General features: G+C 64.7%; 101 protein-coding genes (2 of these 101 cut by a window edge). 70 read left to right on the forward strand and 31 right to left on the reverse strand.

Going from position 1 to position 115,343, the window contains the following annotated elements; translation table 11 throughout:
- The 5 genes from HZB53_17405 to HZB53_17425 form a co-directional block, all read left to right on the forward strand.
- A protein-coding gene (locus HZB53_17405) for a DUF4910 domain-containing protein (GenBank protein MBI5879428.1) crosses the window boundary here: on the forward strand, positions 1-365 show its 3' portion. Its footprint begins 1,591 nt before the window's first position; only the last 365 of its 1,956 coding nucleotides appear in the window; the start codon falls outside the window, past its left edge; it ends in the stop codon at positions 363-365.
- 3 nt (positions 366-368) lie between these two features.
- On the forward strand, positions 369-1,748 hold the full coding sequence (hydA, locus tag HZB53_17410) for a dihydropyrimidinase (GenBank protein ID MBI5879429.1): 1,380 nt from the start codon (positions 369-371) through the stop codon (positions 1,746-1,748).
- 418 nt (positions 1,749-2,166) lie between these two features.
- Positions 2,167-3,846 (forward strand): peptide ABC transporter substrate-binding protein, encoded by a 1,680-nt coding sequence (locus tag HZB53_17415; protein MBI5879430.1) that lies wholly within the window; start codon positions 2,167-2,169, stop codon positions 3,844-3,846.
- An 89-nt stretch (positions 3,847-3,935) separates the two neighbouring features.
- Positions 3,936-4,862: an ABC transporter permease gene (locus tag HZB53_17420; GenBank protein ID MBI5879431.1), complete on the forward strand. Its 927-nt coding sequence runs from the start codon at positions 3,936-3,938 to the stop codon at positions 4,860-4,862.
- A gap of 41 nt (positions 4,863-4,903) precedes the next feature.
- Positions 4,904-5,839: an ABC transporter permease gene (locus HZB53_17425; protein MBI5879432.1), complete on the forward strand. Its 936-nt coding sequence runs from the start codon at positions 4,904-4,906 to the stop codon at positions 5,837-5,839.
- Positions 5,840-6,035: 196 nt separating this feature from the next.
- Here HZB53_17425 and HZB53_17430 read toward each other — a convergent pair whose 3' ends face one another.
- The gene (locus HZB53_17430) at positions 6,036-7,058 is read right to left on the reverse strand and encodes an LLM class F420-dependent oxidoreductase (GenBank protein MBI5879433.1); all 1,023 of its coding nucleotides are present in this window, start codon (positions 7,056-7,058) and stop codon (positions 6,036-6,038) included.
- A 165-nt stretch (positions 7,059-7,223) separates the two neighbouring features.
- On the opposite strand from HZB53_17430, the gene HZB53_17435 reads away from it, so the two are divergent.
- The 3 genes from HZB53_17435 (at position 7,224) to HZB53_17445 (ending at position 9,610) form a co-directional block, all read left to right on the forward strand.
- Entirely contained in the window at positions 7,224-8,036 is an 813-nt protein-coding gene (locus HZB53_17435) for a polysaccharide deacetylase (protein MBI5879434.1), read from the forward strand.
- 191 nt (positions 8,037-8,227) lie between these two features.
- Entirely contained in the window at positions 8,228-8,524 is a 297-nt protein-coding gene (locus tag HZB53_17440; protein MBI5879435.1) for an antibiotic biosynthesis monooxygenase, read from the forward strand.
- Positions 8,525-8,587: 63 nt separating this feature from the next.
- Positions 8,588-9,610, forward strand: coding sequence for a Gfo/Idh/MocA family oxidoreductase (locus HZB53_17445; protein ID MBI5879436.1), 1,023 nt, complete (start codon positions 8,588-8,590; stop codon positions 9,608-9,610).
- A gap of 128 nt (positions 9,611-9,738) precedes the next feature.
- On the opposite strand, the gene HZB53_17450 is transcribed toward HZB53_17445, so the two are convergent.
- Together HZB53_17450 and HZB53_17455 are read right to left on the reverse strand one after the other, a co-directional pair.
- Positions 9,739-10,716: a Hint domain-containing protein gene (locus HZB53_17450; protein MBI5879437.1), complete on the reverse strand. Its 978-nt coding sequence runs from the start codon at positions 10,714-10,716 to the stop codon at positions 9,739-9,741.
- Positions 10,713-11,897, reverse strand: a complete 1,185-nt coding sequence (locus HZB53_17455) for a M20 family metallopeptidase (GenBank protein ID MBI5879438.1) — start codon at positions 11,895-11,897, stop codon at positions 10,713-10,715. Before HZB53_17455 ends, HZB53_17450 begins: the two co-directional genes overlap by 4 nt.
- A 110-nt stretch (positions 11,898-12,007) precedes the next feature.
- On the opposite strand from HZB53_17455, the gene HZB53_17460 reads away from it, so the two are divergent.
- On the forward strand, positions 12,008-12,598 hold the full coding sequence (locus HZB53_17460) for an NUDIX domain-containing protein (protein MBI5879439.1): 591 nt from the start codon (positions 12,008-12,010) through the stop codon (positions 12,596-12,598).
- A gap of 28 nt (positions 12,599-12,626) precedes the next feature.
- Positions 12,627-13,424 (forward strand): CYTH domain-containing protein, encoded by a 798-nt coding sequence (locus HZB53_17465; protein MBI5879440.1) that lies wholly within the window; start codon positions 12,627-12,629, stop codon positions 13,422-13,424.
- Here the strand turns inward: HZB53_17465 and HZB53_17470 are convergent.
- Positions 13,414-14,382, reverse strand: coding sequence for a CvpA family protein (locus HZB53_17470; GenBank protein ID MBI5879441.1), 969 nt, complete (start codon positions 14,380-14,382; stop codon positions 13,414-13,416). The genes HZB53_17465 and HZB53_17470 overlap by 11 nt on opposite strands.
- 58 nt (positions 14,383-14,440) lie before the next feature.
- Here HZB53_17470 and HZB53_17475 point away from each other — a divergent pair, with 58 nt between their 5' ends.
- From HZB53_17475 to HZB53_17495, 5 genes are all read left to right on the forward strand, one after another.
- Complete coding sequence (locus HZB53_17475; GenBank protein ID MBI5879442.1) at positions 14,441-14,986, forward strand: sigma-70 family RNA polymerase sigma factor; 546 nt, start codon at positions 14,441-14,443, stop codon at positions 14,984-14,986.
- A 111-nt stretch (positions 14,987-15,097) separates the two neighbouring features.
- On the forward strand, positions 15,098-16,000 hold the full coding sequence (locus tag HZB53_17480) for a hypothetical protein (protein ID MBI5879443.1): 903 nt from the start codon (positions 15,098-15,100) through the stop codon (positions 15,998-16,000).
- Between the two features lie 8 nt (positions 16,001-16,008).
- On the forward strand, positions 16,009-16,935 hold the full coding sequence (locus HZB53_17485) for an ABC transporter ATP-binding protein (GenBank protein ID MBI5879444.1): 927 nt from the start codon (positions 16,009-16,011) through the stop codon (positions 16,933-16,935).
- Positions 16,936-16,947: 12 nt separating this feature from the next.
- Positions 16,948-17,781 carry an ABC transporter permease gene (locus HZB53_17490; protein MBI5879445.1) on the forward strand — a complete coding sequence of 278 codons (834 nt, stop codon included), beginning with the start codon at positions 16,948-16,950 and terminating at the stop codon, positions 17,779-17,781.
- Between the two features lie 45 nt (positions 17,782-17,826).
- Positions 17,827-18,465 carry an MBL fold metallo-hydrolase gene (locus HZB53_17495; GenBank protein MBI5879446.1) on the forward strand — a complete coding sequence of 213 codons (639 nt, stop codon included), beginning with the start codon at positions 17,827-17,829 and terminating at the stop codon, positions 18,463-18,465.
- 111 nt (positions 18,466-18,576) lie between these two features.
- Here HZB53_17495 and HZB53_17500 read toward each other — a convergent pair whose 3' ends face one another.
- Both HZB53_17500 and HZB53_17505 read right to left on the reverse strand, forming a co-directional pair.
- Positions 18,577-21,486 (reverse strand): insulinase family protein, encoded by a 2,910-nt coding sequence (locus HZB53_17500; GenBank protein MBI5879447.1) that lies wholly within the window; start codon positions 21,484-21,486, stop codon positions 18,577-18,579.
- Between the two features lie 117 nt (positions 21,487-21,603).
- Entirely contained in the window at positions 21,604-26,166 is a 4,563-nt protein-coding gene (locus HZB53_17505; protein ID MBI5879448.1) for a DEAD/DEAH box helicase, read from the reverse strand.
- Positions 26,167-26,905: 739 nt separating this feature from the next.
- On the opposite strand from HZB53_17505, the gene HZB53_17510 reads away from it, so the two are divergent.
- The 7 genes from HZB53_17510 to HZB53_17540 all read left to right on the forward strand — a co-directional run bounded on the left by HZB53_17510 (position 26,906) and on the right by HZB53_17540 (position 32,267).
- A complete protein-coding gene (locus HZB53_17510) occupies positions 26,906-27,952 on the forward strand; it encodes a DNA translocase FtsK (GenBank protein MBI5879449.1) in 1,047 nt (348 codons plus the stop codon).
- The gene (locus HZB53_17515; GenBank protein ID MBI5879450.1) at positions 27,949-28,227 is read left to right on the forward strand and encodes a hypothetical protein; all 279 of its coding nucleotides are present in this window, start codon (positions 27,949-27,951) and stop codon (positions 28,225-28,227) included. The genes HZB53_17510 and HZB53_17515 overlap by 4 nt, the downstream gene beginning before the upstream one ends.
- Complete coding sequence (locus HZB53_17520) at positions 28,224-28,583, forward strand: hypothetical protein (protein ID MBI5879451.1); 360 nt, start codon at positions 28,224-28,226, stop codon at positions 28,581-28,583. Before HZB53_17515 ends, HZB53_17520 begins: the two co-directional genes overlap by 4 nt.
- Before the next feature lie 79 nt (positions 28,584-28,662).
- Positions 28,663-29,691, forward strand: a complete 1,029-nt coding sequence (locus HZB53_17525) for a beta-lactamase family protein (GenBank protein MBI5879452.1) — start codon at positions 28,663-28,665, stop codon at positions 29,689-29,691.
- 174 nt (positions 29,692-29,865) lie between these two features.
- Positions 29,866-31,059, forward strand: coding sequence for a CoA transferase (locus HZB53_17530; protein MBI5879453.1), 1,194 nt, complete (start codon positions 29,866-29,868; stop codon positions 31,057-31,059).
- Between the two features lie 90 nt (positions 31,060-31,149).
- Complete coding sequence (locus HZB53_17535) at positions 31,150-31,677, forward strand: phosphonopyruvate decarboxylase (GenBank protein ID MBI5879454.1); 528 nt, start codon at positions 31,150-31,152, stop codon at positions 31,675-31,677.
- Positions 31,674-32,267 carry an aldehyde dehydrogenase gene (locus HZB53_17540; protein MBI5879455.1) on the forward strand — a complete coding sequence of 198 codons (594 nt, stop codon included), beginning with the start codon at positions 31,674-31,676 and terminating at the stop codon, positions 32,265-32,267. The genes HZB53_17535 and HZB53_17540 overlap by 4 nt, the downstream gene beginning before the upstream one ends.
- 192 nt (positions 32,268-32,459) lie before the next feature.
- Here HZB53_17540 and HZB53_17545 read toward each other — a convergent pair whose 3' ends face one another.
- A complete protein-coding gene (locus tag HZB53_17545; GenBank protein ID MBI5879456.1) occupies positions 32,460-34,166 on the reverse strand; it encodes a VCBS repeat-containing protein in 1,707 nt (568 codons plus the stop codon).
- A gap of 344 nt (positions 34,167-34,510) precedes the next feature.
- Between HZB53_17545 and HZB53_17550 the strand changes: the two genes are divergently transcribed.
- The 6 genes from HZB53_17550 to HZB53_17575 all read left to right on the forward strand — a co-directional run bounded on the left by HZB53_17550 (position 34,511) and on the right by HZB53_17575 (position 39,546).
- On the forward strand, positions 34,511-35,518 hold the full coding sequence (locus HZB53_17550; protein MBI5879457.1) for an N-acetyl-gamma-glutamyl-phosphate reductase: 1,008 nt from the start codon (positions 34,511-34,513) through the stop codon (positions 35,516-35,518).
- Positions 35,519-35,520: 2 nt separating this feature from the next.
- Positions 35,521-36,267, forward strand: a complete 747-nt coding sequence (argB, locus tag HZB53_17555) for an acetylglutamate kinase (protein MBI5879458.1) — start codon at positions 35,521-35,523, stop codon at positions 36,265-36,267.
- A 31-nt stretch (positions 36,268-36,298) separates the two neighbouring features.
- On the forward strand, positions 36,299-37,510 hold the full coding sequence (locus HZB53_17560; protein MBI5879459.1) for an aspartate aminotransferase family protein: 1,212 nt from the start codon (positions 36,299-36,301) through the stop codon (positions 37,508-37,510).
- A 22-nt stretch (positions 37,511-37,532) separates the two neighbouring features.
- Positions 37,533-38,075, forward strand: coding sequence for an N-acetyltransferase (locus HZB53_17565; GenBank protein ID MBI5879460.1), 543 nt, complete (start codon positions 37,533-37,535; stop codon positions 38,073-38,075).
- Between the two features lie 75 nt (positions 38,076-38,150).
- Positions 38,151-39,332 (forward strand): bifunctional glutamate N-acetyltransferase/amino-acid acetyltransferase ArgJ, encoded by a 1,182-nt coding sequence (gene argJ, locus HZB53_17570; GenBank protein ID MBI5879461.1) that lies wholly within the window; start codon positions 38,151-38,153, stop codon positions 39,330-39,332.
- Positions 39,333-39,348: 16 nt separating this feature from the next.
- Positions 39,349-39,546 (forward strand): hypothetical protein, encoded by a 198-nt coding sequence (locus HZB53_17575; GenBank protein MBI5879462.1) that lies wholly within the window; start codon positions 39,349-39,351, stop codon positions 39,544-39,546.
- Positions 39,547-39,620: 74 nt separating this feature from the next.
- Here HZB53_17575 and HZB53_17580 read toward each other — a convergent pair whose 3' ends face one another.
- The gene (locus HZB53_17580; GenBank protein MBI5879463.1) at positions 39,621-40,670 is read right to left on the reverse strand and encodes a M42 family metallopeptidase; all 1,050 of its coding nucleotides are present in this window, start codon (positions 40,668-40,670) and stop codon (positions 39,621-39,623) included.
- A gap of 97 nt (positions 40,671-40,767) precedes the next feature.
- Here HZB53_17580 and HZB53_17585 point away from each other — a divergent pair, with 97 nt between their 5' ends.
- Complete coding sequence (locus HZB53_17585) at positions 40,768-41,670, forward strand: isoaspartyl peptidase/L-asparaginase (GenBank protein ID MBI5879464.1); 903 nt, start codon at positions 40,768-40,770, stop codon at positions 41,668-41,670.
- Between the two features lie 58 nt (positions 41,671-41,728).
- On the opposite strand, the gene HZB53_17590 is transcribed toward HZB53_17585, so the two are convergent.
- From HZB53_17590 to HZB53_17610, 5 genes are all read right to left on the reverse strand, one after another.
- Complete coding sequence (locus HZB53_17590) at positions 41,729-42,187, reverse strand: Hsp20/alpha crystallin family protein (GenBank protein ID MBI5879465.1); 459 nt, start codon at positions 42,185-42,187, stop codon at positions 41,729-41,731.
- Between the two features lie 95 nt (positions 42,188-42,282).
- Positions 42,283-42,522 (reverse strand): hypothetical protein, encoded by a 240-nt coding sequence (locus HZB53_17595; GenBank protein ID MBI5879466.1) that lies wholly within the window; start codon positions 42,520-42,522, stop codon positions 42,283-42,285.
- A gap of 156 nt (positions 42,523-42,678) precedes the next feature.
- Positions 42,679-43,827 carry an aminotransferase class V-fold PLP-dependent enzyme gene (locus HZB53_17600; protein ID MBI5879467.1) on the reverse strand — a complete coding sequence of 383 codons (1,149 nt, stop codon included), beginning with the start codon at positions 43,825-43,827 and terminating at the stop codon, positions 42,679-42,681.
- A 39-nt stretch (positions 43,828-43,866) separates the two neighbouring features.
- Positions 43,867-44,583 carry a response regulator transcription factor gene (locus HZB53_17605; GenBank protein MBI5879468.1) on the reverse strand — a complete coding sequence of 239 codons (717 nt, stop codon included), beginning with the start codon at positions 44,581-44,583 and terminating at the stop codon, positions 43,867-43,869.
- Between the two features lie 10 nt (positions 44,584-44,593).
- Positions 44,594-46,165, reverse strand: coding sequence for a PAS domain S-box protein (locus tag HZB53_17610; protein ID MBI5879469.1), 1,572 nt, complete (start codon positions 46,163-46,165; stop codon positions 44,594-44,596).
- 354 nt (positions 46,166-46,519) lie between these two features.
- Between HZB53_17610 and HZB53_17615 the strand changes: the two genes are divergently transcribed.
- From HZB53_17615 to HZB53_17670, 12 genes are all read left to right on the forward strand, one after another.
- Positions 46,520-46,822 carry a hypothetical protein gene (locus HZB53_17615; protein ID MBI5879470.1) on the forward strand — a complete coding sequence of 101 codons (303 nt, stop codon included), beginning with the start codon at positions 46,520-46,522 and terminating at the stop codon, positions 46,820-46,822.
- An 18-nt stretch (positions 46,823-46,840) separates the two neighbouring features.
- Positions 46,841-47,266, forward strand: a complete 426-nt coding sequence (locus tag HZB53_17620) for a thioredoxin domain-containing protein (protein ID MBI5879471.1) — start codon at positions 46,841-46,843, stop codon at positions 47,264-47,266.
- A gap of 75 nt (positions 47,267-47,341) precedes the next feature.
- The gene (locus HZB53_17625; GenBank protein ID MBI5879472.1) at positions 47,342-48,130 is read left to right on the forward strand and encodes a PIG-L family deacetylase; all 789 of its coding nucleotides are present in this window, start codon (positions 47,342-47,344) and stop codon (positions 48,128-48,130) included.
- A 22-nt stretch (positions 48,131-48,152) separates the two neighbouring features.
- On the forward strand, positions 48,153-48,800 hold the full coding sequence (locus tag HZB53_17630; protein ID MBI5879473.1) for a YdcF family protein: 648 nt from the start codon (positions 48,153-48,155) through the stop codon (positions 48,798-48,800).
- A 71-nt stretch (positions 48,801-48,871) separates the two neighbouring features.
- Positions 48,872-49,459, forward strand: coding sequence for a zinc ribbon domain-containing protein (locus tag HZB53_17635; protein MBI5879474.1), 588 nt, complete (start codon positions 48,872-48,874; stop codon positions 49,457-49,459).
- A gap of 18 nt (positions 49,460-49,477) precedes the next feature.
- The gene (gene truD, locus HZB53_17640) at positions 49,478-50,689 is read left to right on the forward strand and encodes a tRNA pseudouridine(13) synthase TruD (protein ID MBI5879475.1); all 1,212 of its coding nucleotides are present in this window, start codon (positions 49,478-49,480) and stop codon (positions 50,687-50,689) included.
- A gap of 45 nt (positions 50,690-50,734) precedes the next feature.
- Complete coding sequence (locus HZB53_17645; protein MBI5879476.1) at positions 50,735-51,526, forward strand: polysaccharide deacetylase; 792 nt, start codon at positions 50,735-50,737, stop codon at positions 51,524-51,526.
- A 27-nt stretch (positions 51,527-51,553) separates the two neighbouring features.
- Entirely contained in the window at positions 51,554-51,925 is a 372-nt protein-coding gene (locus tag HZB53_17650) for a hypothetical protein (protein ID MBI5879477.1), read from the forward strand.
- A 29-nt stretch (positions 51,926-51,954) separates the two neighbouring features.
- Complete coding sequence (locus HZB53_17655; protein ID MBI5879478.1) at positions 51,955-52,608, forward strand: ornithine cyclodeaminase family protein; 654 nt, start codon at positions 51,955-51,957, stop codon at positions 52,606-52,608.
- An 18-nt stretch (positions 52,609-52,626) separates the two neighbouring features.
- A complete protein-coding gene (locus tag HZB53_17660) occupies positions 52,627-53,985 on the forward strand; it encodes a PD40 domain-containing protein (protein MBI5879479.1) in 1,359 nt (452 codons plus the stop codon).
- A gap of 42 nt (positions 53,986-54,027) precedes the next feature.
- Positions 54,028-56,157, forward strand: coding sequence for a PD40 domain-containing protein (locus tag HZB53_17665; protein MBI5879480.1), 2,130 nt, complete (start codon positions 54,028-54,030; stop codon positions 56,155-56,157).
- Positions 56,154-56,900 carry a glycerophosphodiester phosphodiesterase gene (locus tag HZB53_17670; protein ID MBI5879481.1) on the forward strand — a complete coding sequence of 249 codons (747 nt, stop codon included), beginning with the start codon at positions 56,154-56,156 and terminating at the stop codon, positions 56,898-56,900. Before HZB53_17665 ends, HZB53_17670 begins: the two co-directional genes overlap by 4 nt.
- Here the strand turns inward: HZB53_17670 and HZB53_17675 are convergent.
- From HZB53_17675 to HZB53_17700, 6 genes are all read right to left on the reverse strand, one after another.
- Positions 56,884-60,576, reverse strand: coding sequence for a discoidin domain-containing protein (locus tag HZB53_17675; GenBank protein MBI5879482.1), 3,693 nt, complete (start codon positions 60,574-60,576; stop codon positions 56,884-56,886). The genes HZB53_17670 and HZB53_17675 overlap by 17 nt on opposite strands.
- A 693-nt stretch (positions 60,577-61,269) precedes the next feature.
- Complete coding sequence (locus tag HZB53_17680; GenBank protein MBI5879483.1) at positions 61,270-63,423, reverse strand: protein kinase; 2,154 nt, start codon at positions 63,421-63,423, stop codon at positions 61,270-61,272.
- 315 nt (positions 63,424-63,738) lie between these two features.
- Positions 63,739-64,386, reverse strand: coding sequence for an RraA family protein (locus HZB53_17685; GenBank protein MBI5879484.1), 648 nt, complete (start codon positions 64,384-64,386; stop codon positions 63,739-63,741).
- A 75-nt stretch (positions 64,387-64,461) separates the two neighbouring features.
- Positions 64,462-65,022 carry an FtsX-like permease family protein gene (locus HZB53_17690; GenBank protein ID MBI5879485.1) on the reverse strand — a complete coding sequence of 187 codons (561 nt, stop codon included), beginning with the start codon at positions 65,020-65,022 and terminating at the stop codon, positions 64,462-64,464.
- Positions 65,007-65,567 carry an ATP-binding cassette domain-containing protein gene (locus tag HZB53_17695; protein MBI5879486.1) on the reverse strand — a complete coding sequence of 187 codons (561 nt, stop codon included), beginning with the start codon at positions 65,565-65,567 and terminating at the stop codon, positions 65,007-65,009. The genes HZB53_17690 and HZB53_17695 overlap by 16 nt, the downstream gene beginning before the upstream one ends.
- Before the next feature lie 153 nt (positions 65,568-65,720).
- Positions 65,721-66,524, reverse strand: coding sequence for a hypothetical protein (locus tag HZB53_17700; GenBank protein ID MBI5879487.1), 804 nt, complete (start codon positions 66,522-66,524; stop codon positions 65,721-65,723).
- 454 nt (positions 66,525-66,978) lie between these two features.
- Here HZB53_17700 and HZB53_17705 point away from each other — a divergent pair, with 454 nt between their 5' ends.
- From HZB53_17705 to HZB53_17715, 3 genes are all read left to right on the forward strand, one after another.
- A complete protein-coding gene (locus tag HZB53_17705; protein MBI5879488.1) occupies positions 66,979-67,863 on the forward strand; it encodes an NAD(P)-dependent oxidoreductase in 885 nt (294 codons plus the stop codon).
- Positions 67,864-67,876: 13 nt separating this feature from the next.
- On the forward strand, positions 67,877-69,613 hold the full coding sequence (locus HZB53_17710) for a hypothetical protein (protein MBI5879489.1): 1,737 nt from the start codon (positions 67,877-67,879) through the stop codon (positions 69,611-69,613).
- A gap of 432 nt (positions 69,614-70,045) precedes the next feature.
- Complete coding sequence (locus tag HZB53_17715) at positions 70,046-71,416, forward strand: hypothetical protein (GenBank protein ID MBI5879490.1); 1,371 nt, start codon at positions 70,046-70,048, stop codon at positions 71,414-71,416.
- A gap of 85 nt (positions 71,417-71,501) precedes the next feature.
- On the opposite strand, the gene HZB53_17720 is transcribed toward HZB53_17715, so the two are convergent.
- From HZB53_17720 to uppP, 5 genes are all read right to left on the reverse strand, one after another.
- Positions 71,502-72,029: a helix-turn-helix transcriptional regulator gene (locus HZB53_17720; protein ID MBI5879491.1), complete on the reverse strand. Its 528-nt coding sequence runs from the start codon at positions 72,027-72,029 to the stop codon at positions 71,502-71,504.
- A gap of 122 nt (positions 72,030-72,151) precedes the next feature.
- A complete protein-coding gene (locus HZB53_17725) occupies positions 72,152-73,060 on the reverse strand; it encodes an NAD-binding protein (protein ID MBI5879492.1) in 909 nt (302 codons plus the stop codon).
- Positions 73,061-73,065: 5 nt separating this feature from the next.
- Positions 73,066-74,103, reverse strand: a complete 1,038-nt coding sequence (locus HZB53_17730; GenBank protein ID MBI5879493.1) for a low specificity L-threonine aldolase — start codon at positions 74,101-74,103, stop codon at positions 73,066-73,068.
- A gap of 97 nt (positions 74,104-74,200) precedes the next feature.
- Positions 74,201-75,913: a proline--tRNA ligase gene (locus HZB53_17735; GenBank protein ID MBI5879494.1), complete on the reverse strand. Its 1,713-nt coding sequence runs from the start codon at positions 75,911-75,913 to the stop codon at positions 74,201-74,203.
- Between the two features lie 178 nt (positions 75,914-76,091).
- Positions 76,092-76,916, reverse strand: a complete 825-nt coding sequence (gene uppP / locus HZB53_17740) for an undecaprenyl-diphosphatase UppP (protein MBI5879495.1) — start codon at positions 76,914-76,916, stop codon at positions 76,092-76,094.
- A gap of 194 nt (positions 76,917-77,110) precedes the next feature.
- Between uppP and HZB53_17745 the strand changes: the two genes are divergently transcribed.
- A complete protein-coding gene (locus HZB53_17745; protein ID MBI5879496.1) occupies positions 77,111-77,542 on the forward strand; it encodes an acyl-CoA thioesterase in 432 nt (143 codons plus the stop codon).
- Here the strand turns inward: HZB53_17745 and trmD are convergent.
- Positions 77,539-78,279: a tRNA (guanosine(37)-N1)-methyltransferase TrmD gene (gene trmD / locus HZB53_17750; protein MBI5879497.1), complete on the reverse strand. Its 741-nt coding sequence runs from the start codon at positions 78,277-78,279 to the stop codon at positions 77,539-77,541. The genes HZB53_17745 and trmD overlap by 4 nt on opposite strands.
- Positions 78,280-78,725: 446 nt before the next feature.
- Between trmD and HZB53_17755 the strand changes: the two genes are divergently transcribed.
- From HZB53_17755 to HZB53_17765, 3 genes are read left to right on the forward strand one after another with little or no spacing between them, the layout of a single operon-like run.
- Entirely contained in the window at positions 78,726-79,460 is a 735-nt protein-coding gene (locus HZB53_17755; GenBank protein MBI5879498.1) for a DUF475 domain-containing protein, read from the forward strand.
- On the forward strand, positions 79,457-80,782 hold the full coding sequence (locus HZB53_17760) for a hypothetical protein (GenBank protein MBI5879499.1): 1,326 nt from the start codon (positions 79,457-79,459) through the stop codon (positions 80,780-80,782). The genes HZB53_17755 and HZB53_17760 overlap by 4 nt, the downstream gene beginning before the upstream one ends.
- The gene (locus HZB53_17765; protein ID MBI5879500.1) at positions 80,779-81,768 is read left to right on the forward strand and encodes an AIR synthase family protein; all 990 of its coding nucleotides are present in this window, start codon (positions 80,779-80,781) and stop codon (positions 81,766-81,768) included. Before HZB53_17760 ends, HZB53_17765 begins: the two co-directional genes overlap by 4 nt.
- Here HZB53_17765 and HZB53_17770 read toward each other — a convergent pair.
- The 5 genes from HZB53_17770 to HZB53_17790 all read right to left on the reverse strand — a co-directional run bounded on the left by HZB53_17770 (position 81,765) and on the right by HZB53_17790 (position 88,976).
- Entirely contained in the window at positions 81,765-83,804 is a 2,040-nt protein-coding gene (locus HZB53_17770; protein MBI5879501.1) for a hypothetical protein, read from the reverse strand. The two genes, HZB53_17765 and HZB53_17770, sit on opposite strands and share 4 nt — an antisense overlap.
- 75 nt (positions 83,805-83,879) lie before the next feature.
- The gene (locus HZB53_17775) at positions 83,880-84,356 is read right to left on the reverse strand and encodes a hypothetical protein (GenBank protein ID MBI5879502.1); all 477 of its coding nucleotides are present in this window, start codon (positions 84,354-84,356) and stop codon (positions 83,880-83,882) included.
- Between the two features lie 20 nt (positions 84,357-84,376).
- The gene (locus tag HZB53_17780; protein MBI5879503.1) at positions 84,377-86,239 is read right to left on the reverse strand and encodes a DUF2723 domain-containing protein; all 1,863 of its coding nucleotides are present in this window, start codon (positions 86,237-86,239) and stop codon (positions 84,377-84,379) included.
- Positions 86,230-88,098: a DUF2723 domain-containing protein gene (locus HZB53_17785; protein ID MBI5879504.1), complete on the reverse strand. Its 1,869-nt coding sequence runs from the start codon at positions 88,096-88,098 to the stop codon at positions 86,230-86,232. The genes HZB53_17780 and HZB53_17785 overlap by 10 nt, the downstream gene beginning before the upstream one ends.
- Positions 88,099-88,124: 26 nt before the next feature.
- Positions 88,125-88,976 carry a class I SAM-dependent methyltransferase gene (locus tag HZB53_17790; GenBank protein ID MBI5879505.1) on the reverse strand — a complete coding sequence of 284 codons (852 nt, stop codon included), beginning with the start codon at positions 88,974-88,976 and terminating at the stop codon, positions 88,125-88,127.
- 546 nt (positions 88,977-89,522) lie between these two features.
- On the opposite strand from HZB53_17790, the gene rpsF reads away from it, so the two are divergent.
- The 4 genes from rpsF to HZB53_17810 are packed head-to-tail and all read left to right on the forward strand — an operon-like array spanning position 89,523 to position 91,869.
- Complete coding sequence (gene rpsF / locus HZB53_17795; GenBank protein ID MBI5879506.1) at positions 89,523-89,822, forward strand: 30S ribosomal protein S6; 300 nt, start codon at positions 89,523-89,525, stop codon at positions 89,820-89,822.
- Positions 89,823-89,843: 21 nt separating this feature from the next.
- Entirely contained in the window at positions 89,844-90,230 is a 387-nt protein-coding gene (locus HZB53_17800) for a single-stranded DNA-binding protein (protein ID MBI5879507.1), read from the forward strand.
- 22 nt (positions 90,231-90,252) lie between these two features.
- Positions 90,253-90,561: a 30S ribosomal protein S18 gene (locus HZB53_17805; protein MBI5879508.1), complete on the forward strand. Its 309-nt coding sequence runs from the start codon at positions 90,253-90,255 to the stop codon at positions 90,559-90,561.
- 18 nt (positions 90,562-90,579) lie between these two features.
- A complete protein-coding gene (locus tag HZB53_17810) occupies positions 90,580-91,869 on the forward strand; it encodes a peptidylprolyl isomerase (protein ID MBI5879509.1) in 1,290 nt (429 codons plus the stop codon).
- Between the two features lie 80 nt (positions 91,870-91,949).
- Here the strand turns inward: HZB53_17810 and HZB53_17815 are convergent, their stop codons facing one another.
- Entirely contained in the window at positions 91,950-94,088 is a 2,139-nt protein-coding gene (locus HZB53_17815; protein MBI5879510.1) for a bifunctional (p)ppGpp synthetase/guanosine-3',5'-bis(diphosphate) 3'-pyrophosphohydrolase, read from the reverse strand.
- Between the two features lie 432 nt (positions 94,089-94,520).
- On the opposite strand from HZB53_17815, the gene HZB53_17820 reads away from it, so the two are divergent.
- From HZB53_17820 to HZB53_17905, 18 genes are all read left to right on the forward strand, one after another.
- Positions 94,521-94,961: a cytochrome c maturation protein CcmE gene (locus HZB53_17820; protein MBI5879511.1), complete on the forward strand. Its 441-nt coding sequence runs from the start codon at positions 94,521-94,523 to the stop codon at positions 94,959-94,961.
- Positions 94,962-95,067: 106 nt separating this feature from the next.
- Entirely contained in the window at positions 95,068-97,062 is a 1,995-nt protein-coding gene (locus HZB53_17825; protein ID MBI5879512.1) for a heme lyase CcmF/NrfE family subunit, read from the forward strand.
- 353 nt (positions 97,063-97,415) lie between these two features.
- Positions 97,416-97,694 (forward strand): DUF983 domain-containing protein, encoded by a 279-nt coding sequence (locus tag HZB53_17830; protein MBI5879513.1) that lies wholly within the window; start codon positions 97,416-97,418, stop codon positions 97,692-97,694.
- Positions 97,694-98,233, forward strand: coding sequence for a peptide-methionine (S)-S-oxide reductase MsrA (gene msrA / locus HZB53_17835; protein ID MBI5879514.1), 540 nt, complete (start codon positions 97,694-97,696; stop codon positions 98,231-98,233). Before HZB53_17830 ends, msrA begins: the two co-directional genes overlap by 1 nt.
- A 600-nt stretch (positions 98,234-98,833) precedes the next feature.
- Positions 98,834-99,295 carry a response regulator gene (locus tag HZB53_17840; protein MBI5879515.1) on the forward strand — a complete coding sequence of 154 codons (462 nt, stop codon included), beginning with the start codon at positions 98,834-98,836 and terminating at the stop codon, positions 99,293-99,295.
- On the forward strand, positions 99,288-101,702 hold the full coding sequence (locus HZB53_17845; protein ID MBI5879516.1) for a response regulator: 2,415 nt from the start codon (positions 99,288-99,290) through the stop codon (positions 101,700-101,702). Before HZB53_17840 ends, HZB53_17845 begins: the two co-directional genes overlap by 8 nt.
- A gap of 46 nt (positions 101,703-101,748) precedes the next feature.
- Positions 101,749-102,195 carry a cytochrome c-type biogenesis protein CcmH gene (locus tag HZB53_17850; protein ID MBI5879517.1) on the forward strand — a complete coding sequence of 149 codons (447 nt, stop codon included), beginning with the start codon at positions 101,749-101,751 and terminating at the stop codon, positions 102,193-102,195.
- Positions 102,192-102,710, forward strand: coding sequence for a TlpA family protein disulfide reductase (locus HZB53_17855; GenBank protein MBI5879518.1), 519 nt, complete (start codon positions 102,192-102,194; stop codon positions 102,708-102,710). The genes HZB53_17850 and HZB53_17855 overlap by 4 nt, the downstream gene beginning before the upstream one ends.
- Positions 102,707-103,189, forward strand: coding sequence for a zinc ribbon domain-containing protein (locus tag HZB53_17860; protein MBI5879519.1), 483 nt, complete (start codon positions 102,707-102,709; stop codon positions 103,187-103,189). Before HZB53_17855 ends, HZB53_17860 begins: the two co-directional genes overlap by 4 nt.
- Positions 103,186-103,878, forward strand: coding sequence for an ABC transporter ATP-binding protein (locus tag HZB53_17865; GenBank protein MBI5879520.1), 693 nt, complete (start codon positions 103,186-103,188; stop codon positions 103,876-103,878). Before HZB53_17860 ends, HZB53_17865 begins: the two co-directional genes overlap by 4 nt.
- Positions 103,829-104,584, forward strand: coding sequence for a heme exporter protein CcmB (locus HZB53_17870; GenBank protein ID MBI5879521.1), 756 nt, complete (start codon positions 103,829-103,831; stop codon positions 104,582-104,584). Before HZB53_17865 ends, HZB53_17870 begins: the two co-directional genes overlap by 50 nt.
- Positions 104,585-104,671: 87 nt before the next feature.
- Positions 104,672-105,409, forward strand: coding sequence for a cytochrome c biogenesis protein CcsA (ccsA, locus tag HZB53_17875; GenBank protein MBI5879522.1), 738 nt, complete (start codon positions 104,672-104,674; stop codon positions 105,407-105,409).
- A 447-nt stretch (positions 105,410-105,856) separates the two neighbouring features.
- Complete coding sequence (locus tag HZB53_17880; GenBank protein ID MBI5879523.1) at positions 105,857-107,110, forward strand: GNAT family N-acetyltransferase; 1,254 nt, start codon at positions 105,857-105,859, stop codon at positions 107,108-107,110.
- Entirely contained in the window at positions 107,107-108,465 is a 1,359-nt protein-coding gene (locus HZB53_17885; GenBank protein MBI5879524.1) for an Hsp70 family protein, read from the forward strand. The genes HZB53_17880 and HZB53_17885 overlap by 4 nt, the downstream gene beginning before the upstream one ends.
- A gap of 5 nt (positions 108,466-108,470) precedes the next feature.
- Positions 108,471-110,786 (forward strand): DEAD/DEAH box helicase, encoded by a 2,316-nt coding sequence (locus tag HZB53_17890; GenBank protein MBI5879525.1) that lies wholly within the window; start codon positions 108,471-108,473, stop codon positions 110,784-110,786.
- An 82-nt stretch (positions 110,787-110,868) separates the two neighbouring features.
- Positions 110,869-112,866 (forward strand): AMP-binding protein, encoded by a 1,998-nt coding sequence (locus HZB53_17895; protein MBI5879526.1) that lies wholly within the window; start codon positions 110,869-110,871, stop codon positions 112,864-112,866.
- Entirely contained in the window at positions 112,863-114,017 is a 1,155-nt protein-coding gene (locus HZB53_17900) for a M20 family metallopeptidase (protein ID MBI5879527.1), read from the forward strand. Before HZB53_17895 ends, HZB53_17900 begins: the two co-directional genes overlap by 4 nt.
- A 20-nt stretch (positions 114,018-114,037) precedes the next feature.
- Positions 114,038-115,343: the 5' portion of an ATP-binding protein gene (locus HZB53_17905; GenBank protein ID MBI5879528.1), read on the forward strand. 833 nt of this gene lie beyond the right edge of the window; the window shows 1,306 of its 2,139 coding nt (coding positions 1-1,306); the start codon lies at positions 114,038-114,040; its stop codon lies beyond the right edge, outside the window.

The raw sequence follows: 115,343 nt of genomic DNA on the forward strand, positions 1-115,343 counted from the left end.
AGCGCGAGCTCGAACTGGCCGGCCCACCGCCGCCCGAGACGCACGCGCCCGACGAATGGGAGCAGCGCGCCGCGACGATGCAGGCAACACGAGTGCACCGCGGCCCGATCGCCCTGCGCGGCTATGTTGCGCGTCTGTCGCGCGAAGAACGCGATGCGGCGACGGCGCGCGGCCTGCTCACCATGGGACCCGGCTCGCACATCCAGACGCTGGCGGTTTACTGGGCCGACGGCAGGCGCAGCGTGCTCGAGGTCGCCAATATGGTCGAGATGGAGTGCGGCCAGCGCAAGGTGCAGTTTCTGGTCGAGTACTTTGAATTGCTGGCCAGGCTCGGCCTGGTCCGCATCGACGAGCGAAAGGAATAGATCATGTACGACTTGGTTATTCGCGGCGGCACGACCGTGACGGTGGGAACGATGGCTGTCGCTGACATCGGCATTCAGGACGGGCGCATCGCGCAGATCGGCGGCGTCATGGACGGCACGCGCGAGATCAACGCGCGCGGTCACTACGTCTTTCCGGGCGGCGTGGATGTGCACGTGCACCTCACATCGCCGCGCGACCCGAAGCCGGGCGTCGAGGTCTGGGTGGACGATTTCTACTCCGGCTCGCAGGCCGCCATCGGCGGCGGCGTGACAACCATCGGCAACATGACATTCCAGCGCCGGGGCGAGACGCTGCGGGACGCGCTCGAGCGCGACATGGCCGCCGCGCAGCGGGATGCCGCCATCGACTACATCATGCACCCGATCCTTACCGAACCGAGCGAAGCGTCGCTCGGCCAGATTCCCGGTCTCGCCGCCGACGGGCATACCAGCCTCAAGATCTTTCTGGTCGACGAGAGCTTCGACGCGCGCGTGGACGACTACATCCGCGCCTTCGAGCTCGCCGGGCGCAGCGGCTCGCTGACGATGGTGCATTGCGAGGACGGCGCGCTGATTCGCTGCATCTGCCGCGCGCTGCTGGCGGAGGGCCGGGGCGCGCCGCGCAACTGGCCGGACGCCCGCCCGGACTACACCGAAGCCGTGGCGACCGAGCGCGCCATCGCCATCTCGCGCGCGACGAAAGCGCCGATCTACATCGTGCACCTCTCGTCGGCCGCCGCGCTCGCCGCCGCGCGCAAGGCACGGGCGCAGGGCGCGAAGGTCTACGTCGAGACACGCCCACTTTACCTCTACATGAGCCGTGAGGCGTTCGAGCAGGCCGACGCCGCCAAGTACGTCGGCGCGCCACCGCTGCGCGAGCCGGCCGATCTGCGCGCGATGTGGAACGGCATCCACGCCGCCAACATCCAGTGTATCTGCACCGACCACGCGCCCTGGACGCTGCGCCAGAAGCTCGACCCGACGCTGGACATTACTAACGTCCGCCAGGGCGTCTCCGATCTGGAGACGCTGATGCCGATGCTCTTTTCCGAGGGCGTGCGCACCGGGCGCATCTCCCTCAGCCGATTCGTCGAAATGACCAGCACCAACGCCGCCAAGCTGTTTGGCATGTACCCGCAGAAAGGCACGATCGCCGTCGGCTCGGACGCCGACCTGGTCATCTGGGACGTCGAGGCCAGCCGTGTGATCGACGGGGCCGGCATGCACTCGCAGTCCGGCTACTCCGTCTACGACGGGCGCACCGTGACCGGCTGGCCGCTATTCACACTCAGCCGCGGCGAGATTGTCTACCAGGAGGGGCACGTGACGGCCGAGCGCGGACGTGGCCGCTGGATCCGCCGCGCCAGGACGACGGGACTGTAAAACCCATACTGCGGCGGCGTGCAGTGTAGCGCTATCCGCCCGGGCCTGATCGCAACACACGTACACATCATAAGCGCGGGGTGCAATCTGCAACGAATGGTGCCACGCCATTCTCGTTCAACTTCTTCGCAGCAATCGACCGGCTACACCGCACGATCGAGGACGACACTGTCGTCAAGTTGGCGCTGGGCGCGCGATCGCGAGCCTGCGCGAAGCATCGCCATTAGCCCCACTAAGCATTAGTGCGCTGGTTCTGCGGATATGATTGCATTTAACCCATCGCTATGGTATAAGTAGCGAGTGTACGATCGGCTTTTGCGGGCCGTTCTGTCAATTGTCCGAGCAGCCCGCATCAGGTTGTCCCACAAGGAGGAGACACTTGAAAAGGAAGTCACTAGTTGTTCTACTGATGTCAGCCATGTTGCTGCTGATGGCCTGCGGCCCGTCGGCCACGACCGAGCCAACGAAGCCGCCCGCGCAGCCGCCAGCCACCACCGCAGCTCAACCAACGGCGGCAGTAGCCCAACCAACCGCCACCAAGCCCGCCGCCGCGCCCACGACAGCCACGGCGAAGAAGACGGTCCTGCGCCTGCCCGAAGGCGCCAAGATCACCAATACAATGGACCCGGGCATCTCGTCCGGCGGTAACGGGCTCGAACAGATTCAGAATATGTTCGAACCGCTCCTCTATGTCGACCAGATCAGCGGCGAATTGAAGGCCGGGCAGGCCGAGAAATGGACGATCTCGCCAGACGGCGTGACGTACACGTTCAACCTGCGCGCAGGACTGAAGTGGTCTGATGGCCAGCCATTGAAGGCCGGCGACTTTGAGTACGCTTGGAAGCGCGTCACCGATCCGGCGACCAAGTCGCGCTACACGCAGTACTTCTACCCGATCAAGGGCGCCGAAGCGTTCAACACCGGCAAGGGTACGGCCGCCGACATGATGGTCAAGGCGACCGACGACCGCACACTGGTCGTCACGCTCGAGCGCCCCGCTCCGTTCTTCCTCCAGATCGTAGCGGCGTGGTCAGCCATGCCGATCCGCAAGGATACGATCGACAAGAACGGCGACAAGTGGACGCTGAACAAGGACACTTACATCAGCAACGGGCACTACCGCCTGGTCGAGTGGAAGCCCGAACAGTCGATGCGCGTTGAGAAGAACCCGAACTACTGGGGTGACAATCCGGGCCCGGACGAGATCGTCTGGACGCTGTTTGAAGATCCTAATGCGCAGGCCATCAAATCGTACGAAGCAGGCGAGTTGGATCATGCGCAAGTCGTCGGCCCCGACATCCCGCGCATCCGCGCCGACGCGAAGTTGAGCAAGGAAGTGCAGAAGCTGGCGCGCCAGGGATCGAACTGGATCGTCCTCGATACGACCAACCCGCCGTTCAATAATATCAAGGTACGCCAGGCGCTGAACTACGCGCTCGACAAGGCGAAGATCAACCAGGTCGTGCTGAAGGATGGGTACTTCGACGCGGTTTCAGTTGTCGCGCCGGGCGTGCCGGGTCAGGTGAACGCAAACGGCATCGGCTACGATGCCGCCAAGGCGAAGCAACTGCTGGCCGACGCCGGTTATCCGGGCGGCAAGGGCTGGCCAGCCAACGTGAAGTATACCTACAGCAGTTCGTCGGCCGACAACAAGGCGATCGGCGAGGCCGTTCAGGCGATCTGGAAGGACACGCTCGGCATCGACATCGTGCTGGAGCCGCTGGAAGCCAAGGCGTTCGATGACTGGCGCACATCGCGCAAGAACCAGCCGTACGGCATGTACATCAACGGCTGGGGCTCGGACTACGAGGACCCGAACAACTGGTACAACCTGCTGTTCGATTCCAAGGGCGATTTCTACTACTCGCACTGGAAGAACGCGCAATTCGACCAGTTGATCGATGCGGGCCTCAAGGAACTTGACGTGGCCAAGCGCAAGGCGCTGTACGAGCAGGCCGACAAGATCCTGAATGACGAGTCTGCGTATATTACGGTCTACCACTGGGGCCGCTTCGTCGTGACGAAGCCCGGCTACACGATCCCGCGCTTCCGCGTGCTCGGTCGCGTGATGGGCTATCTCGTTAAGATGCCGCAATAGGTATCGTCCCCTGGTGCATCGCACCGGATGGCCGGGACTTCCCGGCCATCCGGTATCTTAAATGCGCGATGTAGATTTCATTCCCTTTCATGACCAACTACGTCATCCGGCGCGTCTTGACGCTCTTCCCGACGCTGCTCGTCGTCTACACGCTGACTTTTTTCATCGTTCATGCGACGCCAGGCGGCCCGTGGGACGAGAGCGAGAAGCCGTTGCCGCAGGCTGTCAAAGACAACCTCAACAAACAGTACCATCTGAACGATCCGCTCTACAAGCAATATATCGACTATCTATCCAATGTACTGCGCGGCGACTTTGGCCCCTCGTACCGGGATACCGCGCGCTCGGTGTCCGACATCATCGCGGCGTCGCTGCCCGTGTCGCTCCAGCTCGGGTTCGCGTCCATGCTCTTCGCCGTCGCATTTGGCTTGCCACTCGGGGTGCTGGCCGCTATCAAACAGAACACATGGATCGACTATGGCGCGTCCTTGATCACCGTGACCGGCATCGCGACGCCGCCGTTCGTGCGCGTGACGATACTGATCGTCGCGCTTGCCATCGGTGTGCACTGGCTGCCCAGCCAGGGCTGGGAGGGATTGTTTGACGTCCGCATCATAATCCCCACCATCGCGCTCGGTTCGGGTCCCGGCGCGATTCTCGCCCGGTATGCGCGCTCGAGTCTACTTGAAGCCCTGACGCAAGACTATCTGCGCACGGCGCGCGCCAAGGGGTTGAGAGAGTCTCAGGTCATCATTCGCCATGCCCTCAAGAACGCTCTGATCCCGGTCGTCACCGTCGCGGGCGTCACGCTAACCAACGTAATCACCGGCGCATTCTTCGTAGAAAGCATTTACGGCGTGCCGGGTATTGGCCGCCAGTTCATCAATAGTGCGACCGGACGCGACTACCCGTTGCTGCTGGGCATCACGCTTGTCTTCGCCGTGATCATCGCTTTGATGAATCTGCTGGTCGACATCTCGTACGGCTTCCTCGACCCGCGCGTGCGCTACAGCTAGGGCGCATAAACTCCATGGATGCTACAGCGACCGCCTCCTCGATGGCGCCAGACACGGTCATCGCCCGCCCGCCGACCAACCTTTGGCGCGATGCCTGGCGCCGCATGAAGCGCAACCGCGCGGCCATGGTATCGCTCGGCTTCCTCGCCGTGCTTTTCGCGAGCGCGTTGCTGGCAGATGTCATCTCCCCGTATCCGTACACGAAACAGGACTTCCTGCATCCGGACGAAGGCCCGACCGCGGCCCATGTACTCGGCACTGACTACCTGGGCCGCGACCTGTTGAGTCGCATCATATATGGCGGGCGCATCTCACTGGCGGTTGCGCTCGTCGATGTCGCCATTGTGCTATTGATTGGTGTACCGTTGGGCTTGCTGGCTGGTTTCTTTGGCGGCTGGATCGACATGGTAGTCATGCGCGTGGTTGATATTCTCTACGCGCTCCCCAATCTGCTGTTCATCATCGTGGTTATGATGTGGATTCGCTCCGTGCTGGACGCGCCCGAATCCGCGCTCGGCAACGTGCTGGGTCCGGTGGACAAGTTGACCGGCGGTTTGCTCGGTGTCTTTCTCGCACTCGGCGTCCTGTCGTGGTTGACTGTCGCGCGCCTCGTGCGCGGCCAAACGCTCTCGCTGAAGCAGAAGGAGTTTGTCGAGGCGGCACGCACCGTCGGCTCCGGGAATGGGCGCATCATGTTCAACCATTTGCTGCCCAACGTCATGGGGCCGATCATCGTCGCAGCGACCTTTGGAATACCCGGCGCGATTGCAACCGAAGCGGGCTTGTCGTTCCTCGGCCTCGGCGTGCGGCCACCCCTACCCTCGTGGGGCATTCTGATCTCCGAAGGCGTGCGTTCGATGCAGGCCTTTCCATTCGAGTTGCTCTTCCCGGCTGGCATTCTGGCCATAACCCTGATCTGCTTCAACTTCGTGGGCGATGGCCTGCGCGATGCGCTCGACCCCAAGATGAAGCAGTAGCCGCACGCACGTGCCAATAGGAAACGCCGCGATAATCGCGGCGTTTCCGTTACTCCCATGTCACCCTGAGCGCGAAGGCAAGCGTCAAGGGCCGCCAAGATGCCTCGCGCGCGAAGGGCCTCAAATCTCAATCAGCCGGACTCAGCACACTCGCTGTGTCTGATTCCCGCGTAGCCGGAGCGCACACCCGCATCTATTACACAAACTCCGCCAGCATACGCAGCGTGTCGATGCTGTGCGTGCTCAGGATCAGAGTCGTCGCACCGCATCGCGTCCAGAGTTGCAACCGGTCCTTGATGCGCTCTGGCGTGCCGCAAAGCGCCATCGCATCGACCATCGCGTCCGTGACCGCCGCCGCCGACTCTTCCTTGTGCCCTGATAGGTACAGGTCCTGGATCTTCTTTGCCTCCGCTTCAAAGCCGTAGCGCATCGCCAGATCGTTGTAGAAGTTCTTGCCGCGCGCACCCATGCCGCCCACATACAACGCGATACCCGGGCGCACCTGGTTGCGGCACGCATCCAGGTCGTTGCCAACGACCACGCGCACGCCCACAGCAATATCGAACTGCGCGTAGCCTTTACCGTTGCCGGCCGCCCTGAAACCCTCCTCAAGCGACGGGCGGAAGACGCTAATGTGCTCTGGCGCGAAGAACGCCGGCAGCCAGCCGTCCGCGATTTCGGCCGCCAGCGCCACGTTCTTGGGGCCGATGGCGGCCAGGTAGATCGGCAACTCGGCGCGCAGCGGGTGCAGGATCATACGCAGCGGCTTGCCCAGCCCGGTGCCGCCCTTGACCGGCACGTCATAGTGCTCGCCGTGGTGCTCCAGCGGCTTCTCGCGCTTCAGCGCCGCCCGCACGATCTCGACGTATTCACGCGTGCGGCCCAGCGGCTTGCCATAGTGCTCGCCATGCCAACCCTCGACGACCTGCGGGCCGGACATGCCCAGCCCGAGCAGGAATCGCCCGCCGGTCAGCAGGTCGAGCGTGGCGGCCGTCATCGCCGTGTTCGCCGGCGTGCGCGCCGGGATCTGCATGATCGCCGTTCCGACGTTGATCCGCTTCGTCTGCGCTGCCACCCAGGTCAGCGGCGTGACAGCATCTGAACCGTACGCTTCCGCCGTCCAGACTGAGTGATAACCGAGCCGGTCCGCTTCTTGCGCCAGCGCCACATTGTCCACCGGCGTCGAGCCCCAGTAGCCGAGGTTCAATCCAAGTCGCATAGAGTTCTCCTTGCAAGCCGTGCAGTCGCGGTGTACGAGTCCGTTTGCCCGCGATTATACCTGTGCGGCCGGCCAGGCGCAATCGGTTGGACAAATCGGAGCATTGGGACTATATATCATGGCAGCACGGTAGCCATGCCGTCATCTATCACAGGAGATTAAATCATGCCCCAAAGCACCGTCTGTCTCACCTTCGACTTCGACGCCATGTCCGTCTGGTTCGGTTACAAGAACGTCACGCCGGCCATGCTCTACCGCGGCGAGTACGGCGCGCGCGTCGGCGTCCCGCGCGTGCTTGAGCTGCTAAAAGAGTGCGGCATCAAGGCGACCTTCTTCGTCCCCGGCCATACCATCGACTCGTTTCCCGCCGAGGTCGAGTCCATCCTTAAGGCGGGTCATGAGGTCGCGCATCACTCGTATGCGCACGTTGACCCAAGCGAGCAGACGCGCGACGAGGAGCGCGCCGACATGGAGCGCGCCTGGAAGGCGCTCGAACGCATCGGCGTCAAGCCGCTCGGCTTCCGCTCGCCGTCGGGCGACTATTCCAATGCCACGCTCTCGCTGCTCGACGAGCTCGGCTTCCAATACGACTCCAGCCTGATGGCCGACGACTTCCGCCCGTACCACCCGCGCCTCGGCGACCAGGTCAGCCAGCAGTCGCCGCTGGTCAAGGGCCGTGAGACGAAGATCTGGGAACTGCCAATGTGCTATGAGTTTGACGACTGGGTCCACTTCCAGTTCAACTTCAACCCGTACCGCAACGGCACCTCCGCGCCGAGCAAGGTGCTGGAGATATGGACGGCCGACTACGACTGGATGCACGACCACGTCGACGGCGGCATCCTGACCATCGCCATGCATCCGCAGGTGATCGGCCGCGCGCACCGCATCGTGATGCTGCGCCAGTTCATCGAGCATGCGCTCATTCGCAGCGGCGTGGCGTTCGAACGCATGGCCGATGTCGCGGCGCGGCTTTGACACTGCGCGTAAACTCGAACCCACTACAGCGCATGTGCTCTACGTCTCAGGCAGTGCAACTCCAATGCCCGTCGCAGGCGTGCCCTGAGCTTGTCGAAGGGGAGCCTGTCGAAGGACGCCAGCCGAGGGGCACAGGAACGGTGGTATGCTAGCGCACATCAGACCGACAGCAAATACTGAGGAGAGTCAATATGATTGTCATAGCGGGCAAAATCCACGCGACGATTTCAGACTGGGACGCGGCGCAGCGGCAGATCGACGCGATCGTGGCGGCCGTCGAAGCGGAAGCAGGCTGCCGCGCTTACCGCATCTATGTGGACCCGGCAGACCGCAACACGCTCTTCCTCTTTGAAGAATGGGAATCTGCGGAGGCGTTGAAGCGCCATCGTACGCAGCCGCATATGGCGCCGTTCCGGGCATTCCTGGCGTCAATTGGGGCCAAGTCCGATCTCGACCGCTACGAGATCGCCGCGAAGAGCAAACTGTAGCGCCGTAAGACATCAGCGCTGGCAGCGCGCCGCCGCGCCGCCAAGTTCATAGGGAGGTAAGTCATGTCGCAGATTCGCTTCGCCATCCTTGGCTCCGGCTACATGGGACGCACATACGCCGAGTGTGTTACACATCACAACACTCGCTGCGCGCTCGTCGCAATTTCCGGCGGGCGGCGCGCACCGGAGTTGGCCGCGGATTATCACGTCGACTACGTGGCACAGTACGACGACCTGCTCACGCGCGCCGACGTGGATGCCGTGCTCATTGCCACGCCGCACGCGGATCACTGCGCGCAAGTCATCCAGGCGGCCCGGCACGGCAAACACGTACTGGTTGAAAAGCCGATGGCTACCAGTAGCGCAGACTGCACCGCAATGATTGAAGCGTGCGCACAGGCGGCCGTCCGGCTTGAAGTGATCCAAACGCTGCGCTTTCGCGGTTCGCTGGCGCGCGCTCGCCAACTGATTGTCGACGGCGCGATCGGCGAGGTGCGCATGATGCAGGGGCGTTCGCTATTCACCAACTACACGGTCGACACCAAGCCGTGGGCCGGGCTGCCGGTTCACGGTGGGGCCTACCTGGATATGGGCGTCCACACGTTCGACATCATCCGCTTCCTGACCGGCGCAGAAGTGCGGCGCGTATTCAGCCATATCACCACGTTCGGCGGCGAACCCTACGCTGGCTTGAACGCGATGAGCCAGGTCGATCTGAGCAACGGCGCGATGGCGCAGCACTGGATTTCGTACCAGATGCCGAATCCGAGTCTGCCAGACTCCATGCATCGCTATGTCGTAGTCGGCGACCGCGGACTGTTGGACATAGACGGCTACGGCAAGTTGCAGCTCGGCTCCGGCGACCGGTGGGAAACGATATGGCAGCAACCGCCGATCGACTTTATCAATAGACCGATGGAACCGGTGCGGCTGGAAGCATTTTTCACGCAAACCCAGGCATTCGTGGACGATATTCTGGATGATCGCCCATCGACAGTCTCTGGCGAGGACGGTCGCACAGCCGTCGCATTGGTCGAGGCCGCATTGAAATCGTCACAAACGGGGCGCGCCGTCAACCTGCGCTAGGGAGTGGGGAGGGGCGCTCCCGCTAGTGTATCCAGAGAGATCGTATCGATTGTCGTTTCTGGTTATTTTCCGGGAGTGCCGTGGTGCGCGTGACCTATGGCGTGAATCGCACTGGTCTCATCCCGCGGCTAACGCAGCGTGCTGTCGACGAGCACGCCATCGGCCCAGTACGCGCCGGTCGGCCCTGTCGGAAGCAGGTCGAATGTCGCGCCACCGGCGTACGGCAATCGCGTCACCGTCACCACCCATGCGCCGTCCAGTTCGTCGCCCACGGCAAGCGTGCCGAGCGCGCGCCCGTCCGCGGCCGGGTGTCCCGGCGACGCCGTCACAGCGCGCCCGTCGGACAGTTGCAGTCGTACCACCTCGTGCGTCGGCGGCACGTTGACGCGTGCGGTCAACGTTACTACTGAAGCAATGCGGTTCCCCGCCGCATCGGACGTCCATACCGGCATCCCGGCACGCAACGCCTCGACCGGCACATCCCCGCTCGGCGTGGCGATGCGCGTCCCGCCCGGCAGGCAGATCGGGCATGTCACGATCGCCGGCTGGCGGCTCGTCTCCATTACAACGCCTGACCGGCTCACCGTGCCTTCGATAGCGCTGCCCTGGCGTTCGGTCGCGCCCGGTGCGACGCGAATGCTGTACGCATAGCGCTCGCCGTCGGCGCGCAGTTGCACGGCGTTCAGGCGTTTGTACTGCCGGTAAACCGCCATCGTTTGCTCTGCGTTCAGCGCCGCCCCGCCGTCCAACGACAGGCTCTTGACGATTGCGGCATACACCTCACGGTCGGCCTGAATGGCGGGCATCCGTTCGCGGGCGAGGCTCTCCTCGTCCCCGTGAGCAACCGGGAACTGGTCCGGATCGCAGAAGAAGAAGTCGGGATACCGTGCCAGCACGCGCAGCTTGAGCTCCGGCACGGTGAGGCCCACCGTCTGGGCCGCCGTGGCGGTCGCAACCAACGCCGGGGTTACACTCGGTTTTACGGCGCCTGGCGTGCCCGTGGCCACACCCGCCGTGACAGGAGTAGCCACAGACTGCGCCGTCGGCCCGGCACAGGCAACCGCCACAATCACCACAAGCGTCAGCAGGCCGACGCGCGCGTTCATGCGCGGCCCCGCAGTGTGGACAGTCGTTCGCGCCCAGCCACCGTGCGACAGATCATCTCGGCCAGCAGCGTTGTGCGCGGCACGATGCTATCCGCGTCGATGTATTCATCAGGGCCGTGGTCGAGACCGCCCACCGGACCGAGTCCGTCGATAACCGGCACGCCCAGTCCCGCCATCATATTCGCATCCGACACACCGCCCGTGGATGCGTCCTTCACGGTAAAGCCCAGGTCTCGCGCAATCGCCTGTGCCTGTTCGACCAACCAGCCGGCCGCCGCACTCTTGGGCATCGGCGGCGCGCCGAAGTCGCCGCTCACGGTCACTTTGGTGCCCGGCACGGTCGTCCGTTCCGGGAGGGCGCGCAGTGCGCGCTCGATCGCATCGGCTCCCGCCGGCGTTGTTGCGCGCACGTCGACCTGCGCCCAGGCGTGGTCGGGTACCACATTGCTGCGGTGGCCGCCCGCCGCCACGCCAACACTGACCGACACGCCCGGCGCGATGCCGTTTAGTGCCTGTGCGGCGATGATCTGGTGCGACAGTTCGAGCAGCGCGTTGGCGCCCTTCTCCGGTTCAACGCCGGCATGCGCCGCCTTGCCGTCCACGTGAATCCGGAACAGCCCGCCGCCCTTACGCGCGCTGACGATATCGCCGTTCGCACGCGCCGCTTCGAGTACAAACACGGCATCGCACTCGGCGGCCACCGGCGCATACAGCGTGCGCGAAACCAGCGACCCGATCTCTTCATCCGAGTTGAAGAAGAAGCTGATCTCCTCAAACGCGCTGAAGCCGGTCTGCTGCAGAGCGCGCATGGCATACATACCCGCCAGCAACCCAGCCTTCATGTCGCAGGTGCCGGGGCCGAGGATCCTGCTGCCCTCTCGCCGCATCGGCCGCTCGGCCGCCGTGCCGTCGGGATACACCGTGTCCAGGTGACCGCTCAGCATCAGGCGACCGCGCCCGTCGCCGCGCATCCGGATGATCCAGCAGTCGCCATATTTTTCGACCGGCAGGCGCTGTACGGCCCAGCCCCAGGCCAGTGCCCGGTCGGAGATCCACTCGCCGGCCGAGTCCACCCCGGTTTTATTGTATGAGCCGCAGTCCTGATTGACCAGTTCGGCCAGGTCGGCGAGAAAGTCCGAAAGTGAGCCTTCAATAGTGCTGTGCAGGTTCGCAAGTACCATGGATACTCCGTAAGCGCAGGAAAGGTCGTATCGCAGACTATGCGACGCAGCCTGATTATACACACGCGCTGTGTTTCGCGCGCGCTCGCCACTGTGGTAAGCTGTCAGCTATGAGTGAACACGATCCTCCGGCCATCAATTTCTGCGTGCACTGCGGCGCGCCGGTCGCGCCGCGCCCAGAAGGCGGGCAGATCGTCTTCGCATGCACGCGCCCGTCGTGCGGCCGCGTCACCTATCGCAACGCGAAACCGTGCGCAGGCGTCTTGCTGGAGGACGCCGGCCGGTTGCTGCTGGTTCAGCGCGCCACCGAACCGTTCCGAGGCGACTGGGACATTCCAGGCGGCTTCTTGCACGAGTGGGAACATCCGGCGGCGGGTGCGCTGCGCGAGGCGCTCGAAGAGACCGGCCTGCACGTCGAACTGACTGCCCTGCTCGGCATCTTCATCGACAGCTACGGGGCAGCCGGCTACAACACGCTGAACATCTACTATCGCGCGCGGGTGGCCGGCGGCACGCTGCGGCCAGCCGACGACGCCGCCCGCGCCGAATGGTTCGCGGCGGACGGGTTGCCCGCCAACATCGCGTTTCCCGACCACGAGCAATATGTGCTCGCGCTCTGGCGCGATGCCTTCGCCCGCAATTCATCGCCGCAGCCCGAGGCGCACTTGGCCGATTTCGTGTCGGGCACCGTCATACGCTGAAGCAGCGGTTACCACTGGAGCCACGCCCATGCCCGCCTCGCCTGTTGAATTGGAAGTTGCATTCATGATCCGCGCCGTCAATGCGCCGGCGATCGGTCGCTTGATTGCCGGACTACAGCGGATCGGCGACTATTCCATGCACCATACCGGTGCGCATCGGATTCGCGATATCCATTTCGATACACTCGAGCGGCGGCTGGGCACGCGCGGCTTTGTCCTGCGCATCCGCCGGCTGGATGCGGGCGACCTGCTGACGCTCAAGGGCGCCTCGCGCGCCACGACCTGGGGCGGCGTTGAGCGGTTGGAGATCGAGGGACCCTGGTCGTCCGACACATACGGCCAGATTGAGCAAGCGCTGGCTGGTGCCGGCATCGATTTGGGCATGTCGGCGGCGAACTTCGAAGCAGCGGACCACATCGCGGCGATGCGGGCCGCCGGCTTCGACATCATCCAGTACCGCGAAACCGGTCGCATCACGTTTTCCGTTTCGGACGATGGCGGGGCGCAGCTGGCGGAACTGTCGCTCGACCGGGTCAGCCTGCGTCTCGGCGCACGCATCGCGCGCTTCACACAGGCGGAGATCGAATCCAAGTCCGCGGCAGGCGCATCGCAGTTGCCGGCGCTCACGGCGGCGCTGCGCGCCCAAATGGGCGATGCGCTACGCGACTGGCCGTTCGGCAAGCTGGCAACCGGGCTGGCACTTGCCGACCGGTTCGCGGCCGGCGTGCTCGATGACTACTGCGATGCGGACGGCGAGGTGACGCCGGAGGGGGTTGACGCCCTGGAACAGTTGCTAACGGCGCGCCGGCCAGCCGTCAGTCCGTGAAGTCCTGTGTGAACATCAGCCCGCTCAGCCCGCCACTGATCGTACCAATGCCGATCTTGCGGAACTCCGGGCGCAGGATGTTGTCGCGGTGTTCGGGGCTGTTCATTAGTCCGGTGTGGGCGCGCTCCACCGTGGGCGCGAGCGCGAGGTTCTCCCCGGCCACCCGGTAGCGGATGCCGGCACGCGCCATGCGGTCGAACGGGGTCCCGGCAATAGGCGAATTGTGCGCGAAGTAGTGCATCTGCAACATCTCCTGGCTGTGCTGCCGCGCCACTTGCGTCAGTCGCGCGTCAACCACCAGCGGCACCAACCCGCGCTTGATGCGCTCACCATTTACCAGGTCGAGCATCTCCATTTCTGCGGCGGTATCGGTGGCCATGTCGGTCACTGGCAACGTCAGCCGGGTCGCGGTCTCGCCAAACCGCCTGGTCAGGTACCCGTTGACATCCAGCGTTGCCGCCTGCACCGCCTGTTCGAACGGGTCGCCCACCTGCTGCGCCAGCGTGGCCAGCGGCCGCGCCAACTGTGAGCCGAGCACCGACTGGTTGATCGCCCGACTAAACGGCGTCGATAGCAGGAACGCGATCGCAATACCGGCCAGCATGGCGCCGTTCGCCGCGCCGGGCAGCAAGCCGAGCACGTGATCGACGCGCGCATAGGTTCCGCGAATGTGCGGTTCCAGCACGCGGCGGTACAACACCGACGCGCCAAGCGACGTAGCGCCCAACGTGCCAATCAGCAGCGCCAGCAGCGCGCCGAGATCGACGATGCCGCGCGGCCAGTGTATCGCTCCAGCCACGAGGCCGGTCAGTGTCTCAGACGCCGTCGCGACGACGAGCAATGCGGCCATCCACCCGGCCAGGTCGAGCAATCCCATGACCAGCCCGCGGCGCACGCCGAACCAGGCATTGGCCAGCACCAACAGCCCAACCGCGACATCGAACACGAGTGAGGACATTGACTTCGAGTATAGCACATGTGATACATGCCGGCAGCGCGCGTATAATGGAGTAGATATGACAACGGTATTGCGCCTCACGGCAGCCGATGCAAAGCGGGCAGGCGCCGAAACGGTAAACTGGCGCGAGGTGTTCGACGCCGAGTTACCGCGCATCATGAACTACTTCCGCTACCGGGTGGACGACGATATGCTGGCCGAGGACCTCACGGCCGAGACGTTCGAGCGCGCATGGCGCGCCCGCGATACGTACCGGCGCGATCGCGCGGCGTTCTCGACCTGGCTGTTCACGATCGCGCGCCATATCGCGGTCGACCACTACCGCCGGCGCAGCCGCAGTACGGAGGAGCCGCTGGATACGCTGGACGAAGCCGGGGCGGCCGCGCCATCCCCTGCGGAGGCCGCCGAGCAGCACGACGAGATCACGCGGTTGCGCGCTCTGCTGGCCGATCTTCCCGCGCGCGAGCGGGAACTGGTGGCGCTCAAATACGGCGCCGGCCTGAACAACCGCGAGATCGCCCGCATGACGTCGCTGTCGGAGTCCAACGTCGGGACGATTTTGCACCGGGCGGTTGCGCAGTTGCGCTTAATACTGGCGCTTTGACGGCGCCGGGCGATCTGGAGGAGTGCGATGGACGATGAATTCATGAACGGCCTGCGGCGCGCACCGCGTCGTGAGTTCGCCGCTCAGCTTTACACAAGGATAAACCAGCCTATGAAACAGAATCGTATGGGGTTCGCCCGCTGGACGCCGTTCGCGGCGCTCGCCGGCGCGCTCGTGCTCGTCGTGGCGCTTTTTTCCTTCCCGCCCGCGCAGGCCTGGGCGCAGGACTTCCTGAACCAGTTCCGTGTCAAGCGCTTCACCGCCATCAGCATTGACCCGGCGCGCATCCAGCAACTCAACACCTCGAAGGTCGATGTGCAAGGCCTGATTGGCAAGGACATGCAGGTCGTCCGCGATCCCGGCGCTCCGCAGGCAACTACGGTCGATGCGGTGCGGGCGATTTCCTCGATGCGCGTGCGCATCCCATCCGTGCTGCCGTCCGATCTGGCGATCGCCGACGTGCGACTGCAGGGCGACGGCCTCGTCAAGATGACCGCCGACGTTGAGAAGCTCCAATCGCTGCTTGACGCGTTCGGCATCACCGACGTCAAAGCGCCGGCCAAACTCAACGGCGCGTCGATCACGGTGCACACGCCCGTCAACGTGACGATGAATCTTCGCAACACGAAATCCACGGTATCGTTCGTGCAGGCGCGCAGTCCCGAAGTGACGCTGCCGGACGGCGTCGCGTTGAGCGACCTCGGCCTGATCGGCTTGCGCCTGATCGGGTTCAGCCCGTCCGATGCTAGGCAGTTCGCGCAGACGATTGACTGGAACGCGACACTGGTCGTTCCGGTGCCGGCCAACGCGGCGTCGTTCCGAGAGGTCACGGTCGGCAGTGGCAAAGCCCTGCTGATCTCGTCCAACGGCACGACGGGTGGCTCCGCGCCTCGGCAGGGCGAGCCTACGCGCATGGAGAATCTGCTGCTCTGGTCGGACGGCGACATGGTCTTTGGGCTGAGCGGCAATGTCACGTCCGCCGACCTGCTGACCATCGCCGATGGACTGAAGTAGCGAGCCGCATGGCCTCCTCCGGACCCGCCATCGAAACCGCTGGCCTGTGTAAGGAATTCGGCCCGCACACGGCAGTCGCCAACCTCACCCTGACCATTGGTTGGGGTGAGGTTTTCGGCTTCCTGGGGCCAAACGGCGCCGGCAAGACGACCTCGATCAAGATGCTGCTCGGCCTGGTCGTGCCGACGCGCGGCGAGGCGCAGGTGCTGGGCGCGCCGCTCGGCGATCGCCGCGCCCGCGCGCGGCTCGGGTTCCTGCCGGAGCACTTCCGCTTCCAGGACTGGCTCACAGCGCGCGAATTCCTACAGTTTCACGGCCGCCTGTACGGCATGCGCGGGGCCGTGCTCGCCGAGCGCATTCCGCGCGTGCTTCAGCGCGTCGACCTACACGATGCCGCGGAACGCAAGCTGCGCGAGTTCAGCAAAGGCATGCTCCAGCGCGTCGGGCTGGCCCAGGCGCTGCTCAACCAGCCCGACCTCGTGTTCCTCGACGAACCCACTTCCGGTCTCGATCCACTGGGCCGTCTACTGGTGCGTGATGTGATCGCGGAACTGCGCGATGCCGGCACCGCAGTGTTCCTCAACTCGCACATCTTGAGCGAAGTGGAAATCACCTGTGACCGGGTGGCGTTCGTGCGACGCGGCGAGGTCGTCCGCGAACTATCGCTGCACGACGGCAGCCAGCAGGGCGTCGAGGTGCAGATCAAGGTCGAAGCACCAACGCCGGGCTTGCTGGCGGAGCTCGGCCAGTTTGGCCGCGACGTTATCGCCGCCGACGGCGTTATCCGGCTGCACGCCGACAATAACCACGGCCTGCCCGACATCGCGCGCTTTCTCGTCGGCCGTGGCCTGAACCTCTATCACCTGTCGGCCAGCCCCAAATCGCTGGAGCAGTTGTTCCTTGAGGTCATGGGCGATCAGGAGCGGCCGGGCTAGACTCACACAACTATGTTTACGATCACACTGCTCACACTGCACGAAGCGCTGCGTAAACGGGTGTTGCTGCTGGCTCTCGTGCTGGGGCTTGGCTTCGTTGCCATCTACGCGATCGGCGTCAATTACATCTACAGCGGTGTGACCACGCGTGGCCCCGCGCCGACCGGCATCAATGCACCGCTGCTCGCCATGACTTACGTCACGATGGCCGGACTCTACGCCGTCAACTTCCTGATGGTGATGATGTCGGCGCTGATGCCGGTCGACACGCTCTCCGGTGAGATCCGTTCTGGGGCGATCCAGACGCTCGTGACCAAGCCGGTGCATCGCCTGGAAATCGTACTGGGCAAATGGCTGGGCTTCTGGCTCATTCTGGCCGGCTACCTGCTGCTGACAGCCGGCGGCGTGCTGGCCGTCGTGTTCGCGATCAGCCGGTACGTTCCGCCCAACATCGCCGTCGGCTTGCCGCTGATGCTGCTCGAAGGCACCGTGCTGCTGACGCTGTCGATCGCGGGCGGTACGCGGCTGAGCACGCTGGCCAACGGCGTCTTGGTGTTCGGCCTGTACGGGCTCGCCTTCATCGGCGGCTGGGTCGAGCAGATCGGGGCGCTGCTCGGCAACGACGCCACCAGCCAGGTCGGCATCGTGGTCAGCCTGCTCATTCCCAGCGATGTCCTGTGGCAACTAGCCACCTACAACATGCAGCCGGCTTTCTTCCGCGACGCGACGGTCACGCCGTTCACGCCCGCCTCGGTGCCGAGTCCGGCGATGGTCTGGTGGGCGCTCGGCTACATTTTTGCCGGGCTGCTCGTGGCGGTGCGCTCGTTCAGCCGGCGCGATTTGTAGGCCGCGCGCGTTGACAACAATTCCATCGGGCGATAGAATCGCGGCATGAAAATTGACGACACGCTCTATCAGGTGGACGACGCGCTCGGCAACCCGACGCTCATCATCGCCCCGGACTACCTCACGCTCGTGGATACCAGTGTGCCCGGCATTGAGGGCAAGGTGCTCGCGCTGATCGAATCGCTCGGCCGCCAGCCCGGCGATCTCAAGCATATCCTGATCACGCATTCGGACGGCGATCACATCGGCAGTCTGCCCGCGCTCGTTGCCGCCACCGGCGCACGCGTCTACGCGCAGGCGCTCGAGGCCGAGGTCATCGGCGGCGCGCGCCCGGCGCGCAGCGGCAAGGTCGTAGACACGCCGACCACCGTGTCGCAGATTGTCAAGGAAGGCGACCTGCTGCCGCTGCACGGCGGCATCCGCGTGATCGAAACCTTTGGCCACACCGTCGGCCACATCAGCTACTACCTCGTCGCGCACGACCTGCTGATCACCGGCGATTGTCTGGTCAACACGGAAGGGCTCGGCGGCTCGCGCCCGCAGTACACCTTCAACGCCGCGCAGGCGGTTGCCTCGGTCAAGAAGCTGGCCGCGCTCGGACCAGGATCGCTCGCCTTCGGCCACGGCGCGCCGATCATCGGCGGAGCGGCGGCGCAGTTGCGCGCGCTGGCCGCTACACTGTAGGCCCGCAACAGATTGCATCACCGCTTGGCCGTGCAACGCGGTATCACGAAGAAACAAAACAGGGTAGACCTTTGCGGTCTACCCTGTTGGCGTGTCACTGCGGACTCACCGCTAGAGCAGGGTTGTCACCTTCAGCCAGTCGCCGCGCTCGCGGTTGGCCGCCTCGATCGCATCGGCCGAGCCGACGACGACCGTGATGCCCTGCGCGGCCACCGTCGCGACGATGTCGGCAAACGCGCGCACGTCACGCACCGTGGTCGCGAGCACCTCTTCGCGCCGCTGTTGGAGGAATTCCTCGCTGTCGCCGGTCAAATGGCGCGCCAGTGAGGCATACCCCTTCGCGTCGGGCAGCATGTAGCCATCGATCTGCCCGATGACGCCGACGATGTGCTTCGACAACTCGTCGTCCGTGATCGCGGCCGTGCGCAGGAACTGCGCGGCATCATCGAAGTTCTTGACCGTCACCAGCAGGTTCGGATCGCGATACGACGAGAACATAAACATGCCGGTGTGGCGATCGAACGAACAGCCGCCGCCGTACGCCCCGCCCTGCACACGCACCCGCTCGTGCACGAAATCGCGTGACAGCAGGTGCGTCGCGACGGACGCCGAGCCGCTCGTCGTGTAACCGTGCCGGTAGATGTTGTCACCCTTGGCGACGTAGTTGACTTTGGCCGGGATGGTCAGCCCTTCGCTCACCGGCGCGCCCGACAGCGCCCACTCGCTGCGCGGGGCCGCACTATCCGGCAACTCGCCGATCATGCTGGCCAGTTGCGGCGCGAAGCGCCCGTAGTTATCGGCGTCCAGCGCCACGTTGCAGAGCATATTGCCGCGCCGCACCATCCGCCGCCGGATCGCCTCGAGGTGCGAGACGATACTCGCCCAATCGCGCTCGATTCGCTGCGCCAGCTCCCGGATGAAGAACAGGTAGCTCGCGCCGCCCGACTGCTCACCGGCCCAGTCGGCCAGATTGAAGTTCGCGCGTAGCCGCGCTGCCGCCACGGCGTTGCCTGCCGGCACCACGCCTGCCTCGGCGCGCGCCTTCTCCTGCATCACGATCTGCTTGAAGCGCGCCGGGTTGTCGAAACGTGCGCCGAGCAGCACGTCGCGCATGATCGCCAACAGCGCGCCCGCCTGTGGCGCGGTCGCCTTGCCGCGCAGGAAGAACCACGACTGCAGCGCGCCGTCGCGCGCAATGTCGAGCATCGTCGAGCGGCCCATGCCGCCCGTCTCGCGACTGATGCGCAGCGCCAGCTTCGTGTAATCTTCACGCTCGGTGCCCATCTCCAGCAGTGCGCGGCCGAACAGCGGCAGGAACGGCAGTGATTCGGCCGGTAGCCCGGCCAGGTTGAACCCCACGTCCAGATACACGATGCCGCTGGTGAACAGGTCGTGCATCAACACCGACACACCGGCCCGCTCGTCCGGTTGCAGCGGAATACGCTTGTTGCGGCGCTCGAGATCGCTCAACTTGAGCATCGGCAGCGTGGCCAGCGCCTCCGGGCTATCCGGCGCTTCCTGCTGCGCCTTCAGCTCGCGCGTCTGTCGGACGATCCGCTCGACCTCGGCGGCGTCCATGCGCGCGCGCGCGGCGGCCAGGCGCGCCTGCTCATCCGCTTCCTCGCGCGCCGATTGCCCCTCGACCGGCTTCATCACGACCGTGGCGCGGTGTGGGTTGGCGACCAGGTCGTTCGCGATCAAATCCTCCAGCAGCCGCCCGCCGGCTAGCTTCGCCTTCAGCGCCGCCAGCGGCGCCTCGAACGCCAGCGCGTCAAACGGGTCGCGGTCGTACAGCCATTGAACCACGGCGGTCAGCATGATCGCGATGCCGCGCGGGAACGCGCCGGTATTGCGCTCGCGCAGGTTGAACTCCAGCGTGTTCAGCGCCGCGCCGATCAGGTCGCCGTCCAGCGGCTTCGCCGCAAGTCCGCGCAACGTCTCCACCACCAGCGCCTCGACCTTCGGCGCGTCGTCGGCCGCGATGTTCTTCAATCCGATGCTGAACGTCCATTCGCGCTGGTGTACGCTCATGCCCGAGGCAACCAGTTCTTCGCCCAGGCCGGAGTCGATCAGCGCCTTGCGCAGCGGCGCCGCGGACGTGCCGATCAGCACATGCGACAGCACATCGTACGCCATCGCCCGCACTGGGTCCGTCACCTCGCCGAGCAGCCATGTGGTGTTGACCATCGCACGCTTCGCGTTCGCGGCATCCTGCCCGGCGTCAAACGTGTGCTCGACCCAGCGCGGCGCGCTGAAACGCGGCTGCAACCCGACCGACGAGTCGGCCACGCGCGGCTCAATGCGCGCCAAAGTGCTGTCGATCAACGCCAGGCAGCGCGGCGCGGCGAAATCGCCGTACAGGACGATGCGCGCGTTGAACGGGTTGTAGAACTGGTCGTAGAAGGCACGGAACTGCTCGTAGGTCAGGTCCGGGATGTGGCGCGGGTCGCCGCCGGAGTCGTGCCCATAGGTCACATCGGGAAACACCGCGCCATCAACGTAGCGACCCAGCGCGCCTTCCGGCGACGAGTAAACGCCCTTCATCTCGTTGAACACGATGCCGCGATAGGTCAGCGGCGCGTCGGGCGCGGTCATCTCATAGTGCCAGCCCTCCTGCGCCAGCGTCTCCGGCGAGATGCGCGGGAAGAACACCGCGTCGAGGTAGACGCTGACCAGGTTGTCGAAGTCCTGTGCGTTCTGGCTGGCGACCGGGTAGACCGTCTTGTCGCCGAACGTGAACGCGTTGATGAACGTCTTCAGCGACCCCTTCGCCATCTGGCTGAACGGGTCCTTGACCGGGTACTTCTGCGATCCGCCGAGCACCGAGTGCTCGAGGATGTGCGCCACGCCGGTCGAGTCGCTCGGCGGCGTGCGGAATGTGACGCCGAACACCTTGTTCTCGTCGTCGTTGGCGAGCGCCAGCAGTTGCGCGCCCGTCTTCGCATGCTTGTATAGCCGTGCCTGCGTTCGCAGTTCGGCAATCTCGCGTTCCTGTACCAACTCAAAGCCATAGGTCGTCATGAATTTGGTGTCTCCCCGAATAGTCATACCCGCTGAAATATTGCCAGAAGCACTACGTCATCCGGCCGTGCCGCCTGCACTGGCTAGCTGTCAAAATGCGTTCGTCCAATCACGTTGTCACCGCTCCATGCCCTTCGGCGTGCGATTGAACCCGAGCGTACGCAAAACCGACTCCATCGGACTATCGGGCACCGGTTGGCCATTCCATTCGCGCACCTCGACGTGCCGTTCGGCGTTGGGCCGCGCCAGGTACACGCCGAGCGCCCGTTGGACCAGGTCATCCCGCGCATCCGTGTGTCCGTATATTCTACCGCCATGATCCTCCGCGACCAGAATGGCCGCACCGCCTGACATGACGACGTGATTGATTGGCACGAGCGCAAAGCGCGGCGTGTCTGCCGTCCCGGCCCCGTACCGGTTTGCCGGGTCGGTCGCGTTGAGCACAATCAACGCACTATCGTTTGCATGCATGGCGCGCAACTGTTCGACCGCTTCAGGCAGCGCGAACTGCGCGCCGCTCATGTCGGCCACGAAGTAACCGCGCCGCACCTCGCCGCGCATCTCCATGCGCTGCAGCGGACCGTATAGCGCGTCCCAGCCGAGCGCCAGCTCCTCGCGCTCAAGCAGTTCGCGCATCAGCACGCCATAGCGCTGCAACAGGATACGCGCCGTGCGTTCGGCCTTCTCGCCATCGCTCGCGGGCTTGCCCATCACGGCGAAGCGATGCACCGACGACCAGCGGCCCGGCCACTCCGCACCGGCAGCGGTCTCGCCCTGTTCCAAACGAGCCCGGACCCGCTTCTTCGCCGCTCGCAGGCGCGTCGACGTCAGGCGCGGCGACTGGAGGCGCGCCGCAAGCTCGGATTCGAGCGAACTGAGCGGCGCGCGCTCACGCGCATCCGGCTCGAAGGCCAGCACGGCCCGCAGCGTATCCAGCGCGTCGTTCGTCACCAGCGACGAGAACACCAGTCCGGCCAGCGCCTTCTGCACCGTGCTTGCCGCCAGCCCGGTGCCGCGCTCAATATCGCGCGTGAACGCTGTCCCTTCGCCCTTCACAAACTCCAACACTTGGCGCGCCGCGCCATCTCCCGGCTCAACCGGAGGCCCGACGAACAGCGCGCCATCGCCGCGCGCGAAGACACGGATGCGTGCGTGACGTGCATCCGAGCCATTCAGCACCCAAATGTATTCACGCTCCAGTGCCTCGGCCAGCGCATCGACATCCGGCTCATCCAACCGGCTCGCCAGAATCTCGCGCTCCCACACGGCGGCGTGCAGCGGCGCCCCGGCCAACTGCGCCAGCGCCGACTGCACCGCGCCATCGCCGCCGCGCCGCGTTTCGGGATGTACGCCTTGCCAGCGCGCCAGGAAGTCGGCATACGCCTCGAACGGCACCGCCTGCACTTCGCGCCGCAGGATCGTCAGCGTACGCTGGTGGACCTGTTTGAGCACATGCGGCGATATATACTCGTCGTCCGTCGCGCCAGCCGTAAAGCGCCCGCGCACCAGGTCGCCGGCCGCCAGCAGCGCGTCGAGCGTCATCGCCAACAGGCCGCCCGCGAACGCGTAGCGCGCGGCGATCGCCGTGGCAGCGATCGGCCCGGCGTGTCGCACAAAGCGCAGCACGATCTCGCGCGTAGCGGTATCATCCGGCATCGCCGCGAACGCAGCACGATACTGTTCTGCGCGCTCGGCGTGCACCCAGCGCGGCTCGCGGCCGTCCGCGGACGGTACCTCGAGCGCCCGGATCGTACCGGCTGTCTCAAGCTCACGCAGCCAATCCGCGCCACCTGCCTCGGACCGGGCCAACGCCTCGCCGGTCGAAAGATCGCCCAGTTCGTAAATCAGCAGTCCCAACTCGGCCGCGCTGCGCGCGCGATAGCCTGCCTCGGCGTGCTGGGCACGCTCGCGCACTTCGTTGATCGCCGCCGGGCGCAGCAGTCCGCTCAGATCGCCGCCGCGCGCCGCCAGCAGATCGTCCAGCACCTCCTCGCGCACCAGCAGGGCGCGCAGATCGCGCTCCGCCTTCGGCTCATCCCACTCATACTGATAGACCGCCTGGAAGGCGAACAGCAGGCCGCGCGCAATCGCCGACGGGTTCAGCGTCTCAACCGGCACAATTTCAATCACGCCCGCTTCAATCTGATCGAGCACCTGCGCCAGGTGCGGCATGTCGAGCACGTCGCGCAGGCAGTCGCGGTACGTCTCGGCCACAATCGGGAAGTCGTCGAACTGGCGCGTAGCCGCCAGCAGGTCTTTGGCCTTCAGCCGTTGCAGCCAGAACGGCGTGCGTTTGCGCCCGCGCGACTTCGGCAGCAGCAGAGCGCGCTCGGCGTTGACGCGAAAGTGAGCGCCGAACAGCGCCGAGTACGGCAGCTCGCGCACAATTCGCTCGCGCGCCTCGCCCGCCGGTATGCGCACGAAATCCGGCGGCAGCCGCCGCGTCCCGGCTGGCAGGCGCAACATGATACCGTCGTCGTTGACCTGCGTCTCGACCTCGATGCCGAGTTGTTCCCGTGCACGGCTGGCCAGCGCCAGCGCCCAGGCACTGTTGATGCGGCCGCCGAACGGCGTCTGCACCACGACATTGCGCGCGCCGATGGCGTCCTCGAACGACTCGACAACCAGCGTGCGGTCGGTGCAGACCGCGCCGGTCGCCTCCACTTGCCCGCGCACGTGTGCCAGCAGGTTGGCCGCCGAGAATTCGTCCAGCCGGAACTCGCTGCGCAGCCACGGAATGACATCTTCGTCATGCTGCATCCGCTGCGCGACTTCGCGTCGCAGGGCGCCGATCCGCACGCCCAGGTCGTACGAGCGCCACGGGTAGTCACCGCGCCAGAACGGCATGCGTGGCGTCGCGCCGGCTGCCTCGCCAACGACGATCCGGTCGTTCTGGATGTCCAGCACACGCCAGACCTGGCTGCCGAGCAGGAACGTGTTGCCCGGGCGCGTCTCGTAGACGAACTCCTCGTCGAGCTCGCCGAGCTTGGTCTTGCCGTCGCCCAGGTAGACACCGAACGCGCCCTTGTCGCCGATCGTGCCAGCATTGCTCATCGCCAGCAAACGCGTGCCGGGCAGCGCGGTCAACCGGTCGTTGGCGCGATCCCAGACCAGTTTGGCTCGCAGGGCCGCCGCGTGGTGCGCCGCATCGTCGTACTTGCCCGAGAGCATGCCGAGCACCAGGTCGAACGCCTCGCGCGAGAGATCGCGGTAGGCGTGTGCGCACCGCACAACGGCATACAGGTCGCCGGCGTCCCATGGCTCGGCCGCCACCATCGCGACGATTTGCTGGGCGAGCACGTCAAGCGGGTTCTGCGGCGTGTGCGTCTCCTCGACCACGCGGTCGAGCATGCCGCGCGTGACCGCCGCCGCCTCGACCAGATCCTCGGCGTGGGTCGCGTAGATGCGTCCGTGGCTGGTCTGCCCAACAAGGTGCCCCGAACGCCCGATGCGCTGCAAGCCCTGCGCGACGCTCTTCGGCGACTGCAACTGCACGACGAGATCGATGCTGCCGATGTCGATGCCGAGCTCGAGCGACGAGGTACCGATCAGCGCCGGCAGACGCCCGGCCTTGAGGTCACTCTCCATCTCACGGCGCGCTTCCTTCGACATGCTGCCGTGGTGTGCGCGAAACGGCCCCTCGGCGCCGATTGCCCACATGCCGCTGTCGCGCGGCACGCCGTTCGGCGCCAGCACCTGCGGGCTGAGCGGGTCGCCCTCCTCCGTCTGCGCCGCCGTCCACTGCGCGTTCAGCCGGTCGGCGGTGCGCTCGGCCAGCCGACGGTTGTTCGCAAAGATCAACGAGGTGCGATGCGTCAGCACATCCGACAGGACCCGCGGGATCACATGCGGCCAGATGGTGCCGCCCGCGATGCTCGTCAGGTCGGCCACCGGCGTGACGACCTGCACGTCAATTTGCTTGTCGTACGCAGCATTGACGATCGTCACCGGCCGGTCGTGCCACGCGCCATCCCATTCGGCCCGCCCGGCGAGGAAGCGTGCGCCCTCCTCCAGCGGCCGGATCGTGGCCGACAGGCCAAGGCGCTGCACGTCGCGGCCCGCGAGGTGCGCCAGCCGCTCCAGGCTCAGCGACAGGTGCACGCCTCGCTTGTCGCCCACCAGTGCATGGATCTCGTCGACGATCACGGTGCGTATGCTGCGAAACATCTCGCGGGCGCGCGGGCTGGTCAGCATCAGGTAGAGCGATTCCGGCGTGGTGATCAAGATGTCCGGCGGCCGCTTGACCATCTGCGCGCGCGCGCTCGATGGCGTGTCGCCGGTGCGCACGGCGACCCGCACGATCGGCAGCGGTGTGCCGTCCCGTGCTGCCGTCTCGCGGATCCCCTCCAGCGGCACGCGCAGGTTGCGCTCGATGTCGTTATTGAGCGCCTTGAGCGGCGAGACGTATAGCAGGCGCACACCATCGTCCGGCGACGGCGCTCGTGGCCGCCGGGCATTCTGCGCGGGCGGCTCGGCCTGACGCTCGCGCATGATCTGATCGATGCCCCACAGGAACGCCGTCAGCGTCTTGCCGGAGCCGGTCGGCGCGAAGATCAGCGTGTGCTCGCCGCGCTGGATCGCCGGCCAACCCTGCGCCTGGGGCGGCGTTGGACGTCCGTAGGCCGCGCGAAACCAATCGCGCACCGCCGGCAGGAAGCCATTCAGTTCGTCGTTTGCCATCGTGATTTCACTTTACCACAATCTGTTGGTTATCCACGAAGGCACACGAATAAACACGAATGGGCTTCCGTTTCGCGCGCCTTCTCGGATAATTCTCTACCCGTACTTGTTTACTGGGTAGTTGTCATGAGTGCGCAACCGACAGTACACAGCATGGACGTTGATCGATGAATTGACCGGCTCGATCGCGTGGGCTGAAGCCACAGGCAGACGCGTTCAAATACGGCAACCCCACCCCCGACCCCTCCCCGCAAAGCGGGGAGGGGCGAAAAACAGGGGGTATTGGCGCGGCGGCGAAGCCGCCGCGCCAATACCCCAGAACGATTCCCCCTTCTCCCCCGCGTTGCGGGGGAGAAGGAGCCAGGGGATGAGGGGGTGAGACGCTCGCGGTAAGCTCTGCATTGAGAGTTCAATACGATTCGTGCCAGACATATCACACAGGCCACCATCGAGTGGTTGTCCGGGCCGCACTCGCGGAAATGCCAACGATTAGGCGTCGTCAGACGCGGTAAACAAATAGCTCTACCCGTTACAAATCGGCTCTGTCATTCGCGTCGATCCGCGTTATTCGCGGATCAAATGCTTTTCTCTGCGCGCTGTACGATCTTTGCGTTTAGCGGACTTGGTTGCAGTTCTTCTTTCGTGCTTCTTCGCGTTGCTTCTTGGATAGAGTCGGTTTTCCCAAGTCACTTGACATGAAATCCCAAACGGGTGTATCCTGTTATAGAACAAGTGTTCTATGCGTAATGATAGACTCAATCGCCTGAACCTGCAAGCCGACCGCATCGAGCTGCTGCTCGCCCAGCACAAGGTCTCCGCCATCGTGTCGGGCGGCACGCTGACGCCGGGCGCCGTTCGTTTCCGCATCGCACTCGCGCCGGGACAGCGCCTGCGTGCCCTGCAAGGACTGGCCGACGAACTGGCGCTGGCACTGAGCGTGCCGGCTGTGCGCATCCAGCGCGATGGCAGCGGCGTGCAGATCGAAGCGCCGCGCGACGACAGCCAGCCGCTGTCGCTCGCCGGCCTGCTCGATTCACTGCGCGCCGTGCCGCCGGCCGCAGCCGCACTCGGTCTCGACGCCGACGGCCGTCCGCTGCTGCTGCGCCTGTCCAGCCCGGCAATCGCGCACGTGCTGATCGCCGGCACGACCGGCTCGGGCAAGTCGGCGCTCGTGCGCACCATGCTGCTCTCGCTCGCCCGCTTCAACCGGCCGCGCGATCTGCGGATGGTGCTCATCGATCCGAAAGTGCGTTCGCTCGACGCACTGGCGTCCTTGCCGCACAACCTGTGCAAGCCGCTGAGTGATACGGTCGCGATTGGTGACACGCTGTCCCGTCTCACCGCGTTGATGGAGCGCCGCGACCGCGACGGCGCGGCGACACCACAGATCGTCGTGGCAATCGACGAGCTGGCTGATCTCCTGCAGAGCGGAGGTAGAACGGTCGAGGAGCCGCTGCTGCGTCTCGCTCAGCGCGGGCGGCAAGCCGGCATCCATCTGCTGGCGGCCACTCAGAAGCCGAGCAGCGCGGCGATGAGCACCGCCATCAAGAGCAACTTCCCGGTGCGCATCGTCGGCAAGGTCGCAAGCCCGGAAGACGCGCGCATCGCCGCCGGCATGGGCGGCACCGGCGCTGACAAGCTGGGCGGGTGCGGGCAATTCGTACTGGTTGCAGAAGGCCGCACGATTCGCTTTCAGGCAGCGTATGCATCGCGCGAGGAGTTGCGGTCGATCGTAGCCGAACTGGCTTCGGACAGTCTCGGTCCGTACGAGAGGGGACAGCTATGAGCCTAGATGTCTGGTTTCGCGACGATATTCGCCGGGTGCTGCTCGCGCTGGAGGACGCCAGCCGTTCGGCGCAAGTGCATACCGCTGTCGCGTCCGACGCGCCACTGGACAGTTACCGCGCGGGGTATACCGATGCGATCCGGGCGGTCGCGGTCGCATTCGGCATCGCCGAGCCCGCGCCCCGCGCCGAGATCCTGCCCCCTCTCACCATCGGAAGCGACCGAGCGTTGCGTCCGCTGGATGCCGCGCCCGCGCCCGACCGGAGACGGCCGTGAAGCGTGCGCTCGCCTTGGGCGTGTGCGCGTTCGGCGTGGCGTTCGCGGTGCTGTTGGCGCAGCGCCTGTCCGATCAGAGCGTCTCGCTGCTCATCGGCATCCTGATCGGCCTGCTGGCCGGCGTACCGGTCTCCGCACTGGTCACCTGGCTCGCCGTGCGCAATCGCCAGCCAACCGCCGCCCCGACCTGGCGCGATGAACGCCAGCGCGATGACACGCCGCGCTTCATCGTCATCCCGCCTGCCTACGGTGCGCCAGCGTCCGCACTTCCACCGCAGTTGCCCGCTGCGACCTACGCGCGTCCACCGCGCGAGTTCACAATCGTCGGGGAGGGCGACCTGGACGAGACCGGGTAGGCAGTTCGTTCCCGATCGTTCGCGTACGCTATGGCCACAGCAAACCTTACGACGTTTGCCTGCGTTCAAGCGAAAGGAGATGAGCAGTGATGCCATCTTTCGGCTTGCGTCAATGACGAAACCACTTACGACCATAGCCCTGCTAATTCTCGTTGAAGAAGGTCATGCCCTGCTGTCTGATCCGGTGGCAAAATACTTGCCTCAGTTTCGCGACATGCGCGTCTTCGCAGGCACCAATTCTACCGGCATGACTACAACCGTGCCAGCGAACCGTCCGATTACGATTCACGACCTTCTGACGCACACGGCAGGGTTGGGTGGATACGGCAGTTTTTACGGGCAGCCAGTTGACGACATGTTTCGCGCATCGGGAATCTTTGAGCGAACAACACGGATGGCAGTCACATTGGACGAGATGGCAGCGCGCACAGCGGCAATACCACTGGCAAGTCAGCCCGGCGCGCGTTGGCGATACAGCATTGCCAGCGACATTGTCGGCTACCTCGTGCAGGTCATTTCGGGGGTGCCTTTCGCCGACTATATGGACGAACGGATTTTCCAACCACTGGGCATGAGAGACACCGGCTTTTTCGTGCCAGCTACCAGCATCGATCGCTTTGCCATATGTTACATACCAGACCCTGCAGGCGATTACGTGCTGGCCGACGCGTCATTCACGAATGACTACCTGCAACGCGACCGCACGCCCAATGGTGGCGGTGGGTTAGTGTCAACCGTGCCCGACTACCTGCGTTTCGCGCAAATGCTACTCAACGGAGGCGAACTTGACGGTGTGCGGATTGTCGGTCGCAAAACAGTTGAGTTAATGACGGCCAATCACCTGCCCACGTCACTACTTCCGATACTCGCCGGGTCATTCCAGTGGCCTGGCCACGGCTTCGGGTTGGGCGTTTGCGTGCGCCTTGGACATGAGTCTGGAACTCTCGGCTCTGCGGGTATGTACGGATGGGATGGCGCAGCGGGCACACGCTTTCGAGTGGATCCTGTTGAGGACTTGATCTTCATTTATGTCACGCAACTATTGGCGCCTCCTGATCCAATCGCTGCGGTCTATCAGAATCTGGTGTATCAGGCGCTAATCAAATAACACAAGATACAGCCCGAGCAGAAGATGTGATGAAGTGATTTCTTCGCGCTCAGGCCAGCGCTATAACCAATGGGAAGTCTCACGGGTCGGCACTCTCGCGCTATTCAGCCGCACCACCAATGCTACCGTGTAGTATAATGGTAGGCGTTGCCGCTCGGCGGCACACGCCCACCTATGAATCCATCACCATCTCCGTACTCGAACATCCGCGTCCTCGAAATGACCGAGGCGCTCGCCGGCCCCTACTGCGCCATGCTGCTCGGCGACCTCGGCGCCGACGTGATCAAGGTCGAGCGCCCGGTCATCGGCGACCAGTCGCGTCAATGGGGCCCGCCGTTCATCGAAGGCGAGAGCGCGTACTTCCTCTCGGCCAACCGCAACAAGCGGAGCGTCGCGCTTGATGTCAAGGACCCGTTCGATCTCGAACTGTTCTACAAGATGATCCGGCAGTCCGACGTCTTCATCACCAACGTGCCGCGCATTGAATCGCTGCGCCGCATGAAGATGGACCCCGACACCCTGCGCGCCATGAACCCGCGCCTGATCTACGTCGCCATCAGCGGCTACGGGCACACCGGGCCGAAGGCGACGCGCGGCGGCTACGACATCATCGCGCAGGGCGAAGCGGGACTGATGGCGATCACCGGCGGCCCGTCCGACGGCCCGATCCGCTTCCCGACCCCGCTGGCCGACATCACCGCCGGCCTGTACGCCTTGATCGGCATCCAGAGTGCGCTGTTCGCGCGCGCGCACTCCGGCCAGGGCCAGTATATCGACATCTCACTTGTCGAGTCGCAGGTCACCTGGCTGACCAACGTCGGCGGCTCGTATTTTGTCACCGGCCAGCGCCCGCGCAAGGTCGGCAACCAGCACCCGACCATCACGCCGTACCAGCCGTTCCACACCAAAGACCGCATGATGATCGTCGCGGCCGGCACCGAACCGCTCTGGAAACGCTTCTGCAAGGTGCTCGGCGTCGAAGAGACACTGATGAACGACCCACGCTTCGCGACCAACCCGCAGCGCAACATCAACCGCGACCAGTTGATCCCGCTGCTCGAGGCGATCCTGGCCACGCGCACTGCCGACGAGTGGGTCAGCGCGCTCGTTGCATCCGATATCCCGGCCGGGCCGATCAACTTCCCGGACGAAACCCTGCAGGACGAGCACCTGAAGGCGCGCGGCATGATCGTCGAACTGGAGCACCCGCTCGTCGGGCTCGTCCGCTCGATCGGCTGCCCGGTGCATCTGAGCGACACGCCGCCGACCTACCGCCGCTATCCGCCGCTGCTCGGCGAGCACAATCGCGAGATCATGCAGTGGCTCGGCTACGCGCCGGGCGAGATCGCCGCGCGTATGGCCCGCTAATACGAGCCCTGAGCTTGCCGATCGCCCACCCCCGTTTACGGCGCGGGGCGAGTCGCAGACGGGGTCGAAGGGTGCGCAACCAGAAGTCCTATGACTACGCCCAATCCTATCGACTGGCCGGTCGCCATCTTCAACGCCCTGCGCGACTATGATGTGCGGCAGGTCTACCACGTTCCCGACGCCGGTCACGCGCAGTTGATCACGCTGTGCGAGGCCGAACCGTCGATGCGCACAATCGTGCTGACCGCCGAGCACGAAGGCATCGCCCTCGCCTGCGGCGCGTGGCTCGGCGGCGTGCGCAGCGCGCTCTTGATGCAGTCGAGCGGCGTCGGCCAGTGCGTCAACGCGCTGGCGATGGTCGCCGCCTGCGGCTTCCCCCTTTTCACGATCGTCACGATGCGCGGCGAGTGGGGCGAGTTTAACCCGTGGCAGGTGCCGATGGGCCGCGCCACCCAGCCGGTGCTGGAAAGCATGGGCCTGACGGTGCACCGCGTCAACGATGCTTCGCAGGCCGCGCCTACCGTGGCCGCCGGCCTCAAACTGGCCTACCAGAGCTCGCTGGCCGTCGCCGTCCTGCTTGGCCAGCAGATGATCGGGGCCAAGACTTTCGGAAAATGAACGACCACGCTCTCGACCGCCGCTGGGTGGTACGCACGCTACTGGAATCGCGCGATGGACTACTCGTCGTGACCGGCCTCGGCGCGTCCACCTATGATGTGGCCGCCGCCGGCGATCACCCACTCAACTTCTATCTCTGGGGCGCAATGGGCGACGCGGTCATGGTTGCCGCCGGCCTCGCGCTGGCGCGCCCGCAGCAGACGGTGCTCGTCATCACCGGCGACGGCGAAATGCTGATGGGCATCGGCGGCCTGGCGACGCTGGCCGTGCAGCGACCCGCCAACCTGCGTATCGTCGTGCTCGACAACGAGCGCTTCGGCGAGACCGGCAACCAAGCGACGCACACGGCCCACGGGCTCGACCTCGTCACCGTGGCGCAGTCGATGGGCATATCCGACGTGGCGCGCGCCACGACGAAAGCCGAGGTCGGCGTGCTCGCCGAGCGCGTCCGCGCAAGCGGCGGCCCGCTGTTTGCGGTCGTCAAGATCTCCGACGCCCCCGTGCCGATGGTTCTGCCGCCGCGCGACGGCGCCCTGCTCAAGCACCGCTTCCGCCAGGCCCTACTCGGCCCATCGGTGCTGATGCAATAGGCCAGCCATCAATCCGGCGCCAATCCACAATGTGACATATGTGATATTGCCATATGCCCGGCAGGGGTGTTGATTGAGGTTGGCGGTCTGAGGCAGCTTTGGAGCGCCCGCGCTTTTCGTGCCGTCCGATACAACCCCGCCTTTGTGCGCGAGTGCCTGGTGCCGGAGGCCGCCAATGCAGCCGGCCCGACGCTAGCAGCCGGCGGCGATAAGCGGCAGGTAGATGCGCGCCGGTCCGACCGGCGTTGGGATCACCACAGGGGCTGCCACCGGAATACCGCAAATGGCGCGCCCCTGGCGCAGGACCGAGCCGCGTCCAGTACCCCACAGGATGCGCGCATTGGACGAGCCGGGCAGGGTGTACGCGACCAGTCCCGTGTTAATCGTTCCAACGACCACCTGGTAGTCCGCACCAATATCGAGGTGCGCCAGCGTCGGCGCGCCGAGCGCCCCATCGTACGCTTGCGCGCTGCGCGGCAGGTCGACTGCATAGAACAAGGTGCCGTCGTAGTTCAGAATTATCAACTGGCCCGCGGCGTTGCTGTCTTTCTGCGTCCACGTCGTGAAGATGACCTCCGCATGCCCGTTGTTATCGAGATCGGCAACGATCGGCTCGGATGCAAAGCGGATGAAGCCATCACTTGGTCGGGTGACCGCATACGGCCAACTTCCGTGTTCCGTGCGATCGAGCCAGTAGGCGTGCATGCGGCCGTCGTACGACGAGTACAGGAACTCCTTGCGGCCGTCGCCGTCGAGATCGGCTGCGACCGGGTTCGGCACCGAGTTCTCGATCACGTTGTAGTTTTCGCTCAACGGCGCCGCGCTGCCATCGGGCGCCGGCAAGGTGGTCCAGTCGTAGGTGCCGTTCGACCAGCGCGTGCGGTCGGCCTTCAGGATGTATGGCGTCTGGTACAAGTCGGTATACGGGCTGGTGCGGCAGTCGTGCTGGTTGCCGACGATCAAGATCTCCGTGGTGCCATCGCCATCCATATCCGCGAACGATGGCGCGCTGTCGGCGAAGTTCGGCCGCGGCTGTAACGGCGGCCCGGGACTGCAATTGGCGTAGCCGGGCGAAATCTCGACCGACGCGTAGTAGTTGAAGCCGACCAATCCCCACGGCTTATTCTGACCGCCGACCGTGCCGAAAACGCTATTGGCGCGCAGTGTCGTCCCGTCTGGCTTGTACGCCGTAACGTAATGCACATCGCTTGGGCCGATCATCTCCAACTTGCCATCGCCATTCAGATCCGCAAGCCCAACATTCTCGTTGTAGCAGCCGGCCGCGTAGCCAACCGTGGACGAACTGACTTGCAGCGGCCAGCCTGCGCGGGTGGTGCCGTCCGCGTTGAGCAGAAACCACTGATTGCTCGAGCGCGTTGCGCAGACCAGCACCTGGAGTGGACCGCCGCCGTCGACCGCGCCGACTGCGAGGCTGCGCAGTTCGCTGCCGGGGGCTACCTGAACGGGCCAACCGGTCAGCGCAGCGCCGTTCGCCTTGAGCACGCCGATCCAGCCGCCCGAATGAGCCGTCACCACATCGAGGTGCCCGTCGCCGTCGAGATCGGCCACGGCCACACCAGGCCAACCGCGCCCGCCACCTGGATTCGCCACCACCCACTTGTCGCTGCCGTCGGCGCCGTTCACCGCAACCACGCGGTAGTCCGTCCAGATCACGTCCGGGTGGCCGTCGCTATCCAGGTCAGCAACGGCCGGGGAGGCGTACCAGCCGGTGCGGCACCAGGTGGTCTGGCACCCGCCCTTCTGCCACTTCAGCACCGGCGCGCCAAGTGTAGACGGTGCGGACGATGGTACGGCCTGGACAACCATACTGCTGAGGCCGACCAGGCACAGCAACGCCACAGAGCGGACAATCCACGTCAACGCGTCTCGGAAGGTCATGATACGCCTATTGTATGCGCATGTTGGACGCGTGTAAACAGGATATTCGGCTCAATTGCAGAGCGAACGTCCCGTGCCGTGATCGGCAGGCCGCCGCGAAATGGATGTTTTTCCAGTTGACAGATGCCGCGACCATTGCTATAATGCCGACAACTTTCGAGAGTAAATTATGTATTTCCCGCGACCGCGACCTACCTTCCGACCGCCAGACCCTGTGTCTGGATGTGCTTGTTAGGCGCGTCCCGCAACAACTAACGAGACTCCCAGATTCAGATCTGGGAGTTTTTTATTTGGCCGCGAGTGGCCGCCCGGATCGAACTGGTGAAATTGTAGAGGAGAGTTACATGGTCAAAGTCGGCATCTTCGGCGCATCAGGTTACACGGGCGTAGAACTGCTCAAAATACTGCGCCGCCATCCGCAGGTGGAGGTCGTCTTCGGTACGTCGGAGTCATCCGGCGGGCAGAAGCTCGCGGATATCTACCCCACCACCGATGAACTGGAGCTCGTGGCCACCGATGCCGCGCCGATCGACCGGATCGACCTGGCCTTCCTGTGCCTGCCGCACATGACCGCGCAGGAGCAGGCGAAGAAGCTGCTCGACGCCGGCGTGCGCGTGGTGGACCTGAGCGCCGACTTCCGCCTGAAGGACGCCGCTGCCTACAAGCAGTACTATGCACACGAGCACACGATGCCGGAACTGCTGCCGCAGGCCGTGTACGGCCAGGTCGAGACGCATCGGTCGCAGATCAAGGGTGCGAAGCTGGTGGCCGTGCCGGGCTGCTACCCCACGTCGGCCATCCTCGGCGTCTACCCGCTGGCCAAAGCCGGGCTGCTCAGCGACGCGCCGATCATCATCGACGCCAAGTCGGGCGTGTCGGGCGCGGGCCGCAAGCTGGCGCTGTCGTCGCACTTCGTCGAGGCGAACGAGAATATCTCGCCGTACAACATCGGCCATTCGCACCGCCACGTACCGGAGATCGAGCAGGAGATCAACGCAGCGGCCGGGACGGCGAAGAAGATCATCTTCGCGCCGCACCTCGTGCCGATCAACCAGGGTATGCTCTCGACGATCTACGTCCAGCCGACCAAGTCGATGGACACCAACGAACTGATCGGGCTGTACCGCCATGCATACGAGGCCGAGCCGTTCGTGAAGGTGCTCGGCCCGGGCAAGCTGGCGACGATGCGCTATGTGATCGGCAACAACCAGTGCGTGATCTCGCTGACCGGCGTCAACGGCACGGCGATCATCTGCAGCGCGATCGACAACCTGATCAAGGGCGCCAGCGGCCAGGCCGTACAGAACATGAACGTCATGTGCGGCTTCGACGAGACAGCCGGACTGATCTAGCCATGGCGCTCAATGTCATCAAGCTGGGCGGCAACGAGATCGACTCGGCGGAGTTCCTGTCGGCCTTCGTGCAGGCCGTCGCGGCCGCGCCGGAACCGCCGGTGCTGATCCATGGCGGCGGCAAAGAGATCACCGCGCTCGGCAACCGGCTCGGCATGGTTGAGAAGCGCATCGAGGGGCTGCGTGTCACCGACGCCGACTACCTGCAAGTCGTCGAAATGATGCTCGGCGGCGTGATCAACAAACGGTTGGTGCGCGCCCTGAACCTGGCCGGCGCGAACGCTATCGGCCTGACCGGAGCCGACCTCAATCTGATGCGCGCCGAGAAGCTGTTGAACCCGCACGGCGACCTCGGCTTCGTCGGGCACATCACGACGGTCAACGGCGAGGCGATCCGCATGTTCACGTCGCGCGGCATCGTACCGGTCGTCGCGCCGATCGGCTTCGGCTTCGACGGCCAGCCGTACAACATCAACGCCGATCACGCCGCGCTGGCGCTGGCGCAGGGCGTCAACGCTGATGCGCTCATGTTCGTCACCAATGTGCCGGGCGTCAAGATCGACGGCGCGGTCGTGCCGCACCTGTCGCTCGCCGACGTCGAAGCGCAGATCGCCTCGGGCCAGATCAACGGTGGCATGATTCCAAAGGCCCGCTCGGCTGTCGAGGCCGTCAGCGCCGGCGTCCGCAGCGTCGTGATCTGCGATCTCGACGGCCTGCGCCGTAGCGGCGGCGGAACCATCATCAGCTAGGCGCACATCTATCCTATAACCGGAGAACTCCATGTCGAATGCACAGCAACTGATGGCCGATGAGAAGCAGTACGTCCTGCAAACCTACAAGCGCCCGCCGTTCGTGCTCGACCACGGCGAAGGCGTCTACCTTTACGACACCGAGGGCAAGCAGTACCTCGACTTCTGCGCGGGCATCGCCGTCAACGCGCTTGGCTACGGCGACAAGGACGTGCTGGCCACGGCCGACGGGCAGGCGCACAAGCTGGTGCACACGTCCAACCTGTACTACACGGCGCCGATGATCCGCCTGGCGAAGAAGCTGGTCGAGCGCTCGTTTGCCGACAAGGTCTTCTTTTGCAACTCCGGCACCGAAGCCAATGAGGGCGCGATGAAGTTCGCGCGCAAGTGGGCGCGCAAGAACTTCGGCGAGGGCAAGACCGAGTTCATCGCCTTCGCCCATTCGTTCCACGGGCGGACGTTCGGCGCATTGTCGCTGACCGCCAAGGAGAAGTACCGCGCGCCGTTCGAGCCGCTCATCCCCGGCGTGACGTTCCTTGAACTGAACGACATCGCCGCGCTGGAGCGCGCCATGAGCGCCAAGACGTGCGCCGTGATCCTCGAACCGATTCAGGGCGAAGGCGGTATCTACCCCGCACAGGTCGAGTTCCTGCAGGCCGTGCGCGCCCTGTGCGATAAGCACCATGCCGCGCTGATCTTTGACGAGGTGCAGTGCGGGATGGGCCGCACGGGCAAGCTGTGGGCCTACGAGTGGGCCGGCGTCGCGCCCGACATCATGACGCTGGCGAAGCCGCTGGGCGGCGGCCTGCCAATCGGCGCCATCCTGATGACCGACAAGATCGGATCCACGATCGAGCCGGGCGACCACGGCAGCACCTTCGCGGCGAACGCTACCGTCTGCGCCGTCGCCGAGGTCGTCTTCGACAAGATCAGCGACGCCAAGATGCTCCAGCACGTCAACCAGGTCGGCACCTATCTGGGCGAAAAACTGGATGCGCTCAAGGCCGAGTTCCCGACGCTGGTCAAGGACGTGCGCGGGCGCGGGCTGATGTGGGGCATCGACCTGACGCTGGACACCAACAAGGCGGTCAGCAAGGGCTACGATAAGGGACTGATTCTCGTCACCGCCGGCGAAAACACGCTGCGTCTCGTGCCGCCGCTCGTGATCGAGAACAAGCATGTGGACGAGTTCGCCGACAAGCTAGTGGCGATCCTGACCGAGATGAGCCAGGAGAGCGCGTAGGCGCCGACACGAAAGGACTACGATGCACGGCCTACCGATTCTGCCCACCATCAAGTCGGACGCCTTGAAACGCGAAGGGAACATCGCGCCTGCCGGCGCAATTCCGGTGCTGCGCGCCGCGCATCTCAAGGACGTCGAGTCGATCACTGCGCTGATCAACCACTACGCCGCGCTCGGCGAGATGCTGCCGCGCAAGGAAGAATCGGTTCGCCAGCACATCCAGCAGTTCATCGTGGCCGAGGCCAACCACAAAGTCGTCGCCTGCGGTGCGCTCCACCACTGGGACGCGCGCAGCGCCGAGATTCGCTCGCTGGCCGTTGCCGAGCAGTATGCCGGGCAAGGGCTGGGCACGCAGATCGTCAAGGAGCTCGACGAGCACGGCGCGCAGATGGGCTATGAATACGCCTTCGCGCTGACGCTGAAGGTGCGCTTCTTCGAGAAGCTTGGCTACGCGGTGGTGTCAAAATCCGTGCTGCCCCAGAAGATCTGGGGCGACTGCATTATCTGTCCGTTTCTGTATAACTGCCGCGAGACGGCCGTTTACAAGCCGTACCGCGCGGCGTAGGCATATCCGCAGAGCCGTAGGGGCGAACCGGCGTGTTCGCCCATGGCACCGATAACCAATCCAAGGACGAACGTCATGGAGATTGTTTCAAACGGCACGATCACCTCGCCCAAAGGCTTCCGCGCCTGCGGCATCACGGCGGGCATCAAAGCGTCCGGCAAGCCGGACATGGCGATGATCGTCAGCGATAGCCCGTGTGCGGCCGGCGCGGTGTTCACGCAGAACCGCGTGCAGGCGGCGCCCGTGCAGATCAGCCGCAAGCACATCGAGACGCACGGCGACCGCATGCAGGCGATTGTCATCAACGCGGGCAACGCCAACGCGGTCACCGGGCGGCAGGGACTGGACAACGCGACGGGCATGGCCGCCTCGGCCAGCAGCGAGCTCGACATCGAGGCCGGGCAGGCCGCCGTGATGTCGACCGGCGTCATCGGCCAGCAACTGCCGATGGAGAAGGTCACGGCCGGCATCAAGCTCGCGATCAAGGCGCTGTCCTATGACGGCGGCCACGACGCGGCGCGCGCGATCATGACGACCGATACCCAGCCCAAGGAAGTCGCCGTCACAATCAGCGGCGTGACGATCGGCGGTATCTGCAAAGGCGCCGCGATGATCCACCCCAATATGGCGACGATGCTCTGCATCATCGCGACCGACGCGCAGATCGATCGCGCCGCCCTGCAGGCCGCGCTGTCGGCGGCGGTCAAGGTCTCCTTCAACCGCATCAGCGTGGACGGCGACACCAGCACCAACGACACGGTCATCGCGCTGGCCAACGGGTTGAGCGGCATCGCGCCGGACGCGGACGAGTTTCAATCGGCGCTGACCTACGTCTGCACCGAGCTGGCAAAGAAGATCGTGCGTGATGCCGAAGGCGCATCAAAGTTCATCACGCTGACCGTGCGCGGCGCAGCCAGCGAGGCCGAGGCGCACCAGGTCGCGGCGACGGTCGCCACCTCGCCGCTGGTGAAGACGGCGATCTACGGCCGCGATGCCAACTGGGGCCGCGTGCTGGCGGCCGCCGGGCGCAGCGGCGTGGCGATCGAGCCGTCGCGCGTGAACCTGCGCTTCGGTCCGCTGGCGGTGCTTCACGCCGGCACGCCCCTGCCCTTCAAGGAAGACGAGGCGATCAAGATCCTGAGCGATCACGACATCGAGATCGACCTCGACCTCGGTATGGGCGACGCCAGCGTGACCATGTGGACGTGCGACCTGACGCACGAGTATGTATCGCTGAACGCCGATTACCGGACGTAAGGCAGGAGAACGACTGATGAAAGACCCGATCAACCCGGCCACATGCGACCACCAGGTCGTCTTTTCCCCTGCGCTGGAGCATGCCGCCGTCTGCAAGCGCTGCGGCGCGATCGCCCTGATCAGCCCGCGCGACGGACAGGCCCTGAATGCCATCAAGTGGGTGCTGCCCGACAGACCGCATGCAAGCGGCGCGGGTGCGTCCGCGGCAGAGTAACCAAACGGCCCCCTGGGATGATCCAGGGGGCCGCTGCGTTTGCCACTATGACGTGGCTCACGTCTATATTCGCACTACTTAACTTCGGTCGCCCCGCTGCAGAACGCCGCGAGCAGCTTCCACGTGTTGTCGAAGTCGGACAACCGGCAGGTGCTGAACGGCGAATGGATGTATCGGCACGGCACGGAGACGACGCCGGTCAATACGCCGCCGCGCGAAGTGTGAATCGCGCTGGCGTCGGTGCCGCCGTACGGCGGTACTTTCGTTTGGTACGGGATGCCGTTGGCCTCGGCGGCCTGTTCCAGTGCTATGACCATTTTGCGCGGAACCACAAAGCCGCCGTCCGCGACCGTGATCGCCGGCCCCTGTCCCTGCACGGTCGGCTGACCCTGCGGCGGGATGCCGGGCGAGTCGGCCGCCACTGTCCCTTCGAGGGCGATTGCCATATCCGGCGCGATGCTGAACGACGCCGCGCGCGCGCCGATCAATCCCCGTTCTTCGGCAATGACGAACGCCGCAATGATCGTAGCGTCAATCGTCTTGACATGCAGCGCTTCGAGCGTCCTGATGACGACCGCGCAGCCGGCGCGGTCGTCCAGCGCTTTCGCCATGATAGTATCGTTCCCGATCCGGCGCGCTGGGTACATGATGACCATCGGATCGCCGACGCGCACGCCCAGATCGAGCACCGCCTGGCGCGACGTGACGCCGATGTCGAGGAACATCTCCTCGATCTGGATGACCTTCTCGCGCTCGGCCGGTTTCAGGATGTGCGGCGGCTTGGTGCCGATCACGCCTTCGATGCGGCGGCGCTCGCGTGTTATAATCGTCAGCGCGTGACTGGGCAGCAGGCGCGGGTCCCAGCCGCCGATCGGCGTGAAGCGGATGAAGCCGTCGCCATCGATGTGCTGCACCATGAAGCCAATCTCGTCCATATGCGCGTCGAGCATCAGCTTGAAATTGGAGCGGCCGTGGCGCGTTGCGATGACGTTTCCCAGCGTGTCCACCTTCACGTCCTCCACCAGCGGCGTGACAAGCTCGATGATTGTTTCGCGCACTTCGTCTTCAAAGCCGGGAATGCCCGGCACGTTGCACAACTTTTCCAGCAGAGCGTAGGAATCCACGTTTGCGCCTCCAGGCACGCATGAGTTGTCGGCGCGCCGGACGCGGCTGTCGTCGCGTGGCGAACCTGCCGTATTATACAACCGCAAGGAGCCATCGATGCCAATTACACTGATCGTCCATGCCGGCGCATGGGAGATTCCCGATGACGAAGTCGACGCGCACGTCAACGCCTGCCGCAACGCACTGGCGGCCGGCTGGCGACTGCTGCAGGCCGGCGCATCGGCTGTCGACGCGGCACAGGCGGCCGTCGTCGTCCTGGAAGACGACCCGGCGCTGGACGCCGGCATCGGCTCGGTGCTGACCGCCGACGGGACCGTCGAGCTCGACGCCGGCATCATGCGCGGCGAAGACTTGCAGTGTGGGGCGGTCGCCACGCTCACGCGAGTCCGGAACCCGATCATCCTTGCCCGCGAGGTCATGCATAGCCCACAGATCCTGCTAACCGGCAGCGGCGCGGAAGCGTTCGCGGTCTCGCGCGGCATCGAACTGGTCGATCCGTCGATCCTCATTGTGGAACGCGAGCAGAAGCTCTATGAGGAGTGGAAACGGGGGCAGCTCAAGCCAGCGCAATCCGGCGAACATAAACATGACACGGTGGGTGCCGTGGCCATGGACGCCGCCGGTCATATTGTGGCGGCCGTCTCGACCGGCGGCACCGCATTCTCGCCAGCCGGGCGTGTCGGCGACGTGCCACAGGTTGGCTGCGGTTTCTACGCTGACGATGCGGTTGCAGGCGCCGTCTGTACCGGCCACGGCGAGTCGATCTCGCGGGTCGTGCTCGCCAAGACCGCCGTCGACCAGGTCGGTGCGGGCGCGACGGCGGCGGAAGCCGCCCGCCAGGCCATCGCGCTGATGACCCAGAAGGTCAATGGCACCGGCGGCATTATCATGATCGACCGAGACGGGCGCCCCGGCCTCGCGCACAGCACGTCGCGCATGGCCTACGGCTACATCACGGCCGGCATGCCGGCCGGTACGTTCGGCGTCATGGCGCCGTAGCAACAAAAAAGGCCGGCCGGAGCGATTGCCCCGGCCGGCCGCACGGACTGCGTTCTTATCAGGCCTTCAAGCTGACCTTGATCTGCTTCGGCTTGATCTCCTCGACCTTCGGCAAGGTGAGGGTCAGCACGCCGTGCTCGAACTCGGCGCGCGCCCTGTCGGCCTGCACTTCGACCGGCAGCGTCAGCGTTCGCTGGAACATGCCCCAGCGCCGCTCGCGCAGCAGAAAGTTCGTCTTCTCTTCCTTCGTCTGCGCCTTGATCTCGCCCTTGATCGTCAACGTGTCACCAACGACGGTGATATCGAGATCTTCCGGCTTGATACCCGGCACAGACGCCTTGACGACCACGTCGTTGTCGCTTTCGACCACGTCCACTGGCAACTGGCCGAAGCCCTCGCGGATCGTGCCCATGAAGCGCGGCTGAATGAACGAATCCTCGAACAGGCGGTCCATGGCGTCGCGCAGCGAGACAACATCGCTCATCGGATCCCAGCGAATAACAGTGTTTGTAGGCATTAGTTGTTCCTCCTCTATGTCCTTTCGGTTATGCTTGATAGCGTGTTGATCGAAGCTTACGGACTTCATATTACCCGGCCCATGTTAGAGGGCCGCTAGACGGTTGTAAGAGCTTTATATGAGCCGCCTGGCTCGGCGCGCTCAGTCTCGCCCTCACCAACCACCGAAATCTCAAACCGGATGTGCCGGATCGCGGTGACGCGCTCCGGCAGCTGGTCGTAGTCGCACTCGCAGGGGCCGCCGTTCGCGCATCCGGCACAGCAATACGACTTGCCGTGCACCAGTGTCGGCTGCCAGTGGATGATAATCGCGCAATTGGCGCACATGGGAGTCACGGGGTTACCTCGTTTCAACGATATATTACTGCCACAGCGTTGGAGCGGCAGCAGACCGCTATAAGAAAGTTGTTAGAGTTGAAATAGACGTAGCCCTTCCGCAACTGTGCAGAAGGGCTACGAAAACTCGATGCTGGCCGGGTAAACTGAAGCTATCTAGCCGGGCATGGCGTCCAGCAGCACTTTGATCTCCGCCTCGGTGTTGTAGAAGTTCGGCGAAATACGCACGCCGAGCGGCCGCAGCGACACGCTGATCCGTTTCTGCTCCAGCGCATCGACGAAGGCGGCGTCTTGCTCGCGACTGCCGAGCGTGAAAACGGTGATCGCCGTACGGCGCTCCGGCTCGGTCGGGCTGACGATCCGCACGCCCTTGCGGCTGAGGCCATCCGCCAGCGCTTCCGACAGCGCGGCGTTGTGCTCGGAGATTGTGTTGACGCCGATCTCCTCGATCAGCGTGAGCGACGCCAGCAGCGCCGCCTGCCCCAGCCGGTTGCCGCCGCCCATGCCGTAGCGCGCCGCGCCCGGCTTGAACTCCGCGTCGGCATTGAACGACATGCCGTCGCCGGCGAAGCCGGTGTAGCCGACATAGCGCGGGCGGATGCGGTCGATCGCCTCGGGCGCAACATACAGCGCGCCGATGCCGTGCCCAGCCATCAGCCACTTGTAGCCGTGCGTCGACAGAGCAGAAATGCGCGCGGCCTTGACGTCCACCGGCTGCGCGCCGATCACCTGGATGCCGTCAACGATGAACAGCACGTTCCGCTCGGCGCAGCGGCGGCCGAGCGATTCCAAGTCGATGAAGTAGCCGGTGTCCCACTTGATCGCGCTGCACGACACCGCCCGCGTGCGGCCGTCGACGCGCTCCATAATCTGGTCCACGCTCGGGCCGACGCCGCTCCAGGCCACCCAGCGCACCTCGACGTCGATCTGCCGCAGGTGGTTCCAGATGTGCGCCAGCGACGGGAACTCGCTCTGCGGCACGACGACGTTGTCGCCGGCGCGCCAGTCGATGCCCATCGCCGCGATGTTCATGCCGTGCGACGTGTTGCTCGTGAAGATGATGTCGTCCGGGCTGGCGTTGATCAGGCGCGCCAGCTTCGCGCGCGCCGCCTCTTCGGGCGCGGGCACGGCGCGGTAGCGTTCCGTCCCGGGATACTGTTTGATCTGCGCCGTCTGCGCAATGGCGGCTACCGTGCGGTTCGGCAGCGGCGCCATGGCGGCGGTATTGAGGTAGGTGTACTCCTGCACGATCGGGAACTCGCGCTCGCGGACGTTCGACAACGTTACGGGATTGGCGTTTGACATCAGCACCTCGACTGGGGATGGGCTCGGCATGCGCGCCGGCTACGGCTTGTGCTTGAAATCCACAAAGCGATAGCCCACGCCATGCTCGGTCAGTATGTATTTCGGGTTGGACGGGTCCGGCTCGATCTTCTGCCGCAGGTAATTGATATAGAGCCGCACATACTGCGACTCATCGCGGTATTCGTGGCCCCAGACCTTGGCCAGCAGCATGTCGTGCGTCATGACGTACCCGGCGTTGCTGACCAGGTGATACAGCAGGCGGTATTCGGTCGGACGCAGTTTGATGCGCTCGCCGCGCACGACAACCTCGCGCTTCTTGAAGTCAATCGTCAGGCCGTCGTCGATGACGATCTCGTTTTTCTCGGTCGGCGCGGCGGCCTGCGTGCGCCGCAGCACGGCGCGTATACGGCTGGCCAGTTCGCGCGGGCTGAACGGCTTGGTCACGTAGTCGTCCGCGCCGAGTTCCAGTCCACGGATGCGGTCGTCCTCGTCCGATTTGACCGTCACGATGATGACCGGCACCGTGCTGGTCTGGCGCAAAATCTTTAGCGTCTCGAAGCCGTCAAGCTCCGGCATGTTCACGTCGAGCACGACTAGATCGGGCAGATCGTCCTTGACGTGCTGCAGCGCCTCGAGGCCATTGCGCGCTTCAACCACGCGATAGCCTTCCAGTTCCAGGTTCATGCGCACGAAGCGCGTCATGCGCGGCTCGTCGTCTGCCACCAGGATCAGTTTCTTGTCGCTTTCCGTGCTCATCGTGTGTTGCTCACCGCCGCGGTAACGTTACATTGAACGTGCTGCCCTTGCCCAGCGTGCTGTCAACCCAGATATGCCCGCCGTGCGCCTCGACGACCGCCTTGACCAGGAAAAGCCCCAGCCCCGCGCCCTGCGTCTTGCGCGTCGAAGCATTGTCCACTCGGTAGAAGTGCTCGAAAATCTTCGCCTGCTCGCCGGGGGCGATGCCGATGCCCTGGTCGCTGACGAACAGGCGCACCTCGCCCGCATCCGCGCGGCCGCCAACGGTAATCGTGCCGCCGCTGGGCGAGTACTTGATCGCGTTGGACAGCAGATTGCCGACCACCTGCCGCAAACGCTCTTCATCGCCAAGCACCGGCGGCAGCTCCTCGGGAAAGTCTTCGACAATGGTGTGCTTCGCCGACTGCGTGCGGAACTCTCCCGCCACCTTGCGCGCCAGTCGGTCCAAGCGCACGTAGCCGAAGCGCAGCTTGAGCCCGCCCGCCTGAATGCGCGACGCCTCCAGCAAATTGTCGATCAATTTATTCAGCCGGTCGGACTCTTCCTCGATGATCTCGAGCGACTGGCTCAGCGTCTCGCGGTCCCAGTTGGCGTCCTCGCGCCGCAGCGTGCCGGCATAGCCTTTGATCAAGGCGACCGGGGTCTTCAATTCGTGCGAGATCACCGACAACAACGTGGACTTCAGTTCCTCCGCCTCGCGCGCGCGGGTGATGTCTCGGATATTCGCGACGGTGTTGACGCGATAGCCCGCCGCGTCATAGATCGGCGAGTATGTGATGCTGACGGCCACGCGCCGGCCGTCGGGCCGCAAGATGGTGCCGTCCAGCGAAGCGCGGCTGCGCTGGTTCGGGTCGAGTAGCGGGCAGACGCCCGCGCACAGGTTGACGCCCTGCTCGTTGTAGATCGCCAGCACCTCGGTGCAGGGGCGTCCCAGCGCAACGTCCTGCGGGCAGCCGGTCAGCTCGCTCACGGCGCGGCTGAAGATCTCGATGCGCCCGGTACGGTCGAGGATCAACACGCCGTCGGCGCTGCTATCAATCAGCGCATCGAGCCGCTGTTTCTCAGAGACGGCCGTCTGGTACAGCCGCGCGTTACGCACCGCGATCGCGGCCTGGTCCGCAAACGACTGCAGCACCTCGCGGTCGTTTGCCGAAAAGGCGGCGCCGCTCGAGCGGAAGATGTAAATCACACCGGTCAGCGCATCGGAGACCGAGAGCGGCAGGGAAACGACCTGCCGCAGGCCGATGCCCAGTTCCGCCGCCATCAGCCCGAGCTTGACCTGCAAGTCGGGGATGCGCCAATGCTCGGGTTGGAACTCGGCGGGCAGCCCATTCAGGAACGGGCGCAGCCGGGGCAGCAGCGTCTGCGGCAGGCCGTACGACGCCGCAATGCGGAACGCGCGCTCGTTTTCATCGCGCAGCGCGATCATGCCCATGTGCCCATCGACCATTTCGACCGCATGGGTGATGACCAGGCGCAGGACCTCCTCGAGATCGAGCTGTGCTGTCAAGGCCCGGCTGATTTGAAGCAGATAGTCCCGCTGGCGCAGTTCATGACTACGCACGCGGTTCGACGCGCTCATGCACGTTACTGTACAGAGCCATACGCAGCTTGTCAAATGACCCGCCAGCAATTCTCATTTTGGAGTCGGCCACCAGGTTGCCCCCTCATCCCCTGGCCCCTGCTCCCCCGCGCGCGCGAGGGAGCAGGGGAAAAGCTAACGGGGAGGGCAACGCCGCTTTCTTGTCGAGCCCGCTTGCGTGACAAGCACCAAGGGGGCCAGTTCATAGCAAGCCGGCATTGGAAAGTACCCGTCCAAAGCCAAAATGGGAATTGCTGATGACCCGCGCGGCGCTTTGGTGCAGTCAGTGGAGTGCATTAGAATGAACGTTACTCGATTGTGCCCGTTGTATGGGCGTCTATGCAAGGAGCATTCATGCGATTTGGGGCCGTTCTACTGCTGTTGTTTCTGACCGCCTGCGGCGCGGCAACACCAGCGCCAACTGCCGTGCCGCCGCGCACCACGGCGCCGGCAGCCACGGCCACGGTGGTCATTGCCGCAGCAACGGCAACGCTGGTGCCGACCGCAGCCGCCGCCGGCGCAACGCCGACCACAACCTCGGCAGCGACGCTCGCAAGCCCCGGTTCCGCGGGCGAAACCACCGACGCCAAAGGCAACCGTCTGCTCGGCTCGCCAAACGCACCCGTGACGCTCACCGATTATTCGGATTTTCTTTGAACAACCTGCCGTCTCTACGTGCTAGAGACTGAGCCGCAGATTGTCAAGGCGTATGTACAAACCGGACGCGTCAAACTGATGTTTCGCCACCTACTCGACTTCGGCGCGCCCTCGCTGCTGGCATCCGAGGCGGCCGAGTGCGCGGGCGACCAGGGCAAATTCTGGGCCATGCACGAGTTGCTGTACCAGCGGCAAGACAAGACGTATGCGGGCAGCGTGGCCGTGTTCCAGCAATGGGCCACAGACGATCTCAAACTAGACAGCGCGGGGTTTGGCGCGTGCATGAACAGCCACACACACAAGGCCAAGATTGAGCAGATGGCCGCTGCCGCGCGTTCGACCGACGGTGTGCGGGTGCGGCCAACGTACGACATCAACGGCTCGCGACTGCAAGGCGCGCTGCGCTTCCCGGATTTCCAGAAGGTGATCGACGCCGTTCGCTAAGCGCCGACGCCCCAACCACCCTTACCCGGCCGGAGACTATCGACCATGGCATTCCCGCCCACCAAACCGCATGAACTGCACCCATCGCTCAAACGCATCCTCAATATCGCCGCGCACCCGGACGACATCGAATTCAGCACGTCGGGCACCATGGCGCGCTGGGCGCGCGAGGGCCGCGACGTCTTCTTCTGCCTCGTCACCAGCGGCAGCGCCGGCACCAACGAGCACACGCCACACAACGACGGGCTGGTGCCGATCCGCGAGCGCGAAACGTTGGAAGCCGCGCGCATCCTGGGCGCGAAAGATGTTGTGTTCCTGCGCTACCAGGACGGCGTGGTCGAGCCGAGCCTGATGCTTCGCCGCGACCTGACACGCATCATCCGGCGGCTGAAGCCCGACGTGGTCGTTACCGCCGACCCGACCGTACGTTGGTTTGGCCATGGCTACCTGAACCACCCGGATCATCGCGCCGTGGCCAGCGCCGCGCTGGACGCCGTGTTTCCCTCCGCCGAAACGCGCTACATCTTCCCTGAACTGCTGGCCGAGGGACTGGAACCGCACAAGGTCCGCGAGGTGTTTATCAACTTCGGCAACCCGCCCGACACCTGGATCGATATCGGCGACACGATCGATCTGAAGTGCGCCGCGCTGCGCGCGCACGCGTCGCAGATCGGACCGGGCGAGTGGATCGACAAGAACATGCGCGAGTGGGCCGAGCGCGAAGGCGCCGGGACCGGCATTGCCATGTCGGAATCGTACCGGCGTATGATTTTCTGGGACGAGAAGGCAGCCGAGGTGCTCGACCGGCAGACCGGCGAACTCGAAGACGTCAAGGATCTGGTGCAGGAGAACATATCGAACTGACGATTGGGCTTGCGGTGGCCGCATGATCGGACGGCTGTTCCGCTGGGCCATGCTGATCATGGTGATTGCGGCCGGGACATCGGCAGGAGTGACCACCTACGTGCAGCAGGCGTACGGCGGCCTGGCCGCGGCGTCGCCACGTGAACTGCCGCGCAGCGGCGCACCGCGCGTGGCGATCGTGTTCGGCGCAGGACTGTGGGCCAACGGCACGCCAACGCCGATACTGTACGATCGCGTGGCGACCGCCGTCGAGCTCTACAAGCTCGGCGCGGTCCGCACGCTGCTGATGTCCGGCGACGACAGCACGCCGGGGCACGACGAGCCGAGCGCCATGGTGAAATCGGCCCTCTCGCTCGGCGTACCGCGCGCGGCGCTCGTGGCCGACGGCGCCGGGCTGCGCACGTACGATACCTGCATGCGCGCCCGGACCGTGTATGGCGTCTCGCGCGCCGTCGTCGTCACGCAACAGTTCCACATCGCCCGCGCCATCTTCACTTGCAGCCAGCTGGGGATCGACACCGTCGGCGTGGACGCCGACCGGCGCGACTACCGGCCGGAGAGCTACGCCTGGTGGACGCTGCGTGAGTACCCCTCGACGCTGCTGGCCTACCTGGAAACCAATCTGCTGCGCCCGGCTGTGGCGAGCGGGGCGCGGCAGCCGCTCCCGTAAGCGACAGACCGGGGCCACCCGGGTTCGATCTTGTGATACAATCGCATCACGTTTTGCGCAGGGAGCACCCAATGGATCAACGAACCTATCACGGAAAACTCACGCCGGACGAACTCGCTTCGGCGGTCGTCGCCGCGTTCGACCAGGGCAACCGCCGCGCGCAGAAAGTCGGCAGTGGCGAGCGCGTGATGGTGCAGATCGCCACGCGCGAATGGAGCGGCAGCGGCGGACAGGCCGCGCTGGCCGTCACGATCCAGCGCATCGAGGGCGGCGTCACCGTCTCGCTCGGGCAGCACGAGTGGCTCGGCGCGGCCGCCAGCATCCTGCAGACCGGTGTGATGGCGCTCCTGAACCCGATCACTCTGCTCAACCGCATCGACGATGTGGCGCAGGACGTGAGCTCGTTCTCCCTGCCGACCCAGGTCTGGGACGTGGTCGAAAAATACTGCCGCAGCGTCGGCGCGGCCATGGCGATGTCGGAGCGTCTGCAGTCGGTCGCCTGCCCGTACTGCGGCGTCACGAACAAGGTCGGCGACGGCAAATGCTCGGCGTGCGGCGGTCCACTCGGCGCCGCACAGCCGCGCCTCTGCCCGAAGTGCGGCAACGTGATGGGCCCCACGTCGAAGTTCTGCGACGTGTGCGGGTCGCCGCTCAAATAGGCCGGTTGCGCGGTATCGATGCGATTCAAGGCACAGCCCGGCGACTTTGTCGTCAGCGAGCGACTACGCCAGCCGCCTGCCGCATCAGGCGGCTTTGCGCTTCTACGCGTGCGCAAACGCGGGTTGACCACACTCGACGTGCAGAACCGGCTGGCGGCCAAGCTCGGCATCGCGAACCAGCACATCGTGTTCCCGGGGCTCAAGGACAAGGACGCCGTCACCACGCAGTACGCGACCGTCGCGCTTGGGCCGGCGCGCCTGGGGCGCGCGGAACAGGTCGCGTGGCCGTCGGTGGTATCCAGCGACAGCGAGTTCAGCGTTGAGTTCGCCGGCTATCGAGAGCGCGCGCTGCAGGCGACCGACCTGGCCGGCAACACATTCACGCTAGTCGTCCGCGATCTGGGGCTGGAAGAGGCGCAGCGGCTGGCGCCGCGCCTGGCTCAACTGACGGAGTTTGGCCTGCCGAACTACTTCGACGAGCAGCGCTTCGGATCGTACACCGGTGAGTCCGGCTTCATCGGCAAGCATATCATGCGCCGCGATGCCGAAGCGGCGGTCAAGACGTATCTCAGCGAGAAGATGGTCGGCGATCCCGAGCGCGTGCGCGTCTTCAAGGAGTTCGCCGCCGCGCACTGGGGCGATTGGCCGGCCCTGATGGAGAAAGCGCCGAAGCCATCCAACTTCCGCAGTGTGCTGACCTATCTGAAAGACCATCCGCAGGACGGCTGGCGCAAAGCGCTCAACTTGATTCCAGCTAACCTGCTGGCGCTATATCTGTCGGCGTATCAATCGTGGCTCTGGAACCTGATTGTCGCGCGCTATTTGCAGACGGAGTTGGCCGGGGCCTCGTTCGCACTGTCCAGCATCCGCGTGGCCGGCCAGGACCTGCCGGTCTACCGCAATCTGCCGGAGAGCCTGCGCGCGAAGCTAGAGCGACTGCTCGTGCCGCTACCCAACCACCAGGCGCGCTGGCCGGACCCGGCGCTCGACGCTGCAGCGACTGCCGTGCTCGCGGCCGAACGGCTGATGCTAAACGACTTCAAGGCACGCATTCTGAAACGCGCGTTTGTCTCGCGCTCGACGCGGCCGCTGGTCGTGCGCCCCGCCGATGCACGCGCCGGCAGCCCTGAAAACGACGAACTGGCCCGGCGCCGCTGGAAGGCGACCGTTGAGTTCACACTGCCGCCAGGCAGCTACGCCACGATCGTGCTCAAGGCTGTTGCGGCATAGGTAATCACCATTCCACCACACCGCCGTATCTGACAGGAGAACACCATGGCATTCCCGATCATGCTCACGTTCGATCTAGACGCCGAATCCGGCGCGCTGGCGTCCGATCCGAGTAACGCAACCCGACCGGGCGTGCTGTCGATCGGCCAGTACGGTCCGCGCGTGGGCGTACATCGCCTTCTGCGCCTGCTGGCGGCCGAGGGCATCCTGGTGACCTTCTTCGTGCCGGGCTGGGTGGTGGATCGGTACCCGGCCGCTATCGAGGCGATCGTCAAGGCCGGCCACGAGATCGGCCATCACGGCTATACGCACACGCCGCCGGCACAATTCCCCGATCGCGCCGCCGAGGAAGCCGAGTTGGTCAAGGGTCTGGAGTCGATCGTGCGCGCCACCGGTCAGCGGCCAACCGGTTACCGGTCGCCCTCGTGGGACTTCTCGCCGCACACATTGTCACTGCTGGAGCAGTACAGCTTTCAGTATTCATCCAACCTGATGGACGACGACGCAGCTTATCGCCACACGCTGGACGGCAAGCCGACCAACCTGGTCGAGCTGCCGATCCAGTGGATGAACGATGATGCCCCGTTCTTCCTGTTCCGGCCGGGCAGCCAGCGGCCGATTCAACCAGCCAGCCACGCCTTTGAGATCTGGACCGAAGAACTGGCTGCGCTGCACGACGAGCCGGGCAAGCTGTTTGTGCTAACGATGCACCCGCAGCTCAGTGGCCGCCCGAGTCGCGTGCGCATGCTGCGACGCTTCATCGCCTTTGCGCGCTCACTCGGCCACGTCGAGTTCCGTCGCTGCGGCGACGTGGCGGCCGAGATCGTGCGCTCGTAAGCCCATGCCGATCGGAGAACACTTGCCATGGCGTTATTCCTGACCGAGCAAGACGTCACCGCCCTGTTGACCATGCCTGACGCGCTGGTATGCGTCGAAGAGGCGTTCCGCGAGCAGGGCCGGGCCGCCGCGCAGAATCTGCCGCGCCGCCGGCTGCGCCCGCCGAAAGGCGTCCTGCACCTGATGGCTGGAGCACTGCCCACGCTCGGCGTCATGGGCTATAAGGCATACAGCACCACGCGCTCCGGCGCCAAGTTTCACGTCATGCTATACTCGACCGACACCGGCGAGTTACTAGCAGCCTGTCGGAGAGGACTGCATTTTGTGGTCGCAGCGCCAATAACGATCTCCAAACCACAAGATGCGGTCAAAAAGACTGGCTCTCCGACAGGCTGCTAGCGGTTATTCAAGCAGACAAGTTGGGACAAATGCGGACAGGAGCTGCCAGCGGCATTGCAACCAAATACATGGCCAACCCGGAAGCCAAGTCGCTGGCAGTGATTGGCACGGGATGGCAGGCTGAATCGCAGATCTTGGCCATCAACGCTGTGCGCGATCTGACCGCAATCCGGGTCTATAGCCGCGATGAGGCCAGGCGCGAAGCATTTGCCAAACGCATGCAGGCGCAGGTCGGCGTGACCGTCACAGCCAGCGTAACGGCTGAAGAAGCGGTACGCGGTGCCGCTATTGTGGCGACGATTACCAGCGCCCGGACGCCCGTCCTGCTTGGCGAATGGCTATCCGATGGCGCGCATGTCAATGCCGCCGGCTCCAACGCCCTGTCTCGGGCAGAAATCGATGATGACGTGGTGCGGCGGGCGCAGTTCATCGCGACCGATTCCAATGAGCAGGCGCGCATCGAAGGCGGCGATCTGATTTCGGCGGTCGAGCGTAATATCATTACATGGGAGCAGGTTCGCGAGTTGGGCGATGTGGTGAGCGGTCGCCTGCGCAGCCGCATGTCGCCCCATGACGTGACGCTCTTCAAGTCGCACGGCATCGCGATCGAAGACATCGCCACAGCGCGCCGCGTGCTGGAACTGGCGCACACCCGCGGCATCGGCCAGGAATTAGCAATCTAGGGAGTTGCGAGGCACACAATGGAACAAGAATCCAAAGCCCAGTTCGGCTGCGCGCTGGCCACCTGCCTGAGCATGGTCGTGATGCTGGCGTGTGCGGCGCTCGTTCTCAGCTTCGGCGCATTGACTGTCCCGGTCACCCGGGTCGCGGCCCCTTCTGTGCCTGCGGTAGCGGCGTCGCCGGCGGCCACAAAAGTTGACCGCATCGCGGTGGTCGGCAACGAGGGTAACATATACACCATGGATCGTGCCGGCGGCGACGTCGTACAGGTCACCAACGATGTGACGCCAACGGCGCGCGGCATGCCGATCCGGCGGTATATGTTCCCGAACTGGTCGCCCGACAGCCGCCAGTTGGCCTTCGTCGGCGTCGCATCCGACGGCAGCGCGCGCATCCTGTCCACCGGCCCGCGCGAGGCGCGGCCGCGCGAATTGTTCGGCAGTCAGGATATGGTACCGATCTATATGTCATGGTCGCCAGACAGCCAACGGATCGCATTCCTGGCGCAGGACGACAACCGCGACATTTCACTGGGATACGTCAACGGCGACGGCAGTGGCGGCGGCGAACTCGGCCAGGGCGCGCCGTTCTACTTCTCGTGGGCGCCCGATTCCGGGTCGCTGATCAGCCACGTGGGCGGCAGCCGCCGCGCCTCAGCCGATGCATTTGTTGGCTCGCACACCTTCGACGGGGCCGACCCGCGCGACCTCAATCTGGCTCCGAGCAACTTCCTGGCGCCGGCGTTCTCGCCCGACGGCCGCGAGGTGCTGACGGCCATCATGGGCGCCACCGAACGCGACAATGCGCTGGTCGCCTCGGACCTGGATGGCAACAACGCGCGCACCCTGGCCAAGTTCGCGGGCATGCTGGCGTTCAACTGGTCGCCGGACGGCAGGCAAATTGCCTATCTGGTGACGCCGAACAATCGGATCGGACAGAATTCGCAGATTCACCTGGTCGATGCGGACGGTCGCAATGACCGCGTCATAGCCGAAGACAGCCCGATTGCGTTCTTCTGGTCGCCGGACGGCACAAAACTCGGCTACATGGCGATAGCCCGCGGCAATGAGGGGCGACTTCTGCCCGTGAGCGCCCCGGCGCAAGCCGCCACGCTGCGCATTGAGTGGAAAGTGTATAACGTGTCCGACGGATCGGTACTGTCGCTGTCGCGCTTCACGCCGTCAGACGACTTCGGCGCGATCATACCGTATTCCGACCAGTACGGCCAGTCGCTGCGCGTCTGGTCGCCCGACAGCACGGCACTGCTGTACTCGGCGCGAGAGCGCGACAATACCACTGCCGTCTATGTCGTCGATGTCGCGAGCGGGCAAGCACGCCGCATCGCGTCCGGCTCGATGGCAGCCTGGTCATGGCAGTAGCAGCGTTTTGACCAGCCGCCTGATTACCCCTAAACTGACTTCGTGCAAAGCGGTCTTCCGAACAATCCATATACGCCGGATCAGCCCATCCGTGATCCGGCTCGCTTTTTCGGCCGCGCCGATACCCTGGCCTGGCTCGCGGCGCGGCTCGACCAGTACGCGCTTGCCGTCGTCCACGGCCCGCCCCGGATCGGGATAACGTCCCTTTTCCTGCAGGCGTGTGCGCAGTTCAGCGAAACCTATCAGGCCACCTACCTCGACCTCACCGACCTGAGCGTGCCGGCCGCGCTTGCGCAGGTTGCGCGCGTCGTATCGCTCGGGGCCGGGCTGCCCGCGACCGAATCAACGGCCGCGCTGCGCCAGGCATTTGCCGACTCCATCCACAACACCGGCCACCAGCCGATTCTGATCGCGCTGGACGGGCTGGCAGGCTGGGATCTGGAGTCCAAGAACGAGTTGCTCAGCGCGCTCGGACTCCTGTGCGCCGGCGACCGGCGCATCCGCTTCGTCCTGAGCTGGGGCCTGCTGGAAGACGACAGCATCAGCAAAGACATGCCATTGCGGCTAGTCGGCCTGACGGAGTCGCTACCGCCCATCGCACAAACACGCCTGGGCGCGATGACGCGGGCGCAGCTCAGCCAGTTGATGACGGAAACCGCCGGATCGCTGCTGAAGTATGACTTCCAGGCGCTCGAGCGCGTCTGGCAGGAGAGCAACGGGCGCCCGCATGTTGCACAGATGGTCGGTTTCGCCGTCTACGACCGGCGCGGCCATGGCGGCCGGGTCGGTGCGCGCACCGTCGAATTGGCGCTGGCCGACGCGGCGGCACGGCTCAATGCGGAGATGAGCGCGGCCTGGGAAGCGCTGACCCGCGAGGAGCAGTTGACGCTCGCGGCGGCCGCCACCGTGCGTGGCGAGCACGGCCTGCTGGCAACCAAAGCGATTGTCCGGGAACTGCACCATAACAACTTCGGAGTTAGCGACGAGTCGGTCCAGGCAGGCATGACGCGCCTCGTACAACTCGACGTGATGGAGCCGGCCGGCGTGGCGGGCTTCCGCTTCAGTTCGGGACTCATGCGCGTATGGGCCGTCAGTTATGCCAACCTGGCGATTGTGACGGGCCGTAGCCGGCGCCTGACGTTTTTCCCCGGCCTGGATTGGTCGACGCGTATCGGCGTGCTGGTCGTGCGTCTGGCGTCGTGGGCACTGCTGGCGGCGTTTTTCGTCTTCCTACTCATGGGCGGCGTGCAACTGGTGCAGGGCATCGCTCCCGCGCCGACCGCCACGCCAACCTCCTCGGCGCCGCCAACACCCACGCGCACCCCGCTGCCGCTACCGTCGCCCACAGCGGTGCCGCGCGACGTGTTCGCGTACATGGGCCGGGCGACTGACAAGGACCGCTGGCGTATCTACACGGCCGGCATCGGCGGCGCGGCGCCGCGCGCGCTGACGAGCGGCATCAGCGACGACCAGTGGCCGGTCTGGTCGCCGGATGGCACGAAAATCGCGTTTGCCTCCAACCGCGACGGCAACTGGGAAGTGTACGTCATGAACGGCGACGGCAGCGAGCAGACGCGCCTGACGCGCACGCGGACAAACAACTGGTCGCCCGCCTGGGCGCCCGACGGCAAGCGCATCGTGTTCGCATCGCTGCGCGACCGCAACTGGGAGATCTACGGCATGGGCACGGACGGCAGCAGCCCGACACGTCTGACTGACGAGCCATCCGAGGATCATGCGCCGGTCTGGTCGCCCGACGGGCGCGTGATTGCGTTCGCGTCGAAGCGCACCGGCAACTACGAAATCTACCTGATGAACCCCGACGGCTCGCAGGTGACGCGCCTGACCGAAACCGCCGCCAACAACGTCTCGCCGGCCTGGGCGCCGGACGGCAAGCGCATCGCGTTCGAGAGCAATCGCGACGGTAACTGGGAGATTTACGCGATGGGCGGCGACGGCTCGGACGCGCGCAACCTGAGTAGCAGCCCATCGGCGGACCAGGCGCCGGCATGGTCGCCGGACGGCGCCATGATCGCTTTCCACTCAAACCGCAGCGGTGCGCCGGCCATTTGGGTCATGCGTGCCGACGGCGGTGACCCGCAAAACTGGACGCCGGGCGGCGGCATGGCGCAGTTCCCGTCCTGGCGCCCGACCATCAAGAGAGCACCATGAAGCTTCCCTTCAACTTCGGACACCGGGGCGCCATGTCGATCGCGCCGGAGAACACGCTCGTATCGCTGGCGGCCGCGCGCGACGCGGGCGCGGACGGCGTCGAATTCGATGTTCAGTTTGCGAAGGACCGCGCGCTCGTCATTATCCACGACGATGCGCTTGAGCGCACGACCAACGGTCACGGGCGCGTTTCGGACTACACGCTGGCGGAACTGCAGGCACTGGACGCCGGCGGGCGCTTCGACGCGCGCTTTGCGGGCGAGCGCATACCGACGCTGGATGAAGTTTTCGCGCTGCCGGGGCGGCCGCTGGCGCTGAACATTGAGATCAAGCTGGAGCCGGCGCTGAAGGAAGACACGGGCCTGGAACAGGCGGTCGTAGATTGCATCCGGCGCAACCGCGCGGAGTCGCGCGTGCTGATCTCGTCGTTCAACTGGCACGCGCTGCGCCGCATCCGCCGGATCGCGCCGGACCTGCGGATCGGGGTGCTATACGCACATCCGATCGATGAGGCAGAGGTCGCCGATCTGCGCGCCGAGGCGATGCACCCGCGCTGGTCGCTGGTGGACGCGGAGTTCGTTCAGCGCGTGCACGCGCGCGGACAGCAGGTCAACGTGTGGACCGTCAACGAAGAAGCGGACATGCGCCGCATGATCGCGCTGGGGATCGACACGCTCATGACGAACTTCCCACAGCGCCTGAAACCGATCCTCGACGACCTGCGCGCTACGCGTCCAGCCTGACGCTGTTCCAGTCCGTAATGACGCGCCGCACCCGGAACTCGGCGATCGTCCAGGGGCGCGACCGGTTGGCCGTACACTCCACGGAGATGTAGCGCGCCGGCTGGCCGTCGAATGTGACGTCGACGGGCCCCAGGTTGCCGCTGTCCGGGCTGGCCGATACGACGGTCCACTGCTGGCCGTCGGCGGAAACTTGGATCAGAAAGCCGCCCGGGTAATCCGCTTGGTCGCCGTTGTCGAGCGCCACGCCGGAAACGGTCTGCACGCGGCCCAGGTCGAGCGTGAACTGCATGCCCGCCTGCTGATTGTCGCCGGAACTCCAGACGGTTTGGCGGTCGTTGTCATACGCCAGCGCCGCACGCACACGGTTGTGGCTGGCAATCGCCTGCCAGGGCAGCGCATCGTGCACCAGCAGCGCCGTGACCGCGGGCGGCTGGGTATCCGATGGTGCGCCTTCGCGCACTACGCGCACAAAGCGCGCCGTGAGCGGTGCGAACGCCGCCACGATTGCCGAGCGCCCGACGGCTCGCTCCAGTACTGACCAGGCCACGCCATCCGTTGATGCCTCGATCCGCACATCGATCGCACGGTCCAATTGCACTGACAGTGCGTCGACTGAACGCATGCCGCCCAGATCGGCCTGCGCCCAGGTCTCGGGCGCACCGGGTTCGCTGATCTGCCAGCGCCGTGCCGCGCTTTCGGATTGCGGGGCGAGCGCCGCCAATGTGGGGGCTGTGCTCGCACGCGCCGCGGCCGGCGCGTCGGTAACGCGCACCGCAAACGTCAACGGCAGCGATGTGCCGGTATCGGCAAACCACGTAACGCCTTCTTCAACCAGGTCCAGCCACAGGTCATAGATGTCGGGGACTTCCGGCACAACGACGGTGACGCCGAAAACCGCTTCCTGGCCGGGCGCCAGATCGCCGGGCAATTCGGTGCGGATGTCCATCGCCACCGGCACCGCCGCCCCACCCTGGAACCAGCGGTAACCGGCATGCACCGGATTGGCGCCGCTCTTCGGCCACGCGCGCGTGCCGTCGTTGCGCACCCGGAACGTCACCACGCGCTGCGCCCCGGCCTCGGCGGAGACAACGAAATCCACGGGCGTGAATGCGGCGCGGTAGGCCGTGTCGGCAGCCGGCGGCGGCAGGTCGGCCATCGCCTTCGGCAGCGGCGCGCCGATCTGCGCGACCTCCACCGTCACGTCAAAGGTACGCCCCTTCAGATCGTAGAACCACGCCAGCCCCTCGGCCACCAGGCTCCACTGCAACCGATAGCGGCCGGGCGTTTCCGGCGCAAAGCCGGTCGCCTGCACCGCCAGTTCGTCGCCGGGCAGCATGTCGGCCGGCAAAGGTGTGCGGATATCCTGCGCGACTGGCACCGGCTGGTTCTTGCCGTCGAACCAGTGGTAGCCCAGCTTGACCGGCGACGCGCCGCCCGCTGCCCAGGTGCGCAGGCCGTCGTTGCGCAGGCGCAGATTGAACACAAACGGCGCGCTCGGCGCGACGACCGGCTGCACATCGCCAAATGTTACCTGATAGTCCTGAATGCCGAGTACCGTCACCGATTTGGCAAGCGCGGGCGAGCCCTGATCCTCGAATGACGTGATGCCCTCTTCGACCATGTCGAAGCGGACGCTCAGCTTGCCTGGCCGATCAGGTGCCAGCAGGTCGATCGTCAGATCAACTACTTCGCCCGGCGCCACGTCCTTCGGCACCGCGACGCGAATGTCCTGGCGCACCAGCACGCGCTGGCTGCGGCGGTCGAACCAGTTGTAGAACAAGCGTACAGGATTCGCGCCCGCTGCGCTCCAGGTCTTCCCGCCATCATTGCGCACATTCACCGTTACGCTGACCGTCTGGTCGATCTTCAGCGTGGCCGGCACCGTCGCCGAGCTCCACGTAGCGTAGTACGGAGGCGCGGTCACGGTGACGGCTTTCGAATATGGCTGCGCGCCGGCGGCGCGAAACTCCGTCACGCCCTCCTCAACCAGATCGAACACCAACGAGTACGCGCCCGGCGAAAACGGCGCCAGCACATTGACGCTGACGGTCGCGGAATCGCCCGTGGCGACATCGCGCGGCAGATTGGCGCGGATCAACTGGCGCACGAGCGTCTCCTGCGTGGAACCGGGCCGGAACCATTTGTAGCCCAGCGTCACTGGATTAGGGCCGGTGGCACGCCAGACTTTGTAACCATCGTTACGCAAAGACAGCACGGCGGCCACGCCGGCGTCGCGCGCGAACGAATCCGGGATCTTCGAACTGATCACGGTGTAGCCATACGCGCTAGCGGGCGAACTACTGGCCGGGCTGCGCACGGTAACGGTGACGTTACGCGGCGCGGAACCGGTATCCGCGAACCAGGTCGCCCCTTCCTCCAGCATGTCGAGCCGCAGCACGTAGGTACCGGATGACGGCGGCGCGATGACCCGCACGTTGGCAATCGACACCGTCTCGCCCGGCGCGATATTGCGCGGCAGCGCGGTGTGTGGGCCGTCGCGGGCCGGGATCTCACGGCCCGCCGCATCGAACCAGCGAAAGCCGATCCGCACCGGCGTCGCACCTGCGCCGTCGGCAGGCCAGACGAAGTTGCCATCGTTGCGCACCGACACCGTGACCTGCGCCTCGGCATCGGCGGCAAACATCACCGGCGCGCTGTCGCTCATGAACGTGGCGCGATAGGTCTTGGCGGGCGCGCCGACCGGCGGGACGACGCGGTAGGCCGCATTGAGCGACGCGTAGAAGTCGGTGACGACCGTGTCTTTGTCCTGGATCGACCACGAATCGCAGCCTTTGTCCCAGCGGAACAGTACCAGCGCCTGAATCGGCTGGTTGCCCGCTGTTGCGTTCCAGTCGTTGATTTCCTTATACGCGGCAGGCACCCAGCCGCGCGTTTCAGCCGGCAGCCAGCCGCCATTGTGGCACGGGTCGGGCGCTTGCGGCGCGGGCTGCGCCTCGGTGATGAACACCGGCAGGCCGCGCTGCGGCGCCGGCACCGCCTGAAGGAAATCGCGGTACGCACGGAAATGGTAGTTGCGATTGTCGAACGGCGGGCTCATCTTCGCCTCGTTCGCAATCAATCCCAGCTGCGCACCGTGCGTGTAGGTGTGCAGCGAAATGCCATCGAGGTTGGAGCCCAGCAGGCCGAGCAGGTCCTGAAAGTATCGAATCCAGTCGCCGGTGGGGTTGCTGGGGTAGGTGGTCTGGTTGTTGTACGGCGCCACCGCGCCCGTGACGACCAGATCGTATTCGTGACCGGGCGCCGAGCGAATCGCGGCCCGGCAGCGCGCGAAGCAGTCGGCGTACATGGTCGGCGTAATCTTGTTCGGTTCCGCCGGCCCGCTCGGCCATTCGGCGGCCAGGTTCATCTCATTGCCGATGATCCAGATGTGGCCGCCTTTGGAGTTGGCCACCCACTGGCGGCAGTGAGCGGCGAACTCGCTGTAACGCGCCGGCGCGGGGATCGTGCCGGCGTCGCCATAGCCCCAGTTCAACCGGGCCAGCACGCCGAAGCCGCGCTGCTCGCTGGCAAGGTAGTTGTTGCCCGAACTGTTTTCGCGTAGCTCTTCGGTATAGAGCACCCAGCCCTGCCGGCCCACACTCTGAACCCGATCCATCCAGGTTCCGGGATCGTGAATGCCGTAGATGAACGGGGGGAAGTTAATGGGCAAGGGCATCGCACACCTCCATTGTGTGTGAGTCCGCGCGTGATCGAACCTGCAACCAGGCCGGCGGCGCACCGTTGCGCAGCGGGTCGCGCTGATTATAGCAATTTTCGGACGGCGGGACAATCGCAAGTGTTTTGGTGATTACCCACATCGTCGTGGATCGCGCGTATCAAGACCTCGCGGGTTTTGAAAACCCGCGAGGTCTGGTGATATGGGTAATCACCAGCAAGTATTCGCACCAGCAGTTCTCAATTTGGCTTTGGCCGGTACTTTCCAATCCTGGCTTGTCATGCGCTGGTGCTCAGGTACTTATCACGCAAGCCGGTTCGACGAGTACGTCGTGCTACCCTCCCCCGACCCCCTCCCAACAAAGTTGGGAGGGGGTCCGATTCGATGGGGATGAGGGGGCAACCTGATGGACAGACTCCAAATTGAGAATTGCTGTATTCGCACAATCTAGTGGTGCTCTGCAACACAAAAGGCCTTCTCGCGAAGGCCTTTTGTGTGTGCCGGGGCATCACCGACGGCGAACGAAGCTACCGCTCGACCTCCGGTGATGCCCCGCGTTTCTGACTACTCATAAGCATCACCTCCTATGTATTTAAGATGGCTGTCCCTGCAACCGAGGTCGGTGATTCCGGTTAGGGATTAGTATGCAACAGTCATACGAGCATGTCAAATCGGAAAATAGCCCATCGGCGGCTAACGGGTCGGCACGACCGTCGCACCGGGCGCCGGCGTTCCGCCCGGCGTGCGCATCTCAGAAACGACCAGATTGGAGAATGCGACAACCGCGCCCGGCTCCCGGCTCTGCACAAAGAAACCGAAGCGCCCGCTGCTGCCGGCCGTGCCGGTCAAGGACAGCGGCAAGTCACGCTCATTGATCGCGAAACCAAAGGTGTCACCATTGGCTCGCACGCGCAGCCGGTTCGTTTGCGCCCCCACCTTGACCGCGCTGAACGTGAGACCGCGCACGGTATACTGGGCGCTCCCATCCTGCTGGGTGAATACCGCCAGCGCGCCGTCCGGCTTCAGCGTGATCGCGTAGTAATGATTGGCGGTGGCCGCCCACACCAGGCCGTATTCCAGCGAACTCGTGCCGGTGATGATACGCGCGTTGACGTCCAGCAGCATCGAGCCGCGCACGCTATCGAAGAGCGCCAGCATCGGTTCCGCTGCCGCCGGCGCCATTTGATATTCACCGTTCGCGCACGTTTGCGATCCGGCGCTGCCGCTGCCTTCTGGCAAACCGCACGCTCCCGAGCGAAACGTGTCGGTCAGGACCACCACGGTCTCCAGCGCGGGCGTGGCCGATGCGCGTGGTGCGGGTGTCGCCGTTGCCGGTCGCGGCGTCGCGGTCGCGACCGCCGTGCGCGCGGCCGCCGCAGTCGGCGGTTGCGCCTGTGTGGGCGCTGCACGCGTCGGGGTCGACGTCGGGTCAGGTAGTGTGGACACCCAGATGATGCAACTCAGCGGGAAGACGCAAAACACGACGAACAGAATCACAATGAGCGTGGCGATCACCGGGCGCAGCCGCTGTCCCACCGTCACCACGTCGGCAGCTGCCTGCTGCCGCCCGCGCTCGAACGCACTGGCCGATTGGCGCTTCAACTCGCTCGCCACCGTTGCCTGCGCCGACTGGACCGTCGCTTGCGTTACGCGACTGATCGCCGGACGGGCCAGCGTGGGCGCGGCCTTTGGCGGCGCGGGCGTGCTTGTCAGCGGCCGGATGCCGATGGTCGAGGCGCGTTTGTCGGCCACCGCCTGCACAACCGTCAACAAGCGCCGCAGCGCGGCCTGTCGCGCAGGGTCGATTGCCATTGCAGCCGGCACGGCCACGGTCGTGCCGGCACCGATTCGCGTATCGCGCTCCTGGCGCGCGCGCAGCATGGTCGAGGCGCGCTCGTCCGCTCCGCGCTGGATGCGCGCCTGCGTGTCGGCGGCCTCGCGCGTCCGGGACTCCTGCCGCTCTCGCCACTCGCTGTCGTACTGCGCCTGGCGCGCCTGGTCTTGTGCTGCTGCGGCCGCGCGCCGCCGAGACTCGATCTGCTCGGCCCGGCTGGCGGTCGATGGCGCCGGCGTGGACGCTGCCGTAGCCGGCGCAACCGCATCCGGCTTCACCAGTTGTCGCCACGCTGCCAGAAAATCGGCAATCGACGTAAAACGCTGTGTCGCGTCAGGTGAAGCAGCCCGCGAAACAAACTGCGTGTAGTTGTCGGAGGCGGCGCTCTGGATCGCCGGCGGCAACCGATCGAGCCACGGCTTCAGCAACTGTCCGACCGGACTGTCGGGCGCGTCGATCGCGTGCCCCGCCAATAGCGCCAGCATGACGCCGCCGAGCATCAGCAGATCGCGCTGGCGGCCGTCGCTCGCGCTGCCGGCGGCCGGCAGCAGGCCGGACGCGAAGTCGGTCAGCACGGCCTTGCCGCTGCGATCGATAATTATCTTGTCGAGCGCCACTGCGCCGCTCACGATGCCATGCTCGTGGGCGTATTGCAGCGCACCGCCAATCTGCTCGACTATGCGCGTGATTTCGGCGGGCGTCAGCGAGCCTTGCTGCAGGCGCTGCGCCAACGTCGTGCCTTCGATCAACGGCATGGCCAGGTAGTGGATGCCGTCGATGTCGCCTGCATCGTGGATGTCCAGAATGCTCGGATGGGCGAGGTCGAGCAGCGCCAGCACCGCCGCATTGAAACGAGATGCCGAGGCCGCGTCGCGTGTGGCCAGCACCTTGAGCGCAACGTCGCGCCCGATCGACGCATCATACGCGCGATACGTCTCGATCGGACCGGACGACGCGTCCAGATTAATGATGGTGTAGCGGCCGAAGCTCTGTCCCGCTTCCAGAACGCTCATGTCATGCCCCTAGAGGTCGAGGCGGCTGGCGATGTCGCTGTGACGGCTGGTCGCCGGTGACTCGCGAGAAGTTATGGCGAGCACACTGCACTGGCGCAACTGCTGATCAGGCCAGCGGCCCAGGATGAAGAACAGTTCCCTCACGGAACGCGCGCCCCTTTGCCTAGTTTGACTATAGCCGAGCCATTCCGTGGTGTCAACCGCGACAGGCGCACTATTCGCACAATACGGTTCGCGGTGCCGGCAAAGCCACCGGGCGCACATCGCTGCGCGCCCGGTGCTGGATTACCCTGTTGCCTAACTCGCGTCGCTGAGCTACAAGACACCGTAACGATTGAAAACGTCGCGCAGGTAGCCGCCGTTCTCCAGCGCCGCGCGCGACGCGCTCTCCTGGCGCACCTTGTGCACTGCCTCGGCGATCACTTGCTCCGCAATGGCCGCCGGCACGACGACCACGCCGTCCACATCGCCGAAGACCACGTCGCCGCGCGTGCACGGCACGCCGCCGACCTCGACCGGCGTGTCATACTCGAATACGATGCTGCGCCCTTTCGAGTCAACCGGGCGCATGCCGGCGGCAAAGACCGGGAAGCCCATCTGCACGATGCGCCGTACGTCGCGCACGTAGCCGTCGGTTACGCAGCCGCGCGCGCCGCGCGCCCGCGCCGCCGTCGAAAGTAGTTCGCCCCACAAGCCGGTGCGCGTCGAGCGGTTGGTGCAGGCAACCACCACATCATCGGTCAGCAGCGAATCGACAAACGCGATCTCCTGGTCGTAGCAGTCGTCGCGCACGCGGTAGACGTCCACCGAGAGCACCGGCCGCACGGTTCCGGCCACGACCATCTCGGCATTGACGGGCCGAATATCCCCGCTCATCGTCTGGTGGCGGTAGCCCAGGTGATCGAGCACATCGCTAATCACGCCGCTGTATAGTTCGGCCTGAACGGCCTTGAAGTCAAGCATGAAACCGGCAGTGCCTCCTGTCTGTACGGAAAAGTGCCCGCATGCTATTCGAATCCAACGCGCGGTCCAATGACGTTAGCCCTCGTACGCCAGCACCTCGCGCACTGTCAGGTGCGATGCGCTCCAGGCCGGCATAAAGCTGGCTACCGCCGAAATCACCACCACGAGCGCAAGCCAGAGCACCGCCCCGTTCACCGAATACACGAATTCCAGTGGCGTCTGTAGCATCGACATGCCCGCCGCCGACGCCAGCGCGCTGCCGAGCGGATAGGCCAGCGCGGCGCTGAACGCCCACGACAGCACGCCAATCAGCACGCCCTCGAAGATCACGATGCGCTGAATGGTGCCGTTCGACGCGCCGATGGCGCGCAGCACGCCGATCTCGCGCGTGCGGTCGAGCACGTTGAGACTCATGGTGCCCATCAAACCCAGCGCCCCGACAGTCGCCATCAACACGGTCATTTCCATCAACATCGTAAACAGGATGGTGAACAGCGTGCCGATGCGGTCGCGAGCGGAGGCGTTCGTCTGAATCGAGCCGACGCCGATGCCCGCATCATCGAACACGCTCTTGAGCGCATCGCCGGCGCGCAGTTGGTATGCGGGGTCGTGCCGGTCGGTCACGGCAAACAGCATGCCGGCGCGCCCGCTGCTGTAGCGCGTGCTATCGCCACGCGCTGCTGCTGACCGCCGGACAGCGCGGTCGGCAGCTTGTCGGCATGCTCGGCCAGTTCCATGCGCTCGAGCAGACGCATGGCGCGGCCAAAACGCTCGCGCAGCGGGTACGCGCCGCACAAATCCATCGGCAGCATGACATTCTCGACCACGGTCAGTGTCGGCAGCAACTGGAAGAACTGAAAGACGATGCCAAGGTTGCGCCCGCGCCAAACCGCCATCTGGCCTTCGTCGAGGCGGTGCACGGCGGCCCCATTCATCCAGACTTCGCCGGTGGTCGGTCGGTCGATGCCGGCGACCATATTGAGCAGGGTGGACTTGCCCGAGCCGGATTTGCCGATGATGGCGATGAACTCGCCGCGCTCAACATGCAGGTCAATACCCTTGAGCGCCGTAAAGCGGCCGGCAGGCGACTCGAACGACTTGACGACCTGCCGCAGTTCAATCAGCGGCGTGGCAGGAAGCGAATCCACGGGACGGTTGCGGGCGAACAGTCTGCGAAACATGAACGCCTCCCGGATTGTTCATTCTGGCACGGCTTGACCACAATCGGAGCCAAGCGCCGTTTTGATCATACCAAGGCGAGCGGATGTGTGTCAGAGGTCAATTATCTCTATCTGCGAGTGACATGTGACAGCCGCCCGGCGCGGCACGGGAAGCTACGCTCCTGCCCTGCGTTCCTGCCAGACGTATGCGGCGCCCAGTGCGGCCAGCAGCGACGCCAGCACAATCGGGAACGGCAACGCCAGCATCCGATCCCACCTGACTTCCGAGATGAATACCAGGTACGACACGAGCACCAAAGCATACCACAGCAGGTTCATCTGCATACCGAATTTCACTTCCTCCCAATCGTCACGCGCCGCCAGCGTCACGGACCAAATGCAAAACGCAATCAGGAAACCGGCTGCCACACGCGCCGTGACGGGCGCGAGGTCCCAGGGCCAAATATTGGCCAGCGCCGCCGGGCTGACAAACATCATGCCTCCCGCACCGCCCAGGACGATCGCCTGCGCCGCCAGAAGAAAGCGAAGCCCGCCCGCAAGCGGGTTCGGCTTTTCGATACGAGGTAGCACATGCTTCTCGGCTTCGCGGTACAGTAGCACCATCCAGATCGGCTCCTCAAGATACAGGAACAGCCAGATCCAGCCTGTCGGGAGGTCAAAGCGGAACTTGTCGGGGTGCAGGAATGTGGTCGTCAATAGCACCATCGAGAACGCGAAATTGCCGGCAAACATATAACGCAACCGCCGCCACGACATGCCGCGAAAGACGCTTCCGAAGAAGCCGGACCGGTAGATCAATGAAAAGGCGATGAATACCTGGCTCATGCGCACGGGCACCGCCCATGCAAAACCATCGACCGCCCATGACGGCACGAACAAGAGCAGGATGATCGAGACGATTCCCGGAACCCAATTCGTGAGGCTCCAAAGCTTCCACTGGAGCGGATTGGTGGCCATGTCTTTCTCCCTCCCAGGATGGTGTGACGCGCAACAATACCGGTTGGACCGCCATGATGTGGGGGTTGTGTCGATCGACCTCCTCATTTGACGGGCGGCATAGCCCGAATGGCCATGCCATGTGACGATGTTACGCCATCAGACTCAGGGTGTCAAGGCAGATTGCAGCAATTCTCAATTTGGAGTCTGTCCACCCGGTTGCCCCCTCATCCCCCTGGCCCCTGCTCCCCCGCGCGCGCGGGGGAGCAGGGGAAAAGCTAACGGGGAGGGCAATGCCGCTTTCTTGTCGAGCCAGCTTGCGTGACAAGCACCAGGGGGGGCCAGTTCATAGCAAGCCGGCATTGGAAAGTACCCGTCCAAAGCCAAAATGAGAATTGCTGGGCACATTGGCGTCTGGCTCCATGATGCGGTACAATTCCGCATCGCCCATCGCACGTCACGAACTGGAGGCTGCATGGCAAACCGCAAAGTCGTCGTGACCGGCGCCGCCGGTTATATCTTCTCACGAATGATCAACACGTTCCGCGAGCGATACGATCTCGTGCTCCTCGACGTCTCCCGCCGCGCGCGCACCGGCGTCGAGATCGCGGACATCGAGCTGGTCGACCTGACCGACCGAAACCGCGACGCCTACCGCGCCTATTTCCGCGGCGCCGATGCCGTGCTGCACTGCGCGTTCGTTGGACGCACCGGCGGCGCCTTCGTATCCGGCGACACGCCGGCCGCGCGGTCACAGAAGTTCCAGAACGAGTTCGCCAACGTGCAAATGGCGTTCAATGTGTTCCAGACTGCGGTCGAGGAAGGCGTGCGCCGCGTTGTCGTCTGCTCCAGCAACCACGCCGCCGATTGGTACGAGCGGCTGATCTGGAGCGACCGCTGGGACTACGTGGACGAGACAATGAAGACGTACTCCGACAACTACTACGGGTGGGCGAAAGAAGCATACGAAGATCTCGGCTTCGTCTTCGCGACCGGCGTCGAGAATGGCGGGCAGCGGCTCGAGAATGTCCATCTGCGCATCGGCGGTCCGCGCGAAACCGACGTGGACGAATGCGATGTGCGCGACCTGAAGAAGCTCCATCGCGCGCTCGGCGCGTACCTGAGCGCGCGCGATCAGAACCAACTGGCGATCAAGTCGATCGAAGCTCCGGATATCCGCGACGAGCACGGGGTTCCATTCCAAATCTTCTACGGGGTCAGCGACAACGACCACAACTTCTGGAGCATCGCCAACGCCCGCCGCGTGATCGGCTACTCGCCTGAAGACAACAGCGCCGTCAAATTCGCGGACAAGATCGCGGCGATCATGCGCGAAGCCAATCGCGTACAGTACGGTTAGCGTGAGGAATACGATGAGCAATCGCCTTCGCCGCAAACTTGCGCTGGTTGCTGTCGTCGTGTGCTCGCTCTGGGCGGTATTCGCCTTGCACACAGCTCTGGCAGCGCCGTCCAAAGAGCCGGCCGCCACCCGCACCTATCCCGGTGTTGCGCCGTGCGACACGACGATCCAGTCGTGCATCAACGGCTCGAATGCCGGCGACAGTATCAATATCGCCGCGGGTACCTACACGCAGAGTTTCAACCTGAACAAGACCGTCAATCTGCTCGGCGCAGGCGCGAGCCAAACCATTCTCGTCGCCCAGCCGTACCAACGCGTGATGACCGTGACGCTCGGCTTAACTCAGACGGTCGTTATTTCCGGTCTCACGTTTGCTGGCGGCAATGTGCTGACCGCGACCTACCCGCTTTACCCCAATTTCGGCGGCGGTGCGCTCGTGCAGTCGGCTTCGTCCGGCTTGTTCGTGTCGTATGATGCACATGCGGTCTTTAACGGCGTTGCCTTTCGCGACAACAAGGCGTACATCGCCGGCGGCTTATACAGCACGCTTGAAGTAAGCGTGACCATTACCGCCAGCCAATTCATCAGCAACGTGGCGCTCGACGCCGGCGGCCTGTGGATTGAAGGCCATGCCGACATCGACGGGACTGACTTCGTGGGCAATAGCAGCGGCGGCGCGCTGATAGGGCGGGGGCGGGTCAACCACAGCCGCTTTGAGCGCAATACGTCGGCGTCGGCGGGCGGACTCTCCGTGTTTTACGAGGTCGCGCTGACCGATACGGACTTTATCTCGAACACGGGGATGAACGGCGGCGGCGCGAACCTGGGCGGCCTGGCGAGCTTGTCGAATGTGCGCTTCCTGGGCAACCGCGCCAGCGGCTTGGGGGGCGCGGCCTACTTCGTCGAGGGCGCGACCATTAGCAACTCCCTCGCCGCCGGCAACATGGCCGCCGATGGCGGCGCGTTCTTCTTTTCCAACATCAGCGGGAAAGCGTTGGTGCAGAACAGCGTCTTGAGCGGCAATGTGGCGACCACCACGTTCGGCGCGGACGGCATCGTCTTCGGCTATGCGCGCGCGCCCACACAGTCCGTCGATCTGGTGGCCAACACAATAATCACTGCGGACGCCGCTGGCTCGGGCCGCGCGCTGGTATCCGGCCTGGGTCGGGCGCTGCAGGTGAGCAATACCACGTTCAGCGGCTTCGACACCAACCAGGTATCGCTGGGTGCGCAGGCGCTCTTGACGACCACCGGCCTCATTACCAGCGGGACGCCGATCACATGCCCGTCTATCATCACCCATACACGTCTAGTCACGGTGTGGTATGGCACGGTGTATTCGCGGGGCGTGCCGCTGCTGAACCGCGCGAGCGCAGACAGCCGTCTGAGCGGTACGCCATTGGCATTTACCTACTACGCCCACAGTGCGGTAACGCCGCTGCTCGTGCCGTGGTGGGATGCGCCACTGGCTGACATTGAATGGTTGGCCGAAGCATCGGATAATCTGGATGCCGAGCGCAACCTGCGCTCGCTGCTGGCCTCTCCGCTGCTGCCCGTACCGGCAGCCAATGTCCGGTTCGACGCGCCGATCGATCGCGGTACGGATAGGTACGTCATTGCAAGTTGGACGACATTCAATAATCCTGACTGTAGTCTCCAATTGGATAATGTCGGTTTGGCCCAAATCCATTATTTCGAGCTGAATGCGCGCATCGTGGAATATCGGTATTTGCCAGTCGTCGTGAGGTAAAACGGACAGCGGCGGGGGCATTAAGCCGCACCCGCCTTGCGGGGGCTTGCCGCCCCCTGCACCCCGCAAACGGGAAAATCCCACCGCAGAACGGTGGGGGTTTTGTCGGGATATGAGCAGGTGCCTGGCGGTGAAACCCGCCGGACCCGGCCAGCAATTCTCATTTTGGAGTCGGCCGCCAGTATGCCCCCTCATCCCCTGGCCCCTTCTCCCCCGCGCGCGGGGGAAAAGCTAACGGGGAGGTGCGCGGCGGCGCAGCCGCCGCGCACCTCTGACAAGCCGGCATTGGACAGTACGCGTCCAAAGCCAAATTGAGAATTGCTGGACCCGGCATACCATCTTGACAACGCCCGGCCAATCGATTATACCCATAGCAGGCAATGGACCGCGGCACAGCGCCGCTGCGCATGCGTTACTCCAATGGAGGAGCTGATGCTTCGCTCACGATTCATCCTGGCGGTGTTCGCCGTAGCGCTCGTCCTGCTCACGGCCTGCCTGCCCGGCGGCACGTCCGTGCCCACTATACCGCCCCGGCCGCTGGCGTCACCCACCCCGTCCGCCGTGGCGTCGCCTACCGCAAGCCCGGCGCCAGCGCCAACCATCGTCGTCAACCCGCCCGGCACGCCCGTGCCCGGCGCGGCGCGCCTCGCCGGCCTCGTGTGGCACGACCTATGCGCCACCTCCGCCTCGATGCCTCCGGTGCCGACCGCCGGTTGTGTCGGCAATGCGGCAAGCGGCTATCACGGCAACGGGATCATCGATCCCGGCGAGCCCGGCATTGCCTCGGTTCAGGTCGGACTGGGCGCGGGCGATTGCCCGTCATCCGGGCTGGCCGCGGCATCCACGGACGCCGACGGTCGCTATGCGTTCGCCGGCATGGCACCCGGCAAGTATTGCGTGACGATCAATGCAACTGTCGCGCCCAACGCGGCCGTGCTGATGCCGGGACAGTGGACGCTGCCGCAGGCCGCGGAACGCGCCACTTACGCCGTGACGCTTGGCGCGGGCGAACAACGCAACGATCTGAATTTTGGCTGGGACTACCAGAACCTGCCCGCACCGCCCACCACGGACAACACATGCACGTACAAAGCGCTGTACATCGCCGATGTGACGGTGCCCGACAACAGCGTCTATGCGCCCGGCGCGGCGTTCACGAAGACGTGGCGCGTGCGCAACGACGGCACCTGCACATGGGGTCCCGGCCAGGCGATGCACACCTTGAAATTCACCGGCGGCAGCCGCATGAGCGCACCCGAAACCGTGCAGTTGTCCGGCGAGGTCAAGCCGGGCAAGACGACCGACATCAGCGTACCATTCACGGCCCCGGGCACCGCCGGCACGTACCGCAGCGAGTGGAAACTGGTCGACGACGCGGGCAAGGTCGTTGGCTTCGGCGTGGGCAATAGCCCGATCTATGTGCTGATCGTCGTGCGAGCCGCCACCACGGCGCCGACGCGCATCAACTTCGCGACGGGCGCAACCGAGGCTACGGTCAACGGCACCGCCACGTACCCCAACCGGCCAAGCTATCTGCTGCGCGCGCAGGCCGGACAGCAGATGATCGTTACCATCACCTCTCCGGCCAACGCGACTAACTTCGCGGTCGTCGGCGTTACCGATGGGCAGCCGTACAAACGCGTGGAGAACGAGTCGCGCTGTTGGGCAGGCACGTTGACCACGACGCAAGACTACCGCATCGATGTGGCCGTGCTGCCCGACGCAGGCAGTTCGACATATTCACTGAAGGTGATTGTGCTACCGCCCGCACAGGCGAACCCGTCGCCCTGCGGCGGCATGTAGGCCAGAGCATCGCTCGCAATGCAAAACCCGCCACGGGATGAATCCCCGTGGCGGGTTATCTTTGTCCTGGCGGATGGCACCTGGCTTAGCGACGGAACTTATCGCCGTGCTCGGCAATCCAGACACGCAACTGTCCGCGATTGGTCAATCCGACCGCCAGATAGATGTGCCGCAGATATGAGTCGAATGAAGCGCGCTGCAACGACAGGATTTCACCGATGCGCATATCACTGTACCCGCGCGCCATCAATGTCAGAATGTCGCATTCGGTATAGGAGAGACGCGACTGAAGCTCCTGCATCGGATCGAGCGCGGATGCCGCATCGAGCGCGCGGAAGTACTCGTAGTGCTGGGCGAACCGGTAGATCAGCGAGCCGACGAGGCCGACAGCGAGCGCCCATACCGCGACAAGCGCGGAAGTTACAGCTGCGCCCAGGGAGCGCAGCCCGCTGGACAGCCCAAAGGAGCGCGAGACACCGGGGCCGCCCCAAGGGCGGCTAACCAGATGTGCGCCGGCGGCCGCGCTGTCGAAGCGTTGTGGCTCGGCTTCGGGTACGTTCGCGTTGTTGGGTTTCGATGTCATGTGTCCCTCCTGCACCTTGTCCGCTTGCATAGACCATGCTCACGTTCATCTTAAGTCTACCCCACTCGCCGTGATTGTCAACTCGAAACCAGCCCATGAACCGCATCCAACTCCCTCAACCCCACGATGGATTCGCGCCCGAACGCCGACGGTCAGCGTTCCTTTACCGCGATGCCGGCCAGTTGCTCAAACACCTTGACCACGGCGGCGTCATCTTCACGGCCGTGTCCGGCTGCGGCGGCCATCAGGAATAGCTGATGCGCCGCGGCCGCGAGCGGTAGCGGGAAGCGCTTCTCGCGCGCCGTGTCAAGCACAATGCCCAGGTCCTTCACGAAGATGTCGACGGCGCTGCGCGGCGTGAAGTCGCCTTCCAGCATGTGCGGCACCCGATTCTCGAACATCCACGACGACCCCGCGCTCTTGGAGATCACATCGTACAGCATGCGCGGGTCCACTCCGGCGCGCACCCCAAACGCCATCGCCTCCGCCGAGACCGCGATATGCACGCCAGCCAGCAGTTGGTTGATCATCTTGACCGTCGAACCCTGGCCACACGTGTCGCCGAGGCGGAATACGTTCTCGGCAAGCGCCGCCAGAACTCGCTCGGCCCCGGCAAAAGCAGCCGCCGAGCCGGAAGCCATGACGCTCAAGCGCCCCTCGGCCGCGCGGGCGACCCCTCCGCTGACGGGTGCGTCGAGCATTTCGACGGTCTGCGCACGCAAACGGTCTGCGGTCTCGCGCGCGAACGCGGGCCGCACCGTGCTGCACAGCATCACCACGCTTCCTGCCGCGAGCACGCTTGCGGCCCCCTGCGCGCCGAACAGCGCGGCCTCGGCCTGCTCCGCATTCACGACGATGACGATGCAGACACTCGCGCCGCGCACCGCATCCGCCGCAGACTCCGCCCCAACGCCACCACGCCCGACAAACGCTTCGCGCGCCGCTGCACTGACATCGAAGCCCAGCACGCGGAAGCCGGCGCGCAGCAGGCTTTGCGCCATGCCGCTGCCCATTGCCCCCAGGCCAATCAGCGCAACCGTGTTTTGCGTTTCTGGATTCATGGATGTCATTCGGCGCCAGCTTCGCGAACGATCTGATCGATAACGGCCAGCGCCTGCTCGATGTCGCCGTGCGACACGTCGAGGTGCGTCACCGCGCGGATGCGCGTGCCGAAGTCTCCCATGCGCACGCCGCGTGACTGCGCTCTGGCGACCAGGTCACTCGGCGTCAATCGCGGGCTGCGCGGGCTGAAGAACACGATGTTGGTGTCCGGGATCGGGTTTTCGACGCTTATGCCGTCCATCTGCGCCAGGCCGCCCGCCAGCAACCGCGCGTTGGCGTGGTCGTCGGCCAACCGTTCGATGTGATGCTCCAGCGCATAGATGCATCCAGCGGCCATCATGCCCGCCTGGCGCATCGCGCCGCCCATCATATGTTTGTAGCGACGGGCCTGGGCGATGAAGTCGCGCGAGCCGGCCAGCGCCGCGCCCAACGGTGCGCCGAGCCCTTTGGTGAAGTCGATCCATGCCGAATCGCAGCCAGCCGCGTAGTCACGCGCCGGCACACCGGTTGCGACCACCGCATTCAGCAGCCGCGCGCCGTCCATATGCGTTGACAGCCCGTGCTCATGCGCGACCCGGCACACGGCGTCCATCTGCGCGAGCGGCCAGATAGTGCCGCCAGCGAAGTTGTGCGTCTGCTCAAGGCAGACGAGCCTAGAGGGCGGAACATACACTGACCCGGACGTGATCACGGCCGCCAGTTGCTCGGCGGTGAATCGCCCGCGATCGCCGTCCAGCATCTCCACCATGACACCGGAGTTGAAGGCCGGCCCCCCGCCTTCCGAACGGATCACGTGCCCCATCTTGTCGGCAATGATCACGTCGCCCGGGCGTGTATGCGTCTTGACCGCAATCTGGTTGCACATCGTGCCACTGGGCAGAAAGAGCGCAGCCTCCTTGCCCAATAGGTCGGCCGCCATTTCGAGCAGCCGGTTCACGGTCGGGTCTTCATTTTTCTGCTCGTCGCCGACTTCAGCGACCGCAATTACGGCACGCATCGCCGGCGTCGGCTTAGTCAAGGTATCGCTGTATAGGTCAATCACGGCGGAGCGCTCCTCTGATGAAATGGGGCGGCCCTGCCGGAGTCGTTTCTCCGTGCAGAGCCGCCATTTGTGTATGGATACATGGTTTGCCTATGCGTCACACAGCCATCAGCACATCAACCAGTGCGCGCAACTCTTTCTGAACGTCCGCAAGCGGTATGACGCGCGCGGTCGTCTCCTTGCGCAGCTTGACCTCGGCGCCGCCCGCCTTCACCGAGCGCGGGCTGAGCGTCAGCCGAATCGGGATGCCGACCAGATCGGCGTCATTGAACTTCACGCCGGCCTGCGCCTCTTCGCGGTCGTCAAACAGCACGTCGAATCCGCCGGCTTGCAGATCGCGGTACATCGCCTCGGCGGCCTCGCGCATGGCGGCATCGTTCAGGCCCAGCCCGACCAGGTGCACTTGGAACGGCGCGATCGGCATCGGCCAGATGATGCCCTTGTCGTCGTGGTGCTGCTCGACCGCCGCCGCCATGAGGCGTCCCGAGCCAATGCCGTAGCAGCCCATGATGATTGGCTTCTCGACGCCATCCTTGTCCAGGAAGTAGGCGTGCATCGACTCGGTATACTTTGTCCCCAACTTGAAGATGTGGCCCACCTCGATGCCGCGCGCAAAGCCGAGCGAGCCGTTGCACACTGGGCAGCGGTCGCCTTCCTGCACATTGCTCAGGTCGTAGAATCGCTCGAATTTCAGGTCGCGGCCAACGTTGGCGTTTGTGACGTGATAGCCTTCCTTGTTGGCGCCCGCGACGAAGTTACCACCCCACAGCACCGACTCGTCAGCGTACACCGTGACGCCGGACAGCCCGAGCGGCGACGCGTAGCCTTCGACGGCACCGGAGGCCCGGATCTCTTCCGGCAGCGCCGGGCGGAACTTGTCAGTGCCGAACACGCGTGGCAGCTTAAAGTCGTTGACCATCCGGTCGCCGCGCAGCACGATCATCACCAATTCCTCGTCGACCATGTACAGCATGCTCTTGAGCGTCTGCGCCGGCGACACGCCGACGAACTGGGCGACGTCTTCGATGGTCTGCATGTGCGGTGTGGCCACCTCGATCATCGGCTGCGGCGCCGGCATCACGACTGCCTGCGTGGCGCAGCGCGCCGTTTCCAGATTGGCGGCGTAGTCGTTATGCTCGCAGCGCACAATCGTGTTCTCGCCGCTTTCGGCGATCAGGACGAACTCGTGCGAGCCGGTGCCGCCCATCATGCCGCTGTCGGCCTCGATGCGGACCGCATCCAGCCCGGCGCGCTTGAAGATGGCCACGTAGGCGTCCGACATGCGCGGGTAGTACGCATCCAGATCGTCGTACGTCGCGTGCAGGGAGTAGGCGTCCTTCATGGTGAATTCACGCACGCGGATCAGGCCGCCGCGCGGGCGCGGCTCGTCGCGGAACTTGGTCTGAATCTGGTAGACCATCTGCGGCAACTGGCGATACGAAGCGATCTCCTTGCGCGCGATATCGGTGACCACTTCCTCATGCGTCATGGCGAAGACCATGTCGCGCTCGGCGCGGTCGCGGAAGCGGAGCATCTCCGGACCGATGGCGTACCAGCGGCCGGTCTCCTGCCAGATTTCGGCCGGGTGCACGACCGGCAGGATCAGTTCCTGGCCCTCGATGCGGTCCATCTCCTCGCGCATGATCCGCTCGATCTTTTTCACCACGCGCGTGCCGAGCGTCAACTGAGAGAAGATGCCCGACGCGAGCGGCCGCACGTAGCCGGCGCGCATCAACAGGTTGTGCGACACGAGTTCCGCGTCGGCGGGCGCTTCGCGCAGTGTGCGGGCAAACAGTTTAGAGAATCGCATAATGGTCCTCGGTCATGTGGAAATAAAAAAGCCAGCGCCCCTTGGTCTGGAGAGCGCTGGCTGTCAACCGCTTTTGTTCAGCCGCAAATCGCCTATCCAGACTGATGGCCTGGCAACGGGGACGGGCGGCGCGGGAACGTTCCGAACGATCGAAACATGGCTACCAGTATAGCACAGATCAGCCGCGCAGAAAAATGACCGCGAAGAACAGCGCGCCGGCGATGACACGGTAGACCGCAAACGCATTCATCGAGCGGCGCGACAGGAACGCGAGCAGCCAGTGGATACTGGCAAACCCGACAATGGCCGCGGCGATGAAGCCGGCGGTCATGGCTGGCAGGTACTGGGCAAAGTCCCGGGCTTTCAGCAATTCGCGCATAGCCAGCACACTAGCGCCGACGAGCGCCGGCACCGACATTAGGAAGCTGAAGCGCGCGGCCGCCGAGCGGTCAATGTCGCGCAGCAACGCGCCGGAGATCGATGCGCCGGAACGCGACACGCCCGGAATCAACGCGACCGCCTGCGCAACGCCGACGACCAGCGCATCCAGCCAGTTGAGCGCGTTCAGTGGCCGGGTGCGCTTGCCGATGCGCTCGCTGAACCAGAGGATCGCCGAGGCGGCCACCAGCACGCCGGCCACCACGAGCGGCTGCTCGTGCAGTGCTTCAATCGCGTTTTTGAACAGCAGGCCGACGACCACGGCGGGCACCGTCGCCAGCACCACCAACCAGCCCAGGCGCGCATCGTCTCCTTCGAACGGCTTGCCAGCGCGTAGCCCGACAAGCACGCCCAGCGCGATCCGCCAGAGGTCGCGCCAGAAGTACACGATCACGGCCGCCGTCGTGCCGAGCTGTATCAGCACATTGAACGCAAAATCGATGTTGTCGGGGAAGTGCCAGCCCATCAGCTTCTGCACCAGAATCAGGTGTGCGGTTGACGAGACGGGAATGAACTCAGTTAATCCCTGCACAACGCCCAGAATAATCGCCTGAAGCAAATCCATGGTTGTCGTCCATAAACCCAGTGTCGCGCCATCTTCAACGCATCCGCTATTCTATCACAGGATTGGCGCGCTCACGGGTAGCGCGTCGGGTGGTACGCCCAGCGTCGGTCACTCGGGCACACGGCCCGGTTGAGTTTTCCAGCGCATGACGCTAAACTGTTCTAAGCAAACAAATCGTTCGGAGTGGGCCCGCAATGAACAATACACCGACTGTCCATTCATTCTACCAGCGCGTGCGTTATGCCGAGACCGATGCAATGGGCATTGTCTGGCATGGCAGCTATCTGCTCTGGTTCGAGGTCGCCCGTGTGGAGGCACTGCGCGCCATGGGCTATCCATACGCCCGGCTCGAACAGGAAGGCTACGGCCTGCCGGTGACCGAGGCGCACCTGCGCTACGGCCAGTCGGCACGGTTCGACGACGAGCTCAAGATCGACGTGTGGGTCGAGGATGTCAAATCGCGCAAGTTCCGGCTCGGCTATCGCGTAAGCCATGCGCGCACCGGCGTCGAGTTCGTCACCGGCGCCACCGAGCACGTCTGCTGGCGCGGCGGAACGATTGCCGTGATGCCGCGCGAACTGCGTGAGAAGTTTGAGTCGCTGATGAACGGCCCGGCCGGGCTTTAGCCTTCCGGCCAGCCCAGCGAGCGCAGATAAGCGCGATCATCGTCGCTTAGTGCCGCACCGCGCAGCAGGTCGGGCCGCCGCTCCAGCGTGCGGCGCAGCGATTCGCGACGGCGCCATTTGGCGACCTCACCGTGATGGCCGGACAGCAGCACATCCGGCACCGGCCAGCCGCGGAACTCGGCCGGGCGGGTGTAGTGCGGACCTTCGAGCAGTCCCTCGGCATGCGAGTCCTTCGCCGGCGCGTCCGGGTCGCCCAGCGCGCCGGGCTGCAGGCGCGTCACGGCATCCACGATGACCATCGCCGGAATCTCGCCGCCCGACAGCACGTAGTCGCCGATGGAGATGTCGTCGGCGGCCAGGTGCTCACGCACGCGCTCATCCACGCCCTCGTAGCGCCCGCACAGCAGGCCGATGCGCGGCCGCGCGGCCAGTTCGCGCGCCACGGCCTGCGTGAACGGCCGGCCCTGTGGCGACGTCAACAGCAGGTAGCGCTCGGCGGACGGCAGGTCGCCCCAAACACTTTCCACGCAGGCGAAGATCGGCCCGGGCTTCATGATCATTCCGCCGCCGCCGCCGTACGGAACATCGTCTGCCGTGTGATGGCGGTCGGTCGTGTGCGCGCGGATGTCGTGCAGTGCGATCGAGACCAGCCCGGCGCTTACTGCGCGCTGGATGATGCTGTCGGAGAACGCGCCCGCGAACATGCCGGGGAACAACGTAAAGATATCGAAGTGCATGGCGGCATTGTAGCGTCAATTGCGCGCCGGGGCAATCGGCGCGCGCCACTTTCAGCAATTCTCATTTTGGAGTCGGCTGCCAATATGCCCCCTCATCCCCTGCCCCTTCTCCCCCGCGCGCACGGGGGAGAAGGGGAAAAGCTAACGGGGATTGGCGCGGCGGCTGCGCCGCCGCGCCAATCCCCTAAGACTCCCGCCCCCTCCCGACTTCGTTGGGAGGGGGTCAGGGGGAGGGCAGCGCCACTTTTTCGGCGGGCCAGCTTGCGTGACAAGCGCCTGAGAACCAGCGCATCGCAAGCGGCATTGGAAAGTACCCGTACAAAGCCAAATTGAGAATTGCTGCGCCACTTTGGGCGCGGCATGTTGTGCCTTATAATCGTCGCTATTGAATCGGAAATGACTGCCACGGCTCCGGCCGGGCGCACCGACTATGGTTAACTTCCCGCATGTTTGCTCTTGACCTGCGCCACCTGATTATCGCGCTCGAGGTCGCCTTTCTCGATAGCCTCCTGTCAGTCGATAACGCACTGGTGCTCGCGGTCATGGTGGAGCACCTGCCGACCCAGCAGCGCACGCGCGCCCTGCGCTACGGCATCCTGGGTGCCTACCTGTTCCGCGGCGCCAGCCTGTTCGTCGTCTCGCTCGTCATCGCCAATCCGTGGATTCGGGTCGGCGGCGCGGCCTACCTGCTCTGGCTCGGCCTGTCGCACCTGATTGGCGCCGACAAGGACGACAACGGCTCCACCGCCCGCCGCAAGGTCACCACCGGCTTCTGGTTGACTGTCCTGAACGTCGAGATGGCCGACCTCATCTTCTCGCTGGACAACATCGTCGCCACCGTTGCGTTCGCGCCGGACGAGATTCTGATGGTGGTGTTCGGCGTCTTCGTCTCGATCATCGTCATCCGGTACGTGGCCGGCGTGTTCCTGCGCATGCTGGCGCGCTTCCCGGTCTTGCGGACGACGGCATATGTCATCGTCGTATTTCTCGGCGTTAAACTCATTCTCGAATCCGGCCTGCTCGACCAGTTCGTGCATATCGCGTTCGATGAGTATCTTACCTTTGGCATCATCTGCGGCATCATCGCGCTTTCGCTAGTCTACGAGCGTGCCCGGAAGATGCTTGCCGCGCGGCAAGCGCCCAAGCCGGGCGTACCCGCGGCTGAAGAGCATTGTTCATGAACAAACGATTTCTACTGGTATTGACCGTCGCGAGCGCCTTGCTCGTCGCTGCGCTGTCGTTGGCGTTTAGCCCTGTGCCAGTGGCACTGGCACAGGGCGCCGGAGGCAACGGTGTGATCGAGGCGCAGGTCGTGATTTCGGGCAGCGCCACTACCAACGGCCTATCGAACCTGCCAGTGTCGATGTTCACCTACGTGAACGGTCAGCGTCAGCCAACGCCGTCGGTGAGCGCCACCGATGCGCAGGGACGCGTCAAGTTCGAGGGATTGAACACCGGCGACGCGTATACTTATACGGTCATCGTCCGCTACCAGGAGAGCTTCTACCGTGCCGAGCATGTTGCGTTCCCGCCCGGCAGCACGGCCGTCTCGCCGCAAATCGTCGTGCCGGCTGCCGCTACCGTACCGGCCGGAAACGGCGTGATCGATGCACGCGTCGTCCTGTCTGGATCGGCCGACACCGCCGCCGTGGGCAACCTGGCGGCATCGCTGTTCGCCTTCACAGGCGGCGGCCACTCGCCCAACCCGGTGAGCGCCGTCACCGACGCACGGGGCCGCGTCCGCTTCGACGGTCTGGCGACCACGGGCGACGTCACCTACACGGTGCTGGTGCAATACCAGGGACTGTCATTTGACAGCGGCGACCTGAAATTCCCGGCCGGCAGCGCCGCCATTTCGACAACCATCAGCGTGCCGCCAGTCAGTTCAGACAAAAGCAAGGTACGGATCGAACAACATCACATTGTTATCGACTTTGACAGCAGTTCACGCATGCTCCAGATTGCCGAATTTTACCTTACGAACAGCGGCAGTGCCGCCGCGTACATCGGCGAGCCGGACAGCGCGGCCAACGGCCAGCGCGTAACCATGCGCGTGCCACTGCCGCCTAATGCCGTCCTCGAGGGCATCGACCAGCGTACCGTGGACCAGAACGTGTTCATCAGCGGCAACACCCTGCTCGACGGCATGCCGATCCCGCCGAGCGGCGGATCGCTGATCGTCTCGTACAAAGTTCCGTACGATCGCTCCACCTTCGCGCTGGCGATTGCCTCTCCGTATTCGACGACGGCGCTGAACATCCTGCTGGCGCCGGGCATCGGCCTGCGCGGCCAGCGACTCGTGTCGCAGGGCGTGGTACCCGACACCAAGTTCACGCGCTACATGGCGCGCGACCTGGGACCCGGTTCGTCCCTCGCGGTCGAGATCACGGACCTACCCGCGCCGTTCATTCCGACCGACTGGCTGACATGGCTGCCGCTGGCTGCGGCTGCGGTCGCGCTCGTCGCCATTCTGGTCTACGCCGCCCGGCGCCGCAGCGCATGAGACTGCCTGCCGGCAAACTGCCGCCGCACATCCTGCAGCAGATCATCGCCGGACTGCCGCCGCTCGACCCGCGCGTGCTGGTCGGCCCCGGCATCGGCCGCGACGCCGTCGTGATCGAGATGGCCGACCGCTACCTCGTTGCAAAGACGGACCCGATCACGTTCGCGACAGACGAGATCGGGTGGTATGTGGTGCAGGTCAACGCGAACGATGTGGCCTGCCTCGGCGCGCGCCCGCTCTGGTTCATGCTGACCAGCCTGCTGCCGGCCGGCTGCGACGACGACCTGCCCCGGCGCATCGCGTCGCAGGTCGTCGAGGCGTGCACCGCGCACGGCATCGCCTTTCTGGGCGGCCACACAGAGATGACGATCGGACTCGACCGCCCTCTGCTGGTCGGGTTCATGTTGGGCGAGGCGGCGCATGACCGGCTGGTACGGCCGGAGCGCACGCGGCCCGGCGACGCGATCCTGCTCACCAAAGGAATTCCAATCGAGGGCGCGTCGATCATTGCGCGTGAAAAAGGCGAGGAGTTGCAGCGCTGCGGCATTTCGGCCGAGTTGATCGCGCGCGCTGCGCGTTTCCTGCGCGAGCCTGGCATCAACGTTCTGCGCGAAGCACGGCTGGCCGCTGACGCCGGGGCGCATATCCTGCATGACCCGACTGAGGGCGGGCTTGCCACGGCGCTCGCGGAACTGTGCGAGGCAACCCACCTCGGCGCGTGCGTCCGGCGCGCTGAGATTCCCATTGTGCCGGAGGCCGAGGTGCTCTGCCGCGCCTACAACCTCGACCCGCTGGGCACGATCGCCTCCGGCGCGTTGCTGATCGGCATCGCGCCCGGCCAGGCCGACGTGCTATCGCGCCAGATTCAGGCGCTCGGCATCCCGTGCGCGCAGATCGGCCACTTCACGACCGCCGATCAAGGCGTAACACTGGATGGCGCGCCGCTGCCCATTTTCAAAGCCGACGAGATCACGAAGATCTTCTAGCGCACGCCGAGCACGGCGACCGTGCCGTCGACGCTGCCAGAATACAACAAGCGTCCGTCTGGGCTGAACGCCAGTGCCAGCGCCGACGAGGCGTGCGCGCCCAGCGTCGCCAGCGGCGCGCCGTCGTTCACGCGCCAGATTCGCACGCTGCGATCGACACTGCCCGAGGCGAGCAGCGCGCCGTCCGGGCTGAAGCGCACCGCTTCGACGTCGCTGCTGTGTCCCTTCAACTCGCGCAGCAGTTTGCCATCGCTGACGTGCCACAGCTTCACGAGTTCATCGCTGCTGCCTGACGCCAGAGTCGCGCCGTCCGGGCTGAATGCCAGCGCCCAGACCGCCGCGTCATGCCCCTCCAACTTGCGCGCCAGCGTGCCTTCGCGGACGTGCCAGATGCGTATCGTGCTGTCCTGGCTGGCCGATGCCAGCAGCGCGCCATCGGGGCTGAACGCGACCGCTTGCACGTCGGCGTCGTGCCCCTTCAACTCGCGTATCAAGCGACCGTCGCTGACGCGCCAGAGCCGGATCGTCGTATCGACGCTGCCGCTTGCCAGCGTGACACCGTCCGGACTGAACGCCACGCTGTTGACGTCGCCCTCGTGACCCTTAAGTTCGCGAAGCATCGCGCCATCCGAACTGCGCCAGAGGCGCACGCTGCCGGCGCTGTCGCCCGTCGCGATTTGTGCGCCATCCGGGCTATAGGCCACACTGAGCATCGTGCCAACGTGTCCGCCGAGGTCACGCAGCACCACGCCATCGCTGGCGCGCCAGATGCGGGCGCGGCCGTCATCGCCGCCGGTGACAATCTGCGCGCCATCTTTGCTGACGGCCAGTGCATACACACCGCCGCTGTGCGCCGTCAACTCGCCGGCCGCCGCGCCATTGGCGCTTTGCCAGAGACGCAGCCGCGCATCCGGGCCGAACGACAGCAACCGCGCGCCATCCGCCGCGAACGCCACCACATCCGTCGTGCCCGCATGCGCTTTCCATTCGCGGAGTTGCGCCCAGTCCGAGACACGGTACGTGTGAATCTGTCCGGTGTCGGTGCCAACCACCAGCGACGCCCCATCCGGGCTGAACGCCAGCGCGGTAGGCGGATTACCCTTCAACGACACGTCGTGCACCTGCGCGCCTTCAGCCGCGCGATACACGCGCACTACGTCGCCATCGGCCGTGGCCAGCAACTTGCCATCCGGGCTAAACGCCAGTGCGTCGATGGAATCGTCCAGACCCTCGATCGAACGCAGGTGCGCCCCGTCGCTTACGCGCCACATGTGAATCTGCCCATCGCGCCCGCTCGCCGCCACTGTCACCGAATCGGGGCTGAACAGCACGTCGAGCAGTTCCGCATTGGGCTCGTCCCACGTGTGCAGCAGCGCGCCATCCGACAGCCGCCAGAGCCGTACCATCGCATCGTCGGCGCCGGCCGCCAGGTATTGGCCGTTCGCACTGAGCGCCACCGTGCGGGCCAGCACGCCGCCGGCCGCATACTCGCGCACCAGCGAACCGTCGGCGACGCGCCATAGCCGCGCGACGCCATCTTCCGCCGCCGTGGCAATTTGCGTGCCATCCGTGCTGGCGACCACCTGCATGACCCACGATGGCTGGGCAATCGTGCGCACCAGAGCAAAGGACGGTGTTTCGTAGATATAGACCGCGAACGTGCTGCCGACTGCAATCAGATTGGAGCGCGGCAGCCAGGCCGCCGACGTGATCGGACCGCGGCCCCAGCGCGCCAATCGGCCGATGCGGCCCGCGTTGTCGGCGGCCAGCTTCGACGTGGTAACCGGGACGGGGGTGCCATCGGTCACCAGTGGCGCCGCCAGCGGAGCGACGGTTGGCGCGAGTGTTGGCGCCGGACTTGGCGTAACGCCAGGAAGCGTCGGCGCGGCGGTCGGCACAACCGGCGCCGGTGTGGCCGTCGGCTCAGCCGGCGGTGCAACCGCTGTCGGGGGTACATCGATCGGCGCCGGACTGGCGCCGCCATCGCAGGCCGCCAGCACTAACACGAGTGCCAGGCATAGAATCCAGGCTGGCACACTACACTGATTCCGAACGACGCCGCGACGCTGCGGCAAACGATAAGACATGTCGATGGGCTCCGGCAATGAGGATTAGGCGCTGCTGCACCACTTCTTGAGCTTGCGGATGATATTGTCGAGGACGATCAGCATGCGGTCATTGATTAGCCAGTGATGGCCGTCGCGATCGGTGAGCCACAGTTCGGGTGGGCGCGGCGGTTCTGGCGTCAGTGCCCGCAACGGTGGCGGCAGGTGCCACCAGCGGTCGCAGGCGTCCTGCTCCTGCAAGTATTTCTGCCGGTGGTCATACAGTCGCACGCCCAGCGAGCGCCGCCACTCCTCGGCCACGCGCAGCACGTCGCCTTCGATTGCGCGCTGTTGCAAATACCCGAGCAGGCAAAGTTCGCGGCACAGCCGCCGCCGGTGCTGGGTCGCCGCATCGTCCCCATCGCTGGCCCAGAGCGCCAGCGTTGCGTGCGATGTCTCCGGCGGCTCGAAGTCGCCGACCTGTGCGTGGATGATGCCTATGCGCTCGCGCAGGTACTCGTGCTCGCTGACTGTCGTTGTCATCGCCTTCGTATTTTACCTGCTTAACGCCCGTCCTGCATGGCGCCCAGTTCGATTTGACCGAGGCCGCCCAACACCGCCGGGATCCCGGGCGCGTACGCACCCGCTCGCAGCGAGAACCGCGCCGGCAGCACGCCGGACGGGAGCGAGACCACATGCTCGTCGCGTATCCGCTCGCGCACCGGCCACATTGAGGGCGGATAATAATCGCCACCCGGCTGGTGATCGCTCTGTGCCAGCTTGTCGCCGTTCGCACCAAGCAAGTGCACGTACGTCGAGAAGTTGGGGCGACTGGCTGCGGCTTCCCAGAACAGCGTCACGCTGACTGAGCTAGTCGCCGTGACGACGGACCAGCCAATCAGTCGAACTCCCGGCGCACTTACGGCGAGCGGGCGATTCGGCGTCGTATCGGCCGCACCGATCACACGCTCAAATAGGCCGTTGGACTTCAGCGCGAAGACCGTCTCCAGCCCCGGCATCGGCTTCGTCAGATAGACAGGCCGCGACGTCTGAAGCGCGTAGCGCGTCAGCGTGACCACATCCGGCAGTTCCGGCGTGATGAGCGGGAAGAGCGGCGCAACATCGCGTCGTACCCCATCCACATACTGCAGGTAGAGCAGCGGCGTCACCTCGTCGCGGTCGTTGTTGACCAGGATCGCGTCGCGCGGCGCGGCGCTCAGCACTGTCTTCGCCGATTCGCGCATCGATTCCCGCGACGCATGCTCAGGGTACCCGCTCATGAGCAGAGCGCCCGGCAGAACGAGCGCACACGCGGCGATCATGACGGCCATCCCAGCGCGCCGGATACGCGCAAGCAGCCTTGCCGAGCCGATTGCCGCCAGCCAAATCGTCATGATATAGACCGGCGAGTAGTAGTCCGATATGTCGCCGATATGATACGCGGCATTGAATAGCAGCAAGATCACGAACGTCAGCACGAGGGCCAGTACCATCCTCCGAAGCTGGCCGCCTTTCGGTGCGAGCCACAGTGACGCTGCGCCCAGCAACGCGAGAGCCAGCACGATCCAGCCGGGCGTACCGCCGAATGGTTCGGACACCTGAAACGGGGCTTCCAACAATCGAAGGTTCGACAACACATCCCAGCCCAGTGCGCCGCGGAAGCCGGTGCCGAGCATGTGCCCGACGAATCCGGCGACCGTTGGATCGAGCGAGACGAGCGTATGGCTGGCATCCAGCGTATTTGTCATATATGGCGTCGCGGCATAGCGGAGCGGCGTGTAGAGATACAGCAGCATCGGCGCGGCGGCGAGGGCCATCGCGAGTGCCCATCGACGCCACGGTAGCTGCGTGCCCCAGGCGAGTACGATCAACGCAGGCGTCAGTAGAATCGTCGTCCGATGGTGCGTCAACGAAAGTCCGAACGCCAGCGCCAGCCAAAGCACGCGCCGCGCCGGGTTCGCGTCGATTGAAGCTGCGATGCCGATCAGGGCGACCACAAACAGCGCGTGCAGGGCGTATACCTCGGCTTCGGTCGCCTGCGCCCAGAACGTCGGCGTGAAGGCGAACGCCAGCGCGAACGCCACGCCGACAATTCGCCGCAGGGTCGGCGCGATTTGCACACGCGCCAGCGTCGCAATTATCGCATAACACAGCACGCCGACCGCCAGTGCGCCAGTGACAGCCGAGAACAGGTTGACGCGGTAGGCGAGTGTACCAAATGGAATTAGCGTAAACGCTTTGGCGCTGAGGAGATAAAGCGGGTAGCCAGTTGGGTGGACAATCGAGAGCAGCGGCGCGGCCATCTGGAACTCGCCGCTGTCACCCGGCAACAGATCCGGCGCCAGCGTCAGCAGATAGACGCAGAGCGCGACCGCCCCGGTGAGGATGGCGGCGATGCGATCCGCGCGACCTGCCTTTAATGCCATGGTATCCGTACCGTCGTGGAGCCGTCGGGCAGGGCAAGTCGCTGGCCGCCGCTCTCGTCGTACAGGCCAAGTTCAAGGGCACCCTTGGAATGAGCTGGCCAGACGGTCGCCACATGCTCGGCATACTGCCCGGCTCGCCAGTTGGATGTCGTGAAGTACACAGACCCAAGTGGTCGATCTGCCGCGCACGATCCCGACGGTGCACAGCGTATGAAGATCTTGTAGTCTTTTGTGGGACGGCTAACGGCACGCCAGAAAAGATGAATACGCTGCAAATTGGTCGCAGGGCCGCTATCGCCAAGGATCAGCGAGCCCTCGGTGTATCCGATCAGTTCAATCTCGGAACCGAATACGGCGCTTGCAGCAACACCAACCTGCGGGCGCGCTGGAAGGAATATGCCTGCCCGGAGTCCAGTGTCGTCGAGCAGATACAACGGCTTTCCGGCATCGACAACTTTAAGCATGAAGTCGCGCCCCGCATCCGACGCGAGCGGCGCTTGCAGCACCGCCACATCAGGCCGCAGGCCGTCGATAATCTGCGCATAGCGAAGCGGCGTCACCGGCGACCACGCGCCGAGCATCACTGCTCCCGGTGGAACATCGGCGCTCAGTGTCTCGCTGGTCGGTACATCATAGAACATTGAACGATGCAGACCACCGGATTGTGCAATTGCCGGTGCCGAGACAAACGCGCCGAGGTTGGCCAGTAACGCGCACATACCCGCTCCGGCCAGCACGACTCCACACGTCGGCACTAGCCATCGCCATCGCGCTCCCGAGTGTATACGTTGTGACGTCAACCCGATCGCCACCACGGCGAAGATCCACGTCGGCGTATACAGCCCGCCGGCAGGCTCGTTGAATGCCGCCACCCCACGCATCACGACAAGGACGTTGGTTACCCAGGCAACCAGTAGCAGTCCAACAAACGGACCGCGCCCGCGCCATACGCGCGCATCGAAGACGCCAAAAGCCAGCAGCACGAGGCCCGGAAACTGTATGAACAGCGAAGCGGCATAGCGCGTCAGCGCGCCGCCCCAATCGGCCGCCGCGCCGTCCAGCGTTGCGCCCGCGTAGAAACTGCCGGCCACGACGTTCGTCCAGCCGGACAGGTAGTGCGGCGTGAGTATGCCGCTCACGACCGCCTGCGGGATGTCGAACAATCCGCCGGGAGTCGCCAGCAGTTGTTCGCCGCGCAACGGAATGTAGAGGTAGAGGGATACAGGCAGCATGAACGCGGCCGCGCCGACCAGCAGCGCCGGCAGCAAAGCAATCCCCTCTCCTGCGACGCTGCCGTTGCGTCGCGGGGGAGGGTTAGGGAGGGGGAGAATTGACGCTACGATTGCGATGACCAATCCGGGTGCCAGCAGCCAGAACGTGCTGTGATGCGCCACGCCCAACCCGGCAATCAGGCAGAGCACCGCGAATGATCGCGCGTCGTGACGCTCTTGCCAACCGACGAACGCCCACAGGACCAGCACGATCAGCAGCGAGTTCAGCGCATAGGTCTGCGCCATCGTCGCGTAGAACCACGCATCGGCGGAGATGGCAAACAGAAACGAGACGCAGATCGCAATCCAACGCTGAACACCCAACCGGTGCAGCAACCCGTAAAGTGCCAGGCAGGCGCCGGCGCCGGCTACCGCCGAGAACAGGTTGACGCGCCACGCGATGCTGCCGAACGGCACCACTCGCGTAAACAGATGCCCGACCAACGTGTACAGCGGGTAGCCGGTCGGGTGCGCAACGCCCAGCGCGCCAAGCACCATCTGGTACTCGCCCGGGTCGTCGTTCAGCACGCCGGGCGCCAGTGTCGCCACGTACAGCGCGAACGGCAGCGCAAAAACCACCGGTGGCATGAGCCAACGCCGGCGCAGCATCGCCTTTATGGCTTTACCCCCAGCACGTAGCGGTGGTGCGCCCAGACCGTCTTGATTTGCCACGGCAACGGCAGTCGCTCCAGGAACATATACTTCTCCATCATCGCTTTCAGTTCCGGCCGCTTGCCTGAGTAGTAGTCCATTGTGCTCCACTGCCAGCCCTGCCCTTCGAAGCGCGACTGCATCGACTTCGAGCGGATGCCGAGCTTCTGCAAAACGAGCGCAGCCGGCATCACCGTGTCCGGCCACGGCGGCACATCCATCACGCCCTGGTCGGCGATGCGCAGACCGTACCCGCGCAGCATCTTCGTCATGCGCGGGATGTTGGCCCAGGTCTCGTCGACGGTCTTGAAGAAACCGGGTTCCAGCACGAACTTGCGCAGGATGTAACCCATCTGCATCCGATTCGGCATCGCCAGGAACACGACCTTGCGCGAGACGCGCACCATCTCCTCGATCAGCAGATCGGCGCGCGGCATGTACCAGAGCGCCGCCCAGGCCCACACCATATCGAACGCGCCGTTCGCAAACGGCAGCCGCGTAAAATCGTCGTGCAGCTTGAACGACGCGCGGCCGTCGAGCGACAGTTCGCCCCAGATGCGCTGCACGCCGGCCAGCCGCTCCGGGTTGCTGTCCATGAGCGTGACGTGGCTACCCGCCTGTGCCAGCGCGACCGAGTTAATGCCGCTGACGCCCGCCATACCGTACAGCGGCGCCTCCAGCACGGTCTCAATGCCGTATTTCTGTCTGAGCTTCAGCAGGTACTCGTTGAGCACGATCCGCTCGTAGACCACGCCCAGCCCTTCGTTGTAGTCTGTCAGGTTCTTCTTCCAGACCGGTTCCGCACTGGTTGACATGCCGCGCGCCCGCCTCGCCTTCCATGTGAGATTGCGTATTGCCACCCGCGATTATAGCACGGTGCGCGGTGCGCACCGTGCACCGCAAGTCCTTGAACCGTCCAGCAATTCTCATTTTGGGGTCTGGCTACAAAGTTGCCCCCTCATCCCCGGCCCCTTCTCCCCCGTGAACGGGGGAGAAGGGGAAAAGTGAATGGGGATTGGCGCGGCGGCTGCGCCGCCGCGCCAATCCCCTTAGCGTCTCTGCCCCTCCCAACTTCGTTGGGAGGGGGTCGGGGGGAGGGTAGCATCACCTGCTCGTCGAATTGGTTTGCGTGACAAGCACCTGAGCACCAGCGCATGACGAACCGCAATAGGAAAGTGCCCGTACAAAGCCAAATTGGGAATTGCTGTGAACCGGCGTATTTGGACGGCCGAACAAACACAGATATAATACTCTTCGCTTCGGTCGGTTGCCTTGCGCACTGACCGCCAGCCTTTCTGCTCGCGGCTCACCGTCCCCGGTGACGGCGGCGGGCAATTCCCAGAGAAAGGAGGCTTACTGCATTGGCGTCTCAACATAGCTACGAAATGGTGTTTATTCTCCATCCGGGACTCCCCGAGGAACAACTCGCGGAGACCGTGGAGAAGGTGAAGGGCTACGTCACCGCCGGCGGCGGCGAGATCACGTCGGCCGAGTCGGGCGCGCCCTGGGGCCGTCGCAAGCTGGCGTACCCGATCAAGAAGGCCACTGAGGGTTATTACACCCTGCTGAAGATGAACATTGCCGCGACAGCGCTGCCCGAAGTGGAGCGCAACCTCAAGCTGATGGAAGGCATGTTGCGTTACATGATCGTGAAGCCGTAACCTGGCGAGAGGAGACACCCGATGTCCCGCGGGCTCAACAAGGTCATGCTGATTGGCAACCTGGGGCGTGATCCGGAGATGCGCTATACGCCCAGCGGGCGTCCGGTCACCGCCTTCAGCGTCGCCGTCAACCGCGCCTGGCAGGCGGCCGACGGCGAGCGCCACGACGAGACCGATTGGTTCAACGTCGTCGCCTGGGGCGATCTCGCGGAGACGTGCAATCGCTACCTGCACAAGGGCGATCGCGTCTACGTCGAGGGACGGCTCAAGACCCGCATATGGGAAGGCAACGACGGCCAGAAGCACGAGCGCGCCGAGGTCATCGCGAGCGAGTTGGTAATGCTGGGCGGCCCCGGGCGCGAAAGCGCCGCGGGCGACGACCTGCCCGGAGACGAGATTCCTTTTTAGCCGGCGCGGCAACCGCGCCTGATTGTCAGAGGAGAACCGCATGTCGAATCCACGCTCACGCAGCGGCGAGGGCGGGGCCGAAGAAGAGCCGCGTGGCCGGCGTTTCGCCCCCATCCGCAAAGCGTGCCCGTTTTGCGCCGACAAGGCGCTGAGAATTGACTACAAAGATGTCGACGGCCTGCGCCGCTTCATCACCGATCGCGGCAAGATCCGCGCCCGCCGCAAGACCGGCGCGTGCGCGCGGCATCAGCGCGCGGTGGCCGTCGCCATCAAGCGCGCCCGCACCATCGCGATTATGCCGTTCGTCAGCGACCCGACGCGCGGCGGCTAGGCTGCGGAGTGCATCCGTATGACTAAGAAGTCTCGCCGCAAGGAGCACGCCGCGCGCACGCTGGTCGTCGAAGCGCGCGAGGCCCGGGAGCGCGCCCGCCAGCGCAAGTACTGGACGGCGGCTGCGATTATCGGCGCCGTGCTGGGCCTGATTCTCATCGCCGCCGTGATTGACCGTGTGCTTGTCCAGCCCGGCCAGCCGGTAGCCATGGTGGATGGCAGACCGATCAGCACGGACTACTTCCAGAAGTACGTCCGGCTGTTGCGCGCCGAGGCGCAGAACCGCTATCTGACGGCGCAGCAGCAGCTTCAGCAGTTCGGCGATGATCCAACGATGGCGCAGTTCAAGTCGATCATCCAGCAGAACGCCGCGCAGGCACAGCAGGACATGGCAACCGCCTCGCAGCGTGCGTACGATGCACTGGTCGACGCTGAACTGGTGAAGGCGGAGGCGGCCACGCGCGGCGTCACCACGAGCGACGCCGAAGTCCAGACCGAGATTGACAGTCTCGTCGCGCAGGGCAAGGGCTGGCTCACTGTGCCGCAGGCCACTGCGCAGGCGGCGTTCGCCATCACGGCGACCGCGACCGCGCAGGTGCAGCCGACAGCCACGCCAAGCCCCACGCCGACCGCAGCGCCCAGCCCAACGGCGTCGACCGCCGTCACCGCGACGACGCCGACCACCGCCACGACCGACGCGCCGCAGCCGACGCCAACGCCGCAGCACATCATGACGGGCGACGAGTATAAGATCGAATACCAGAACCTGCTGACGTATTACAGCCGCATCGGCGGGTTCAGCGAAGAGGAGTATCGTCAACTGGTGCGAGTGCAGCTCCTGCAGCGCAAGTTGCAGGCGATCTTCGCTAATCAGGTGGAGACCGATGCCGAGCAGATCCATCTGCGGCACCTACTCGTCGATTCGCAGGAGAAAGCCGACGCCGCGATGGCGCGGCTGAAGGCCGGCGAAGTGTTCACAGATGTTGCCAAGGACGTTTCGATCGACACGGGCAGCAAAGACCAGGGCGGCGATCTGGGCTGGGCGCCGCGCGGCACATACGTTACAGCATTCGAAGACGCCGCGTTCGCGCTGACCCAGCCGGGCCAATTGAGTGCGGTGGTGCCCACGCAGTTCGGCTTCCACATCATCCAGTTAGTCGATCCGGCGCAGAAGCGCCCGCTCGAAGCGTCCGCGCTGGCCAGCAAGCGCTCCAACGCCCTGCGCGATTTTCTGACGAAGAAGCGCAGTGACCTATCGGCGGCAGGCAAACTGGTGTCGTACTACTCTCCAGCCAAAGATCCGAAGTAGACTAATCGCAGCATCGTTGCAAAAGCAAACGGCCTGACGGAAGTTCGTCAGGCCGTTTGCTTTTGGCGCGTAACGGGCGTTCAGTGACTGGTCTGCCGGTACGCCTCGATCACGCTCGGCAGACGCTCGATCTTGAATAGAATCTTGCTCAGTTGGGCCATGTCGGTAATCTGCAGCGTCCAGGTCAGGTTGGCCGTATGGTCTTTTTCGTTCGTTTTCGTGTTTGCATCCACGATATTGACGCCCTCGCTGGCGACAACGTCGGCCACATCGCGCATCAGGCCGGGCCGGTCAATGGCGATAATGCGGATCGGCACCGGCACCGTGCGGTCATCGGAACGCTGGCCCCACGAAACCTCGATCAACCGTTCCCTCTCGGTGGCGTGCGGCGCCAGGTTGCGGCAGTCGCGGCGATGCACGGTCACGCCGCGCCCGCGTGTCACATAGCCCACGATCGCGTCGCCCGGCACCGGATTGCAGCAACGCGCCAGGGTGGTCAGCATGCCGCCCAGGCCCTTGACCACCAGCGCCCCGGCGGCCGATTTGACCGGCGCTTTGCTGAGCTTAATCTCCTCTTCTTTTTGCTTGTCGAGCAGGCGCGTGACGAGCGTCTGCGGACTGGCATCACCATAGCCAATCGCCGCGAACATCTCGTCGGACGAGTCATAGGTGCCGAGTGACATGAGTAGGGCGTACCCCTCGTCGTGCACGCCCAATTTTCTCATCGCCTTGTCCAGCAAATCGCGCCCGTTCATGATAGCGGACTCGCGGTTCTGCTTGCGGAACCACTGGCGAATCTTCTGTTTGGCGCGGTGCGATACGACAAAACCGAGGCTCTCGTTCAGCCAGTCCAGGCTCGGGCCGCCACTATTGGCCGTGACGACCTCGACGCGGTCGCCGTTGTGCAGGCGGTAGTCCAGCGGTACCTGCCGGCCGTTCACCTTGGCGCCGCGGCAGCGCTCGCCGACGACGGTGTGCACCGCAAACGCGAAGTCAATCGGCGTCGATCCGGTCGGCAGATCGATCAGATCGCCCTTGGGCGTGAAGACGAGCACCCGATCCGGCAGCAGGTCGCTCTTGAGCGACAGCACGAACTCGCTGGCGTCCACTGAGTCCTGCCGGCTTTCCAGCATCTGCCGCAGCCAGGCGATGCGGTTATCCATCCAGTCATCGCGGCGCTGGCCCGCTTCTTTGTAGCGCCAGTGCGCCGCCACGCCGTACTCGGCGAAGCGGTGCATTTCGTGCGTCCGGATCTGCACCTCGAACGGCTTGCCGCGCGGACCGATGACCGCCGTGTGCAGCGACTGGTAGCCGTTTTCCTTCGGGTTGTTGATGTAATCGTCGAATTCGCGCGGTATCGGCCGCCAGATTGTGTGCACGATGCCGACCACGGAATAACATTCCGGCTCGCTGTCGACAATCACGCGGATCGCGCGCAGATCGTAGATCTGGTCGAAGTCGCGGTCTTTCTCGACCATCTTGCGATGGATCGAATACAGATGCTTCTCGCGCCCGCTGATGACGGCCTTGATGTCCGATTCGGCCAGGCGCTCCTGCAGCGTGTCGATCACGCGCTGCAGGAACTGCACCCGCTCCTCTTCCAGCGAGATCAGGCGTGTTGCCAGATCCTGATAGGCCTCCGGTTCCAGGTAGCGGAACGCCAGGTCTTCCAGTTCCGATTTGAACTTGTAGATGCCGAGCCGGCTGGCGAGCGGAGCATAGATCTCGCGCGTTTCGCGCGCATTGCGCACCTGCGACTCTGCCTTCAAGAATTGCATCGTCCGCATGTTGTGCAGGCGGTCGGCGAGTTTAATCAGTATCACGCGCAGGTCTTGCGACATGGCGATGAACAACTTGCGGAACGACTCCGCTTCGTTCTGCTCGAAATTGAGATTGATCTCCGACAGCTTGGTCACGCCGTTAACGAGGCCGGCGATTTCATCGCCAAAGGCGCTCGTCATGTCTTTGATCGTGATCGCCTTGTTGTCTTCGACGACATCATGCAGGAGCGCAGCGGCGATGGTTTGCGGGTCCAGGCGGAGATCGGACAGCAGTTCGGCTACGGCGCAGGGGTGGGTGATAAACGGCTCGCCGCTTTTGCGCAACTGCGTGCCGTGCGCCCGGCACGCGAACTCATAGGCCAGTCGGACCACCTGCACGTCGGCCTGTGGAAAGTTCTCCCGGGTGCGCGCTACAATCTGTTCGATAGTCGCCGTCATTATCTCCCCCGCTCGTTGCGCAACGCGGCGCACATGTGCAGACGAGGGGCGCTCCGCTTGCCATGGATGCGCCCCTCGCGTATTCGTGCTTGCCTACATTATAGCGGCTTTGGACTTCCGCGCAAGCAATACCAACTTCACGAATCTGCTGCGAATCCTTTTGGCCCCTTGCATCGTATATCTATTAAGCGTCCAAATTGCGCAAGTCATTTCCAAAGCGATACTCGTGCCGGAAACGACACGCGCCGTGCTTGGGCGGTACGGTACGCCGAAGCATGCACAGATGGCGGCAACGTTCGGCAAGTTCAGGTGCCGTTCGTGGGGGTAGCCAACCGCCATTTGAGAAACACCAGTTTTCCACGGCAGGGCTTTGACATGCGCAGTTGGCATGTTATAATTTCCCATCATCAGTATGGCAAAAGGGGCGAGGACATGACGACATCTGCATTGCCGCGGCACGCCGCGGCCTCGAACAAGAAGTTCCTGATCGGCGGGCTGTTCGTCCTGGCGGCTGTGGCGTTCCTGATCGTTAGCGGCCTGCAGGACAGCGGGTTGCTGTATTTCCAGACGCTCAGCGAGGCGCGCACCCAGGTGCGCGCCGGCGACGGGCGCGTGGTGCGCATCAACGGCGTGGCGGACATGAACTCGGTCAAGTGGGACGGTCAAAAGCTCGACCTGACGTTCGATATCATCGAGGGCACGAGCCGCATGCCGGTTTACTACCACGGCGTCATGCCGGACACGTTCTACCAGAGCGAGAGCGTCGTCGTCGAAGGCACGCTCAATCGCCAGGGTGTTTTCGAAGCCCGCTCACTGCTCGTGAAGTGCCCGTCTCGCTACGAGCCGGTTGTCGCCCCCGCATCCTCATCATAACCTCCAGCGACTGCTTGCATTGACCGTCATCGCGGCGCCCGCGTCGGATGTTGCGGCGCGCCGCGATACCTATTGCATCCGGCTTACCGGCCGGTAAGGATATGCCATGTTGCCGACTGTGGGTTTTGCGGCCATCCAGATTTCGTTTGCACTTTCGATTTACGGCGCCGTCGCCGCATTCTGGGGCGGCCAGAAACATCGCGCCGACCTGATCGCCAGCGCGCGGATGACGGTCTACCTCGTCTTCGGACTGGTCACCGCGGCGATCGGCATCCTGCTGGCGCTGCTGCTGATGTCGGACTTCAGCATCAAGTATGTCGCACAGTATACGGATCGCGCACTGCCTACGATGTACAAGGTGGCGGCCGTCTGGGGTGGCAACGCCGGCTCGCTGTTGTTCTGGCTCTGGCTGCTCTCGCTGTTCATGTGCGTCGTCACCGTGCAGAACGCGCGCCGGCACCCCGACCTGATGCCGTACGTGCATTCCGTGATGTTCGTGGTGGCGGCGTTCTTCGCTTCGCTCACGGTGATCTTCGCCAACCCGTTCGTGATCCTGCCGGTCGCTCCGCTCGACGGCGAAGGGTTGAACCCGCTCCTGCAGAATTACTGGATGGCGTTCCACCCGCCACTACTCTACACCGGCTACGTCGGCTTCACGGTGCCGTTCGCATTTGCCATTGGCGCGCTCATGAGCCGCCATACCGACGCTCGCTGGCTGAAGGCGACGCGCACGTGGACGATGGTGCCGTGGCTTTCACTCACCGTCGGCATCACGCTTGGCTCGCAGTGGGCGTACCAGGAACTCGGCTGGGGCGGATACTGGGGCTGGGATCCGGTCGAGAACGCCTCGTTCATGCCCTGGCTGGTGGGCACCGCCTTCCTGCACTCAGTGATCATCCAGGAACGGCGCAACATGATGAAGGTCTGGAACATGGTGCTGATCATTCTGACCTTCACGCTCTGCCTGTTCGGCACGTTCCTCACCCGCAGCGGCGTTATCCAGTCGGTGCATGCGTTTGCCAACTCGCCGCAGTCGCCGTACTTCCTGGCGTTCATCGCGCTGATCTTGCTGGCATCGTTCTACATCGTCGCGCGGCGCTGGGACCTGTTGCAGAGCGAGCACGCGCTGGACAGCATGGTGTCGCGCGAGGCCGCCTTTATCGGCAATAATCTGCTGTTGAGCAGTATCGCGTTTGCCACATTCTGGGGCACCATCTGGCCGGTGGTGACCGAGGTCGTCAACAATACGCGTGTCACAGTCACGACGCCGTTCTTTAATCGCGTCAACGGCCCAATCTTCGGCGCGCTGGTCGCTCTGATGGGCTTGACGCTGATCCTGGGCTGGCGGCGCACCACGCAACAGAGCCTGCGGACCGGCCTCATCGCCCCGGCCATTGCCGCGCTGGCCGTCGCCGTCGGCAGCTATATGCTCTACCTCTTCGAACCGATCGGCACGACCGGCTTCGCGATCATCGCCTTTGCCGTCGTGGCCACCATCGGCGAGTTCGTCACGAGCGTGCGCGCCCGCCACAAGGCGACGGGCGAGAACTTCGGCGCGGCGCTGGTCAACCTGTTCCGCAAGCAGCGCCGGCGCTACGGCGGCTACCTGGTGCATATCGCCTTCTTCGTGATGTGCGCTGGCGTGGTTGGATCAAACGTCTATCAGGTCGAGCGCGAAGCTGTGCTCAGGCCGGGCGATACGTTCGTGCTCGGCTCGTACGGGCTGACGTACAATAGCCTCGACTCATTTCGCGTGGCGAACAAGAGCGTCGTCGAGGCCGACCTGACGATCTTTGAGAACGGCGCGCAGGTCGGCGAAATCCATCCGACGCGCGCGTTCTACGACAAGGGCGACCAGCCGATCACCGAGGCCGCCATCCGTTCCACGCTTCGCGACGACCTCTACATTTTGCTGGCGGGTTGGGACGGCCAGGGTGACTCCATCACACTGAAGGTGTTCGTCAATCCGATGGTTATGTGGATCTGGCTGGGCGGCCTGGGCATGCTAATTGGCACGCTCGTCTCGATGTGGCCGGTCGGCCTGCGCCAACCATCGACTGAAGTCGTCGCCGTGCGTGGCAGCGAGGTGACCGGCGGATAGCGCCTGGCATTCGCGTGCATGTGGCACATCCCGCTCATTCTGCCCCTACGGGCTGCTATCGCGCTGCTCGAAGGGGCAAATGGTTAGCGGATTCACGATGTTGTATGCCTGCCCCGAGCGTTCGCTCGCATCCGGGCGCGCTGCGCGCGATTGACGGGCGGCATTGCTCTCAACTTCGTGCTCACCAGCGTCGGGAAGGCAGTTGCGGCCGTTGCACTGTTCGATGTACCTGAACTGAACGGCAACACACATCGAATCGGATTATTGTCATGGACGTTCTTCGCGCAGCGCGTGCTTTTCTCGACGGATTCTTTCTACGCTGCCCACACTGCCATCGGGGCCCGATGTTTCGCATGTTTGACATGCACAAGACCTGCCCGCAGTGCGGCCTGCTGTTTGAGTCGGCCACCGGTGAAGTGGTCGGCGGCGTCGCCGTCAATACGATTGCCACGTGCACGCTGATTGTCGCGCTGGCCGTCGCGCTGATCTTCGCGCCGGAGACGCCGGTCATCTACCCAATCGCGGGACTGATCGGATTTGGCGTGCTCTTCCCGATCGCGTTTTACCGTTCGTCGCGTGGCATGTGGGCCAGCTTCTTGTATATCACCGGCAGCAATTCGGAAAGGGATTGATGAGCGCAACCGAGACGATAACACTGGCCAGCGGCTGCTTCTGGTGCAGCGAAGCGGTCTTCGGGGCTGTTAAGGGCGTCACCGCTGTGGTTTCCGGCTACACGGGCGGCGCCGTGGCTAACCCGACCTACCGCGCCGTCTGCACCGGGCAGACCGGCCACGCCGAAGCCGTACAGGTCGCATATGACACGGCCGCCGTGTCGACGCGCGAGATTCTTGAAGTATTCTTTGCAACGCACGATCCAACGACGTTGAACCGGCAGGGCGCCGATGTGGGCACGCAATACCGCTCCGCCATCTTCTACCATACCGACGCGCAAAAGTCGGCGGCCGAGCAGTTGATCGGCGAGTTGACGGCCGCCGGCGTGTTTCCCGGGTCGATCGTCACAGAGGTCGCGCCGTTCACGACATTCTACGCGGCCGAGGCCGAACATCAGGAATACTACCGTCGCAACCGGCTGCAACCATATTGCATGATCGTCATCAACCCCAAGCTGGCCAAGTTCCGCAAACAGTTCGCGGGCAAGGCCAGATCGTAACGCCATCCCGCGCCCGCGCCGCCGCAAGCACGGGGTGTATTTCAGTTCTGGGGCAGACCAAGGCTACTCGCTAACGAGCGCCAACATCGTCACTCCGGCGAAAGCCGGAGTCCAGATTAACACCTCTGGATGCCGGCTTTCGCCGGCATGGCAGATTGTTTGCCCGGCAGCCGCCCCAAAAGTGAAATGCTGCCCAAGCACCAGCAATTCTCATTTTGGAGTCGGCTGCCAATATGCCCCCTCAGCCCCTGCCCCTGCTCCCCCGCGCGCGCGGGGGAGCAGGGGAAAAGCTAACGGGGAGGTGCGCGGCGGCTGCGCCGCCGCGCACCTCCCCTAGGAATTTCGCCCCCTCCCAACGGAGTTGGGAGGGGTTCGGGGGGAGGGCAGCGCCACTTTTTCGGCGGGCCAGCTTGCGTGACAAGCGCCTGAGGGCCAGTGCATCGCAAGCGGCATTGGAAAGTACCCGTACAAAGCCAAATTGAGAATTGCTGCCCAAGCACGCGGGCGTTTCCAAAGCAGGGCAGATTGCGGTACAATCAGTGGCGTTCGGCATCGGTGTGGCACCCGAATACCCGCAGCATGCCATCGCGCCGTTTGACCATGAAGCCCGACCCATTCTTGCTCCTGCTTGTTGAAGACAACGAAGACCACGCCGAGCTTGTCATGCGCGGGCTGGCCGAACACGCCCAGGCAAGCCGGGTCGTGCACGTCACGGACGGCGAAGTGGCGCTCGACTACCTGGGCCGGCGCGGACGCTTCGCGACGCCGGAGTCCAGTCCGCGTCCCAATCTGGTGCTGCTCGACCTGCGCCTGCCCAAGGTTGACGGGTTGCAGGTGCTGAAGAGCATCAAAGAGCATCCCGATATGCAGGATATCGCGGTCGTCGTGCTGACGACCAGCGAGGCCACGCGTGACATTAATCAGGCCTACGCGTACCGCGCAAACTCCTACGTCGTCAAGCCCGTCGGGTATGCCGAGTTTCGTGCGATGATCTCGGCGCTGGCCGCATACTGGCTGGCATGGCACGCCGGCGCGCGCCGCGACAATACCCATCATGACTAGCGACCGGCTGGACATACTGCTTGTCGAAGACGATCCCGCGCACGCCGAACTGGTCGTGCGCGGGTTTGCCCCCGTTCAGAACCGCTTCAGCCTCTTCGTCAGCGAAAGCCTGGCGCAGGCGCGCGATTACCTGCAGAGGCACGCCGCGCCCGCGTTGATCATCAGTGACTGGCGCCTGACCGACGGCGACGGCTTGGAGTTGCTGGCCGGCGAGCAGTCCGTTCCGGTGGTGCTGATGACCAGCCAGGGCAACGAGCGCATCGCCGTCGAGGCGATGAAAGCCGGCGCGCTGGACTATGTCGTCAAGTCGGAGGTGTCGCTGGCCGAGATGCCGCATACTGCCGAGCGTGCCCTGCGCGTCTGGCAGAGCAACATACAGCGCCGGCTCGCCGAGGACGAGTTGCGCCGGCGCGTGCGACACTTGAGCGTACTGGGATCGATTGCCGGACTGGCGATTGAATGCGCGGACGAAGCGACGCTGCTCGACCGCACGGCAGCGGTCCTCAACGACGCGGTGTTTCCGGAGCACATTAGCATCTTCCTGCTGGACGAAACCGAGGGGGTGCTGCGCCCGGCCGCATCCTATTTCATCGGACGGCGCGAAGAGTTAGTCTTGCGCCTTCCGCTGGGTAAGGGCATCACAGGCCAGGTCGCGCTGACCGGAGAGACCCGGCGCGTGGACGATACACTCGACGACTCAGACTACGTACCCTGGGAGGTGCGTTCACGTTCCGAGCTGTGCGTGCCGCTGCGAATCGGCCCGCGCGTCGTGGGCGTGATCAACGTCGAGAATCGCTTGCCCAACGCGCATAGCAAGGACGACGAGCGACTGCTGGCGATCGTCGCCAACCAGGTCTCGACGGCTGTCGGACGCCTGCGCAGCGCACAGGCGTTGCGCGACAGCGAGGAGCGCTTCCGGCGCCTGTCCGAAGCATCGGTCGAAGGCATCGCAATCGTTCAGGGGAGCGCGCGCATTGTCGACGCCAATAGCTCGCTCTGCCGCATGAGCGGCTACACGCTCGAGGAACTCGGCCGCATCCATGCGCTCGACCTGTGGGCCCCCGAGTCGCGCCCCGCGGCGCTCGAGAATTTCACGTCGAGTCGCACCGCCCCGATCGAACTGCTGGGCCTGCGCAAAGATGGGTCGACGCTGCCGCTGGAGGTTGAGGCGCGCACCGTGTCGCGCGACGGTGTGGCGCTGCGAATTCTGGCCGTGCGTGATGTGAGCGAGCGCAAGCGACTCGAATCGGAGCTGCGCCAGGCGCAAAAACTGCAAGTGCTGGGACAGTTGGCCGGCGGCATCGCACATGACTTCAACAACCTGCTCACCGTCATTCTTGGTTATAGCGACCTGGTACTGAGCATTTTGCCGGAAGGCTCCGACTCACTGCAGCCCGAAGTCCAGCAGATCCGCGACGCCGGCAAGCGCGCCGCGGCTCTGACGCAGCAGCTTCTCGCGTTTAGCCGCCGGCAGACATTGGAACTGCAGATTGTCGATCTGAACGAGATCATCCGCAATCTGCTCAAGATGCTTCAGCGGCTGATCGGCGAAGACATCGAGTTGACGCCGGCACTGGCGGCTGATCTCGAACGCGTGAAGGTGGATCGCGTGCAGATGGAACAGGTCATCATGAACCTGTCCACCAACGCACGCGACGCCATGAAGGACGGCGGTACCCTGGCCATTACCACCCGCAATGTGCGCGTGCGCGACGCCGACGCGCTCGTCGACCAGGGTTTGGCGCCCGGCGCGCACGTCACGCTGGAAGTGTCCGACACCGGCGTCGGCATGCCGCCCGACGTGCTGCTGCATATTTTCGAGCCGTTCTTCACCACCAAAGAACTTGGCAAGGGCACCGGACTCGGGCTCGCCACCGTGCACGGCATCGTCAAACAAAGCGGCGGCCATATTCACGTTGAAAGCGCTCCAGGCCACGGCACGACGTTCCGGATCTTTCTACCCGCGATGCGGGAACTGGCGCTGGAACTTGAGGCGGCCCGCTCCTTCGCGAACGATCGACCGGCTGGCAGCGAGACGATTCTGCTGGTGGAAGACGAGCCGGCCGTCCGGCGCCTCGCGTGCGATGTCCTGCGCATGCAGGGCTATAACGTGCTCGAGGCATCCGAGCAGGAAGCGCTCGAACTGGGCCGCGAGTATGCCGGGCCGATTCATTTACTGCTGGCCGACGTCGTCATGCCAACCATGAACGGGCGCGATCTCGCGCAACAGTTGGAGCAGTGGCGGCCCAGCATGAAAGTGCTGTACGTCTCCGGCTACGCGGACGACGTAATTACACGCCACGGCATCGCCCTGCCCAACACGGAGTTCTTGCAGAAGCCGTTTACCCCGTCCACGCTCAGCGACAAGGTGCGCCGCGTGCTGCATGCGGAAGGCGCCCCCATCTAGCCGGCACTGGCGGCGCGCAACCAGGGAGATAAGCTGACCACCACCTATGAAACGAATCGTATTCGCGATCATCGCGCTGGCATTCTGGGCCGCGCCCGCCTGGGCGCAGGGACCGGATGCGCAGGCGCTCTATACCAAGTTGTATTGCCCGTTGTGCGGCGGCGTGCGACTCGATGCCTGCCAGCTGCCCGTCTGCGAAGAGATGAAAACGGAGATCGCGCAGAAAGTGGCCGCCGGGCAGACCGATCAGCAAATCATCACATACTATCGCCAACGCTGGGGGGATCAGGTGCTCGGCTATCCGCCCGCCGAGGGCATCAACTGGGCGGCCTGGCTCGCGCCGATCGCGCTCGTGCTGGTCGGCATCGTGATCGCCGGCCGCATGGCGTGGATCTGGTCGCGTGCGCGTCCGGCAGTCGCGCGTGCAACTGGGCCAACCGGGGATGTATCGACTGAGATGGCCGCTCGGATTGAGCGCGAGCTCGACGAATGAGGAACGCGTTCCTCGGCCTCGCGGTGGTCGTTGTGCTCGCCATGGTCGCCCTGTTCGCCGTCAGTCTGGCTAACAACGCCTCGGGTCAGTTGCAAACCGGCGCGGTGCAGGATTTCACGATGACGCAGTTCGACGGCAAAGCCTATACACTGTCCAGCTTGCGCGGCAAGGTGGTCGTCGTCAACATCTGGGCGTCGTGGTGCGTGCCGTGCAAAGACGAAGCGCCCCAGCTGGAATCCGTCTGGCAGGCATACAAGGCTAAGGGCGTGCACTTCTTCGGCGCCGATTATGTCGACACCGATCGGCCGGCGATTGAGTTTCTCAAGACGTTCAATATCAGCTATCCCAATGGTCCGGATCTGGAATCGAAGATCTACCGCACATTCCGTGCGCGCGGCGTGCCGGAAACGTATGTAATCAACCAGCGCGGCGAGATTGCGAAGACATTTATCGGACCGGTAAAGGAAATCGAATTGCGAGCGATTCTCGATAGCCTGCTTGGAGCAGGCCAATGAGCGTGGAACTGGGAGTAGTGATCGGCATCGTGCTGGCCGTGGCCGCTGTCGTGTTGGTCGCACTACCATTTCGCGCCGCCGAAGACGACGACGCCAGCGAGGTGCCGCTGACCGATCTGCTGGCGCGCCGCGAGATGGCATACCAGCTGCTGCGCGATCTGGATCTCGACTTCCAGTCGGGCAAGCTGGCCGAAGACGATTATCGCCCGATGCACGTGCAGGCGCTGGCGCAGGCGGCCGAGATCGTGGCGCAGATCGATGCGTACGAAGCAAGCGTCGACGACGAGGCCGAACCTGATGAGACCGACGCTGATGTGAAGGACATCGCGTCTGCCGCCGCCGCGGTCGCGCCTGCCTCCGCCGGTAGTCCGGCGGCATTCTGCTCGTATTGCGGCACGGAACGGCACGACGACGATCTGTTTTGCCGCAAGTGCGGGCGCAACCTCAAACCAGCCGGTGGAAAGCACGTCGTCGCATGATTCACCTGCACGGGCTTCAGAAGCGCTTCGGGCACAAGTGGGTGCTGCGGGAAATCGACCTTGACATCCCGCTGGGGCAGTTTGTCAGCCTCTTCGGCCCGAACGGCGCGGGCAAGAGCACGCTGCTGCGCATCCTCGCCACGCTCAGTTCGCCGACCGGCGGACAGATTGCCATCGGCGGCTACGACCCGCGCGATTCTTCCGCGCACGTGCGCCGGCTGATCGGCTACGTCGCGCACTCGCCGATGCTGTACGGCGACTTGAGCGCGGAAGAGAATCTCCGCTTTTTCTCCCGGCTGTACGACGTCGCTGCGCCCGAAGCGCGCATTACCGAGTTGCTGCAATTGGTGAACCTGAACCATCGCCGCGCCGACCGGGTGCGCACGTTTTCGCGCGGCATGCAGCAGCGCCTCGCCATCGCGCGCGCCCTGCTCGCCGATCCGCCGGTCTTGCTGCTCGACGAGCCGGACGACGGGCTCGACCCGCAGGCGGCGGAGCAGATGCACGAGTATTTTCGCGGCTCGCGGACCATCGTGATGGTCTCGCATAACCTCTATCGCGGGCTGGCGCTGGCAGACCGCATCATCATGCTCGCGCGCGGGCGCATCACATTCGACGCCGCGGCCAGGGGAATGACGATTGGGGAACTCGAAGGACACTACCGCCGCTTCGCCGACGCCGCCAATTGAAGTCGTGCCGGCACGCACCGAATCGGCCGGCGATTTCGCGCGCAAGGCGCTGGCGGTCACGCTCAAAGACATTCGCATCGAGATGCGGACGCGCGAGTTGTTCGCCAGCATGTTCATCTTTGCGCTCATTGTCAGCGTGCTCTTCAACTATACGCTGGACCTGAAGGCGACGCAGATCGAGGACGTGGCCGGCGGCCTGCTCTGGATGGTCTTTGCCTTTGCCGGCGTGCTGGGGCTGAACCGTATCTTCACGTCGGAAAGCGAAGCGGGCACCCTGCAGGGGCTGCTGGTGGCGCCGATCGACCGCTCCGCGCTCTATCTGGGCAAACTGCTGAGCACGGTCGTGTTCATCGCCGTCACGCAGTTGATTAACGTGCCGATCTTCGCGCTATTTGCCAATCTGTCCTTTGCCAATCTCCTGCCACTGATTCCTGTCTTCCTGCTGGGCACCATCGGCTTTTCGGCCGTCGGCACGCTCTTCGCCGCCATCGCCGCCAATACACGTATGCGCGAAGTCATGTTGCCGATCCTACTACTGCCGCTGACCATGCCGGTGCTGATGGCATGCATCCAATTGACCGGCACCGTGCTGCGCGGCCAGCCGATAGAATCCGATCGGCAATGGTTATCCCTTTTGCTGGCCTACGACGTTATATTTGTCGTGGTCGGCACCTTGATTTTCGAAGCGATCACGCAGGAAGATTGACGCGGCAATCCGCCGGCGACTCCGGCGCGTACTATCATATGACGACGTGCCACAGGGGCGCGCGTGCGACACAGAGAGGAATCGGGGATGAATCAAACATCGGGTATGGAATGGCAAAGCGCCTACTGGCGCACGCTCTCCGGGGCGGGCGGCCTGCGCGCCACCTGGATCGTGGGCGGCCTGTCGCTCGTTACCACCGCAGTAGCGGTCTACATGGCGATGACGGTGCCACCCGACACGGCGACCGGCAACCTCATTCGTATCCTGTACTTCCACGTGCCGTCAGCCTGGCTCGCGTTCCTGTCCTTCGGGATCGTGGCATTGGCCAGCCTCGTATACTTGTGGAAAGGCGGCCGGCGCTGGGATGTGCTGGCGCTGGCGTCGGCCGAGTTCGGCGTCATCATGACGACGCTCACGCTCGTTTCGGGGTCCATGTGGGGTTACAAAGCCTGGGGCACCTGGTGGGTCTGGGACGCGCGCCTGACGCTGACACTCGTGATCTGGATGATCTATGTCGGGTACCTGATGCTGCGCTCGTACGTCGGCTCGGATGAGCGCCGCGCTCGCTACGCGGCCGTGCTCGGCATCGTCGGCGCGCTCGACATTCCGCTGATCCACTTCGCCACCGAGTGGTGGCGCGGCCAGCATCCGACCGCCATCGTCGTTACGTCCGAAGGGCCGAAGCTGGCCGGGCCGCTCTTCCCGCCGCTCATGGTCGGCCTGCTCGGCTTTACGCTCTTGTACGTCTTTGTCATGATGGTCCGCGTGCGCCTCGAGCAGCAGCGCGACCAGATCGCCGCGCTGGCAATCGAACGGGAGGCATAACATGGACTGGGTTCTGTTGGTTTATGGCGTCATCTTTGGGCTGATCGGCGCATACCTTCTAACGCTGTGGGAGCGGACGCGCCGCGCGGACGCCGAACTGCGCCGCCGACGCTAAACTGGGCGCAATAGAGCGGATTCACGAATAACCCGAGACAGCTAGCGATTAGCAAGGTGAGGACAAGATTTCTCAGCTGCTGCGCAGCTTCGAAATGACAACACCGTGCGCACTGTCATTTCGAAGGCACGTCGTGCCTGAGAAATCTTGCCAGCCGCCCAGATCGCGTGTCGATTTATTCCAGCAAGCGCTCTGGCGATCCGCAAAGGCCGGGGGATGACACCCCCGGCCTTTTTGCGTGCGGGGCAAGGCCAAGGCACAATCGCTTTGACAGCGCCGCGCATTGCCGCTATGCTTGCTATTCTGCAAATGCTTCCAACGGGCAGTTATCCATGAACGAAATCACCTTCGATATCCAGCAGCACACCCGGCAACTGCTCAACGCCATGACTTTGACCGACGTGCGCGCTTACGAGTACGCGCTCAACGACGGCGCGGGCATGCGCATCTGGCGCTGGGACGGCATGGTCGCCCTGCGCCCGCGCGATCAGATCGCTAACTACTTGATTGAGGAGTGGGCGGCGTGGACTGAGCCGCGCATGGACGTCATCAGCGTCGTGTCCGGCGTGCGGCGTGGGTCGGCTGAGTTCCGCATCTTTGCATACGAAAACGGCCGCTACGTCGAGCACAACCGGGCCGTCTTCGTCACCCTGCGCGGCGAGAAGATCCAGACGGTCGATCTGTACTGCGCCGAGCCAATTCCGAGCGCGCATCGCTCCGAGTGGATCGCACCGGCGGCGACGAGCGATGCCGAAATCAGCCGCCTGTTTGACGAGCGCGAATACATCGCCGACGTGCGCGACTTCCTGCCGCCGCGCTCGAACATGCGGTTGAACCTGCGCGGGAGCCTGCGCCTCTGGAACGATGCCCACCCGGCCAGCAACGGCGGCGGCAACGCGCGCTGGTCGGCGGAGGATGCCGACGAGCAGATCGAGGCGCTGATCGAGTTCCACCGTGGTCGCCAGGCCGGGTTCACTTGGTTCGTCGGCCCGTGGGACACCCCGGCGGATCTGGGCGAGCGTATGGAACAACACGGCTTGGTGCTGGCCGGCGACACCGCGTGCATGGCGCGCAATGGGCTTGCGGTGTTGGACGATATCCCCGTCAACGACGACGTGAACGTCGCACAGGTCGCCCCCGATGACGATGCCGCCATCGAATCGCTGCTGCAAATCGCCGCCGACTGTTTCCACCTGACGCCCCAGCAGATCGAACGCGAGCGCCCAGCCCACTTCGAGCGCATCAAAGACCCGCACTTCTTCGGCCGCGAACTGAACTTCCTGGCCCGGTTGGACGGCCAGCCGGTCGCCGAGGCGCGGCTGATCCTGCGCGGCGGCGTGGCGTACCTGGGCGGCGCGTCGACCCTGCCCGACAACCGCAACCGGCACATCTACTCGACCCTCCTGCGCCGGCGGCTGGAGGTGGCGCGCGCAGGCGGCCACCACGTGGCAATGATCCACGCCGAGCCGATGTCGCGCCGGATCGTGGAGCGCTACGGCTTTCGGGAGTACGGTCGCTACCGAATCTATGCGTGGATGCCGGTCATTGATTTGAATGTTATCCGCTCTCTGGTTCCCGACGAATGAGCCGGCTGCGCTACGGGCTTGACTTTGGCACGTCGAACTCGGCCATCGCACTGGCTGGAATCGGGGCGGCGCGCGTCCTGCCGATCGATCCGGCCGCGCCCGATCCGGTCGTCGCGCCGACCGTGCTGTTCATCACGCGCGAAGGCGACGGCCTGATCGGACACGAGGCCATCCGAGCCTTCGTGACGCGCAACGCCGGCCGCGAAATCGTGCGCAAGCGCGTCAACACCGGGCAGATCATTTCGACGCACTACGGCGACGAGTTCGTGCAGTTCGATGCGGACGTGGACGCGCCGGGACGCTTCTTCCAGTCGCTCAAGTCGTTCCTGCGCGACGAGTCGTTCGACGGCACCAGCGTTTTCGGCCGCAGCTATACGCTGGAGGAGTTGATCGCCGGTTTTTTGGCGGTCGTCAAAGCCCGCGCCGATGCCGCTGTCGGCAGCGACGTGCGCGCCGTAACAATGGGCCGGCCGGTGCACTTCACGGACGACGGCACACGCGACGAGAGCGCGCAGGCGCGGCTGCGCAAAGCGGCCATGCTCGCCGGTTTCGACGATGTTGAGTTTCTGTACGAGCCGATCGGCGCGGCGCTCGAGTACGAAGCCGGGCTGGATCGCGAAGAACTGGCGTGCGTGTTCGACTTCGGGGGCGGCACGCTCGACTTCAGCGTCATCCGACTCGGCCCCGGCCGACGAGGCCGTCCCGACCGCCGCGACGATATTCTTGCGGTCGGCGGCGTCGTGATTGGCGGCAACACGCTCGATGAGGACGTCATGGAGCGCCGCCTGCTGGAGTATTTTGGCAGCCGCGCGACCGCCCGCACCCTGTCGGGCAACTCCGTCGCCTATCCGCAGTGGTTGCTGTCGTTGCTCCGCTCATGGCACACCATCCAGTTGTTGAACGAGCGCGGCACCGTCAAGTTCCTGCGCGAGTTTCGCCAGATCGCGAAGTACAGCCGCGACGAAGTCGACGCCCTGCTCTGTCTGGTGCAGCGAAACTACGGCTGGGAGTTGTTCGAGGAGATCGAGCGCGTGAAGATCGCGTTGTCGACGCAGACCGACGCCGAGCTTCATTTCGTGCGCGAAGCGATTCGCATCCGCGAACCGCTGTCGCGCCGCAGCCTCGAGCGGCTGATCGCGCCGCGTATCAATGCGGCCGAGGAAGCGCTGCTTCGCACGCTGGCCGACGCGCAGGTCGAGCCGGACGATATCGACGTCGTGCTGCGCACGGGCGGCTCGTCACAGATCCCGGCCGTGCAGGCGATGCTGGAGCGCGCGTTTGGAGCGGGCAAGGTGCACAAGCAGGACGTGTTCACCAGCATCGTAAGCGGCCTGGCGCTGGCCGCGGCGGCCTGAGCGGCATGACGCCGCCAGAGTTTCTCGCCGCGCTGCGCGCCGAGCGCGGCTATCGGCAGCAACTGGTGCACGTCGAGCAGATTCCGCCGCGCGAGGCGCGTTATGGGCGGCTGGCCCGCCCGTTGCACCCCACGCTGGCCGGTGCGTTGAAAACGCTTGGCATCGATCACCTCTTCACGCACCAATCCGAGGCGATCAGCCACGCACTGGCCGGCGAGGACCTCATCGTCGCCACCGGCACCGCCAGCGGCAAGACGCTCTGCTTCAACGCGCCGGTGCTCGACGCCGTGGCGCGCGATCGCGGTGCGCGCGCCCTCTACCTGTACCCGACGAAGGCACTGGCGCAAGACCAACTTCGGACGCTGGGCGAGTTCCAGTCCGCGTGGTCTTCGCGCCCGCGCTTCGGCTTCGGCGCATACGACGGCGACACACCGGCTGCGCAGCGCACCGCCCTCCGCCAGTCGGCGCAGATCGTGCTGACGAATCCCGACATGCTGTCGATAGGCATCCTGCCGAACCACCGCCTGTGGCAGATGTTCTTCCGGGGCTTACGCTACGTGGTCGTCGACGAGGCGCACGCTTACCGCGGCGTGTTCGGATCGCAGGTCGCCTGCGTCCTGCGCCGGTTGCTGCGGATATGTTCGCACTACGATAATCGCCCGCAGTTCGTGCTCTGCTCGGCGACCATCGCCAATCCGGTCGAGCATGCGCGCAATCTGACCGGCCGCGCGATGCGCGTCGTGGACGACGACGGTTCGCCGCGCAGCGCGCGCTGGTTCGCCATCTGGAATCCGCCGGTGGCCGACAGCCGGTTGAATATCCGTCGCGGCACCACGGGCGAGGCCGCCGGCCTGTTCGCCGCGCTCGCCCGCACGGGGCTGCGCAGCATTGTGTTCGCCAACTCGCGTCGAAGCGCCGAGCGCATCCTGGCCGAGGCGCGCGAGCAACTGAAGCTCACGGCGCCCGGGCTGGCCGGCAAGATACGCGCTTATCGCGCCGGGTACCTGCCGGAAGCGCGCCGCGAGATCGAGCGCGGGCTGTTCGACGGCGACCTGCTCGGCGTGACCGCCACCAACGCGCTTGAACTCGGCATCGACGTCGGCGATCTCGACGCGACGGTGCTGGCCGGTTACCCCGGAACCGCGGCCAGCCTCTGGCAGCAGGCCGGCCGCGCCGGGCGCGGGACCGGCGACGCGCTGACGGTCTTGATCGCGGGCGACGACCCGCTCAACCAGTACTTCGCGCGCAATCCCGCCGCGCTGTTTGCGCGCCCGGTCGAGCACGCGCTGACTGATCCCGACAATCCGTATATCCTGGAAAAGCATTTGCCGGCTGCCGCCCAGGAAGTCCCACTCTCCAGCGCCGACGAGGGCCTCTTCGGCCCCGGCTTCGTCGATGCCATGGTGCGCCTGGAGAATACGGGTACGCTGGAATACCACAACGAGCGTTGGCAGTACCACGGCAGTCGTTATCCGGCGCAGGAGATCAACCTGCGCTCCGCATCGCACAAGATGGTCAAGCTCGTGCTGGAAAACGACCCGAAGCGCGTGGTCGAAGAGATTGACGCGCAATCCGCGTTGCACCGCGCACACACTGGCGCCATCTACCTGCACCAGGCAGACGCCTATCTGGTCACCCGCCTCGATACTCAGGCCGGGATTGCGATCGTACGCCCGGTCGCAGCGGCCTACTACACCGAGCCGCGCACCGTCAGCCAGACCTATATCGTGCGCTCGCACGCGTCGCGACCGATTGCGTCGACGCGCGCATACTTCGGGACCGTGCGCGTCAGCGAGCATCTGATCGGCTATCGACGCCGTCAGCAGTTCCGGGAAACGACATTGGTCGACGTCGATCTGGATTACCCGCCACAGACCTATGAGACGCGCGCGATTTGGTGGGATATCCCGGCCGCCGCCGCAACAGCACTCCAGGCGGCCAGCCGCAATCTGCACGGCAGCCTGCACGCGGTCGAACACCTGTGCACCAGCCTGCTGCCGCTGTTCGCCATGTGCGACCGACACGATATCGCCGGTGTGACCGCGCTGACGCACCCGGATACCGGCAAACCGCAGGTCTTCCTGTACGACACGGTGCCGGGCGGTATCGGCATCAGCGAGAGCGGCTTCGCCCTGCTGGAAAAACTGTGGCAGGCCGCGCTCGACACCGTGACCCGCTGCGCGTGCCGCGACGGCTGCCCGGCCTGCATCCAGTCGCCCGACTGCGGCAGCGGAAACGACCCGCTCGACAAGGCCGGTGCGCGGCTGCTGCTAACGCACCTGCTCCGCGCGCGACCGGGCGGCGAGACAAAGGCCGCATAACGATTCGCGTGCGTGGGCACGCTTGCGCGTCATGCGTGGTCGGTGTATCATCCGCGCATACACTCGCAAAGGCACGAGGAGCATGACGACAGCACCGGGCGGACAGGAATTTGCATTTGGCGGCGAGATTGTTTGGCGGCCCACCGCCGAGCAGAGCGAGCGGTCGCAGCTTTATCAGTTCATGCGCGCGCACGGCATCGCGACGTTCGACGAACTGTTGCGGCGCTCCACCGCAGATATTGCGTGGTTCTGGGACGCCGTACTGAAACAACTGCAGATCGAGTTCTACCGGCCGTACACGCAGGTCGTCGACCTGTCGCGCGGGCCGGAATGGGCGCGCTGGTGCGTTGATGGCCTGCTCAATGTCGTGCACAATGCTGTGGACAAGCGCCAGGTCCCACCCGACGCCGAGCGGCACGCGATACGCTGGGAAGGCGAAGAAGGCGCCACGCGCACCGTCACCTATGGTGAACTGTACGCGCAGGTCAATCGCGCGGCCAACGCCCTGCGCGCGCTCGGCATCGGCAAGGGCGACGCCGTCGGGCTGTACATGCCGTTGGTGCCGGAGATCGTCGTCGCCTACCTCGCCATCGCCAAGATTGGCGGCATCGTGCTGCCGCTCTTCTCCGGTTTCGGCGCGGGCGCGATCGCGTCGCGGCTGAACGACGCGGGCGCCAAAGCGATATTTTCTGCTGACGGCATGTTCCGCCGCGGCAAGGTCGTGCCGATGAAGCCGGTGGCCGACGAGGCGCTGGCCCAATGCCCGACCGTACAGCACTGCATTGTGCTGAAACGCGCCGGCAACGCCGTGGCCTGGCAAGCGGGCCGCGATCACGACTTCACCGCGCTGCTGGCCGCGCAGAGCGCCGAGGCGGCCACCGAGCGCACCGCCGCCGAAGACCCGTTCATGATCATCTACACCTCGGGCACGACCGGCCGGCCCAAGGGCGCTCTGCACACCCACGTCGGCTTCCCTACCAAGTGCACGCAGGACATGGTGCACGGGCTCGACCTGCGCCGCGATGACGTGTTCTACTGGATGACCGACATGGGCTGGATGATGGGCCCGCTGCTCGTGCTATCGTCCCTGCTGACCGGCGCGACCATGTTCCTCTACGACGGCGCACCCGATCATCCCGGGCCGGACCGCATCTGGTCGCTGGTCGAGCGGCACGGCATTACGCTGCTGGGCGTCTCGCCGACGTTCGTGCGCGGTATCATGCGCCATGGCGCCGCGCCCGCCCGGCAGCACTCACTGTCCAGCCTGCGCGCCTTCGCCTCGACCGGCGAGCCGTGGAATCCGACGCCCTGGCTCTGGCTGTTCAACGAGATCGGCGAGGGCCGCGTGCCGATCATGAACTACTCCGGCGGCACGGAGATCTCCGGCGGCATCCTGATTAGCAACTGGCTCACACCGATCAAGCCGTGCTCATTCGGCGGCCCGCTGCCCGGCATCGCCGCCGATGTCGTCGGCCCGGACGGCAAATCGTTACGCGGCGAGGTCGGCGAACTGGTCATCCGCCAACCGTGGATCGGCATGACGCGCGGTTTCTGGCGCGACCCCGAGCGCTACCTACAAACGTACTGGTCGCGCTGGCCGGGCACATGGGTGCATGGCGACTGGGCCGCGATTGACGATGACGGCCTGTGGTACATCCTGGGCCGCTCCGACGACGTGATCAAGGTCGCAGGCAAACGGCTCGGGCCCGCCGAAGTCGAATCCGCCCTCGTGCGCAATCCGGCCGTCGCGGAGTCGGCCGCGATCGGCGTGCCCGACGAGGTCAAGGGCGAGGCCGTGGTCTGCTTCGCCATGCTAAAGCCGGGCGCCACACCGAGCGAAACGTTGAAGTCCGCGCTGCGCGACGAAGTCGCTGCCGAGCTCGGCAAGCCGATGGCGCCGAAGGAGATCTTGTTCGTCAACGATCTGCCGCGCACGCGCAACGCCAAAATCATGCGGCGCGTCATTCGCGCCGTGTACCTCGGCCGCGATCCGGGCGATGTGTCATCCCTTGAGAATCCATCGGCGGTCGACGAGATCCGCCGCGTCGCAACCACACCACCAGGCAAGGACAACTCATGATCGACTCTGTATGTCTGGCCCAATCGTCCACCCTTGAGGAGGCTGCCGACTTGACGGCGCACCTCGCATCGTTTCGCTCATACCCCGGCCAGGAGGGCAATGTCCAGCGCGCCGTCCATCGCTGGCTGGTCGACAACGGCCTGCCCGCCGAGTTCATGCCAACCGCCGACACCGACAACGACCGGCCCAACGTCGTCGCGCGCATCGAGAACGGCGTTGGGCCGACCCTGCTGTTCAACGGCCACGTCGACACCGTGCTGGCTGCGCAAGGTTGGTCGTGCGACCCGTGGCTCGGCCGGCGCGACGGCAACCGCTTCTACGGGCTTGGCGCCGTAGGCATGAAGTCGGGCGTGGCCGCAACAATGCTGGCCGTGCGCGCGCTCGCGCAGCGCAAAGACCTCTGGCGGGGAACGGTCATCTTCACGTCGGTCGTCGACGAGGAGGCGTACTCGATCGGCGCAAAAGCGCTGGTGCGGGCCGGCTATAAGGCCGACGCCTGCATCGTCGCCGAGCCGTCGTTTGACCGCATCTGCGTCGGCGGTGTCGGCAAGGTGCTGGTGCGCGGCGACGTGATCGGCAGGGCCTCGCACGGCTCGCAGCCCGAGCTCGGCATTAACTCCGCGATTGAGGGCGCGAAGCTGCTGGCACGGCTCGACAGCATGCAACTCGGCCAGCATCCGCGCATGCGCTCATCGCAGTCGGTGCTTTCGTATATGAGCGGCAGCGATCAGTACGTCATCACCGTTCCCGAGAAGGCGCGCTTCACGATCAACCGCCATATCGTGCCGGGCGAGACGGACGAGAGCGTGCTGGCCGAGATGGACGCGCTCGCCGAGTTGCTGGGCTCGCCGGCGCGCTTCCAGTTCAGCATCGACCCACCGTACTACCCGCCATGGGAGACGCCAACCGATCACCCGATGGTGCAGCTGCTGACAGCGGTCTACCGCGACGAGACGGGCCGCACGCCGGGCTACCGCTACTCAACCGGCGTCGCCGACGCCAACTACTTCTCGGCCGATCTCGGCATACCGACCGTCTATTTCGGACCGCTCGGCGACGGCCTGCACCAGAAGGACGAGTGGGTCGATCTGGAAACCGTCGCCGCCTGCGTGCGCATCTACCTGCGCTTCGCGCTTGAGTTCATGCGTTGACCGTGCAGCCATCCAGCCCGATGAAAAACAACCCTAGCCACGCGCATCTGAGCGCAGAGTACCGGCGCATCGACCTCCTGATTCAAAGACAAGTGCGGCGCCTGCAGATAGCGGGATACGACCCGGCCGAAACCTTTCGCGGCCTGTTCGTGACGGACGAAAAGGCGGAGCAGTTGGCCGCGCGATCGTTCGCCGCCAACTGGTCTCACTCGGTACAACTGCCCGAGGGCGAAGACCATGCATTTGAGCAATCGCTGGCGGAGGCGACCAACGACATCGAATCGCACCTGCTGCAAGCCGATACGGACGGGCGCGTGCTGCGTCTCGTCCATCTGGCCGAAGTGCTGGGGCTGGACCGCTTCGATCTGGACACACTGCTCATCGCGATGGCGCCGGCGTTTGACACACGCTACGAGCGGCTATACGGCTTCCTGCAGGATGACGTGACACGCCGTCGCGCCGGCGTATCGCTGGTGCTCGACGCGACCTGCGGTCCCGACGATGACCGCCTGGCGTATCTGGCACGGTTCACCGACGACCACCCGCTGTTCCGGCACAAGGTACTGACCCGTGTCGTCGAACCGCCCGCCACCACAGCGCCCATGCTGGGACAGAGCCTCGTACCCGACGAATCCGTGGTCGGTTGGGTGCTGGGCCACTACCACCCCGGCCCTGCGCTCGGAGCGCTCGCCGAGGTGCAGTGGTGCGAGCATGCACCACTTGACGAACTGCTGGCTGACGACACGCTGCCGCTGATCAACGCCGCGCTCGCCGAGCAAACCGTGATCGCATTCAGCGGCCCCGACCGCGCGCGACAGGACGCCAGCGCGCGCCTGTTCGCCGTCGGGCGTGGCCAGCCGCTGCTGCGGGTCGATCTGGCCGGTGCGGGCGAAACGCCGGTGCTTGACCTGGTCCGCACGACGCTGCGCGATGCGGCGCTGCTCGCCGCTGTGCCCGTCTTCATCGGCTGGGACAGCACGTTTAGTGACGGGCACCCGCGCGCCGATATCCTCAATGAACTCGCCCGGTTCCCGGCCGCCGTTATCCTGTGCAGCCACGCCGCATGGCAGGCACGCGGCGTCGAGCGCGACCGGCACTGGATCTGGCTCGACTTCCCGCTGCCCGATTACCCGCACCGGCGCGCGCTCTGGACGCATACGCTTGACCATATCGCGCCCGGCGCCGGACTCGACACGGCGGGGCTGGCCGGGCAGTTCAACCTGACTGCCGGGCAGATCCGCGATGCAGTCATGTCGGCGCACGATATCGCCACCCAGCGGAGGTCGCCGCTCACGATGGACGACCTGTTCGCGTCGGCGCGCATGC

Source organism: Chloroflexota bacterium, from assembly GCA_016235055.1.
Taxonomy (GTDB): domain Bacteria; phylum Chloroflexota; class Anaerolineae; order JACRMK01; family JACRMK01; genus JACRMK01.

Coding starts and splice junctions, on each gene's coding strand:
- hydA (MBI5879429.1), top strand. CDS start 369: ATGTACGACTTGGTTATTCGCGGCGGCACGACCGTGACGGTGGGAACG.
- HZB53_17415 (MBI5879430.1), top strand. CDS start 2,167: ATGTTGCTGCTGATGGCCTGCGGCCCGTCGGCCACGACCGAGCCAACG.
- HZB53_17420 (MBI5879431.1), top strand. CDS start 3,936: ATGACCAACTACGTCATCCGGCGCGTCTTGACGCTCTTCCCGACGCTG.
- HZB53_17425 (MBI5879432.1), top strand. CDS start 4,904: ATGGCGCCAGACACGGTCATCGCCCGCCCGCCGACCAACCTTTGGCGC.
- HZB53_17430 (MBI5879433.1), bottom strand. CDS start 7,058: ATGCGACTTGGATTGAACCTCGGCTACTGGGGCTCGACGCCGGTGGAC.
- HZB53_17435 (MBI5879434.1), top strand. CDS start 7,224: ATGCCCCAAAGCACCGTCTGTCTCACCTTCGACTTCGACGCCATGTCC.
- HZB53_17440 (MBI5879435.1), top strand. CDS start 8,228: ATGATTGTCATAGCGGGCAAAATCCACGCGACGATTTCAGACTGGGAC.
- HZB53_17445 (MBI5879436.1), top strand. CDS start 8,588: ATGTCGCAGATTCGCTTCGCCATCCTTGGCTCCGGCTACATGGGACGC.
- HZB53_17450 (MBI5879437.1), bottom strand. CDS start 10,716: ATGAACGCGCGCGTCGGCCTGCTGACGCTTGTGGTGATTGTGGCGGTT.
- HZB53_17455 (MBI5879438.1), bottom strand. CDS start 11,897: ATGGTACTTGCGAACCTGCACAGCACTATTGAAGGCTCACTTTCGGAC.
- HZB53_17460 (MBI5879439.1), top strand. CDS start 12,008: ATGAGTGAACACGATCCTCCGGCCATCAATTTCTGCGTGCACTGCGGC.
- HZB53_17465 (MBI5879440.1), top strand. CDS start 12,627: ATGCCCGCCTCGCCTGTTGAATTGGAAGTTGCATTCATGATCCGCGCC.
- HZB53_17470 (MBI5879441.1), bottom strand. CDS start 14,382: ATGTCCTCACTCGTGTTCGATGTCGCGGTTGGGCTGTTGGTGCTGGCC.
- HZB53_17475 (MBI5879442.1), top strand. CDS start 14,441: ATGACAACGGTATTGCGCCTCACGGCAGCCGATGCAAAGCGGGCAGGC.
- HZB53_17480 (MBI5879443.1), top strand. CDS start 15,098: ATGAAACAGAATCGTATGGGGTTCGCCCGCTGGACGCCGTTCGCGGCG.
- HZB53_17485 (MBI5879444.1), top strand. CDS start 16,009: ATGGCCTCCTCCGGACCCGCCATCGAAACCGCTGGCCTGTGTAAGGAA.
- HZB53_17490 (MBI5879445.1), top strand. CDS start 16,948: ATGTTTACGATCACACTGCTCACACTGCACGAAGCGCTGCGTAAACGG.
- HZB53_17495 (MBI5879446.1), top strand. CDS start 17,827: ATGAAAATTGACGACACGCTCTATCAGGTGGACGACGCGCTCGGCAAC.
- HZB53_17500 (MBI5879447.1), bottom strand. CDS start 21,486: ATGACGACCTATGGCTTTGAGTTGGTACAGGAACGCGAGATTGCCGAA.
- HZB53_17505 (MBI5879448.1), bottom strand. CDS start 26,166: ATGGCAAACGACGAACTGAATGGCTTCCTGCCGGCGGTGCGCGATTGG.
- HZB53_17510 (MBI5879449.1), top strand. CDS start 26,906: ATGCGTAATGATAGACTCAATCGCCTGAACCTGCAAGCCGACCGCATC.
- HZB53_17515 (MBI5879450.1), top strand. CDS start 27,949: ATGAGCCTAGATGTCTGGTTTCGCGACGATATTCGCCGGGTGCTGCTC.
- HZB53_17525 (MBI5879452.1), top strand. CDS start 28,663: ATGAGCAGTGATGCCATCTTTCGGCTTGCGTCAATGACGAAACCACTT.
- HZB53_17530 (MBI5879453.1), top strand. CDS start 29,866: ATGAATCCATCACCATCTCCGTACTCGAACATCCGCGTCCTCGAAATG.
- HZB53_17535 (MBI5879454.1), top strand. CDS start 31,150: ATGACTACGCCCAATCCTATCGACTGGCCGGTCGCCATCTTCAACGCC.
- HZB53_17540 (MBI5879455.1), top strand. CDS start 31,674: ATGAACGACCACGCTCTCGACCGCCGCTGGGTGGTACGCACGCTACTG.
- HZB53_17545 (MBI5879456.1), bottom strand. CDS start 34,166: ATGACCTTCCGAGACGCGTTGACGTGGATTGTCCGCTCTGTGGCGTTG.
- HZB53_17550 (MBI5879457.1), top strand. CDS start 34,511: ATGGTCAAAGTCGGCATCTTCGGCGCATCAGGTTACACGGGCGTAGAA.
- argB (MBI5879458.1), top strand. CDS start 35,521: ATGGCGCTCAATGTCATCAAGCTGGGCGGCAACGAGATCGACTCGGCG.
- HZB53_17560 (MBI5879459.1), top strand. CDS start 36,299: ATGTCGAATGCACAGCAACTGATGGCCGATGAGAAGCAGTACGTCCTG.
- HZB53_17565 (MBI5879460.1), top strand. CDS start 37,533: ATGCACGGCCTACCGATTCTGCCCACCATCAAGTCGGACGCCTTGAAA.
- argJ (MBI5879461.1), top strand. CDS start 38,151: ATGGAGATTGTTTCAAACGGCACGATCACCTCGCCCAAAGGCTTCCGC.
- HZB53_17575 (MBI5879462.1), top strand. CDS start 39,349: ATGAAAGACCCGATCAACCCGGCCACATGCGACCACCAGGTCGTCTTT.
- HZB53_17585 (MBI5879464.1), top strand. CDS start 40,768: ATGCCAATTACACTGATCGTCCATGCCGGCGCATGGGAGATTCCCGAT.
- HZB53_17590 (MBI5879465.1), bottom strand. CDS start 42,187: ATGCCTACAAACACTGTTATTCGCTGGGATCCGATGAGCGATGTTGTC.
- HZB53_17600 (MBI5879467.1), bottom strand. CDS start 43,827: ATGTCAAACGCCAATCCCGTAACGTTGTCGAACGTCCGCGAGCGCGAG.
- HZB53_17605 (MBI5879468.1), bottom strand. CDS start 44,583: ATGAGCACGGAAAGCGACAAGAAACTGATCCTGGTGGCAGACGACGAG.
- HZB53_17610 (MBI5879469.1), bottom strand. CDS start 46,165: ATGAGCGCGTCGAACCGCGTGCGTAGTCATGAACTGCGCCAGCGGGAC.
- HZB53_17615 (MBI5879470.1), top strand. CDS start 46,520: ATGCGATTTGGGGCCGTTCTACTGCTGTTGTTTCTGACCGCCTGCGGC.
- HZB53_17630 (MBI5879473.1), top strand. CDS start 48,153: ATGATCGGACGGCTGTTCCGCTGGGCCATGCTGATCATGGTGATTGCG.
- HZB53_17635 (MBI5879474.1), top strand. CDS start 48,872: ATGGATCAACGAACCTATCACGGAAAACTCACGCCGGACGAACTCGCT.
- truD (MBI5879475.1), top strand. CDS start 49,478: ATGCGATTCAAGGCACAGCCCGGCGACTTTGTCGTCAGCGAGCGACTA.
- HZB53_17645 (MBI5879476.1), top strand. CDS start 50,735: ATGGCATTCCCGATCATGCTCACGTTCGATCTAGACGCCGAATCCGGC.
- HZB53_17650 (MBI5879477.1), top strand. CDS start 51,554: ATGGCGTTATTCCTGACCGAGCAAGACGTCACCGCCCTGTTGACCATG.
- HZB53_17655 (MBI5879478.1), top strand. CDS start 51,955: ATGCGGACAGGAGCTGCCAGCGGCATTGCAACCAAATACATGGCCAAC.
- HZB53_17660 (MBI5879479.1), top strand. CDS start 52,627: ATGGAACAAGAATCCAAAGCCCAGTTCGGCTGCGCGCTGGCCACCTGC.
- HZB53_17670 (MBI5879481.1), top strand. CDS start 56,154: ATGAAGCTTCCCTTCAACTTCGGACACCGGGGCGCCATGTCGATCGCG.
- HZB53_17675 (MBI5879482.1), bottom strand. CDS start 60,576: ATGCCCTTGCCCATTAACTTCCCCCCGTTCATCTACGGCATTCACGAT.
- HZB53_17680 (MBI5879483.1), bottom strand. CDS start 63,423: ATGAGCGTTCTGGAAGCGGGACAGAGCTTCGGCCGCTACACCATCATT.
- HZB53_17685 (MBI5879484.1), bottom strand. CDS start 64,386: ATGCTTGACTTCAAGGCCGTTCAGGCCGAACTATACAGCGGCGTGATT.
- HZB53_17690 (MBI5879485.1), bottom strand. CDS start 65,022: ATGCTGTTTGCCGTGACCGACCGGCACGACCCCGCATACCAACTGCGC.
- HZB53_17695 (MBI5879486.1), bottom strand. CDS start 65,567: ATGTTTCGCAGACTGTTCGCCCGCAACCGTCCCGTGGATTCGCTTCCT.
- HZB53_17700 (MBI5879487.1), bottom strand. CDS start 66,524: ATGGCCACCAATCCGCTCCAGTGGAAGCTTTGGAGCCTCACGAATTGG.
- HZB53_17705 (MBI5879488.1), top strand. CDS start 66,979: ATGGCAAACCGCAAAGTCGTCGTGACCGGCGCCGCCGGTTATATCTTC.
- HZB53_17710 (MBI5879489.1), top strand. CDS start 67,877: ATGAGCAATCGCCTTCGCCGCAAACTTGCGCTGGTTGCTGTCGTCGTG.
- HZB53_17715 (MBI5879490.1), top strand. CDS start 70,046: ATGCTTCGCTCACGATTCATCCTGGCGGTGTTCGCCGTAGCGCTCGTC.
- HZB53_17720 (MBI5879491.1), bottom strand. CDS start 72,029: ATGCAAGCGGACAAGGTGCAGGAGGGACACATGACATCGAAACCCAAC.
- HZB53_17725 (MBI5879492.1), bottom strand. CDS start 73,060: ATGAATCCAGAAACGCAAAACACGGTTGCGCTGATTGGCCTGGGGGCA.
- HZB53_17735 (MBI5879494.1), bottom strand. CDS start 75,913: ATGCGATTCTCTAAACTGTTTGCCCGCACACTGCGCGAAGCGCCCGCC.
- uppP (MBI5879495.1), bottom strand. CDS start 76,916: ATGGATTTGCTTCAGGCGATTATTCTGGGCGTTGTGCAGGGATTAACT.
- HZB53_17745 (MBI5879496.1), top strand. CDS start 77,111: ATGAACAATACACCGACTGTCCATTCATTCTACCAGCGCGTGCGTTAT.
- trmD (MBI5879497.1), bottom strand. CDS start 78,279: ATGCACTTCGATATCTTTACGTTGTTCCCCGGCATGTTCGCGGGCGCG.
- HZB53_17755 (MBI5879498.1), top strand. CDS start 78,726: ATGTTTGCTCTTGACCTGCGCCACCTGATTATCGCGCTCGAGGTCGCC.
- HZB53_17760 (MBI5879499.1), top strand. CDS start 79,457: ATGAACAAACGATTTCTACTGGTATTGACCGTCGCGAGCGCCTTGCTC.
- HZB53_17765 (MBI5879500.1), top strand. CDS start 80,779: ATGAGACTGCCTGCCGGCAAACTGCCGCCGCACATCCTGCAGCAGATC.
- HZB53_17775 (MBI5879502.1), bottom strand. CDS start 84,356: ATGACAACGACAGTCAGCGAGCACGAGTACCTGCGCGAGCGCATAGGC.
- HZB53_17780 (MBI5879503.1), bottom strand. CDS start 86,239: ATGGCATTAAAGGCAGGTCGCGCGGATCGCATCGCCGCCATCCTCACC.
- HZB53_17785 (MBI5879504.1), bottom strand. CDS start 88,098: ATGCCACCGGTGGTTTTTGCGCTGCCGTTCGCGCTGTACGTGGCGACA.
- HZB53_17790 (MBI5879505.1), bottom strand. CDS start 88,976: ATGTCAACCAGTGCGGAACCGGTCTGGAAGAAGAACCTGACAGACTAC.
- HZB53_17800 (MBI5879507.1), top strand. CDS start 89,844: ATGTCCCGCGGGCTCAACAAGGTCATGCTGATTGGCAACCTGGGGCGT.
- HZB53_17810 (MBI5879509.1), top strand. CDS start 90,580: ATGACTAAGAAGTCTCGCCGCAAGGAGCACGCCGCGCGCACGCTGGTC.
- HZB53_17815 (MBI5879510.1), bottom strand. CDS start 94,088: ATGACGGCGACTATCGAACAGATTGTAGCGCGCACCCGGGAGAACTTT.
- HZB53_17820 (MBI5879511.1), top strand. CDS start 94,521: ATGACGACATCTGCATTGCCGCGGCACGCCGCGGCCTCGAACAAGAAG.
- HZB53_17825 (MBI5879512.1), top strand. CDS start 95,068: ATGTTGCCGACTGTGGGTTTTGCGGCCATCCAGATTTCGTTTGCACTT.
- HZB53_17830 (MBI5879513.1), top strand. CDS start 97,416: ATGTTTGACATGCACAAGACCTGCCCGCAGTGCGGCCTGCTGTTTGAG.
- msrA (MBI5879514.1), top strand. CDS start 97,694: ATGAGCGCAACCGAGACGATAACACTGGCCAGCGGCTGCTTCTGGTGC.
- HZB53_17840 (MBI5879515.1), top strand. CDS start 98,834: ATGAAGCCCGACCCATTCTTGCTCCTGCTTGTTGAAGACAACGAAGAC.
- HZB53_17845 (MBI5879516.1), top strand. CDS start 99,288: ATGACTAGCGACCGGCTGGACATACTGCTTGTCGAAGACGATCCCGCG.
- HZB53_17850 (MBI5879517.1), top strand. CDS start 101,749: ATGAAACGAATCGTATTCGCGATCATCGCGCTGGCATTCTGGGCCGCG.
- HZB53_17855 (MBI5879518.1), top strand. CDS start 102,192: ATGAGGAACGCGTTCCTCGGCCTCGCGGTGGTCGTTGTGCTCGCCATG.
- HZB53_17860 (MBI5879519.1), top strand. CDS start 102,707: ATGAGCGTGGAACTGGGAGTAGTGATCGGCATCGTGCTGGCCGTGGCC.
- HZB53_17865 (MBI5879520.1), top strand. CDS start 103,186: ATGATTCACCTGCACGGGCTTCAGAAGCGCTTCGGGCACAAGTGGGTG.
- ccsA (MBI5879522.1), top strand. CDS start 104,672: ATGAATCAAACATCGGGTATGGAATGGCAAAGCGCCTACTGGCGCACG.
- HZB53_17880 (MBI5879523.1), top strand. CDS start 105,857: ATGAACGAAATCACCTTCGATATCCAGCAGCACACCCGGCAACTGCTC.
- HZB53_17885 (MBI5879524.1), top strand. CDS start 107,107: ATGAGCCGGCTGCGCTACGGGCTTGACTTTGGCACGTCGAACTCGGCC.
- HZB53_17890 (MBI5879525.1), top strand. CDS start 108,471: ATGACGCCGCCAGAGTTTCTCGCCGCGCTGCGCGCCGAGCGCGGCTAT.
- HZB53_17895 (MBI5879526.1), top strand. CDS start 110,869: ATGACGACAGCACCGGGCGGACAGGAATTTGCATTTGGCGGCGAGATT.
- HZB53_17900 (MBI5879527.1), top strand. CDS start 112,863: ATGATCGACTCTGTATGTCTGGCCCAATCGTCCACCCTTGAGGAGGCT.